Source organism: Pseudomonas sp. CMR5c (genome assembly GCF_003850545.1).
Lineage (GTDB): Bacteria > Pseudomonadota > Gammaproteobacteria > Pseudomonadales > Pseudomonadaceae > Aquipseudomonas > Aquipseudomonas piscis.
Window position 1 is genome coordinate 2,302,532 of the sequence record NZ_CP027705.1, and the last position, 115,343, is coordinate 2,417,874.

Genomic DNA, 115,343 nt, shown 5'->3' on the forward strand with positions numbered 1-115,343 from the left:
CCAATTTCGAAGGTGGAAATCCTCAGGCTGACCCTACCCAGGAAGCCATAGAGGTCTGGTACATCGACCAGAAGACGAACGAGGACGGGGAGTCGGTGACCTGGGAGCTTGCAAGCCCTGGTGATGTGGGTTCGGAGTCAATTGGCCGCCAGATGACCACGCTCTGCCATTGGGCTTTGACTGCCGGGTACCGGGGCCCGAACTGCGGGTGGACTGGAGGCTATTTCGACATGGACGGCAACCCCACCGATGATCCCGAAAAAGACCAGTGCAATGGGCTGCTTTCGACCGGCTGCAAATGCAGGTTTGGCGAAGGGAATGCCTTGCCATTCGGGGGGTATCCAGCTGTCTCCTTGATTGCGAGGAGTTGATAATGCTCAAGCACATCCTTGCTGCCGTGCAGAAGCACGCTGCGGCTGAATATCCGCGGGAGTGTTGCGGGCTAATCCTGGTCGTGGGTCGAAAGCAGCTCTATTTCCCTTGCGCCAACGTCGCCATCGAGCCTACGGAGGAGTTCCGCATCGCACCGGAGCAGTACGCCGAAGCCGAGGAGCAGGGCGAGGTAATCGGTATTGTGCATTCGCATCCAGACGCCACCAGCAGGCCTTCGCCGCGCGATCTGGCCATATGTGAGGCCACCGGCCTGCCGTGGTACATCCTGTCATGGCCTGAGGGCGACTTGCGGGCCGTGATGCCAACAGGTGAAGCGCCGTTGCTGGGGCGGCCATTCGTGCACGGCGCCTGGGATTGCTGGCAAGTCTGCGCCGACTGGTACAAGCGTGAGTGGGGCCTGGACTTCCCGCCCTATGCCCGCGAGGACGGCTGGTGGGAGCAGGCCTCCGGTCCAAGCCTGTACGAGCAGGCCTATGAGGCTGCCGGTTTCTACCAGGCCGACCAGCCGCAGCGCGGGGACATGATCGTTATGGCCGTAGGCCGGACTGCACATCCCAATCATGCCGGGATCTACCTGGGTGCCGATCCGGCATTGCCCGGGGAAGATTCAGGCACCTTCGGGCTTGGGCCTTTCCTGTTGCACCACCTGTACGGGCGTCCGAGCGAAATTATCGTCTTCGGCGGCCCTTGGTATGACCGGACACGCCTGATCCTCAGGCACAAAAATGTACAACCAACTACATGATGCGGCAGGGCCGCGGAAAAGAGTCATGAAAAAGCAAACTGAAGAGGTTAGAAGTACAAGCGGTACCGCCCCCCAGGGGAATGCGCGGGCAGACGTTCCTAAGCAGACACTGGCAGGCCGCTGGCGCGTCATCTTAAGAAAATGCGAGCGCAGCGGCCTGCTTTACGCTGCTGGGCTTGGAAGGGTCAGCTAACCCCAGCTATAAGGCTGTCAACATATTGGTCGTGCAGGCCTTTGTCGATGCCGCTATAGCTGCGACTCTTCAGTTCCATCAGGTCGCGAATAAGAGCATCTGCTATGGCTGGGTTGCCTTGGGTGACTCGCCGGCTAACAGTGGCGATGGCATTTTGATTGAAGAGAATCAAGGTCTTGACGACGATCTCAAGTTCGCTCAGGCGTTGCTCTGCTGTTTTAACTTCGCTCATTTCACTTTCCTTGTGTTGTATGTGCAAAAAATGGTGCAGTTATAATGATTAACACAGACTGCCTATTATCTTTATCCCTCAGCTTTCACTACTAGGCGCCATTGAATTGGCGAAGAGTTTGGGTGCTGATGGTGGTTCTGTGGAGGGAACTGGGTACCAGTATTTGATGCAATCTCCCGACCACATCCATCGCAGCGATATATCCCCGACACTGGGACTGTTGATCCAATTTCATAAAGAGTATTCCAGCCCACACCGCCTAGCAGGGTTGGAGTTTCGACTTGCACAAATTGCTGGGTGTCCCTAATCAAAAGCGCCATAGCTTTACTCCATGAGCTAAAGAAGGCTTAACGCTACTACGCTCTGGCGCAGGCCGTGTACTGGCTTTCCGTCCAGGGTGGATGGGTGGACAGGGTGGAAATCACCGATGGCGATTCGTTACGATTATTGTGCCGTCAGTTAGAATGCCGTAGTTATGCGCGGCATCATGAGCAAAAGGAAAGGCACATGAGTGAAGTTTTTGTAGTTAAGTACACAGCCCCTGTTTCTGACGCGTTGCGCGCTGGGCGAAAGCTTGCTATCAGGTTGTCAGACCCAAAACCCTTGGAAGTAGGTTTTGTGATTGTGGTCGACGGTGGGATACCGATTTGGATCGGGAAGATAGACTCATTCAATGTTTCGACAGGAAAATTCCCAAAAGATGTTGAGATTTTCTTAAGTGATCTAGTGCTTTTGGAGGATGCGTGGTCGGATGTATCCCCACTAGTCCATAGCGCGGATCTCAGAAGTGCTAGATTCGCTGACCTTGATGTAAATCATTTGTTTGGGCTCGGTGCGCGCCTAACAGAAAAAGGCGACACGCCTGGAGTGCTGACCGCTACCAATGCAATTTCCCGCTTGGCTTGGACTTATGGAGTTCCACGCGAGAACGTCAAAGTCTCTATCGAATTCTGAATTAGCAGCTTACTTTGTACTCAGTTCAGCCCAGCCCCTCGCTGGGCTTTTTGCATCTGGAGTCAGCCTTTTCGCAGCAGCATCAAATAGCTTGAACGAAAGGATAAGCGGCAGGTCCAGGCATATGTAGGTGCTGGCGGGTACACCGCCAAGATAACTGATCATGTGCATGGAGGAGCTGGTCATGGGTAAAGGATGTTTTGCGGTTGCCTTACTTTTTCTTTCCTACCCGTTCACGGTGTCTGCTGACACCCATTCAAGCGTGGTACCAATGGATTTCAGTCGGTGCGAGCAAGCACAATCTCAGATCATCGCCCAGCTGAACTCTCGTCCGTCTCGCATAGAAAAGGTCTCGGATGCGCCTGGCCAAAAGGCTGTGCGCGTTTACAGCAACGGCATGGACGTCCTGATCACTTGCGACTCTGAAAAGAGGAGGGTCCTGGTAGAGGTTTTCAACAATGAACCGGGAATGCTGAGTGTGTCTGCCGCCAGGTAGTGAGCTACTGGCGGCACAAAGACGTACAACCAACAACCTGATGCGGCTAGGCCACGTACTGGCTTTCCGTCCTGGGTGGATGCTTGATCATTATCTCGGTACTCTCAGTATTTTCTCAGGATGAGTGATAGCTATGATCAAAGCAGTTTCTATGCAGTGTTCTCTAGAGCAGTTTGATTCCATAACTTCTGACAGATTTATAGTTATACCTTCAAAAATCAACGGTGAAGCAAACTGGAAGGATATCGACTATCTGGTTCTCTGCTCGGCGCATAGCCCTAGCTGGGTGGCAAAAATAGAAGAAATAGTAATTCTCAAGGAAAAGTCTAGAGAAATGATTGCGCGTCTTTCTGAGATTCGCTCCCTCTCTGAAAAAAATAGTGATGCCCATTATTCGCGCGCATACGAATCGCATTACTACAATGGAGCTGGGGCGTGCCCAACTGAGTTCCCAGATTTGCAGTTCTACAATATTGGGGATGTTGTGGGCTTCAAGGCTCGGCCTAGAATTTATGGGCCGTTAAGCATGGATACAGCCATCCAGGAGCTCGCGGACACTTACGGTGTCGATCCAGATCAGGTAGAGATCATTATCCGTTCGAAGCCCGTCGACCCACTCAATACTCCAGAGAAGTGACGCGACTAGCCCAGCCCAGCCCCGCCCCGCGCTGGGCTTTTTGCTTCTGGCGAGTAGTATTCTGCTGACTAATGTGCCGGTGGCACACCAACTGAAAAGGATGCCAAGTGAAAGTCAAAGAACTCATTGAAAAACTACAGAAGCTCGACTCAAACCTTGAGGTCTATGTAACGTCCGAAGATCCGGATGTGGTTGTTCCAGGCTATTTGGTTCGACCATTTGAGATTAATGGCGTGTCAGCCTTCAATGTCGTGACAAGCCGCGATGAGATGCGGCGACCTGAGATCTCTGCAGCAGCGGAAGGGGAAGGCCGGGAGTGCGCGATTATCGAAGTCACTGCCGACTTCTGACATGGATAGAGTCGATCAGTTAAATGAGCTACTGATAGAGCAGTGCTGTGTGATTTCGATGGGCATCGAGTTCCGGTGCTACAAGTACGACCTGGCACTGAAGATGTCCACCGATGAGTCAGGCGTTGATGCAGTGACGGTGCTTTTTCAAGATATCAGTGTGCTCAATCTCAACGGTTTTGGTGGTGGGCTGACTCAGTTTATGGGCCTGAGAGTGATCCGGATAAATGATGGTCTGGACAGAATCAGATACGAGCTGCGGGATGTTGAGGGCGATAAAATCTCGTTCTGCTTCTTCTCCTTCAACATGCACGGTCACAAGGAATAATTATGCGAGTTTTGATAGGGGCGGCGGCTTTGGTATTGCTGGCGGGGTGCATGGCGCCGACCATGAATGAGGCGCGTCAGGCGGGGCCGTATAAGGTGCTGATCTCGAAGAAAGCAGACGACGCGCTGGCAAAATGTGTCCAGTACGAATGGCAGAATCAGCCGATCTTCGGCGGCACGCCTGGGGCAACGCTTCAGCCGGGGCGTGACACCGGATATACAGTGTTCACTGAGGGCTCTCAGTACTTCGTTGACATCCAGCCCAAGGGCTCTGGCTCAGAGGCGAAGTATTACGTGGTAGTGGGTAATTGGATCGCCAATAAACGGCTGACCGCGCTGCAAGGCTGCTTGTAGCGACACATCAAATTGTACAAGGCTCGCTTGGCGGGCCTTTTTATTGCCTGGAGAAAAGCACATGGCGGAACTTGCTATCAATTATCAGCCCATGACCACGATCCTGCTCTATGGACAGCTTCGTCGGTTTGGGAGGTCTTTTCGGATGGCTGTAAGGTCGCCGGCAGAAGCAGTTAAGGCCCTTTGCGTGCAAATTCCAGGGTTTGAGCGTTTCTTGTCCAATGCCAAGTACCGCGGGGTTGAGTTCGCCGTATTTCGCGGTAAGACAAACCTGGCAGCGAAGGAGCTTGGATTTGCGGGCGGGGGGGACATTCGCATTGCTCCGGTGATAGCCGGCAGCAAGCGAGGCGGTGCGCTGCAAACTATTGTCGGCGCAGTACTGATCGTTGTTGGTCTCGTCATCACTGGCGGTACATTCGGTGCAGGGGCGCCATTCGGCTCTGCGCTGATCATGATGGGCGGGTCGATGATGCTGGGAGGCGTAATCCAAATGCTCAGCCCCCAGCAAGGCGGTCTCAAGCAAAGCGCCTCCCCCGAAAACATGCCTTCCTACGCCTTTGGCAGCGCCAAGAACACCACCGCCAGCGGTAATCCGGTCCCTATCTGCATTGGTGAGCGCCGGTGGGGCGGAGCGATCATTTCTGCCTCGATATACGCGGAAGACAAAGCTTAAACACCACAACGTCAAACAGCCGCCTTGAGGCGGTTTTTTTATGCCTGGAGGAAAGATGGACGTCGAGATCCACGGCGCCAAGGGCGGCGAAAAAAAGCCGAAAATGCCTTATGAGGCGGCCGACAGCCTTCGGTCGACCAACCTGGCCAAGATCCTGATCGCGGTAGGCGAGGGCGAGTTCGAGGGCACGCCAACGGCTCGCGATATCTACCTGGACAACACGCCAATTCAGGATGCCAGCGGCTCCTACAACTTCACCAACGTGAAGTGGGAGTGGCGGCCGGGTTCTGTGGACCAGGACTACATTCCAGGCATTCCCTCGGTCGAGAATGAAACCTCGCTGAACATCGAACTGCGCAGCGGTGCGCCGTGGGTTCAGTCCATCAGCAACACCCAGCTTTCGGCGGTACGGGTGCGGATGGCCTGGCCGGCGCTGCAGGCCCAGGACAACGAGGGCAACGTCAACGGCTACCGAATCGAATACGCGATCGATGTGGCCACCGACGGTGGCGCCTATCAGCAAGTCCTGGTCGAGGCCGTGGACGGCAAGAGCACCTCTCGCTACGAGCGCTCTCGCCGAATTGACCTGCCGCCTGCGACGTCGGGCTGGCAGATCCGGGTGCGTCGCATTACCCCGAACCAGAACACCAACAAAGTAGCCGACACCATGTTGATCGCCGGTTACACGCAGGTGATCGACGCCAAGATCCGGTACCCGAATACCGCACTGCTCTACATCGAGTTCGACGCCGAGCAGTTCACCAACATTCCCGCGGTGACGGTGCGATGCAAGGCCCGTAAGTGGCAGGTACCCAGCAACTACGATCCGGTGGCCAGGACCTACTCGGGGATCTGGGATGGAACGATGAAGCAGGCTTGGACCAACAATCCTGCGTGGATCACCTTCGGCATTTGCACCGAAAACCGCTTCGGCCTGGGCAAGCGCATCAAGAGCTGGATGGTCGACAAGTGGGAGCTCTACCGGATCGCGCAATACTGCGATCAGCTGGTTTCCAACGGCCTGGGCGGCCAGGAGCCGCGTTTCCTCTGCGACATGAACCTGCAAGGCAAGGCCGATGCCTGGTCACTGCTGCGGGATATCGCCGGCATTTATCGCGGTATGACTTGCTGGGCTCAGGGCCAGCTCGTCATGCAGGCCGATATGCCTCGGGCCCAAGACATCGACTATGTATTCACCCGCGCGAACGTGGTGGATGGCAAGTTTTCCTACGGCAGCGCATCGGCCAAGACCCGTTACACCCGCTGCTTGGTGAGCTACGACAACCCGGCCAACAACTACGACACCGACGTCATTCCTTATGCCGACCTTCCGCTGCAACGTCGGTTTGGCGACAAGCCTACCGAGATCAGCGCAATCGGCTGCACCCGGGCCAGTGAAGCTCAGCGCCGCGCCAAGTGGGCAATCCTGAGCAACAACCAGGATCGGACAGTTACTTTCAAAACAGGGATGGAAGGGCAGATTCCATTGCCTGGCTTCATCATCCCGGTTGCCGATTCGCTGCTGGCGGGCCGGGAGGTGGGCGGACGAATCGCGGCAGCGGCTGGTCGTGTAGTGACGCTGGACCGCGACACCCAGGCGAAGGCCGGCGATCGTCTGATCATCAACCTACCAGCCGGCAGGGCTGAAGGGCGCACGGTACAGAGCGTCATGGGGCGCCAGGTGACGGTAACCACAGCCTACAGCGAACCTCCCGCCAAGGACCTGCAGTGGGCCCTCGATGCTGATGATCTGGCCATTCCGCTGTATCGCGTGCTTCGAACTGCACGAACGCCGGAAGGCGACTACGAAATCAGTGCTCTGCAGTATGAGCCCAGCAAATACGCATCGATCGACACCGGGGCTCGCCTGGAAGAACGGCCGATCAGCATCATTCCGGTGACTACTGTTCCGGCGCCGGCGAGCGTGGCGCTGACTTCCGATTACGCCATCGACCAAGGCCTGGCTGTCAGCACGATGACGATTGCATGGCCCGCGGTATCCGGCGCTGTCGGTTACGACGTGGAATGGCGCAAGGACAGCGGCAATTGGGTCAAGCTGCAGCGCACAGGCTCCACCAGCGTAGATGTCACTGGTATTTACGCTGGCGCATACCTGGCCCGGGTACGGGCGGTGAGTGCGTTTGAGATCTCCTCGACCTGGAAAAGCTCCGATCTGACCCAACTCAAGGGCAAGGATGGTGTTCCGCCGGCGGTGGCATACCTGAACACCTCAAGCGAGCTGTTCGGCATCAAGTTGAAATGGGGGTTCCCAGTCGGCGCCGAGGATACCCAGCGAACCGAGATCTGGTATGGCGCTGGCAACAGCCTGGAGCAAGCCACGAAGCTCTCGGACCTGGCTTATCCGCAGTCGGACTTTCTGCTGCAGGGCCTGGCTGCTGGTGCAACGTTCTTCTTCTGGGCTCGCCTGGTGGACCGCACCGGCAATGTCGGACCGTTCTATCCAGCGGTAAATGGGGTGCGCGGTCAGGCCAGTTCGGACGCCTCGCCGATCCTCGACTACTTGGCCGGCAAGATCAGCAAGACCGAGCTCGGCCAGGATCTGCTCAGCGACATAGAGAAGATCCCGGGCTTGCAAGAGCAGATCGACGCGCTCGACGGTCTGAAGGGCTACGACCCCTCGGCGGTGTACCTCAAAGGCCAGATGGTGGTGGAGGGCGGTCGTATCTACCAAGCCATCAAGGATGTGCCAGCGAACAATCCGCCGCCGGCCCCGTCATTCTGGATCGATGTTGGGCAGTCGGTTGAAAGTGCGAACGGCCTCGCGCAGCAGGTTCAGACCAACAAGACCAGCATCGAACGTATCGACGACAAGGTGACCGCCCAGGCCTCTACGCAGAGCACGCTGCGAGCCGCGGCGCGCGAGGACAATGGCGCAGGCGACCTTGCCGATGCCATTCGTGGCTTCAACAGCGTGGCGGCAATCGCAAAAGAAGAGAAGGTGCGGGCCACTGCAATTGAGGCTGAGGCTACGCGCCGTACGCAGCTGGAAGCGACAGTAGGGAAAAACACTTCTGCAATCCAAGAAACCTCGTCGGCGCTTGCAAACACGAACGGCAAGATGGAGACCATCTGGTCGGTGAAGATGGAGGCCACCGCTGGCGGACAGAAGTACGCAACGTCTTTCGGCCTTGGCCTACAGGTGGATCCCTCCGGAGTCTCGTCGCAATTCGTTGTACGGGCCGACACTTTCATGTTGCTGAACCTGGCAAACGGAACGCCCGTATCGCCTTTCTCGGTCTCTGGCGGGCAGACGTTTATTCGCTCTGCATTCATCGAAAACGGATCGATCAACATGCTAAAAATCGGCAGTAACCTGACTTCTAACAACTATGAGAAGGATGTTTCCGGCTGGGCGTTCTTGCCTGACGGTACATTCCAGATGATGGGTTTGGCCCCAGGAGGTAACAAATTGGTTATTAACAATAGTGGCGTTTACGTCTACTACCCGAACGGAGTCAAAGCAATTGACCTCAGCGTGGATGCTTCGTAATGGTCGGCCTGGTCACAAGGAACAGTAGCAACAAGATCACAGCGGACATGACCAAGTTTCTTAGTCAGTGCGTTGGGTTTGTTACTACAAACAAAGATAATGGATCTGCATCTATAACCATGCCAGCAGGTAAGAGCTATTTCTATACAATTGCTCCGCTTGAACCTAGCGTGCGATCTGCTGGTAAGCCGCCTGGCGTGACGCTCACAAATGACCTGCTTACTTGGCAGTATCGTTTGCCTAGCGGTTTTCCGATCAATTGTCGAATCTATTACGGATACTTTTAATGGCTACAGCAGCATTAATCGCCAGGAATCCTGATGGTAGCATCTTGTACGATACGTCAAAGTCTATTTATGGCTTGATCAAGAGCGGTCCAGTGGAGTTTGCTGAGACTTGGAGGCGCACCCAGCCAACCGGAGGTCCTCATATCTACTACGATAATATCTATAAATTCGTGGTCAAGAATGCGATAAGTCCTATTGTTTTTGTAACGGGTGCGTGCAATCAGCCCATTGTCTCAAAAGAGGGAGATAACACGGTTTTCTATTTTGCCGGGCAAGTAGCCGATATTAAGGTTTATTGTTTTGACTTGATGGCGCCAATTTTTACAGGGCCGGCACTTAAAACAAGGGCTAAAGATGGATCTTTCACGTTCAACAGTCTACAGCAGCCTCTAAATATTATTGGTACCTCTACGGCACCACCACCCCCACAAGCTGAAGACCAGTGGGGCACGCCATTTGGTCGTGCAGGCTACTACAGAGTAGTTGTTCCTCAATACAATGTTGGTGGTAGTTATCTTGGTGGCTACCCTGAGTACGGGTTCATATACCAGCTAAACCCAAGTAAGACGTATGCGGCATACATCCCGTGGAGCAGGGGATGTTTTTTCCAAAACCAGTTACCTGTAGGGCAGGACATCATGCGTGGCGGCCTGCACGAAGGTTGCTACGGTCTAGAAGGCATGGTCGTGCACAATATGTGGACTTCCCCAGAGTCAACCTATGGAAAAATCAATGGTTATCCAGGCACCCCGCAGGGTACTTGGGGGACTGCTACTGATCGTATTCCTCAATGTCCTTATATTGATGTCTCTGAATATCAATATCCTTTTGATCCTCCCCGATGAGCAATAGCTGCAGGCGCGGCTTGACCTAACGCAACAACACCCGACCACACCCGCCAGCGAGCGGGTATTTTTTTGCCTGGAGAACACCAAGCTATGGCATGGCATAGAGCTGGAACAGTTGTCGTAACGAGCGGGTCAACAACAGTCACAGGTATTGGTACAGGCTTCGCCGCCAATACTCGAGTTGGTGATGCTTTTATCGGTCCAGATGGCCGCCAGTACGAGCTCCAGAATGTTGCAAGCGACACGGTGGTCTCGATTCTGCCCGCCTATTTGGGGCCCACTGCATCTGGGCAGCCTTATGCGGTAATGCCTGTTCAGGGCTATCAGAAGTTGCTTGCCGACCTCGTTCGCGATTGGACAAACAGCTATGGCGCGAAAATGGCGGCCCTAGGTACGACCGGGAACTATGACGTGCTGCCTGTTGCAAAGGGCGGGACAGGAGGGGCTGATCCAGATTCTGCGCGTGCCGGACTCGGCCTTGGAACCGCAGCTGCAGCTAATCTGACAGCAAGCAGCGTTGATGAGACTGCCGGCCGCGTCCTGAAGGTCGGTGACTTCGGTGTCGGGGCGAGAGCGCCGAACGTTGTTGTCGATGCGAACGCTATTTCCGCAGCAGGGCAGTATCGATTCATCCCCACAACGGCAAATGCTCCGTCGCCAGCAGGCTACGGAACATTGATCCACTGTGCGTACGATCTGGCTGTCGCGCAGAAGAGCTGGACACAAATTTTCATGTCTATGGGGGCCTCAAAGGCTTACCTGAAGGCCTGTATCAATGGTTCGATTTCAGCAATTGCTGAGATCTATACAACTGCAAACACGACTCGCGGCTCGGGCGGCGCGCTTTCTGCTGCGTCGCCAATCGTGCGCATCGCCGATGTTGCAAGCAGCGAGCGCCGAGATCTGCTCGAGCAGACGTTTGAAGCCGCCGGCGCCTGGGGCGCGGGAAATGATGAGGCTCGGGGTGTCACTGTTGATCGTGTCGCTGTGGGCGTTTACGTGATAGCCGGCAGTTTGGGCCTGGCCCTGGAAGGGTGGCGCATTCATGACCCAAGCTCGCCCGATGGAGGTAGAGCACTCGGCATAACTGAAAGCGAGCAGGATGACCAGGGCACTGTGACTGTGCGGCTTTTCAAGCAGCGCTGGACCCTCGACGACGACGGCGAGATGCATCTCGGAAAAGGCGCTCCACTCGATGTACCGCTGAATAGCTGGATTGATGTTCGGCTGGAAATGCCTTCCGTCGCCGAGACGCCTCCCGCCTGATCCTCAACACCCGACCACACCCGCCAGCGAGCGGGTATTTTTTTTGCCTGGAGAAAACACAATGCCACTCACAGAGCAGCAGCTGCTGCAGATTCTCCCGAACGCCCGCCCAGTCGCGGGCGTTTTTGTTCCCGCCCTCAACCGCGCGATGGTTCGCTGGAAGATCGATTCCCGCGTGCGCCAGGCCGAGTTCCTGGCCCAGGTCGGGCATGAGTCTGGTCAGCTGCGCAGCCTCGTGGAGAACCTGAACTACAGCGCCGAGGCGTTGGCGCGAACCTGGCCAAACCGGTTCACACCACAGACAGCTGGCGCGTACGCCAGGCAGCCCGAGAAGATCGCTAACAAGGTCTACGGCGGCCGGATGGGCAACGGCCCGGATGCCTCTGGCGATGGCTGGCGCTTTCGTGGCCGCGGCTTGCTGCAGGTCACCGGCAGATCGAACTACCGTGCCGCCGGCGAAGGCCTGGGCCTGCCTCTAGAAGCCCAGCCTGAGCTGCTCGAGCAGGCCGAGCACGCGGCACAGTCGGCCGCCTGGTGGTGGGCCGCTCATGGTCTGAACGATCTGGCCGACAAGGGCGACTTTCTCACGATCACCAAGCGCATCAACGGCGGCACCAATGGTCTGGAGGATCGCCAGGCGCTGTATGAGCGTGCATTGAAGGTGTTGGCGTGAAGGCCCCGGGCTGGTTGTTGCCAGCCCTGGCCCTGGTGCTGGGGTTCGCCCTGGGTGGCTGGCTGGCCTGGTCCTGGCAGGCCAACGCCTATGACAGGGCGTTGGCCGAGCAAGCCGAGGCGTACAGCACCGACCGCGAGCAGGCCGCTACGGCGGTAATCAACTGGCAGGGTGAGCAGCAGGACACCCGCCGTACGCTCGAGGATCGCCTGCAAGCGAATGACGAAACCCACTACAAGGAATTGCGCGATGCTCAATCGAACCAAGCTCGTTTGCGTGACCGGCTTGCTACTGCTGAGTTGCGGCTGTCAGTCCTACTCAACGCTACCGCCTCGGGTGGTAGCTGTGGGATGCCAGCCACCGCCGGCACCAGCGGCGTGGATCATGGAGCGGCGAGAGCCGAACTTGACCCAGCGGCTGCTCAACGAATTGTCGCCATCGCTGGCGACGGTGACCAAGGACTGATTGCTCTGGCGGCGTGCCAGAATTACGTGAAGGGAGTTTTGTCAATGAAGTAAAAATAGCGGTTAGCAGAGTGCATTATTCTCTCTTCGGTGTAAGTCGCCAAGTTCACTTCGTTTGAATTGAACGCGGGGCAGAAGTAGAACCCCGCGTACAAGGTTTTTCTCTGGATATTGCTATGCGGGAATCACCTATTTTTTGGTTACGGCATCTTTGGGTATGCAGTGTTGATTGTATATATGGTATCGCTGCCAACTCTCTTGGATGTGAAACCAAATTCAATTGTGAATTTGGCACCATTGTGGTAGCAGTATTTTGGGTTGTCTAATGACGGTGCAGAGTCGCCTATCTGATTTCTGGTTAGGTCTGGGGTAGCAACCTGTTCGGCGGCATTTGCAATGCTGGCAATAACTTGGTCCGCACTGCAGTCTAGTGGAAACATAGTAGATATTTGTTTTTCTCTTGTTTTTCCATCTGTCTTGATATTGAAGTGGTAAAGTTCAAAAATGGTATTAGAGCTAATGTGGCTCAGGTCTTTTGAGTTGGCAAAAGCGCCGATAGTTGTTGTGTTGTTTTCTGTTGACGATGTTTTTGCAGGCGGAACAATGATACTTATAGTTGATGGGAGCTTTCCTTCTGGTGCTGAGTGAAAACCTACGGCTTCCCCTTTGCTATTTATTTTTCCGCAAAAAATATGATCCATGTTTATGATGTAGCTTTTTTTGGGGGTCGCTGGGTACGCGCCACTATAAGGACATGTGTAAGTAAGCGCAGAGGTGGAGCGGGGGGGGGTGTTGCTGCATGATGAAGTAATAGCGATTACAATGAGTGTGATTGAGGTTTTTTTGATGCTTTTCATTTCTCGTCCTTGAGTTGTTTTGTTGTGGGTATGTACTTTTATGATGTGATGTTAAGTCTTCTATTAGGTGTTGCTTGTAAGTTTTGTCGTGTATTTTTGTAAGTAAAGCTCAATTGGTGTCGCATTGCCATATAGAGACTCCACTATTTAGGGGGGCTATAACTTCGGCATCTTGATTTTGCACATTGCCGACACCAGGGTGGACCTTGTACCACTCGAAGGCCTCGACCGGCTCGCCTTGGTGCAGCGCCATCTGCTCGGCGCGTTCCTTCGGCGTGGCCGGGTCTAGCCACTCTCGAGCCAGAGCGGGCGCCAGGACCACCGGCCGCCGGTCGTGAATGTCGACCATGCCGCCTTCGCTGTCTGCTGTGATGATCACAAAGCCTTCGTGCTCGCTCCGGTCTTGGCCAGGTAACTGCCCGATTGAGGCACAGAGGATGGGGGAGCCGTTCCGGTGCCTGATCAGGTAGGGCTGCTTCTTCGGGCCACCTTCATCAACCCATTCGAACCATGAATCGATCGGGCAGATAGCGCGGTGTGGCCAGATCTGTCTGAAGAATGGCCCGTGCGCGACTTTCTCGACGCGGGCATTTATTGGCGCGGCGCGATCCTTCGCCCAGTGCGGGCGCCATCCCCACCGGACAGGGTCAGCATGTAGTTGATCGTCGGCAGTATGGAGGAGGGCGAGTTGCATCGTTGGTGCAGCGTTGTATCGCCCTAAGGGCTTGTCACTGACGTTGTTCTGCCATGCGCCAGGCATGCTGAGGACAGCTACAAAGTCGTGAATGCCGCGATACTGCGAAAGTCGTCCGCACATCTTGAGGCCTCGACCAAGCGTAGGCGATCTTTACACTGTAGACCCTGGGCCACCCCTAGCAATGAACCCTCGCCCGGCGCAGGCCTGGCACTCCTCGCGGACAGCGAATCGGTCAAGGCATTCGGGACACTTCTTGAATGCTGCGGCTAGAAGCAGCGGGCGTGCGCGCCGGTACGTTTCGAAGTCGTGATTCTCCAGCGCCAGGCCGGCGCAGTCGGAGAGCGCTCTGTATGAGTCCGCGTCATCGATGTTCGTGTATTCGATGCCGTTGATTCGCTGACCTGTGACCACGAGATCATGGATCCGCCCGTCCGGCGTTGTGATCGTCATGCCGTCCATTTTCCAGGCGCCGCCAGTCATGCGGAAAACCAGGCGCCGATCACCCTTTTCCTCCATCACTTGTGCCGAGTAGTTGTTACAGCCGGCCGAGTAAAAGAGGCCGCTCGAAAGCCGGCCGATGCTTGGCCCTCCGTCGCGTGCAACGAGGTCATAGAAGGCTGAAGGCATGAAGCCCTGCTCACAGTCGATCAGAGTTTCGACTGCGTGCCAGTACGCCGCGTCGGCCAGTTCGTCGAGTTCGAATTTCTCTGCTGCGCTGATGATCTGCTCGCTGAGCATGTCTTGCGAGATGATCCGGCACATACCGCGGTGCACCTCTGGATTGTTGAAACGGCTTTCTTGGTCGTCGAGATATCGGCGCCATTGCGCCATCCGCTCGGCTTTCGCGCCTGGTGGGGGGAGGGGGTGATTCTTCATCGGATCAGACTGCTTTAACTGATGCTGTATGTGCATACAGTAATCGAGGGTTAGCATGCCTGCGATTCGAGGCGACGAGGTGTATAGGGAAGGGGGCTGGTGTTCGGTCGGCAGGACGCCGGAGGGGGGCTACTGTAGGAATATACAACGCTAAGTTATTGATTCTTTTAGGGGGTATTGCCAGTTTTGTGGTCTGCGTTATTTGGATATTTTCCTTTTTAAATCATAAGGTTATGCATGGCTCGCTATCACCTTGACATGGTGGCGCTCATGTCAGCCAAGGAGGGGCTTTTTCCTGGTTCCGTTGCAGTGCGGGTAAGTAGTGCAGCCGAAGAATGCACGACCAGCGTACCTTCCTCTTTTTGCAGTGCGGGTAATCATCGCGCTGCCACAACTGGGGCATAGCCCCAGCCTTTCCCATTCTGAGCTGGGTGGTTTATCAGGGATAGTCTGGTTGACCCGCGACGATAGCTGGACCCCTGATGGAACCCCAGGGCGCGATGGTTGCAAAGGCGCTCCACCCTTTGAAGACAGTCCCACTATCCGGCCCCAGAGCCAGAAGATTCCGAAGACTCCTCCGATAAATGCAAGTATCCAAAGCCCCCCGGCGGCACCCCCACCGCGACCACGCGCTCCTCGGCCACCCCCACTGCGACCACGCCCTCCACCGCGACCGCCCCTGGCGAAAGTCGCTTCACTCAGCATGCCGGCGGCAAGAAGCAGAAGCATGCGCCGGGAAACCTTTTTGCCGTCCATGGGGAAGCATCCTGCTGAGAGTTAGTGCCCGCTAAAGGTAGCAGGGCACGCAGAAAATCCGCCACATCCAGTGCGCAAAACATCCTCTGGAGGTCGGGTGTTTCCGTTTGCATAAACACGAAAAATCAGGTTTTTTGCTACCAAGAAAAAGGTCTGTTTTCCTTTTAAAACAATAAGTTGGGTAGCTACAGTCACCAGCATGGGGTGCTAGCGGGCGAGTGTTCGAATCACTCCGTCACGACCATATTCCTGAGTAAAATCAGACAGTTAATCCGATCAGCTAGATCGGCTTTTTTGTGCCCGCGCATAAGCCCGTGCAAAACTAACCGGTTATTTCGCTGAGGCACAGGTCTGGAGTGGTCTCGAACCAGGCGATTTGCGCATGGTTTTGCTGCTAGTTTTTGATCATGCTTTTGCTGGTGTGTCCGGCGATCTTCTGCCCGTCCTTACCTGCTTTTGAATACAGGTGCAGCGACAATGCCCGCACTTCGCGAAAGCCCGGAATCCCTTGCTCTTTCCAGCCTTTGTAACAATCCGCTGCTTCTCGATCCAGAACGGCCGTCAGGTAATGCCACTTACCATGAACCCGGATGACGGCTCTCTTGAAAGCGATTTTGAGGTAGGCGAAGCATCGCGGTTATTGAAGACGGAGTTTCTGCGCGATCGCCCGAAAGCCTTGGCCGAAGCCAAGCGTATGGTCGACGAATCGGTAGAGGTTTATAACCGCAAGCGGCCACATCAGGCCTTGAAATACAAAATGCCCGATGTGGTGCATCGGGCGTTTTGAGAGTGAAACAGGTGTAAACCTATTTCAGGACTAGACCCTGCTTTCAAAAAAGCCCCTTGAGCTAGGGGCTTTTGCTTATCGGCATCAGCGCATCATCGGCCCATCTGGATGATGGTCTGCATGATGGTGCTCTGGGTGGAGATGGTCTTGGCGTTCGCCTGGTAGTTGCTCTGGGCCTTGATCAGGTTCACCAACTCGTTGGTCAGGTTGACGTTGGACTCTTCAAGGGAGTTGGACTGGATCGCTCCCAAGGTGCCGGTCTTGGGTGCGTCATAACCTGGGATACCCGAGGCGTAGGTTTCCTTCCACTGGGTACCACCGATCGGCTGCAGGCCCTGCTCGTTGGTGAAGCTGGCCAGGGAGATCTGGCCGATCGGCTTGGTCTGCTCGTTGCTGAAGTTGGCCAGCATCACGCCGCTGCCGTCGATGGTCAGGTTGGTGATCTGGCCAGTGGAATAGCCGTTCTGCGCGACTACCGAGCGGGCGGTATCACCCAGTACCGAGCCGGTCTTGGTCATGTCGATCTTCACGCCGCCTGCCGCTGCTATCGAACCGTTGGGGACGAAGTTGCCATTGACCACGTTGCCCGGGGTCCAGTTGCCCATCACGATACTGTTGCCACTCACCGTGAACTGGCTACCTGTAGCAGGAGTGGGGGGCGTCAGGGACTGGAGCTTGCCCGAGGAATCGAACTTGATGGTGATCGGTTTCTGGTTGGCCATGCTGAAAGCCGTACCGTCGGGGTTGCGGCCATCGATCAGGGTGTAGGTCTGCCACTCGTTGGGATTGGACGTCTTGATCATGTACTGATCCATGACGTGCTTGTTGCCCTGGGAGTCATACACCGGGGTGCTGAACTGCTTGCTGTAGGTCTCGCTCTTGGTCGGATCGAACACATACGCCGGGGCCGGGGCCGTTGGGTTGACGTTGATCGTTTTTTCGCTGGAGTTCAGGTTGATGGTCGAGGAGATCGAACTGGTCGGCTTTGGCGCCAGGTTCGAAGTATCGATCCGCAGGTCGGTCAACACGCCGTTGATGATCTTGCCGTTGGCATCCACGGCATAACCTTGCAGGCGGGCAGTGCCGTCGCTGGTGGTGATGTAGCCTTCCTTGTCGGCCTTGAAGGCGCCGGCGCGGGTGTAGCTCAGCGAGCCATTGGTGCTCAGCACGAAGAAGCCCTGGCCCTGGATCCCCATGTCCAGCACGTTGCCGGTATTGTTGATATCGCCGTTGGTGAACTGCTGGGACACGTTGGCCAGGCGCACACCGTTACCCACTACCTGGGTGCCGCTGCCCAGTTTGGTGGCCGAGTACACGTCGGCGAATTCCGCACGGGAATACTTGAAGCCAGTGGTGGCGACGTTGGCGATGTTGTTGCCGGTAACGTCCAGTTGCTTGTTGGCAGCGTAGAGACCGCTAAGTCCGATGTTGAAAGACATGTTCCACTCCTTGTGTGTCGGTTACAGCAGCGATTGATCGTCACGGTTCGGTTTTTGGATACCGGGGCTCTATCGATGCTGACGCTTGAGTCGGGAAGCTCCAGGAGACCAGACTCTTCGCTGGCTGAGGCTTAGCAACCTGTGTGCCAAGCCTGAGAGCTCCATAACTCAAGGCCTCCCCGAAAGGGGGGATGTGGCAAATGCAGAAAAGCGGCAATGGTTTTCCGCGCATTCTTTACAAAGTGGCAACGGCATTGCCGCTCTCATCCGGGTAACAGCAAGCTGCATTCCGGCGAGAACAACCCGCTGCCTTTCGGTTCGTTTGATGGGGCGGAGCGGCTCCTGACCCGAGGCCACGCTGAGTATTGGGGGGCTAGTTGGTCATCCACGCCAAGGATGGTTTCTGGTTTGCAAAAGGATCAACCCGACAATGCCCCCGCGGGAGGCCAACTACGCCAGCTTGGTCCTGAGGAGCGTCAGACGACCGGGTTCACTAGGTTTGCCCAAAGTTCGACGACCTTCGCCAGTGACGGGCTGTCACCAGCCTCCTGGAAACCACTGGCGAGCGAGCTTGACTGTCACTCGAAGTGCAACTTGAGCTTCATTGCACTGTGCTTCCTGCTCTTCAGTAGTTGCAGGTCTATGCCAGCGAGGGGTAGCTGAAAGACCTTTCGCATAGGTCTTTTCAAACTCAGGACTGGCCGCCTTGGCCAATAGCATCGCCTTGGCGTAGTCAGTTTCGAGGTCATCGGGCAGGGCTTTACAAGCCAGCTTGGCTTGCTGATATCTAACGGCGTACATGTAGCCGTCCGTTGGGGGCCGGTCGTAGTTGTAAGGGGATGGCTGCGCAGCCAGGGTTGGGGCGGCGATGAATAGTGCGCAGAGATACAAGCGTCCGTGCATGGGGCTGATGCCTCGAAAAATCGACGGATTATACCCAGCTCGTCGGCGCTGCGAATGTCCATGCACTAGCTCGTTGGAATGCATTGATGAAATGGCGGCGCAGGTTTGCTCACGGTTTGCCTCCAGACCTGCGCCATCGCTGTGCGGGTGACAATCCAGTTGCTCGTTTGGAAAGACCATGCCCCTCTGGTAGGTTCGCTCCCAAAGTGGGAGGACCCGATGAAGTGGAAGCGTTTTAAGGTAGTGATCCTGTACGTCGGTGCTGGCGCCATGGTCGTGCAGGCGGGGCGGCACCTGGCGGGCGGTGTCACTGACCTCGACAATGTAGCGCCAGCCCTGTTCGCCCTGGGTATCGCTTACTACCTGGCCAGGCGCGCAAGATCCTGTGCTGGGTAGCAAGACGGCTTGGGCTATTGCGGCCTTCCTGGATCAACCCCTTGGAATTGCCACGTAGCATCGAGCGCCGGCTTGCCATTCACATCCCGGGTCCTCTCCTTGATAACGGTCCGTCCCATCGAGCACGAGCCACTCCGCGAGCCAAATCGGAGTAGATGCACAGCTTGCAGGGCCTGGTTCGAGCCAGGCTCTCCAGGCCTTTGCCCCTGAGGGGCGGGCGCAGTTATCGGTCCCAGACGCCACTCAATGGGCATGGAAGTGCATGCCACCATCGACGGGAATCACCGCTCCGGTGATATAGCGAGCCAGGGGCGAGGCGAGGAATGCGACCAGTTGGCCAACATCTTGCGGTTCGCCGAAGTAACCGATGGGGATATGACGGGCGATGAATGCCTGCCGGCTGTCTTGCGTTGGGTGCAACCTTTCCAGCACCTGGGCGCTGTTGATCCGGCCGGGGGCGATGCAGTTGACCGTGATGCCCGCGCAGGCTACCTCGCATGACAATCCCTTGGCCCAGAGATGCAGCGCACCTTTGGCGGCGGTAGCGGCGTTCAGCGATCGAGGCTCCATCGAGCCGCTGAGGTTGATGATGCGGCCCCACTGGCGTGCATGCATTGTTGGCAATACCGCCTGGGTCAGTCGTCGCGCCGCAGAGAAGTTGAGGGCGAAGGCTTCCTCCCAGTCGTCATCGCAAGCATAGAGCCCGGTGGGGCGGGCGCCGCCAGCGCAATTGACCAGGATATCGATGCTACCCAAGGCCCTGGCGGCTTCGGCAGCGATATGGGCAACATCGCTTGCATTCGTCACATCTGCGCTGATGACAATCGGCGCGGTAGCCCCGGCGGCTTCGATGTGGGCGGCAACCTCTTGCAATCGATCAGGCTGGCGCGCGGTGATGGCGATGCGCACTCCCTCCTGGGCGAGCACCCGGGCAACGCCAGCCCCGATGCCGCTGCTGGCTCCAGAAATCAGGGCCGTACGGCCTGTCAGATTCAATTCCATGATCTTCTCCTGTAAGAGCTTCCAGCCGCTTCTGGGGCCGGGTGGCCTCTATCCGAATGGCTGAGCGCTTGCGGAGAGTTTATTGATTACCCCAAGTAGATAAACTTGCATCCAGTTGCATAACTTGGAACCAGGAGTTTCGAATGGATTTGTTGGACAGCATGCGGGTGTACGTCCTGACGGTAGAGAAGGGCAGCCTGAGTGCCGCCGCCGTTACCCTGGGTATCTCCGCGGCCATGGCTGGCAAGCACCTGCGCTCCCTCGAGGCACGACTGGCCATGCAACTGCTCAAGCGGACGACGCGGCGCCAGCATCTGACGAGCTTCGGTGAGGACTACTATCTGCGCTGCAAGGAAATCCTGCGGTTGGTGGCCGAGACCGACGAGCAAGCCCAGCACCAGCATCTGGCGCCCGTCGGCAAGCTGCGGATCACGGCGCCGGTGACCTTCGGAACAGACGCGCTGATGCCGGCCTTGTCGAGCTACATGGATCGTTATCCCGAGGTCCGGCTCGAGGTGGTGCTCTGCGATCGGGTCACGGACCTGGCGGAGGATGGCTTCGAGGTGGCCATTCGCATTGGCGCGCTGCCGGAGGATGCGCCGCTGGTGGCCAGGCCGCTGGCTCCCTACCGGCTGATGATGTGCGCCTCCCCGGGCTATCTGGCGCGTCGGGGAATGCCGCGAAGAATGGAGGACTTGCTGCATCACGAATGCCTGTCGTTCAGTCCGACAGCATTGAACGACTGGCCCGACGCTCGGGAAGAACTGGCCCACCGGGCGCCATCGGCGCGGCTGCAGGTCAACAACGGCCAGGCACTGCGCGTCGCCGCCCTGCATGGCCTGGGGATCGTCCTGCAACCTGCGCTCTTGTTGCAGGCAGACGTCCAGGCGGGCCACCTGGTGCAGCTGTTTCCCGAGCAGAGCCTGCCGGACCGCCCAGTGCACGCGGTATACCTGCCGGATCGCTATCACTCGGCCAGGCTGCGCAGCTTTGTGGCGTTCCTGGTCGAACAATTTCCCCCTGAAGCCGGGGTGCCACGTCCGGGTGCCTCATGAACTGTTTTATGGAACCTGGCTCAGCTATTCATCTTCGCCGCCAGCAGGGCTCGCTCCTTGGTGAGCGGCTTGAGTACACCCTGGTCATTGCCGATGCGCTGGTAGAAAAAGTAGTTCTCCGCCTGGTCATGCAGGATGCGGTAGATATTGCCCTGGCGTCTCGAGCCCGGGGTGACGCTGCGCTCCACCAGCAATTGATAATCCTCGATGTTCAGGCGTTTCAGCGCTTGTTCGAAGTCCTGCCGGGTACTGGTCTCCCAGCTACGGATGTTGTTCATGTGCCACATGATCGAAAGGAACATGAACAGCACCGCACCCTGGACCACAAGGTGCTTCATGATTTGTTCCATAGAATGACTTCCTGTCTCCTGAGACTGGTGCGAGTCGTGCGCCACAAGCGATAGCGGGGCTGCAGCTGGACGTGGCGAATGAGCCCGGCACGCTGGGATTGTGCTTCCGAGGTGGTTACGGCTTGAGACAAAAAGGCTTCAAATGGCTCTGCCTGGGATGCTAGGTTTGTCGCGTTATCGGTCGCGGATTGTGTAGGAAAGCGCCATGGAATCCCAAGTTTTTGAGAACAAGCGCATTGGCGTGGAGGAGTTTACCGGTCAAGTGGTCACGGGTATGACCTTTCTGGATTGCGATTTTTCCCGGGTCGACCTGTCGGAAACCCAGTTCATCGATTGCAGTTTCTACGATCCCGAGCGCCAGGTCGGCTGCAACTTTCGCAGCGCCAAGCTCAAGGGCGCCTCGTTCAAGCGCTGTGACCTGACGGTCTGCGTATTCAACTTCGCCAGCGCCCTGGGGCTGGAGATCACCGAGTGCAAGGCCCAGGGGGCCGACTTCAGCAGCGCCAGCTTCATGAACGTGATTTCCAGCAAGTCCTGGTTCTGCAATGCCTACATCAACAAGAGCAACCTGGCCTACGCCAACTTCTCCAAGGTCAACCTCGAGAAGTGCGAGCTGTGGGACAACCGCTGGACCGGCGCCAATGTCACCGGCGCCACTTTTGCCGGGTCGGACTTGTCCGGTGGCGAGTTCAGCCTCCTGGATTGGCGAACCGCCGATTTCACCGGCTGCGACCTGACCAACTCGCAGTTGGGCGACCTGGATATCCGGCTGGTCAACCTGGACGGAGTCAAGCTCGACCGCGACCAGATGAGCCACCTTGCCGCGCGCCTGGGGATCAACGTGATCGGCTAGCCCGGTACAACGAGGCAACCGGAACCCGCTACGGCGGGTTGTTCATTGCCCCCGCGCTGCCCCGGCCGTGTCAGGGTTCCTTGTGCAGAGGGCGAGCAGGGTTGCCGCAGACCGTGGTGCCGGGCGCCACGCTGCGGGTCACCACCGCTCCCATGCCCACCACGGCGCCCCGGCCGATGACGATGGGCCGCTGGGGCGTGCCTTGCTTGATGATGGCGCCGGCGCCGAGGTAGGCATGGTCCTCGATCACCACCGTCCCATTGCAATGCACGTTGGGCGCGAAGGTGACGAAGTCGCCGATGATGCAGTCATGGGCGACGTAGCTGTAGAGATTGGCGTGGAAGAACCGGCCGATTCGCGCATTGGCCGTCACTACGGCAAATGGGCACAGCACCGCGCCCTCGCCGATCTCGTTGCACGCCAGGTCCAGTGCATTGGCCGCCATGATGGAGAAGGGCCGGGCTCCGGCGCTGGCCATCCGCGCGGCCAGCTCTTCGCGGATATGGCTGTTGGCGATGGTGATGTTGAAGTATCTGGTGGCATCCAGGGCCAGGAACTCCTCGAGTCCCAGCACGCTGAAGCCATTGAGGCAGGTGCCGGCCAGTTGTTCATCGACGAACACCAGCCGTGTCGTTTGCCAGCGCTGCGTCTTGTGCAACTGCTGGACGGCCAACGGCATCACTTCGCGACCGAAGCCGCCGGCGCCACAAATCGCGTAGACATCCATGGAGCATCTCCTCGTTTCCGGGGGCGGGCAGGCACCAAGCCTAACTCAATTATCTCGCCTCGCACGCCATTCGAAGGGCCGGGAGCGAGGCCAACCTTGACCTGCCGGTCCGCTATCCAGAAGATGCCTACCTTCAATCCCAGGCTCAGGAGAGGGCATGCAGGCACAAGACGGCTACTTCGAAATCACCCCCGAGGATCTGCAGGAGCGCTCCCTGGCGCAACTGGTCGCCAGCCAGCCACTGCCCGTGCGTGGCGTGGGCCTGGACCTGAGCGGCCAGGACCTGTCCCGCAGCAACCTGGCCGGTGCCCATTTCGAACGCTGCAGCTTCAGTGCTACCAACCTCACCGCCGCCAACTTGGCCAACAGCCGCTGGACCAGTTGCCGGGCCGGCCAGGCGACACTGCGCTCGGCGGTGCTCACCGATGCCCGCTTCGAACGCTGCGACCTGAACAACACCCTGTGGCAACGCAGCAAGGTCGCCCATGTGCAGTTCGAAGGCTGCAAGCTCACCGGCGCCAACTTCGCCGATGTCTCGGCCCTGGGCCTGGGCTTCTCCGACTGCCTGCTCAACAGCGCCATGCTGTCCGGTATCTCGTTCTACAAGGCGCAGCTGTATCGCATCGATTTTAGCGAAGCGGACCTGACCTATTGCGACTTTCGCAAGGCAGTGTTCATCGAGGGGGGCAGCCTGTCCCTGGCCCGGGTGAACAATGCCCGTTTCGACGACGCCGACCTGCGTGAAGCCAGCCTACAGGGCCTGCGACTGGTGGATGCGAAGCTGTTCAAGGGCGCGATCATCTCCCGTAGCCAGGCCGGCATGCTCCTGGCCGGCCTGGGCCTGACAGTCCTCTGAATCAGGCCTGCCGGGCCTGGTGCAGGTTTTCCAGTACGCCGATGAAGGCCTGCACCAGGGGGCTGCGCTTCTGGCTGTGGGTCAGTACCAGCAACGGAGCGGTGGCGCCCAGGTCCACCACCGGCCGGTAGCTCACGCCTTTTTTCGCCAGGGTCCGGGTGCAACTGGGCACCAGGGCGATACCCTGGCCGGCGGCGACCAGGGCGATGATCGAGGTGATCTGGCGCCCGCTGGGCCCTGGCCGCAGGGACAGGTCGTTGCGACGGTACAGCTGTTCGATGGCTTCATTGAGCCCAGAGCCATAGCCGGCCGGAAACAGGATCAGCGGCGACTCGCTGAGTTCGGCCAGGGTCACCTCGGCCTGGGCCGCCAACGGGCTGTCACTGGCCAGCGCCGCCACCAGCGGCTCGTCCCCCAGGGACAGGGTGTGGATCTCGGCCAGCTCGTCCGGCGGCTGCATCCGGCTCAGGCCGATGTCGATCCGCCCATCGACGATCTGCGCCCACTGGCTGGCCGAGGCGCCTTCCACCAGTGTCAACTGTACCTCGGGAAAGCGCTGGGCGAAGGCCTGGATCGCCTCGCTGAACAACTCCGACAAGGCGATCGAGCTGGCATATCCCAGGGCCAGTTGTCCGGCGCTGCCGGCGGCCAGCTTGGCGGCCATGGCCTCGGCCAGTTCCATTTGCTCCAGCACCGCCCGGGCATAGGGTAAAAAATGCTGCCCCTGGGCCGTGAGGGTCACGCTGCGGCTGGTGCGATCGAACAAGCGAAACCCCAGCTCGCTCTCCAGCGCCGAGATCTGCCGGGTCAGAGGAGGTTGCGCCAGGTGCAGGCGCAACGCGGCGCGGCCGAAGTGCAGTTCTTCGGCGACGGTCAGAAAGTAACGCAGCCTGCGTAGATCGAGCATCCTGTTCCCTGGGTATTGATCGGTCGGAAATCGGTATTGGTCCTGGTCCAGCGACGTATTTTATAAAAGCCTTTCGCCACAAAACGAGAGGTTTCATGTCCCTGTTTGCACACCGTGCCCGCCTGGCCCTGTTTCTATGTGGCTGCGCCGCCTTCCTCAACCTGTATGCGACCCAGGGCATCCTCCCGGTGTTCGCCGCGGATTTTGCCGTGAGCGCCAGGGAAGCGGGCTGGAGCATCACCGTCACTACCTTGGCGGTGGCTCTCGGGGCGCCATTCACCAGCCGCCTGAGCAGTGCCTGGGATCAACGCCGGGTGATAGTGCTGGCGGCGCTGGCCCTGGCGCTGCCGGCTGTGCTGGTGGCCTGCGCTGGCAACCTGGCCCAGTTGCTGCTGTGGCGTTTTGTCGAAGGCCTGCTGATTCCCCTGGTCTTCGCCACCAGCGTTGCCTACATCGGCGACCGCTGGCGCGGCGGCATGATCACCGAGGTCACCAGCCTGTATGTGGCCGGCACCGTGCTCGGTGGGTTCGCCGGGCGCTTCGTCACCGGTGTCGCGACCCAGTACCTGGGCTGGCGCGAGGCCTTCGCGCTGCTGGCGGGCCTGAGCCTGCTGCTTGGCCTGGCCATCCACTGGCTGTTGCCGGCCAATCCGCCGGCGGCCGAGCGCCATCTGGCCGAGCGTCGTGGCAGTTGGCGTCAACTCTGCGGCAAGCCCTTGCTGGCGTCCTACGCCGTGGGGTTCTGCGTGCTGTTCGCGCAAGTCGCCACCTTCACCTACGCCGGGCTCTACCTTGGCCAGCCGCCATTCGAATTGGGCCCGGCGGCCCTGGGAGCGCTCTATGGCGTGTTCCTGCTGGCGCTGGTGGTGATCCCGCTCGCCGGGCGCCTGAGCAAGTCCCGACCCCAGGCCGAACTGTTGCTGGTGGCGGCATCGCTGGGTGTCTGCGGCTCGGCCCTGAGCCTGTTGTCGTCATTGTGGCTGATGGTGCTGGGCCTGGCCCTGAGCTCCACCGGGGTGTTCCTGGCCCAGGCGGCGGCCAATGCCTTCATCAGCGCCAGCGCCGGGCCGCACAAGGCCAGGGCGGTGGGGCTATACCTGACCTGCTACTACCTGGGCGGCAGCGCTGGCGCCGTGCTGCCGGCAGTACTCTGGAACCGCTGGGGCTGGCCGGGCTGTGTGGCGTTGATCCTGGCGTTCCAGGTGCTGGCCCTGCTGATCGGCTGGCACGGTTGGCGCGCGCCGCGGCCACGCCAGCAACTGGCCGGCTGATGCAGCCCCAAGGGACTACCTGAGATGAGCCTGAGCGATCTGCCGCTGCGCCAGAGCCAATTGTTGAAGTTCGTCGAGCCGCTGCTCAACGACATGCCCGCCAGTGCCTGGAAGCATGCGCTGTTCGAGGCATTCTGGAGCCAGCGGCGCGACCTGCTGGCCATCGAGGATGTCTTCTTGAAGCTGGTCGAATACCCGGGGCTGGGGCCGGGGCTGGCGAGCTTCTTCGCCGGCTGGTGGCAGGTCCATGACGGCCTGCGCGTTGACGCCATCCCAGCTAGATGCCTGGAGTCGCTGGCCGCCGACAGCCCCTCGGCCTGCGGTTATCGCGAGTGGGCCGAGGCCAGCCTGGGCCAGGGACGGCCGGGCGCCGGTGCGCCGCCCGGGGCAGGGCAGGACCGCGCCCCGCAGCTGTTCCAGGCCATGGCTGGATTGGCCTGCGGCAATGACCGCTGGCTGCAGCGCACGCATCGCGTGCCTGCGGCCCTGGAATTTCGCCGGTGGCTGGAGGCCGGTTGCCTGGATGGCCAGTTGCCCGGGCTGCAGGCCAACCTGGTCCGGCAGGTCTACGTGCTGGGCGAGGCGCGGTATCTGCAACCGCTGCTCCAGCGCTGGCTGGCCGGTACCCAGGGGTGGCCTGCGCAGCTCGCACCGGCTGCCCAGGCCTGGTGCCAACTGCACGCCGGATCGCTGCAGGAGGCGCGCTTCCAGTCGGCCCTGGCCGCCGTCGATGCCTGCACCGAGGCCATGGCGATCGCCCCCGACGAGCCCGCCGCCCGCAACCTGTTCGCCCAGTACTTGCAGCGCCGTTCCCGGGCCATGCTCGCTTGCGCCCGGGTACTGCCCGCCGATTCTTCCCCCAACCCATCCGGCCACCCCCATGAATGACCAGAACCCCGCGATTCCTGCTGTAGCCTCCGCCAGCGCCACCCAGGTGCGGCGCCGCTCGCTGCTGGCCGGTTGCAGCGCCCATGCCGTGCACGATGGCCTGACCGATGTGATCTATGTCCTGCTGCCGGTGTGGCAGGCCCAGTTCGCCATGAGCTATGCCCAGGTCGGCCTCTTGCGCGGGGTCTATGCCGGGATGATGGCTGGCGTCCAACTGCTGGCCAGTCGCGCGGCCGGGCGCTGGGGGCGCGAGCGCCTGCTGGTGGGAGGAACCGCGCTGGCCGGCCTGGCCTATCTGCTGGCCGGGCAGGCGACTGGCCTGGGCGTGCTGTTCCTGGCGCTGTTGCTGGGCGGCCTGGGGGCCAGTACCCAGCACCCGCTGGCCTCGTCGCTGATCACCGATACCCATGAGGCTGGTGGCGGGGTCAAGGAGGCCCTGGCGCAATACAACTTCGCCGGCGATATCGGCAAGACCCTGGTCCCCGGCGTGGTGGGTCTGTTGCTGGCGCTGGTCAGCTGGCGCGCCAGCGTGACCCTGGTGGGCCTGCTGGGGTTGGCCGCGGCGTTGCTGCTGTGGTGGCTGCTCCCGTCCCGGGCCAGCACTTCGGCGCTGCGCGACAAGGCACCCAGGATCCTCAGCGGCCAGGGTTCGGTCGGTGGCCTGTGGGCGCTGATCGTCACCGGCACCCTGGACAGCGCGGTGCGCATGGGCTTCTTGACCTTCCTGCCATTCCTGCTCAAGGCCAAGGGCGCCGGCAGCGCCGGAATCGGCCTGGCCCTGACCCTGCTGTTCATCGGCGGCGCGTTCGGCAAGCTGTTCTGCGGTTACCTGGGGGCACGCATCGGCATGATGAAGACCGTCTGGCTGACCGAATCCAGCACGGCGTGCCTGATCGTCTTGGCGGTGTTCCTGCCCTATGGCGCCCTGATGGTGACGTTGCCGCTGCTGGGCCTGGTGCTCAACGGCACCTCGTCGGTGCTGTATGGCGCAGTGCCGGACCTGGCAGGGGCCGGCAAGCGCGAGCAGGCATTCTCGCTGTTCTACACCGGCACCATCGGCGGCGGCGCGTTGGCCCCGATGCTGGCCGGACTGCTCAGCGATGTCGCCGGCGTGGCGCCGGCGGTGATGGTCCTGGCGGCGCTCCTGCTGCTTACGTTGCCCCTGTCCTGGCAGGTGCAGCGCGGGCTGCCAGCTGCAGCTGGCACGCCATGAACGAAGGCTCGAGGACGGGAAGAGACAAGGGCATGGCGCTGCTGGCGTGGTGCTCCTGCACTGTTTTTCACACAGATTTACAGCTGCCGGAACAGCACCGCGCTAGCCTGGGCACTTGCAGGCCACCAGCCAGGGGAGGTGCGTGGTCACGCAACGACAATCTCGATGGATGACCCTGATGAGCCTGTTTGCAACGAGCATTTACCACTACTGGCAATCCAGCTTGAGCGCCCTTGAAGGCTTGCGGGAGGACGGCGGCTTCAGCGTGCGGGTCGATCCCGGGCTGGAAGACCAATCGCGCCTGATGCTGCTGCGCACTCCCGGCGGCAGCCAGGCAGTGTTGACCCCGGGCTTGGCGCAGACCCTCGGCCTGGCCGAGGGACCGGTGGATACCGAGGCCGCCTTCCTGGCGCGCCTGGAGCAGGCCGGTATCCGCCTCAACGGCGCCGACCATGTGTTCTATTACCCCCGGCAACGTCACGCCGAGCTGTTGCGCGATACGGCCCTGGGCGATACCCGGGCATTGTCGGCGGCGGACGAGCAGCGGTTCGCCCGCTTCCAGTCCAGCGCCAGCGCAGAGGACCTGGACAATGCCTATGTCGAACTGGATCACTGGGCGGTGTTCGGCGCTTTCGAGCAGGACCGGCTGGTGGCGGCGGCGAGCATGTATGCCTGGGACGGGTCGCCGCTCGCCGATCTGGGCGTGCTGACCCTGGAGGCGTTTCGCGGCCGGGGCCATGCCCGCAGGTTGGTGCGGGCGATCTGTCGGCATGCCCTGGAGCAGGGCCAGGAGCCGCAGTACCGCTGCCAGGTCGACAACCTGGCCTCGGTGGCGCTGGCTCGGGCGGCGGGGCTGGAGCTGTTCGGCCAGTGGCTGGTGATCCACCCCGATTGCGAGATCTGACGGCTTAGCGGTGCAGGCGGGTGTGGCCCGGGCCGTGCCGGTTCAGGCGCCCACCATCCACTTGGCCAGGCCGTGGCGGCCACTGACCCCGAGCTTGGCGGCGGCGCGCTTGAGGTAGGTCTCGATGGAGCTGTTCTTCACGCTCAGGCGCTGGGCCATCTCCGGCACGGTACCGCCGGTGAGCAGCCCCAGGCAGACTTCTTTTTCCCGGGCCGAGAGGGTGATATCGCCCAGTGACAGGCGTTCGTCGAACTCGCGCTGCAATGGTGACTGCTCCTGGTTGTCCCGGGGGCGGCTGGTCCAGCTGCGCAGGTTCTTCAGGGCTTGCTGGCGATGCATCTGCGCATGGCGTTCCAGCAGCGGCAGCAGGGTCGAGGACAGGCTCTTGAGGAACGACAGCTCGGACAGGGAAAACCCACCCTGGGTCGATTCGCGGTAGAGCGCGATCACGCAGCGGCGGTTGGCCTTGCGCGACACCAGGTGGCATTGGTGCGGGGTATTGCGTGCTTGCCGGGCATGGACCTGGGCGTTGATCTGGATCAGCAGCGAATCATCCATTTCCAGCATTTTGTGCAGCAGCGGTTCTTGGCGCCGGGCGGCTTCCGGCAGTTGTTCCGGCTGTCCGGCACGTCCCAGCAGGGTGATTTCCTCGGCGCGGGTCTGGCGCTCGTCGAGGGTCCATTCACTGAGCACCAGGTGATCGGCCGGCACCAGTTTGTTCACCAGTTCGAGCATGTTCGCGGCGAACTGGCCCTGGCCGGTGTTGGAGATCAACTGTCCCAGTTCCAAGTAGAAATTCGGTGTTTCCAGGTTGGCGATACTGCTGGTCAGACTCATATCCCTATCATCCTTGATCAAGGCAAATCGCTGATCGAAGCCTTGAAACCTTATTGCGACGGCGCACCGCAGCAGGTCCTCCATGAACCCGATCCGGTCAGATGCGTCTGATTTAAGCCTAAGCATTTGCTTCGCGTCTGTAGGGGGAAACCGGGACACAAAACCCCGGACCGGGCTCGCCAAGCCCCCTGCGCCGGGCCTCGGCCAGTGCGCCGCAAGCCCGTGGGCACGGGGTCGCAGTGAGTTGCAACGGACTTTGGCGACAGGCTTCGCAAAGAGTTCGGGACTGGACTGACGAGTCAGGAACCTCAGGTACAGATGGTCAATTTCCTACAGCTAATTCAGCCGATCCGCAAACCATCGCCAACCCCTCCAATACCCGCCAGAGCCGCGTCCCAGGCGGCCGGCAGCCCGGCGGACTGTCCGGGTTTGGGGTGACATACAGCCCAGGGGGCCGATGCTTAAATTTCGTTCGCCGGTGCCTTGGCCATCACATGAGAAGGATCTTATGACGCGTTTTTCTGCCATTGCCGTGGGCGACGTTGCCGTCGCCATCCGTCGCTCGCCGCAGGCCGGATGCCTGCCCCGGAAGCAGTCATGAACGCCGGTCCGCTACAGGCCCCGGGCCTGCCGTTGACCGCCGGGCAGCGGGACATCTGGCTCGACCAGCTCAGTCGCGGCGACTCGCCCTTGTACAACATCGGCGGTTATGCCGAGTTGCGCGGCCCCTTCCGTCCCGAGTTGATGCAGCGCACCGTGGAACTGGTGGTGGCCCGGCACGACGTGCTGCGCACCGTGCTGTCCCGCGAGGGCAGCCAGGACGGCCTGCCGCTGCAGTATTTCGACCGCCACTGGCCGGTGCAGCTGGCGCTCCACGACCTGTCCGATGCCGCCGATCCGCTGGCCGCCGCCCGAGTGCAGATTCAAGGGCAGATGCAGCAGCCGTTCGCCCTCGAAGGCCAGCGGCTGTGCCGTTTCTCGTTGTTTCGCCTGGGCCCCGAACATCACCTGATGCAGGCCGAGGCCCATCACCTGATCCTCGATGGCTGGGGCTTCGCCCAGTTGTCCCAGGCCCTGGGCGAGGTCTACGGCGCCCTGTTGCAGGGTGAGCAGCCGGCGGCCGAGGCGCCATCTTTCAGCGACTTCGTCGAGGACGATGGCCGCTACCACCAGTCCAGCCGTTACCAGCGCGACCGCGACTACTGGCTGGCCAAGTACCACAGCGTGCCGGAACCGTTGCTGCGTCCGCGCTATCGCCCCAGCGCCACCGACGAGACCCCCGGCGGGGCGCTGGTACAGGCTTTCCCCGCGGTGTTGCACGAACGGATGAAGGCCCTGGGCAAGCAGCTTGGCGGCTCGGCTTTCCATGTACTGCTGGCCGCACTGCATGTGTATTTCACCCGGGTCGACCAGCGCCGTGACTGGGTCCTGGGCATGCCGGTGCTGAACCGGCCCAACGCCGCCTTCAAGGCCACCATCGGCTCCTTCACCCAGGTCAGCGCGGTGCGCATGGACTTCGCCCCGGACCTGACCTTCGAAGCCCTGGTGATGGCAGTGCGCGACAGGTTGAAACAGGATTTTCGCCACCAGCGCTTCCCCTTGAGCGAGCTCAATCGTGCCCTCGGCCTGCTGCGCGAAGACCGCACCCAGCTGTTCGAGTTGTCGCTGTCCTACGAGGTGGAGAACCTGGACTACCGCTACGGCGAGGCCAGCGCCTCGTCGGTCAAGGTTTCCAACCGCCACGAACCGGAACCCCTGGCCATCCACCTGCGCAGCAACAGCTTCGAGGACAGTGCCTGGATGCACTACGTCTATGACCGCCGGTATTTCCAGGCCGAGGAGATCCAGGCCATGGCCGGGCACTTGCTGCACGTCCTGGAGCAAGGGCTGGAAGACACAGGTTTGCCGATGCAGCGCTTCTCGTTGCTCACCGACGCCGATCGCGCCCGCCTGGAGCAATGGAATGCCACCGGCCAGGCGAACGCCGCCGAGCAGCGCATCCATGGGCGGATCGAGGCCTGGGCCGAGCGCACCCCGGAGGCCATCGCCCTCATCGCCCAGGGCCAGCAGCTCAGCTATGCCCGGCTCAACCAGCAGGCCAACACCCTGGCCCGGCACCTGCAGGCCCTGGGCGCCGGCCCGGATGAGCGGGTGGCCATCGTGGCCCGGCGCAGCCCGCAAACCCTGGTGGGCTTGCTGGCGATTCTCAAGGCCGGCGCCGGCTACGTGCCCATCGATCCGGCGCACCCGGCCGAGCGCCTGGCCTACCTGCTGGAGGACTGCGCCCCGGTGGCGGTGCTGGTCCAGCAGGACCTGCGCCAGCGCCTGCCGGCGTTGTCGATGCCAGTGGTGGAACTGGATAGCCAGCAGTGGCAACCGGGGACCGTTGCCAACCCGCAAGTGCCGGGGCTGACGCCGCGGCACCTGGCCTATGTGATCTACACCTCGGGCTCCACCGGCCTGCCCAAGGGCGTGCAGGTGGAGCACCAGAGCTTGTCTGGCCTGGTGGACTGGCATTGCCAGGCGTTCGACCTGGGCCCGGGCCGCCACAGCTCATGCCTGGCCGGTTTTGGCTTCGACGCCATGGCCTGGGAAATCTGGCCGACCTTGTGCGCCGGGGCGACCCTGCACCTGGCGCCGGTCAGCGACGGTCCCGAGGACCTGGATCGCCTGCTCGCCTGGTGGCACGCCCAGCCCCTGGATGTGAGTTTTTTGCCGACCCCGGTGGCCGAGTACGCCTTCAGCCGCCACACCGGCCATCCGCACCTCAAGACCCTGCTGGTGGGCGGCGACCGCCTGCGCCAGCCACCTGCAGCCCAGGGCTTTACCCTGGTCAACAACTACGGCCCCACCGAAGCCACGGTGGTGGCCACTTCCGGGGTCATCGAGCCGGGCGGGGCGCTGCACATCGGCCGGCCGATCGCCAACACCCGCATCTATCTGCTGGACGAGCAGCAGCGGCCACTGCCCATCGGCATTCCCGGCGAGCTGTACGTTGGTGGCGCCGGAGTGGCCCGGGGCTACCTCAATCGTCCCGAGCTGACTGCCGAGCGTTTCCTCGACGACCCGTTCAGCGAAGTGCCGGGGGCGCGCATGTATCGCACCGGCGACCTGGCATGCTGGCGCCACGACGGCACCCTGGAGTACCTGGGGCGCAACGACGACCAGGTGAAGATCCGCGGCCTGCGCATCGAGCTGGGGGAAATCGAAACCTGCCTGGGTCGCCATCCGGCCCTGCGCGAGGCGGTGGTCCAGGCCCGCGACGGCCAACTGGTGGCCTGGTTCAGTGCCGACGGCGAGGTGCCCATCGGTGAGCTGCGCGAACACCTGCTGCAACGCCTGCCGGACTACATGGTGCCGATGGCCTATGTGCGGCTCGACGCCTTGCCGCTGACCGCCAACGGCAAGCTGGACCGCAAGGCCCTGCCGGCGCCGGACCCGCTGGCCTTGATCAGTCGCGAATACGAGGCGCCCCAGGGGCCGCTGGAAACCACCCTGGCGCGGCTCTGGGCCGAAGTGCTGCAGGTCGGGCGGGTCGGGCGCCAGGATCACTTCTTCGAACTGGGCGGGCATTCGCTGCTGGCCTTGCAACTGATCCAGCGCATGGATCAGGAAGGCTTGCAGGCCGACGTGCGAGTACTGTTCGGCCAACCGACCCTGGCCAGCCTCGCCGCCGCGGTGGAGCAGGGGGCCGGGTTGCAGGTCCCGGCCAACCGTGTGCCGCCGGGCTGCCAGCGCATCACCCCGGACATGCTCAGCCTGGTGGATCTGGACCAGGACAGCATCGACCGGGTGGTGGCGACGATTCCCGGCGGGGCGGCCAACGTCCAGGAGATCTATCCCCTGGCGCCTTTGCAGGCCGGCCTGCTGTACCACCACATGACCTCGGTCCAGCGCGATCCCTACCAGCAACATGCGCTGTTCGCCTTCGCCCGCCGCGAGGACCTGGACGCCTTCGCCAACGCCTTGCAGGCAGTGATCCAGCGCCATGACATCCTGCGCACCAGCCTGGTCTGGGAAGTGCTGGAGCCGGCGGTGCAGGTGGTCTGGCGCGAAGCCCGGCTGAACCTGGAAGAACTGCGGCCGGTGGCAGGCGAACCGGTGCTCGAGCAATTGCGCCGGCACTTCGATCCACGCCAGCGGCCACTGGATATCCGCCAGGCGCCGATGCTCGCCCTGGCCTGGGCCGAGGACCGGCCACAGGGGCGCTGGCTGGCGCTGCTGCGCTTCCATCACCTGGTCAACGACGCCACTTCCACGGCGGTGCTGATGGCGGAGATCGGCGCCCACATGGACGGCCGCCAGCAGCAGTTGGCCGCGCCTTTCGCCTACCGCGAATACGTGGCCCGCACCGGCCTGGACCAGGAGCGCCACGCCGCGTTCTTCCGCCAGGCCCTGGCCGGAGTGGATGAGCCGACCCTGGCCTTCGAACTCAAGGAGCGCCCCGGCGAGCAAGCGGACCACGAAGAGGCTGGGCAGTTGCTCGACGCCGGCTTCGAGCAGCGCCTGCGCGAGCAGGTCCGGCGCCATGGGGTCAGCGCCGCCAGCCTGTTCCACCTGGCCTGGGCCCTGGTGCTGGGACGTACTTGCGGCCGCGACGACGTGCTGTTCGGCACCGTGCTGCTGGGACGCTTGCAAGCCGGTGCCGGGGCGGACCGGGCCCTGGGCATGTTCATCAATACCTTGCCCCTGCGCCTGGAACTGGCGGGGCTCAACGTCGTCGACGGGCTGCGCCAGGTCCAGGAGCGTCTCAGCGCGCTCCTGGCCCATGAACAGGCGCCGTTGTCCCTGGCCCAGCGTTGCAGTGCAGTGGCGCCGCCGACCCCGCTGTTCAATGCCTTGCTCAACTACCGGCACAACGTCGAGGCCGACGCCCAGGCGCTGTTGCAGGACCTGCCGGCCGGGGTGCAATTGCTCGCCAGCGAGGAGGTGGTCAGCTATCCGCTGATGCTGGCGGTGGACGACCTGGAGCCGGGCTTGCGCCTGGGTCTTCGCGCGCCCCGGCGGATCGGCGCGCAACGCTTGCTGGACTACCTGCAATGCACGCTGCAAAGCCTGCTGCAGGCCCTGGAGCAGGCGCCGGCGACATTCCTGCACGGCCTGTCGATCCTGCCCGAGACGGAGCGCACGCAGTTGCTGTCGGCGTACAACGCCACCGAGTCGGACTATCCCCGCCAGCTGACCCTGCATGCGCTGTTCGAGGCCCAGGTCCGGCGCACGCCCGAGGCCATCGCGGTACAGGCCGGCGAGCGCCGCTTGAGTTATGCAGAGCTCAATCGCCAGGCCAACCAGTTGGCCCATCACCTGCGCGAGCTGGGCGTGGGGCCGGACGTGCGAGTCGGGCTCTGCGTCCAGCGCAGTCCCGAGCTGCTGGTGGGCCTGCTGGGCATTCTCAAGGCCGGCGGCGCCTACGTGCCCCTGGACCCGGACTACCCGGCCGAGCGCCTGCACTTCCTGGTGCAGGACAGCCAGCCGCTGGCGGTGCTGGTGCACCAGCCGACCCACGGCTTGCTGGCGGATCTGGCCCTGCCGCTGCTGGACTTCGACGCCAGCCCCTGGCAGCACCAGCCGCAGCACGACCCGCAGGTGCCGGACCTGCAGGTCTCGCACCTGGCCTACGTGATCTACACCTCGGGTTCCACCGGCACGCCCAAGGGCGTGATGGTCGAGCACCGTGGCCTGGGCAACCTGATGCACTGGGGCTCGCAGCTGTGCCCGCAGTCTGCGGGCGGCACCTTGCTGCAAAAGGCCCCGTTCAGCTTCGACGGCTCGGTCTGGGAGCTGTTCTGGCCCCTGGTCACCGGCATGCGCCTGCTGCTGGCGCGGCCCGGCGGCCACCGCGACCCGGACTACCTGGCGCATCTGGTAGTGGAACAGCAGGTGACGATGATCAAGTTCGTCCCGGCGATGTTGCTGCAGTTCCTGCAACTGGAAGAGTCGAGCCAGTGCCAGAGCCTGACCGACGTGTTCTGCGGCGGCGGCGAGCTGACCGAGGCCATCGCCCGGTTGCTACGCCAGCGCCTGCCCCGGGCCCGCCTGCATAACGTCTACGGGCCTACCGAGGCCACGGTGGACAGCACGGCCTGGACCCTGGAGCCCGATGCGCCGATTCCGCCGGTGCAACTGCCCATCGGCCGGGCCATCACCAACACCCGGCTGTATGTCCTGGATGCCCACGACCAGCCAGTGCCACGGGGCGTCAGCGGCCAGTTGCACATCGGTGGCGTCGGGGTCGCCCGCGGCTACCTGGGCTTGGCGCAGTTGCAGGCCGAGCGGTTCATCGCCAGCCCCTTCGTCGCCGGCGACCGGCTGTACCGCAGTGGCGACCTGGTGCGCTATGCCGAGGATGGCAACCTGGAGTTCCTCGGGCGCAACGACTTCCAGGTCAAGCTGCGCGGCTTGCGCCTGGAGCCGGGGGAAATCGAGGCACGGCTGGCCGAGCATCCGGCGGTGCGCGAGGTGGCGGTGCTGCTGCGCGGCGAGCGCCTGGTGGCCTACTACAGCCTGCATCCGGGAGCCACGGAACCGGGGATCGAGACCTTGCGCGCCCAGGTCCTGGAGCGCCTGCCCGACTACATGGTGCCGGCGGCCTACGTGCGCCTGGACGCCTTGCCCCTGAGCGGCAATGGCAAGCTGGATCGCAAGGCCTTGCCCGAGCCCGGGGCCGATGCGGTGCTGGCCCGGGAATTCGTGGCCCCCGAGGGTGAACTGGAAACCACCCTGGCGCGGCTCTGGGCCGAAGTGCTGCAGGTCGAGCGGGTGGGGCGCCACGACCACTTCTTCGAGCTGGGCGGACACTCGCTGCTGGCGGTCAGCCTGGTGGCGCGCATGCGCCAGGAAGGCCTGCATGCCGATGCCCGGTTGCTATTCAGCCAGCCGACCCTGGCCGCGCTGGCGGCCAATACCCGCAGCCAGTTGCAACAGGTGGACATTCCCGCCACCACCATTCCACAGCTCAAGCGCCAGCGGCGCCTCTGAGCCTTTCGTACCTTCTGTCATGACCTTGGCGCGCCGGCCCGGATGCCGGCGCGCCGGCGTGACGCCAAGGGGGACAGGCCCGGGATAGTGTCCCGAGTTCCCATGCCAGACACCTGTGGAGGGATGTTTTAGCGTTCCTTCGCTGCGCCAGATCCTGGCTGTTGCGCGGCCCCCTGCACCCAAGGGGCGTGGCTGCTCGTGAAGTGGACAGCGGCCACATCTGAAACGTTGCATCTGAAACACGGACGTTCTCTTCAACCGTTTCCGAATCCTAGGCAGGTCACACATGCAGTTCAGCGAATTGATGGCGGTTCTTTCCACCCTGGCGATCCGACTCCAGCGCGACGGCCAGGACCTGCTGGTCCAGGGCGATGACGAGGCCCTGGACGATGGGCTTTGGGACAGTCTGGTCGAGCACAAGCCACGGCTCCTGGAACTGCTGGACGAGCAGGGCGGCGACTGGCTGAGCCCGGCCTTCAAGATCACCCCGGACATGCTGCCGCTGGCCCGGCTGGACGCATCGGCCATCGAGCGCATCGTCGCCGCGGTGCCCGGTGGCGCGGCCAACGTCCAGGACATCTACCCCCTGGCGCCACTGCAAGAAGGCATGCTCTACCACCATCTGTCCGCGGCCCAGGGTGATCCCTACGTGCTGCAGGCACGCTTCGCCTTCGCCAACGATGCGTTGCGCCAGGACTTCGTCGGCGCCTTGCAATGGGTCATCGAGCGGCATGACATCCTGCGTACCGCCATCGCCTGGGAAAGCCTCGACGAACCGCTGCAAGTGGTCTGGCGCCATGCGCCGCTGGTGTGCGAGCAGGTCGCCCTGGACCCTGCCGGCGGCGATGCCCTGGGCCAGTTGCAGGCCCGCTACGATGCCCGGCATCTGCGCCTTGACCTGCGCCAGGCACCGCTGCTGCGCCTGGTCTACGCCGAGGACCCGGGCAACGGGCGCCAGGTGGCCCTGTTGCTGTTCCACCACATGGCCCTGGACCATGCCGCGCTGGATGTGGTGCGCCAGGAAATCCAGGCCCGCTTGCTCGGACACAGCGACCGGCTGCCGGCCCCGGTGCCGTTTCGCAATCATCTGGCCCAGGCGCGCCTGGCCCAGGAGCAGGGGCACCATGAGGCGTTCTTTCGCGAGATGCTGGGGGACATCGACGAGCCGACGCTGCCGTTCGGCATCGCCGATGTGCAGGGCGCGGGCCGGCACATCGAGGAGCGCCGGGCGACCCTGCCCAGCGAGCTCAGCCAGCGCCTGCGGGCCCAGGCCCGGCAATTGGGGGTGAGCGTGGCGAGCCTGATGCACCTGGCCCTGGCGCGGGTCCTGGGCCAGGTATCCGGACGCGAGGCGGTGGTATTCGGCACGGTGCTGCTGGGCCGCATGGAAGCCGGCGAGGGCGGCGAGCGGGCCTTGGGCATGTTCATCAATACCTTGCCGCTACGGGTGGATGTCGGTGCCCAGGGCGTGCGCGCCGGAGTGCTGACCACCCACCGCCGGCTGACCGCCATGCTCGGCCATGAACACGCGTCGCTGGCCCAGGCCCAGCGCTGCAGCGGCGTCAGCGCGCCGACCCCGCTGTTCAGCGCCATGCTCAACTATCGCCACAGCCACGCAGGCGACGCCCAGGAAGTCCAGGAAGTCGTGCCGGGCATGCAGATCCTGGGAGCCGAGGAACGCACCAACTATCCGCTGACCATCAACGTCGACGATCTCGGCGAAGACCTGCGGATCGTCGCCCTGGCGGACGTCGCCATCGGCGCCGAGCGCATCACCGGCTACTTGCTGGGCGTGCTGGAGAGCCTGGCCCTGGCCTTGCAGGACAGCCCCGAGGCACCGCTGCACAGCCTGCAGATGTTGCCGGCCAGCGAGCGCCAGTACCTGTTGCAGGGGCTCAACACACCCCAGGGCCACTACCCGGATCACCCGCTGATCCACCAGCAGGTCGAGGCCCAGGCCCGGGTCCAGCCCGAGGCCACGGCGCTGATCTTCCAGGACCAGCGGCTGAGCTACGGCGAGCTCAACCAGCGTGCCAACCAGGTCGCCCACCGCCTGTTGGCCCTGGGTGTGCGTCCGGACCAACGGGTGGCGATCTGCGTCGAGCGCGGCCTGGAAATGATCGTCGGCCTGCTGGGCATCCTCAAGGCCGGTGGGGCTTACGTGCCCATCGACCCGGCTTACCCGCGCGAACGGATTGCCTACACCTTGCAGGACAGCGCCCCGGTGGCATTGCTGGTGCAGGCCGACACCCAGGCCCTGGTGAGCGACCTGCGGGTGCCGCTGATCGACCTCGACAGCCGCACCCTGGCCCATGAGGCCCTGGACAATCCCCAGGTGTCCGGGCTGACCCCGGCCAGCCTGGCCTATGTGATCTACACCTCCGGCTCCACCGGCCTGCCCAAGGGGGTGATGGTCGAGCACCGCAACGTCGCCCGGCTGTTCTCGGCCACCCGCGACTGGTTCGGTTTCAACTGGCGCGATGTCTGGGCGCTGTTCCATTCCTTCGCCTTCGATTTCTCGGTCTGGGAAATCTGGGGGGCGCTGGTCCATGGCGGTCAGTTGCTGATCGTGCCGCAGGCGGTCAGCCGCTCGCCCGACGCCTGCTATGCGCTGCTGTGCGAAGCCTCGGTGAGCATTCTCAACCAGACGCCCAGCGCCTTCCGCTCGCTGATCGCGGCCCAGGGCCGCAGCGCCCTCAAGCATTCGCTGCGCCAGGTGATCTTCGGTGGCGAGGCCCTGGAGCCCGGGCTGCTCAAGCCCTGGTACGCGCGCGTGGGCAACGTCGGCACCCAGCTGGTGAACATGTACGGCATCACCGAGACCACCGTGCACGTGACCTACCGGCCATTGCAGGCGGCGGACGCGCAACTGGTGGGCAGCAGTCCCATTGGTCGGCGCATCCCCGACCTGCAGCTATACGTCCTCGATGCCTGGCGCGAGCCGCTGCCCACCGGCGTGGTGGGTGAGCTGTACGTAGGTGGGGCCGGGGTCGCCAGGGGCTACCTCAATCGTGAGGAATTGACCGCCGAGCGCTTCATCGCCGATCCGTTCAGCCAGCAGGTAGGTGCCCGCCTGTACAAGACCGGCGACCTGGCGCGCTGGCGCGAAGACGGCAGCCTGGAGTACCTGGGACGCAACGATGACCAGGTGAAGATCCGCGGCTTCCGTATCGAGTTGGGGGAGATCGAAGCGCGCCTGGCCAGTTGCGACGGCGTTCGTGAAGCCGTGGTGGTGGCCCGCGAGGACCTGTCCGGGGACAAGCGCCTGGTGGCCTATGTGATCGCCGCCCCGGGTGCCGCGCCCAGCGCCACGCAATTGCGTGAACAGCTGCGCCACAGCCTGGCCGACTACATGCTGCCCAGCGCCTTCGTGCTGCTGGATAGCCTGCCGCTGACCACCAATGGCAAGCTCGACCGCAAGGCCCTGCCGGCGCCCGACAGCCAGGCAGTGGCCCGGCGTGAGTACGAGGCGCCCCAGGGTGAGGTGGAGCAAGCCATCGCGGGGATCTGGCAAGAGCTGCTGCAACTGCCCCAGGTCGGGCGCCAGGACAACTTCTTCGAGCTGGGCGGACATTCGCTGCTGGCAGTCAAGCTGATGGAACGCATGCGCCAGGTGGACCTGTGCGCCGATGTGCGGGTGCTGTTCGGGCAACCGACCCTGGCGGCCCTGGCCGCTGCCGTGGGCGCGGTGAGCGAGGTGCAGGTGCCGGCCAACCGCATTCCCGGCGATTGTTCGCGCATCACTCCAGACCTGCTGCCCCTGGCCAGCCTCGACCAGGCCGCCATCGACCGGCTGGTGGCCCGAGTGCCCGGCGGCGCCGCCAACATCCAGGATATCTACCCGCTGGCGCCGTTGCAGGCGGGCATTCTCTATCACCACTTGAGCTGCGAGGAGGGCGATCCCTACCTGCTGCAAGTGCAGTTCGAGTTCGCCGACGAAGCGACCCTGCAAGCCTTTACCCAGGCCGTGCAACAGGTGATCGAGCGGCATGACATCCTGCGTACCAGCCTGGCCTGGGAAGGCCTGGACGAGCCGGTCCAGGTGGTCTGGCGCCAGGCACCGCTGGTGGTGCAGGTGCTGGCGGCGGACCCGACCCGGGGTTCGGCCCTGGCCCAGTTGCAGGAGCGTTTCGATCCACGGCACTACCGCCTGGACCTGGGCAGTGCGCCGCTGCTGCGCCTGGCCTGCGCCCGGGACCCGGGGCAGTCGCGCTGGCTGGGCATCCTGCTGTTCCATCACCTGGCCCTGGACCACACCTCGCTGGAGGTGCTGGTGGAGGAAATCAGCGCCGTGCTGCAAGGCCGTAGCGGGCAACTGCCACCCGCCGTGCCGTATCGCAACTACGTGGCCCAGGCCCGCCTGGGCTTGAGCGAGGCGCAGCACCAGGAGTTCTTCCAGGAGTTGCTGGGCGATATCGACGAGCCGACCCTGGCCTTCGGCTTGCAGGACGTGAAGCGTGACGGTGGCGATATCCACGAACGCCAGCTGCACCTGGACCCGCTGCTGTGCCAGCGTTTGCGCACCCAGGCCCGGGCTCTTGGGGTGAGTGTCGCGAGCCTGCTGCACCTGGCCTGGGGCCGGGTGCTGGGGCAATTGTCCGGGCGTGATGACGTGGTATTCGGCACCGTGCTGCTGGGCCGCATGCAGGGTGGCGAGGGGGCCGACCGCGCCCTGGGCATGTTCATCAACACCCTGGCGCTGCGCATCAGCCTGGGCGAGCAGGGCGTGGAACAGGCGCTGCGTTGCACCCATGCGCGGCTGGCGCAACTGCTCGGCCACGAGCATGCCTCCCTGGCCCTGGCCCAACGTTGCAGCGCAGTCCCGGCGGCGCAACCGCTATTCAACAGCCTGCTCAACTACCGCCACAGCGCCAGCCTCGACGCAGACCCCCAGGGGCCGGCGATCTGGGATGGCATCCGCGTGCTCGAATCCCGCGAGCGCAGCAACTATCCGCTGACGGTGAACGTCGACGACGACCACCAGGGCCTGCGCCTGACCGTGCAGGCGCAAGCCTCGGTGGACGGGGCGCGGGTCTGCGGCTACCTGGCTTGCGTCCTGGAGCACCTGGCCCAGGCCCTGGAGCAGGCGCCGGACAAGGCCCTGCTGGCGATCCCGGTGATGCCCAGGACCGAGCGCCAGCAAGTGCTGGTGGAATTCAACGCCACCGCCCGCGACTACCCGCGCCAGCAGACCCTGGCGCAACTGTTCGAGGCCCGGGTCCAGGCCCACCCCGAGCAGGTCGCGGCAGTGCACGGCCAGGAGCGGCTCAGCTACGCCGGGCTCAATGCCCGGGCCAACCGGTTGGCCCATCACCTGCGCGAATTCGGGGTGCAGCCGGGCGATCACCTGGCGATCCTGCTGCCGCGCTCCCTGGACCTGCTGGTCAGCCAGCTGGCCATCAGCAAGTGCGGCGCGGCCTACGTGCCGCTGGACAGCAACGCCCCGGCCAGTCGCCAGGGTTTCATGGTGAGCGATAGCCAGAGCGTGGCCCTGGTCACCCACAGCGACCTGCCGCTGGCGGTGGCGGTGCCCCGGATCGAGCTCGACCGGCTGGAGCTGCAGGCCCTGCCAGCGGATGACGTGCAAGTGCAGCAATCCAGCGCGGCGGTGGCATACATCATGTACACCTCCGGTTCCACCGGCGAGCCCAAGGGCGTAAGGGTGCCGCACCGGGCCATCGCTCGCCTGGTGATCAACAACGGCTACGCCGACTTCAACGCCGATGACCGGGTGGCGTTCGCTTCCAACCCGGCCTTCGACGCCAGCACCATGGACGTCTGGGGCCCGCTGCTCAACGGTGGCCGGGTCGTGGTGGTGGACCAGCAGACCCTGCTCGACCCACCGGCGTTCGCCCAGCTGCTGCAAGCTTCTGGCGTGACGCTGCTGTTCCTCACCACCAGCTTGTTCAACCAGTACGTGCAGTTGATCCCCCAGGCCCTCAAGGGCTTGCGCATGCTCCTGTGTGGCGGCGAGCGGGCGGATGCCACGGCATTCCGGCGGATGCAGGCTCAGGCGCCGGGGCTGCGTCTGGTCAATGGTTACGGCCCGACCGAGACCACCACCTTCGCCGTCACCCACGAGCCCGGAGAGCTGTCGGAAGCTGCCGACAGCCTGCCCATCGGCCGACCGCTGTCCAACACCCAGGTGTACATCCTCGACGCCCACCAGCAGCCGCTGCCCATCGGGGTCGCGGGCGAGATCGTGATCGGTGGCGACGGCGTGGCCCTGGGCTACCTCAACCGTCCCGAACTCACTGCCCAGAAGTTCATCCACGATCCGTTCGCCAACCGCGCCGGTGCCTTGCTCTACCGCACCGGGGACATCGGCCGCTGGCTGGGCAACGGCCTGCTGGAGTACCTGGGGCGCAACGACGACCAGGTGAAGATCCGTGGCCTGCGCATCGAGCCGGGGGAAGTCGAGGTGCGCCTGGCGGCGTGCCCGGGGATCAGGGATGCGCAGGTCCTGGTGCGCGAGGACGAGCCCGGGGACCAGCGCCTGGTGGCCTACTACCGGGTGCAGGACGATGTCGCGCAGCTGTCCGCCCAGACCCTGCGCGACGCCTTGCTCCAGCAATTGCCGGAATACATGGTGCCGCTGGCCTATGTGCGGCTGGATGCCTGGCCGCTGACCGCCAACGGCAAGCTCGACCGCAAGGCCCTACCGGCCCCGGCCGCCTCGGCCAGCCTCAGCCGTGAGTTCGTCGCGCCCCGGGGCGAGGTGGAAATCGCCCTGGCGCGGATCTGGAGCGACCTGCTCAAGGTAGAGCGGGTCGGGCGCCATGACCACTTCTTCGAACTGGGTGGGCATTCGCTGCTGGCGGTGAGCCTGATCGAACGCATGCGCCAGATCGGCCTGGGAGCCGATGTGCGGGTGCTGTTCAGCCAGCCGACCCTGGCCGACCTCGCCGCCGCCGTGGGCAGCAGCCGCGAAGTTCGGGTGCCGGCCAACCGCATCGGCGCCCAGTGCCGGCAGATCACCCCGGACCTGCTGCCGCTGGTGGAGCTGGAGCAGGCGGACATCGACCGGGTGGTGGCCTGTGTGCCGGGCGGGGTGGCCAATGTGCAGGACATCTATCCCCTGGCGCCCTTGCAGGAAGGCATTCTCTACCACCACCTGAGCGCCGGGCAGGGCGATCCCTATCTGCTGCAATCGCGCATGACCTTCGACAGTCCCGAGCGCCTGGAGCGCTTCGCCGCGGGCTTGCAGCAAGTCATCGACCGCCACGACATCCTGCGCACCGCGGTGCTCTGGGAGGGCCTGGCGCAGCCGCTGCAGGTGGTCTGGCGCGAGGCTCGGCTGCAACTGCTGGAGCAGGCGCTGGACCCGGCCGACGGCGACATCCTCGAACAACTGCAACAGCGTTTCGACGCCCGCCACTGGCGCCTGGACCTGGCCCAGGCACCGCTGATCCGCCTGGTGCATGCCTATGACCGGCAACGCCAGCGGGTGGTGGCGATCCTGTTGTTCCATCACCTGGCCCTGGACCACACCGCCATGGAGGTGATCGGCCAGGAAATGCGCGAGCTGCTGTTCAACGGTGGTCGCGGCCTCGGCGCCCCGGTGCCGTATCGCAACTACGTGGCCCAGGCCCGCCTGGGGGCCGGCCAGGCCGAGCATGAGGCGTTCTTTCGCGAGATGCTCGGCGACATCGACGAGCCGACCCTGGCCTTCGCCGTGGAGGATGTGCAAGGCGACGGCCGGGACATCGAGGAGGCCCACCTGGCGTTGCCCGAGGCCCTGGGCCTGCGCTTGCGTGAGCAGGCGCGGCAACTGGGGGTCAGTGCCGCGGCGCTGATGCACCTGGCCTGGGCCCTGGTGCTGGGGCAGGTGGCCAACCGCCGGCAAGTGGTGTTCGGCACCGTGCTCATGGGCCGCATGCAAGGCGGCGAGGGCGCCGACCGGGCCCTGGGGGTGTTCATCAACACCTTGCCGTTGCGGGTGGATGTGCAGGGTTGCACGGTGCGCGCGGCGGTCAAGGCCACTCACGCCCGGCTCAGTGCCCTGCTCGGCCATGAACATGCTTCCCTGGCCCTGGCCCAGCGCTGCAGCGCCCTGGCCAGCGGGGCGCCGCTGTTCAACGCCTTGCTCAACTACCGGCACAGCGCCCCGCAACCGGCCGCCGCCGGCCAGGACATCTGGCAGGGCGTGGAACTGCTCGGTGGCGAGGAGCGCAGCAACTATCCGCTGAGCCTGAGCGTCGACGATCTGGGCGCAGGCTTCGGCCTGTCTTTGCTGGCCCTGGCCGGGATCGGCGCGCAGCGCCTGGGGGACTACATGTCGCGTGCCCTGGAGCAACTGGTCGATGCCCTGGAGTGGAGCCCCGAGCTGGAGCTGGGGCAACTGTCGGTGTTGCCGCTGGCGGAGCGCGAGCGCCTGCTGCGGGACTTCAATGCCAGCACCGCCGCCTATCCGCGCGGGCAGACCTTGCATGGCCTGTTCGAGGCCCGGGTCCGCGCGGCCCCCGACGCCGTGGCGCTGGTCCAGGGGCCGCTGCGCCTGAGCTATCGCCAGTTGGACCAGCAGGCCAACCAGCTGGCCCGGAAACTCTTGGCGTTCGGCGTGCAACCCGATGACCGGGTGGCCTTGTGCCTGGCCCGTGGCCCGCAACTGCTGCAAGGAATGCTGGCGGTGCTCAAGGCCGGGGCCGCCTATGTGCCCATCGACCCGAGCCATCCGGCCGAGCGCATCGCCTACCTGGTACAGGACAGCGCCCCCCGGGCGCTGCTGGTGGCCGGCGGCTTGTCGCCAGCGCCTGGGGTGCCGGTGCTCGACCTCGACCGGCAGGTTTGGACCGACTCCGATCCGGACACCCCGCAGGTGCCACGGCTGACCCCGGCGCACCTGGCCTATGTGATCTACACCTCGGGCTCCACCGGCCAGCCCAAGGGCGTGATGGTCGAGCACCAGAGCCTGGAGAACCTGGTGCACTGGCATTGCCAGGCCTTCGACCTGGGCCCCGGGCGGCATGCCTCCAGCCTCGCCGGCCTGGGCTTCGACGCCATGGCCTGGGAGGTCTGGCCGACCCTGTGCAGTGGCGCGACCCTGCACCTGCCGCCGGCCGATATCGGCCACCAGGACATCGAGCGGCTGCTGGCCTGGTGGCGCGACCAGCCGCTGGATGTGAGCTTCCTGCCGACGCCGGTGGCCGAATACGCCTTCAGCCAGCAACTGCGGCACCCGACCCTGCGTACCTTGCTGATCGGCGGTGACCGCTTGCGCCAGTTCACCCGCGACCCGGGCTTTACCGTGGTCAACAACTACGGGCCCACCGAAGCCACGGTGGTGGCGACCTCCGGGGCGCTCGTGGCCGGTGGCGCGCTGCATATCGGCCGGCCCATGGCCAACGCCCGCATCTACCTGCTGGACGAGCTGCTGCGGCCGGTACCGGTCGGTGTCGCCGGCGAGTTGTACGTGGGCGGCGCCGGGGTAGCCCGGGGTTACCTGAATCGTCCCGAGCTGACCGCCGAGCGCTTCCTCGACGACCCATTCAGTGCCGAGCCCGGCGCGCGCATGTACCGCAGCGGCGACCTGGCGCGCTGGCGCGAAGACGGCACCCTCGATTACTTGGGGCGCAACGACGACCAGGTCAAGGTGCGTGGCATGCGCATCGAACCGGGGGAAATCGAAGCCGCGCTGCTCCAGCACCCGGCCCTCGAGGAAGCCCTGGTGCTGGTGGCCGAAGAGCGCCTGCTGGCTTACTTCACCTTGCGCGCAGGCGCCGCGGAACTGGCGGCCGAAGACCTGCGCGACCACCTGCAGGGGCGCCTGCCGGACTACATGCTGCCGGCGGCCTACGTCCGCCTTGCAGCCCTGCCACTGACCGCCAACGGCAAGCTCGATCGCCAGGCCTTGCCGGCGCCGGCCCAGGGCGATTGGCTCAGTCGCGAGTTCGAGGCCCCCCAAGGCGAGGTGGAAACCACCCTGGCGCGGATCTGGAGCGAGTTGCTCAAGGTCGAGCAAGTCGGCCGCCACGATCACTTCTTCGAGCTGGGCGGGCACTCGCTGCTGGCGGTGACCCTGGTGGAGCGCATGCGCCAGGCCGGCCTGGAAGCCGACGTGCGGGTGCTGTTCGAACAGCCGACCCTGGCCGCCCTGGCCGGGGCGGTGGGTGCCGGGCGCCAGGTCGCGGTGCCGGCCAATCGCATCCCGGCCGGCTGCCGGCACATCACCCCGCAGCTGTTGCCACTGATCGAGCTGGACCAGGAGGCCATCGACCGGGTGCTGGCCACGGTCCCCGGCGGCGCCGCCAATGTGCAGGACATCTACCCCCTGGCGCCCTTGCAGGAGGGCATCCTCTACCATCACCTGAGCGCCCGCGAAGGCGACCCCTACCTGTTGCAGTCGCACCTGGCGTTCGCCAGCCGCCAGCGCCTGGAGGATTTCGCCGCGGCCCTGCAACGGGTCGGCGAGCGCCACGATATCCTGCGCACGGCGATCCTCTGGGAGGGACTCAAGCAACCGCTGCAAGTGGTCTGGCGCGAGGCCCGGGTGGCCCTCGAGGAAGTCGACCTGGATCCGGCCGATGGCGACATCCTGCAGCAGTTGCACCAACGCTTCGATCCTCGCCATTGGCGCCTGGACCTGACCCGGGCGCCGTTGCTGCGCCTGGTGTTCGCCCAGGACCCGGTACGTCAGGGCGTGGCGGCGATCCTGTTGTTCCACCATATCGTCCTCGACCACACCGCCCTGGATGTGGTGCGCGAGGAGATCCAGGCCTGCCTGCTGGGGCAGCAGCCCGCGGGCGCGCCGATCCCCTATCGCAACTACGTGGCCCAGGCGCGCCTGGGTGTCAGCCGCGAGGAGCACGAGGCGTTCTTCCGCCAGATGCTCGGCGACATCGATGCCCCGACCCTGCCGTTCGGCTTGCAGGATGTGCAGGGCGATGGCGATGCCATCGAAGAGGTGCAGCAAGCTGTGGACGCGACCCTGGCCACTCGCTTGCGGGCCCAGGCGCGGCTGCTGGGGGTCAGTGCCGCGAGCCTGTTCCACCTGGCCTGGGCCCGGGTGCTGAGCCTCACTACCGGCCAGGAGCGGGTGGTATTCGGCACCGTGCTGCTGGGCCGCCTGCAGGCCGGGCAGGGCGCCGACCGGGCCCTGGGCATGTTCATCAACACCTTGCCGCTGCGGGTCGATCTGGACGCCGGTGGGGTGCGTGCGGCGGTCAAGGCCACCCACGCCCGGCTCAGCGCCTTGCTCGGCCATGAGCATGCCTCCCTGGCCCTGGCCCAGCGTTGCAGTGGGGTGGCCGCGCCGCTGCCGCTGTTCAGCGCCATGCTCAACTACCGCCACGGCAGCGATGCGCCGCCAAGCGAGGCCGTACGCCAGGCCTGGCAGGGCATCCAGACCCTGCACAGCGAGGAGCGCACCAACTATCCGCTGAGCCTCAACGTCGACGACTTTGGCCAGGGTTTCCGCCTGACCGCCATGACCCCGGCGCGGATTGGCGCCGGACGGGTGTGCGGCTACTTGCAGCAAGCCCTGCTGGCCCTGGTGGACAGCCTGGAGCAAGCGCCGCAGCGTTCCCTGCTGCAGGTGCCGATCCTGCCCGAGGCCGAGCGCCGGCAACTGCTGGAAGGCTTCAACGCCACGGCCCGCGACTACCCGCTGGAGCAGACCCTGCACGGGTTGTTCGAAGCCCAGGTACTGCGCAGCCCCGAAGCGCTGGCGGTACAGGCCGGCGAGCAGCGCCTGAGTTATCGCCAGTTGAACCAGCAGGCCAACCAGTTGGCCGGGCACTTGCTGCAACTGGGCGTCGGCCCGGACCAGCGGGTGGCGATCTGCGTCGAGCGCAGCGTCGACATGGTGTTGGGCCTGCTGGCGATCCTCAAGGCCGGGGGCGCTTACGTGCCTATCGATCCGGCCTATCCCCAGGAGCGGATCGACTACATGCTCCAGGACAGCGCGCCGCTGGCGGTGCTGGTCCAGGGCGCGACTCGGCACCTGGCGCAGGCGTGCGGGCTGGCGTTGCTGGACCTGGACCAGCCGCAATGGGCCGCACAGTCCCGGGACAACCCGCCAGCGCCGCACTGCGCGCCACGGCAGCTGGCCTACGTGATCTACACCTCCGGCTCCACCGGCCAGCCCAAGGGCGTGATGAACGAGCACCGGGCGGTGGTCAACCGCTTGCTGTGGATGCAGGAGCAGTACCGCCTGGACGCGAACGATGCGGTGTTGCAGAAGACCCCGTTCAGCTTCGATGTGTCGGTGTGGGAGTTCTTCTGGCCGCTGTTCACCGGTGCCCGCCTGGTGATGGCCCGCCCCGAAGGGCACAAGGACCCGGCCTACCTGCGCCAGCTGATACGCGAGCAGGGCATCAGTACCTTGCACTTCGTGCCGTCGATGCTCGATGTATTCCTCGCCCACGACGCCACGCCGGACGACCTCGGCCTGCGCCAGGTGATGTGCAGCGGCGAGGCGCTGCCGGGCAGCCTGGTGCGGCGCTTCAAGCAGCAGTTGCCCAACGTCGCCCTGCACAACCTGTATGGCCCCACCGAAGCCGCGGTGGACGTGACGGCCTGGGATTGCACCGGCCCGCTGGACGCCACCCCGGACAACACGCCCATCGGCAAGCCGATCGCCAACACCCGCCTGTACCTGCTGGATGCGCAATTGCAGCCGGTGCCCTTGGGGGTGGTGGGCGAGCTGTTCATCGCCGGGGTGCAGGTGGCCCGTGGTTATCTCAACCGCGAACAACTGACCGCCGAGCGTTTTGTCGACGACCCGTTCAGTGATCAACCAGGCGCGCGCATGTACCGCACCGGCGACCTGGGGCGCTATCTCGCTGACGGCAATATCGAGTACCTGGGGCGCAACGACGACCAGGTGAAGATCCGTGGCCTGCGCATCGAGCTGGGGGAAATCCAGGCGCGCCTGACCCAGCTCGAAGGCATCAAGGAAGCGGTGGTCCTGGCCCGCGAGGACGTGCCTGGGGACAAGCGCCTGGTGGCCTACTACACCAGCGCCGCCGGGCACGCGAAGTTGCCCGTGGAGCAGGTGCGCCAGGCGCTGCTGGAGCACCTGCCGGACTACATGGTGCCGGCGCTGTTCGTGCACCTGGATGCGCTGCCCCTGAGCCCCAACGGCAAGCTGGAGCGCAAGGCGCTGCCGGCGCCGGGGCTGGAAGCGGCGCTGGTGCGCGAGTACGAGGCGCCGGTGGGCGACACCGAGATCCTGCTGGCGCAGTTGTGGGCCGAGCTGCTCAACGTCGAGCGGGTGGGGCGCCACGATCACTTCTTCGAACTGGGCGGGCACTCGCTGCTGGCGGTGAGCCTGATCAGCCGGATGCGCGAACACGGCATGGAGGCCGATGTCCGCGCGTTGTTCGAACAACCGACCCTGGCCGGCTACGCGGCAATTACCGAACGAATGGAGATCGTCCTGTGAGCGTGATCGAACTGTTGGCGACACTGAAGGAAAAGGACGTCCAGCTGGTGCTCAAGGACGACCAACTGGTGGTCCAGGGCAACAAGCAGGCCTTGAGCGACCCGGCCTTGCTGGCGCGCCTGCGCGAGCTCAAGCCGCAGTTGATCGAGCTGATCAAGAGCGGTGAGTACGCGCCGGCCAAGGCCGGCCAGGTCGAGGTGCCGGCCAACGGCATCACCGCGCAGACCCGGCGCATCACCCCGGACCTGCTGCCCTTGGCCAACCTCGACCAGCAGGCCATCGATCGCATCGTCGCCACGGTGCCGGGCGGGGTCGCCAACATCCAGGACATCTACCCCCTGGCGCCGCTGCAGGAAGGCATCCTCTATCACCACGTCAGCGCCACCCTGGGCGATCCCTATGTGATGCAGGCGCAGTTCGCCTTCGCCAGCGCGCAGCACCTGGAGGCTTTCGCCGAGGCCCTGCGCGGGGTCATCGCCCGCCATGACATCCTGCGTACCGCCGTGCTCTGGGACGGCCTGGCGCAACCGATGCAGGTGGTCTGGCGCGAAGCCGGGCTGATCCTCCAGGAAGTCGAGCCGGACCCGGCCGGCGGCGCCGTGCTGGAGCAACTGCAAGGGCGCTTCGATGCCCGCCACTACCGCCTGGACATCAGCCAGGCGCCGATGCTGCGCCTGGTGCATGCCTGGGACGAAGCCGGACAACGCATCGTCGCCATCTTGCTGTTCCACCACATGGCCATGGACCACAGCGCCCTGGACGTGGTGCGCCACGAAATGCAGGCCCTGCTCACCGGCCAGGCCGCGCGCCTGGGCCCGGCCCTGCCGTTTCGCAACTACGTGGCCCAGGCCCGGTTGGGCATCAGTGAGCAAGAACACGAGACCTTTTTCCGCCAGATGCTGGCGGACGTCGACGAGCCGACCCTGCCGTTCGGCCTGCAGGACGTGCAAGGCGATGGTCGGGCGATCGAGGAGGCCAGCCTGGCTCTGCCCACCGCCCTGAGCCTGCGCCTGCGCAGCCAGGCGCGGCAGGCCGGGGTCAGTGCCGCGAGCCTGTTCCACCTGGCCTGGGGCCGGGTGCTGGCGACCCTGGCCGGCAAGCACAAAGTGGTGTTCGGCACCGTGCTGATGGGCCGGATGCAGGGCGCCGAAGCCACCGACCGGGCCCTGGGCATCTTCATCAACACCTTGCCGTTTCGCCTGGACGTGGCCGGGCAGGGCCTGGCCGAGGCCCTCAAGGACACCCACAAGCGCCTGACCAGTCTCTTGCGCCATGAGCATGCGGCCCTGGCCCTGGCCCAGCGCTGTAGCGGAGTCAGTGCGCCGACCCCGCTGTTCAGCAGCTTGCTCAACTACCGCCACAGCGCCGCCGGAGCCAGTGCCGAGGCCCAGGCCGCCTGGGCCGGGATCAGCACCCTGCACAGCGAGGAACGCACCAACTACCCCCTGACCTTGAGCATCGATGATTTCGCCGAGGACTTCGGCCTGACCCTGCTGGCCAGCACCCAGGTCGATCCGCGGCGGATCCTCGGTTACCTGCTGTGCACCCTGGAGCATCTGGCCCAGGCCCTGGAGCAGGAGCCGCAGCTGGCCCTGGAAGCGCTGGCGGTGTTGCCGGCCAGCGAACGCCGGCAGGTACTCGAAGGTTTCAACCGCAGCACGCGGGACTACCCTCGGGGCCAACCCCTGCATCGGCGCATCGAGGCCCAGGCGGCCCATGCCCCCGAGGCGCTGGCGGCCTGCTGCCAGGGTCGTGAACTGAGCTATGCCCGGCTCAATGCCCAGGCCAATGGCCTGGCCCACCGGCTGCGGGCCCTGGGAGTGCGGCCCGACGACCGGGTGGCGATCGTCGCCCGCCGGGGCCTGGAGACCCTGGTGGGCCTGCTGGCGATCCTCAAGGCTGGTGGCGCCTACGTGCCCATCGATCCGGCCCATCCCGATGAACGCCTGAACTACCTGCTGGACGACAGCAGCCCACGGGTGGTGCTGGTCCAGGCCGAGTTGCGCCAGCGCCTGCCGGCCCTGGCGGTGCCGGTGCTCGAACTCGACCCGCGGCACTGGCAGGACCAGCCCGGGGACAACCTGGAGGTGCCCGGGCTGAGTGAGCGGAACCTGGCTTACGTGATCTACACCTCCGGTTCCACCGGCCTGCCCAAGGGCGTGATGGTCGAGCACCAGACCCTGGGCAACCTGGTGGACTGGCATTGCCAGGCGTTCGAGCTGGGCCGCGCCAGCCAGACCTCGAGCCTGGCCGGTTTCGGCTTCGACGCCATGGCCTGGGAAATCTGGCCGGCCTTGTGCGTGGGCGCGACCCTGCACCTGGCGCCGGCCAGCCAGGGCACCGAGGATGTCGACGCCTTGCTCGCCTGGTGGCGGGCCCAGCCGCTGGATGTGAGCTTCCTGCCGACCCCGGTGGCCGAGTACGCCTTCAGCCAGCAACTGGGGCACCCGAGCCTGCGTACCCTGCTGATCGGCGGCGATCGCCTGCGCCAGTTCGGCCAGCGGCAGAGCTTTACCCTGGTCAACAACTACGGCCCCACCGAGGCCACGGTGGTGGCCACCTCCGGCACCGTCGAGGCCGGTGGCGCCCTGGATATCGGCCGGCCCATGGCCAATGCGCGGATCTACCTGCTGGACGAACGCCGCCAGCCGGTGCCCATCGGGGTCGCCGGCGAGCTGTACGTGGGCGGGGCGGGAGTGGCCCGCGGCTACCTGAATCGTCCCGAGTTGACCGTCGAGCGCTTCCTCGACGACCCCTTCAGCACCGTGCCGGGGGCGCGTATGTATCGCACCGGCGACCTGGCCCGCTGGCTCGAGGATGGGCGCATCGAATACCTGGGACGCAACGACCACCAGGTGAAGATCCGGGGCGTGCGCATCGAGCTGGGCGAGATCGAGAGCCGTCTCAACCAGATTCCCGGCATCCAGGAAGCGGTGCTCCTGGCCCGTGAGGACCAGCCGGGCAACCTGCGGCTGGTGGCCTACTTCACCGTCCGCGAAGGGCTCGCGGCGCCGACCCCGGGCGAGCTGCGCGAATACCTGCTGGCGCAATTGCCGGACTACATGGTACCGGTGGCCTATGTGCAGTTGCAGGCCTTGCCGCTGACCGCCAATGGCAAGCTGGACCGCACCGCCTTGCCGGCACCTGACCAGCAGGCGCTGTTCAGCCGTCACTACCAGGCGCCTGAAGGGCCTGTCGAAACGACCCTGGCGCAGATCTGGAGCGAAGTGCTGCAGGTGGAGCGAGTGGGGCGCCACGATCACTTCTTCGAGCTGGGCGGGCATTCGCTGCTGGCCATGCGCATGGTCTCGCTGGTGCGCCAGTGCCTGGGCCTGGAGCTGGCCCTGGCCGAACTGTTCGCCAATGCCGAATTGCACGCTCTGGCCAGCGTCCTGGAGCGCAGCGGGCGCAGCCAGTTGCCGGAAATCTTCCCGGCGCCCCAGGACCAGGACCTGCCGCTGTCCTTCGCCCAGCAGCGCTTGTGGTTCCTGGCGCAGATGGCCGGCGGCGCCAGCGCCTACAACATTCCCATCGGCCTGGGCCTGCGCGGGCAGCTGGATCGCCAGGCACTGCAACAGGCCTTGCAGGCGATCGTCGCCCGGCATGCCACCTTGCGCAGTCGCTTCGTCCTGGTGGATGACCAGCCCCAGGTCCAGGTGGGGCCGCTGGAGGGCGCCCTGGAGCTGTCGCTGGAGGACCTGGGCGATGCGCCGCTGACCCTGGCCGAGCGGGTGCAGGCCGAGGCGGCGCAAGCCTTCGACCTGGAACACGGGCCGGTGATCCGCGGGCGTTTGCTGCGCCTGGCGGACGAGCACCATGTGTTGTTGCTGACCCTGCACCATATCGTCGCCGATGGCTGGTCCATGGGTGTGCTGACCCGTGAGCTGGTGGCCCTGTACAGCGCCTTCAGCCAAGGCCAGGCGGACCCGCTGCCACCCCTGGCGGTGCAATACGGTGACTTCGCCCTGTGGCAACGGCGCTGGCTCAGCGGCGAGGTGCTGCAACAACAGGCCGACTACTGGCGGCGAGTACTGGCCGGGGCTCCGACCCTGCTGATGCTGCCCACCGACCGACCACGGCCGGTGCAACAGGATTTTCGCGGTGCCAGCGTGCCGTTGGCGCTGGAGCCGTCGCTCAGTGCCCAGCTCAAGGCCCTGGCCCAGCGCCATGGCTGCACCCTGCACATGACCTTGCTGGCCGGGTGGGCCTTGTTGCTCGCACGCCTGTCCGGCCAGGACGACCTGGTGGTCGGCACCCCGGTGGCCAACCGCATGCGCGCCGAGGTCGAAGGCTTGATCGGCTTGTTCGTCAACACCCTGGCCCTGCGCCTGGAGCTGGACGGTGCGCAGAGCGTGGCCGGGCTGCTGGCCCAGGTCCGCGCCCGCAGCCTGCAAGCCCAGGCCCACCAGGACCTGCCGTTCGAGCAGGTGGTGGAAATCGTCCGGCCCCAGCGTAGCCTGGCCCACAGTCCGTTGTTCCAGACGGTGCTGACCTGGGTCGAGGACTTCGCCCAGGACCTGGTGCTGGGCGAGCTCAAGCTCGAAGGGGTGGTCGCCGCCAACCAGGTGGCCAAGTTCGACCTGACCCTGAGCCTGGGGGAAAGCCAGGGCCAGGTCCGCGGCTCCCTGGACTACGCCAGCGCGCTGTTCGATGCCGGCACCGCCCAGCGTTTTGCCGGCTACCTGGTCCAGGTGCTACAGGCGATGGTCGCCGACGACCAGCAAGCGCTGGCGCGGATCTCGCTGCTGGACCAGGCCGAACGGCACCAGGTGCTGCAAGGCTTCAATGCCGCTGGCCCCAACTATCCCCGGGGTACGCCCCTGCACCAGCTGTTCGCCGCCCAGGCGGCGCAGCAGCCTGCGGCCACGGCCCTGCAAGCCGGCGACCGGCGCCTGAGCTACGCCGAGCTGGAGGCCCGGGCCAATCGCCTGGCCCATCACTTGCGCGGCCTGGGCGTGGGCCCGGACAGCCGGGTGGCGATCTGTGTCGAACGCGGTCCGGAGCTGGTCGTGGGCTTGTTGGCGATCCTCAAGGCCGGGGGCGCCTACGTGCCCATCGACCCGGCCCATCCGGCCGAGCGCATCGCCTACCTGCTGGAGGACAGCGCGCCGCTGGCGCTGCTGGTGCAAGGCGCGACCCGGACCGTGGCCGCCAGCCCGGGCCTCTCGCGGGTCGACCTCGACGATCCGGCCTGGCTGCAGCAACCGCCCAGCGCGCCGCAGGTGCCCGGGCTGACCACGCAGCATCTGGCCTATGTGATCTACACCTCGGGTTCCACCGGCCAGCCCAAGGGCGTGATGGTGGAACACCAGAGCCTGGCGAACCTGGTGCACTGGCATTGCCAGGCCTTCGACCTGGGCCCGGGCCGGCACACTTCCAGCGTTGCCGGGCTGGGTTTCGATGCCATGGCCTGGGAGGTCTGGCCGGCCCTGTGCGGCGGCGCGACCCTGCACTTGCCGCCGGCCGGCACCGACCACCAGGACATCGACCGGTTGCTGGACTGGTGGCGGGCCCAGCCGCTGGATGTGAGCTTCCTGCCGACCCCGGTGGCCGAGTATGCCTTCGGCCAGCAGGCCGGGCACCCGACCCTGCGGACCCTGCTGATCGGCGGCGACCGCCTGCGCCACTTCGAGCAGCCCCAGGCCTTTGCCGTGATCAACAACTACGGGCCCACCGAGGCCACGGTGGTGGCGACCTCGGGGCCCTTGGTGGCCGGCGGGGTGCTGGACATCGGCCGGCCCATGGCCAATGCGCGCATCTACCTGCTGGACGAGCAGCGCCAGCCGGTGCCGGTCGGCGTCGCCGGCGAGCTGTACGTGGGCGGTGCCGGGGTGGCCCGGGGCTACCTCAATCGTCCCGAGCTGACCGCCGAGCGCTTCCTCGACGACCCGTTCAGCGAAGTGCCGGGGGCACGCATGTACCGCAGCGGCGACCTGGCGCGCTGGCTGGCGGACGGGCGCATCGACTACCTGGGGCGCAACGACCACCAGGTCAAGGTGCGCGGCGTGCGCATCGAGCTGGGCGAGATCGAGACCTGCCTGAACCGCCTGGCGACCATCCAGGAGGCGGTATTGCTGGCCCGCGAGGATCAGCCGGGGCAGACCCGGCTGGTGGCTTATTTCACCGTTGCCGGGCAGCGGGTGCCGAGTCCCGCCGAGTTGCGGGCGCAGTTGCTGGAGCAGTTGCCCGAGTACATGGTGCCGGCGGCCTACGTGCGGCTGGACAGCCTGCCGCTGACCGCCAACGGCAAAGTCGATCGCCGGGCCCTGCCGGAGCCGGCGCTGGACGCGCTGCTGGCCCGGGAATACCAGGCCCCCGAGGGCGACAACGAGATCGCCCTGGCGCAGATCTGGAGCGAGCTGCTGCAGGTGGAGCGGGTTGGCCGCCACGATCACTTCTTCGAGCTGGGCGGGCACTCGCTGCTGGCCATGCGCATGCTCTCCCAGGTGCGCCAGAGCCTGGGGGTGGAGCTGGCCCTGGGCGACCTGTTCGCCAACGCCGAACTGCACGCGGTGGCCGCGGCCGTGGCCCGGGCCGAGCGCAGCAGCCTGCCGGACTTGCTGCCGGCGCCGCGCAATCAGCCCCTGGCCTTGTCCTTCGCCCAGCAGCGGCTGTGGTTCCTGGCGCAGATGGAAGGCGCCAACACCGCCTACAACATTCCCCTGGGCCTGCGCCTGCGTGGGCAACTGGACAGCTCGGCCCTGCAACGGGCCTTGGCGCGTATCGTCGCGCGGCATGAGACCTTGCGCAGCCGCTTCGCCCAGTACGGCGACCAGGCCGAGGTACTGATCGCCCCACAAGACGCCGGGCTCGGCCTGCAGGTGGAAAACCTGCGCGGCCATCCCCAGGCCGACGACGCCTTGCAGGCGCTGGTCCAGGGCGAGGCTTCGGCGCCGTTCGACCTGGAGCGCGGGCCGCTGATCCGTGGGCGCCTGGTGACCCTTGCGGACGATCACCATGTGCTCTTGCTGACCCTGCACCACATCGTCAGCGATGGTTGGTCCATGGGGGTGCTGACCCGGGAGCTGGTGGCCCTGTACGGCGCTTTCAGCCGTGGCCTGCCCGACCCCCTGCCGCCGCTGGCGTTGCAGTACAGCGACTTCGCCCACTGGCAGCGCCGCTGGCTCAGCGGCGAGGTGCTGCAACGCCAGGGTGACTACTGGCGTCAGGCCCTGGATGGGGCGCCGCCATTGCTGCTGTTGCCCACCGACCGGCCGCGCCCGGCCCAGCAGGACTACGCCGGCAGCAGCGTCCCGGTGCGCCTGGACCGCCAGCTCACCGCCAGCCTGCGGGCCTTGGGCCAACGCCATGGCAGCACCCTGTACATGACCTTGATGAGCGCTTGGGCACTGTTGCTCGGGCGCCTGTCGGGGCAGGCCGAGGTGGTGATCGGCACCCCCGTGGCCAACCGCATGCGGGCCGAGGTCGAAGGCTTGATCGGCTTGTTCGTCAACACCCTGGCGGTGCGCGTGGACCTGGCTGGCGCGCCGCGCATCGAGGCATTGCTGGCCCAGGTCCGCGCCCGCACCCTCGAAGCCCAGGCCCACCAGCACCTGCCGTTCGAGCAGGTGGTGGAGATCCTGCGGCCTGTGCGCAGCCTGTCCCACAGTCCGGTGTTCCAGACGCTGATGACCTGGCAGAACGGCGATGCCCCGCAGTTGGTGCTGGGTGACTTGCGCCTGGAGGGGGTCCACGAGCCCAGCCATTTCGCCAAGTTCGACCTGTCGCTGAACCTGGGGGAGGTCCAGGACCATATCGAAGGAACCCTGGAATACGCCACGGCGCTGTTCGACGAGGCCACCATGCAGCGTTATGTCGGCTATCTGCAGCGGGTGCTGCAGGCCATGGTGAGCGACGACCAGATGCTCCTGGAACAGGTGCCGTTGCTGGACCGGGAGCAGCGTTGGCAGTTGCTCGAAGGCTTCAACGCCACGGCCCGCGACTACCCGCTGGAACAGACCCTGCACGGGTTGTTCGAAGCCCAGGTGCTGCGCAGCCCCGAGGCGCTGGCGGTACAGGCCGGCGAGCAGCGCTTGAGTTATCGCCAGCTGAACCAGCAGGCCAACCAGTTGGCCGGGCACTTGCTGCAACTGGGCGTCGGCCCGGACCAGCGGGTGGCGATCTGCGTCGAGCGCAGCGTCGACATGGTGCTGGGCCTGCTGGCGATCCTCAAGGCCGGGGGCGCCTATGTGCCCATCGATCCGGCCTATCCGGCCGAGCGCATCGCCTACATGCTTAAGGACAGCGCACCGCTGGCGGTACTGGCCGACGGCGCGACCCTGGGCCTGCTGGGCGACCCCGGCGTGCCGCTGGTGGACCTCGGGCAGGCGCTATGGAGCCGCCAGCCGCGGGTCAATCCACGTCTCGATGGGCTCACGCCGCGGCACCTGGCCTACGTGATCTACACCTCCGGTTCCACTGGCCAGCCCAAGGGCGCGATGAACGAGCATCGGGCGGTGGTCAACCGCCTGCTGTGGATGCAGGAGCGGTACCGGCTCACCAGCGGCGACGCGGTATTGCAGAAAACCCCGTTCAGCTTCGACGTGTCGGTGTGGGAGTTCTTCTGGCCGCTGTTCACCGGCGCCCGCCTGGTGATGGCCCGCCCCGAAGGGCACAAGGACCCGGCCTATCTGCGTCAGGTGATCGCCCGGGAAAACATCACCACGCTGCATTTCGTGCCCTCGATGCTCGACGTGTTCCTGGCCTATGGCGAGACCCGCGAGTGCGCCAGCCTGCGCCAGGTGATGTGCAGCGGCGAGGCGCTGCCGGGCAGCCTGGTGCGGCGCTTCAAGCAGCAGTTGCCCAACGTTGCCCTGCACAACCTGTATGGCCCCACCGAAGCGGCAGTGGACGTGACGGCCTGGGATTGCACCGGCCCGCTGGACACCACCCCGGACAACACGCCCATCGGCAAGCCGATCGCCAACACCCGCCTGTACCTGCTGGATGCGCAATTGCAGCCGGTGCCCTTGGGGGTGGTGGGCGAGCTGTTCATCGCCGGGGTGCAGGTGGCCCGTGGTTATCTCAACCGCGAACAACTGACCGCCGAGCGTTTTGTCGACGACCCGTTCAGTGATCAACCAGGCGCGCGCATGTACCGCACCGGCGACCTGGGGCGCTATCTCGCTGACGGCAATATCGAGTACCTGGGGCGCAACGACGACCAGGTGAAGATCCGTGGCCTGCGCATCGAGCTGGGGGAAATCCAGGCGCGCCTGACCCAGCTCGAAGGCATCAAGGAAGCGGTGGTCCTGGCCCGCGAGGACGTGCCTGGGGACAAGCGCCTGGTGGCCTACTACACCAGCGCCGCCGGGCACGCGAAGTTGCCCGTGGAGCAGGTGCGCCAGGCGCTGCTGGAGCACCTGCCGGACTACATGGTGCCGGCGCTGTTCGTGCACCTGGATGCGCTGCCCCTGAGCCCCAACGGCAAGCTGGAGCGCAAGGCGCTGCCGGCGCCGGGGCTGGAAGCGGCGCTGGTGCGCGAGTACGAGGCGCCGGTGGGCGACACCGAGATCCTGCTGGCGCAGTTGTGGGCCGAGCTGCTCAACGTCGAGCGGGTGGGGCGCCACGATCACTTCTTCGAACTGGGCGGGCACTCGCTGCTGGCGGTGAACCTGATCGGGCGCATGCGCCGGGCCGGTTTGTCGGCGGATGTGCGGGTGCTGTTCGGCCAGCCGACCCTGGCGGCCCTGGCCGCTGCCGTGGGCCGTGGTCGCGAGGTACAGGTACCGCAGAACCTGATCTACCGCGATTGCCCGCGCATCACCCCGCCACTGTTGCCGTTGATCGAACTGGACCAGGCGGCCATCGACCGGGTCGTGGCCACGGTGCCCGGGGGCACCGCCAACGTCCAGGACATCTACCCGCTGGCGCCGTTGCAGGCGGGCATTCTCTATCACCACCTGGCCGCAGGCCAGGGCGATCCCTATGTGCTCCAGGCGCAGTTCGCCTTCGACAGTGCCGGGCGCTTGCAAGCCTTCGCCAAGGCCTTGCAGGGGGTGATCGAACGTAATGACATCCTGCGCAGCGCGGTGCTGTGGGAGGGCCTGGAACAGCCGCTGCAAGTGGTCTGGCGCGAGGCGCCGCTGGTTTGTGAAGAGCTGGTGCTGGACGCCGCCCAAGGGCCGGTGCTGGAGCAGTTGCAGGCACGGTTCGACAGCCGTCGCTACCGCCTGGATATCGCCCAGGCGCCGTTGCTGCGCCTGGTGCATGCGCTGGACCCGGACCACGGACGGGTGGTGGCGCTGTTGCTGTTCCATCACCTGGTGATGGATCACGTCGCCCTGGAAGTGCTGCAGCACGAGCTGCAGGCTTTTCTCCTGGGGCGCCAGGAGCGCCTGGCAGCGGCGGTGCCTTATCGCAACTACGTGGCCCAGGCGCGACTGGGCATGGGCGAGGCCGAGCATGAGGCGTTCTTCCGCCAGATGCTGGGGGATATCCAGCAACCGACCCTGCCCCTGGGCTTGCAGGAAGCGCCAGGGGGCGAGGTGGCACTCAGCGAGGCGCGCTTGCCTCTGGACCGACTGCTGGCCCGGCGCCTGCGCGAGCGTGCGCGGCAACTGGGGGTCAGTGCCGCAAGCCTGATGCACCTGGCCTGGGGCCGAGTGCTGGGCAGCTTGGCGGCGCAGCAGCAGGTGGTGTTCGGCACCGTGCTGCTGGGCCGGATGCAGGGCGGCGAGGGCGCTGAACACGCCCTGGGGGTGTTCATCAATACCTTGCCGCTGCGGGTCGACCTGGGCCAGGTGCCGGTACGCGAGGCGCTGCTGGCCACCCATGAGCGCCTGGCGCAACTGCTAGGCCACGAGCAGGCGCCCCTGGCCCTGGTCCAGCGTTGCAGCGGGGTGGAGCCGGGCACGCCGCTGTTCAGCAGCTTGCTCAACTACCGGCACAGTGCGCCCGCGGCGGCTTCGGCCGCAGAGGCCTGGGAAGGCATGCAACTGCTCAACGCACAGGAGCGCAGCAACTATCCCCTGACCCTGAGCGTCGACGACCTGGGCGATGGTTTCCTGCTCACGGCGGTGGCCGCCGGGGTCGATGCCCAGCGTATCTGCCAGTACCTGCAGTGCACCCTGGAGAACCTGCTGCAGGCCCTGGAGCAGACCCCGGAGCTGGCCATCGGCCAAGTCGCGGTGCTGCCGCAGGCCGAGCACCAGCGGGTGCTGGTGGAGTTCAACGCCACCGCCCGCGACTACCCACGCCAGCAGGCCCTGCACCAGCGTTTCGAGGAGCAGGTGCGGGAGCGGCCGCAACAGGTAGCGGCGGTGCATGGCCAGGAGGTGTTCAGCTATGCCCGGCTCAATGCCCGGGCCAACCAGCTGGCCCACCACCTGCTGGAACTGGGGGTGCGGCCGGGGGCCAACGTGGCCTTGCTGTTGCCCCGCAGCCTGGACCTGCTGGCCAGCCAGTTGGCGGTCAGCAAGTGCGGCGCGGCCTACGTGCCGCTGGACATCCATGCTCCGGCCGAACGCCTGGGCTTCATGCTGGCCGACAGCCAGGCACTGGTGCTGCTGGCCCACAGCGACCAGCCACTGGACGGCGCGCCGCAACGGGTGGACCTGGACCGCCTGCGCTTCGATCGCCTGCCGGGGCATAACCCGGACCTGGAAGCCTCCAGCGCGGCGGTGGCATACATCATGTACACCTCCGGTTCCACCGGCGAGCCCAAGGGCGTAAGGGTGCCGCACCGGGCCATCACCCGCCTGGTGATCAACAACGGCTACGCCGACTTCAACGCCGATGACCGGGTGGCGTTCGCCTCCAACCCGGCCTTCGACGCCAGCACCATGGACGTCTGGGGCCCGCTGCTCAACGGTGGCCGGGTCGTGGTGGTGGACCAGCAGACCCTGCTCGACCCGCCGGCGTTCGCCCAACTGCTGCAAGCTTCTGGCGTGACGCTGCTGTTCCTCACCACGAGCCTGTTCAACCAGTACGTGCAGTTGATCCCCCAGGCCCTCAAGGGCCTGCGCATGCTCCTGTGTGGCGGCGAGCGGGCGGATGCCACGGCGTTCCGGCGGATGCAGGCCCAGGCGCCGGGGCTGCGCCTGGTCAATGGCTACGGCCCGACCGAGACCACCACCTTCGCCGTCACCCACGAGCCCGGAGAGCTGCCGGAAGCTGCTGACAGCGTGCCCATCGGCCGACCGCTGTCCAACACCCAGGTGTACATCCTCGACGCCCACCAGCAGCCGCTGCCCATCGGGGTCGCGGGCGAGATCGTGATCGGTGGCGACGGCGTGGCCCTGGGCTACCTGAATCGCCCCGAGTTGAGCGCCGAACGCTTCCTCCACGACCCGTTCAGCAGCGAGCCCGAGGCCCGGATGTACCGTACCGGCGACCTGGGACGCTGGCTGGAGAACGGCGTGCTGGAGTGCATCGGCCGCAATGACGAGCAGGTGAAGATCCGTGGCTTTCGCATCGAACCGGGGGAGATCCAGGCCTGCCTGGCGAGTTTTGCCGGGCTGCGCGACGCCGTGGTCCTGGTGCGCGAGGACGAGCCCGGAGACAAGCGCCTGGTGGCCTACTACAGCGTCAATGCAGGGCAGCTGCCGCCAACCAGCGAGATGTTGCGCGAGTACCTACTGGAGCGGTTGCCGGAGTACATGGTGCCGCCGGCCTATGTCTGCCTGGAGACGTTGCCGTTGACCGCCAATGGCAAGCTGGATCGCAAGGCGCTGCCGGCTCCGGGGCCCGAAACCCGGGCCAGCAGTACTTACGAGGCGCCACGCACGCCCCTGGAGCAAGCGTTGGCCGAGCACTGGGCCCAGGTCCTGCACATGCCCCAGGTGGGGCGCCACGAGCATTTCTTCGAGCAGGGCGGGCACTCGCTGCTGGCGATCCAGCTGGTCAACCGCCTGCAGCAGGCGGGTTTCGAGTTGGGCCTGGCGGACCTGTTCCAGCACGCCAGCGTGGCCGCCATGGCGCGGCTGCTGGAGGAGCGTGGCGCGGCGCCGGCCCTGGAGCTGGTACCGATCCGCTGCGGCAGTGGGCCGGCGTTGTTCCTGGTGCACGAGTTCACCGGGCTGGACCTGTACTTCCCGGTGCTGGGGCAACATCTGCCGGGGGATTTCCCCATCTATGGCCTGCCCGGCATCGCCCTCGGCCAGCCGCAACTGCGCACCCTGGAATGCCTGGCCACGCGTTTGGTGCAGGTCTTGCGCGAGGCCCAGCCCGAGGGTCCGTACCGTATCGCCGGCTGGTCGTTCGGGGGTGTGCTGGCCTATGAAATCGCCCAGCAACTGCTCGGGCTGGATCAGCAGGTGGAGTTCCTCGGCCTGATCGACAGCTACGTGCCGCGCCTGACCGACCAGGGCAAGGCGCGCTGGTCCGGCGCCGATGCCCACCAGCAGCACTTGCTGTTGCAGTGCCAGGCCTACTGGAGCGCCCAGGGCGAGGCCGGCAGCGTGGCGCTGGCGGCTTTGGAGCGATTGCGCGGACAGCTCGACGGCCTCGATTTCGCGGCCTTGCTGCACTGCCTGCGCGATCAGCGCCTGTTGTTCGACCAGCTGGAGGCGGCCAACCCCGAGCAGTTGTGGCAGTACCTGGATCGCGAGGTGGCCCATGGGCATGCGCTGGCCCATTACCGGTTGCATCCGATCGGTGTGCCGGTGCATCTGTTCTGCGCCGCCGAACGACCCACCGAACTGTCCCGGCGCAGCCCGACCCTGGGCTGGGGTGAAGTGCTGGCGGTGGAGCAGTTGCATTGCATCAGCGTTCCCGGCGACCACCTGAGCATGATGCAGCCGCCCCATGTCCAGGCCTTGGGGCAGGCCATGGGCCTGGCCCTGGAGCAGGCTCCGAGGCTGGCCGCCCGTGCCGGCCAGGCCCACCAGCCGTTGCTGCGGATCCAGGGTGGGCGTGCCGGGCAGGTGCCGATCTTCTGCGTGCCCGGAGCCGGCGACAGCATTACCGGCTTCATCGGCCTGGCCGAGGCCCTGGGGCCGGATTGGCCGATCTTCGGCCTGCAGGCCCGGGGCCTGGATGGCAACGATGCGCCCCATGGCCAGGTGGAGGTGGCGGCCAGGCATTACCTGCAAGCGATAAAGGAGCAGCACCCGAGCGGGCCGCTGCACCTGATCGGCCACTCCTTCGGCGGCTGGGTGGCGTTCGAGATGGCCACGCTGTTGCAGGCCGCCGGCCGCGACGTGGCGTCCCTGACCCTGCTCGACAGCCAGGCCCCAGGCGGAACGGGCCTGGTGGGACGGCCCTATACCACCACGGCGGCGCTGCAACGCCTGATCGAATCCATGCAGTTGTCCGCCGGTCGCGACATGGGTATCGATGCCGAGGGTTTTGCCGCCGCGGATGACGCCGCACAGATGCGCCAGTTGCACGCGGGCATGGTGCGCATCGGCCTGCTGTCCCAGCGTGCCGACCCCCGGGCCATGCATGGCCCGGCGCGGACCTTCGCCACGGCCCTGCGCACCTGCTACCGGCCCGGGGATGGCTACCCTGGACGGGTGCGCCTGGTGCTGGCCGACGACCCGGTGCTGGACGCCGCCGGCAACCGTCGGGAACAGCAGGACATGATCCAGGGCTGGCGCGGCCTGGTGGGCGAGTTGGGCGTGTGGTACGCCCCGGGCAACCACTTCAGCCTGCTCAAGGCACCCAATGTGCGGCACCTGGCGGCCTGGTGGCAGGACGGTCTGGCGCTGCCCCGGGAGGAGGTCGTGTCATGACGCCAGGGACGACCAGGCTGGCGGCGGGCGGGTGCCCGCCGGCGGCCGGATAGGACCTTTCATCCACCTGGGACACCGCTCATCACGGCAACACGGTGTCCCGCCAGGGGGCGCGCCGCTGGCCGGCGCCGCCAACCCTCAACGTACTCGTGGTCATCTATGGAAAAGTCGAAGTTTCGCAAAATCGGTATGGGGCTGTTGCTGGTGGTCGTGGCCGGATTGATTTTCTATACGGTGCGCGCGCCGGCACAGCCGCCGCAGTACCTGACCGCCATCGTCGAACGGGGCGACATCGAGAACGCGGTGCTGGCCTCGGGGCTGCTGGAAGGCATCAAGCAGGTGGATGTCGGCGCCCAGGTCTCCGGGCAATTGAAGTCCCTCAAGGTCAAGGTCGGGGACAAGGTGAAGAAGGGCCAGTGGCTGGCGGAGATCGACCCCCTGGTCCTGCGCAACACCCTGCGCCAGGCCGAGGTGGACGAGGAAAACCTGCAGGCCAAGCGCCGTGCCACCGCTGCCCAGCTCAAGGAAACCAAGGCCATCTACGAGCGCTATGGCGAGCTGCAGACGGACGCCTCGATCTCCAAGCAGGACTTCGATACCTCCGAGTCCAACTACGAGGTGCAGCGCGCCACCCTGATGTCCCTGGACGCGCAGATCAAGAGCGCGCAGATCCAGATCGACACGGCCAAGGTCAACCTGGCCTACACCCGCATCGTCGCGCCCATCGACGGCGACGTGGTGGGGATCGTGACCCAGGAAGGCCAGACTGTGATCGCCAACCAGCTGGCGCCGGTGCTGCTCAAACTCGCCGACCTGGACACCATGACCGTCAAGGCCCAGGTGTCCGAGGCCGACGTGATCCACATCAGCCCCGGCCAGCAGGTGTACTTCACCATCCTCGGCGAATCCGAGAAGCGCTACTACGCCAAGCTGCGGGGCACGGAACCGGCGCCGCAGAACTTTCTCGAAACCCAGCCGGCCGGTACCCCCAAGCAGAACACCGCGGTGTTCTACAACGCGCTGTTCGATGTGCCCAACCCCGACCACCGCCTGCGCATCTCCATGACCGCCCAGGTGCGCATCGTCCTGGACACCGCCAAGGATGTGCTGATGGTGCCGGTGGCGGCCTTAGGCCCGCGCAATGCCGACGGCAGCTTCGCGGTCCGGGTGCTGGATGCCAAGGGCCAGGCCCAGTCGCGCAACATCAGCACCGGGATCAACAACAACGTCAAGGTGCAGGTCAAGGACGGCCTGGCCGAGGGCGACAAGGTGGTGATCGGTGATCCGTTGTCCGGCACGGCGGGGGCCTGACCATGACCCAGCCACTGTTGCAGCTCAAGGGCATCAGCCGCAGCTTCAAGGCCGGCGAGCGTGAGTTCCTGGCGCTGAAGAACATCGACCTGTGCATCGAGGCCGGGGAGATGGTGGCCATCACCGGCGCCTCGGGCTCGGGCAAGTCGACCCTGATGAACATCCTCGGTTGCCTGGACTACGCCACGGCCGGCAGCTACCAGGTCAATGGCCGGGAAACCCGCGATCTGGACGACCAGGCCCTGGCGGAACTGCGCCGCGATTATTTCGGCTTCATCTTCCAGCGCTACCACCTGCTGCCCCACCTCAACGCCATGCACAACGTCGAGATCCCGGCGATCTACGCCGGCAGTCCCCTGGCCCGGCGCCATGGCCGGGCTCGCGAGCTGCTGGCGCGCCTGGGCCTGGCCGGGCACCTGGAGCACCGGCCCAACCAGCTGTCCGGGGGCCAGCAGCAGCGGGTGAGCATCGCCCGGGCGCTGATGAACGGCGGCGAGGTGATCCTCGCCGACGAACCTACCGGGGCCCTGGACACCAGCAGCGGCAAGGAGGTGATGCGCATTCTCCAGGAGCTGCACGCCGCCGGGCACACGGTGATCATCGTCACCCACGACCCCAAGGTGGCGGCCAATGCCGAGCGCATCATCGAAGTGCGCGACGGCGAGATCGTCAGCGACCGGACCAACCCAAGGCCGCCGCAGGAGCTAGAGGCGCCGCCGCAGGTGAGCGCCCGCGCGGCTGCGGGCCGGCGCCTGGTGGCCAGCCTGGGGCTGTTCAAGGAGGCCTTCGTGATGGCCTGGGTGGCGCTGGTCTCGCACCGCATGCGCACCTTGCTGACCATGCTCGGGATCATCATCGGCATCACCTCGGTGGTGTCCATCGTGGCCATCGGCGAGGGCGCCAAGCGCTATGTGCTCAAGGACATCCAGGCGATCGGCAGCAACACCATCGACATCTTTCCCGGGGCCAGCTTCGGCGACAGCCGGGCGGCGGGGATCCAGACCCTGATGCCCGCCGACGTCACCGCCCTGAACCAGCTGTACTACGTCGACAGCGCCACGCCGATGGTCGGCCGCAGCCTGCTGTTGCGCTACGGCAACATCGACCTCAATGCCACGGTCAACGGCGTCAGCCACCTGTACTTCAAGGTCCGCGACATCAAGCTGGCCGCCGGCATCGCCTTCAGCGAGAACGACGCCCGACGCCAGGCCCAGGTGGTGGTCATCGACCACAACACCCGCAATCGCCTGTTCGGCCCGGATGTCGATCCTTTGGGGCAGGTGATCCTGGTGGGCAACCTGCCGTGCACGGTGATCGGCGTCACCGCCGAGAACAAGAACCTGTTCACCGCGGCCAACCTGCTCAACGTCTGGGTGCCCTACGAGACTGCCGCCGGGCGGGTGCTGGGCCAGCGCCACCTGGACAGCATCAGCGTGAAGATCAAGGACGGCCAGCCGAGCAAGGTGGTGGAGGAGCACGTCAAGAAGCTCATGGAGCAGCGCCACGGCACCAAGGATTTCTTCACCAACAACCTGGACAGCATCATGCAGACGGTGCAGCGCACCAGCCGCTCGCTGGCGCTGTTGCTATCGCTGATCGCGGTGATTTCCCTGCTGGTGGGCGGCATCGGGGTGATGAACATCATGCTGGTGTCGGTCACCGAGCGCACCCGCGAGATCGGCATTCGCATGGCGGTAGGGGCGCGGCAGTCGGACATCCGCCAGCAATTCCTGGTGGAGGCGGTGATGGTCTGCCTGATCGGTGGCGCCATCGGCATCGCCCTGTCCTTCGCCATCGGCTACCTGTTCACCTTGTTCATCAAGGAGTGGGAGATGGTGTTCTCCATGGGCTCGATCATTACTGCGTTCGCCTGCTCGACGCTGATCGGGGTGGTCTTCGGGTTCGTCCCGGCGCGCAACGCGGCGCGCCTGGATCCGATCGAAGCCCTGGCCCGGGATTGACGCCGGGCGGCGCGGCGCCGGACACCGGCGCCGCGGTGGCTTTACTCGGCGTTGGCGGCGACCGGCGCGGCGGCTTCCTGGGGCGAGTACATCCAGCGCAGCAGCGAGTGCCGGCCGCTGATGCCCAGCTTGATCGCCGCGCGCTTGAGGTAGCTCTCGACGGTGTTGACCTTGAGCTGGCACTGCTCGGCCAGCTGTGGCGCGGTGCGCCCGGCCAGCAGGCCGACGCAGACTTCCATCTCGCGGTTGGACAGGCTCAGGCCAGACTGCGCCAGGCGGTCGGCGAAACGCAGGCGCAAGGTCTCCAGGCCCTCGACGGCGGTGTTGTCCTGCTCGCCGTCCTGGCCGCGGGGCTGCAGGGCGCTGATGTGCTTTTCCACCATGGGCAGCAGCAGCGGCGAGAAGTCTTCGAGCAGCAGGCGTTCCTGGGGCGAGAAACTGCGGGCCTGGTTGCTGCGGTACACCGAGAGCACGTACTGGTAGGCATCCTTGCGGACGGTCAGGTGCAGCTGTGCCGTGTCCTTGCCGGGGCCACGGCGCCGCAGGAGGGCGGGGCCGGACTCGGCGCTCTGCTCGGGAAAGGCCGCGCGCAGCAGCGGATCGTCGTTGGCCGGCTTGTCGTGCAGGGGATGGCGGTGGTGCACGGCACTGCGCCGATGACCTTCGCTGGCCTGTTCCGGATCTGCCCGCAGCTGGGTGATATGGGTGGCGTCCACCGCCAGCTGGGTGAGGATCAGGTCGTGCAGCATGCGTGGAAAACGGCGGCTGCCGGTGCTGGCGATGACCTTGCCGATATGGGGGAACAGTGCTTGTGAGTTCATCATTTCATCCATGAATGTGAAGTGTGGAAGGGCTGCCTTATAGCAACGGGTTTGGTCGACTGCCTGTTTAACTCCTGTTTCATGCAGATCGACCAAAGGGCGCTTCGTATCCTAGTACAGGGATTCGGTGGCCGTTTGATGAAGTTGCGCAAAAGTCCGCGACCTAGACCGCCGTACTGCCCGCAAGGCGCCGGCTGGCGGGGGGATCGCGGCTTTTTGCCGGGGGTAAAAATTTTTTCGATCGGGCCTTGCCGGCACAAGAGTTATGCCCATCTTGGCGTTCTGCCGAACCTGAACCTTGCCGGGCTTCCAGGGCGGTTCGCTCTGCCTGAAGAGTGAGGTTGTTTATTCTTATCGATGATGTAGGATTTTTCCGATAATCGCTGATTATTGGCGAAATTTCCGATATTTGGCGGCAAGTTCTTGCCGCTTCCTGCAGCTTGCCGCCTGCCCGCCAGCGCCGAAGCCTTGATTTACCGCATTGGCTTGCCTGGCACACAGATTGCTGATGCCCAAGCGCTGAAACGAAAAACCAAAAGGGGCAAAAAGCCCCGAACCTCTATCAGTGCATTAGGAGGTCATTCCCATGGGTATTAGCGATGTTCCCAGCTCTGCGGCCCTCTCGCCGAGAAAGACCAGAGACGCCCCTGAAGCCAACCCCGCCAATGGCGCGCCGGGCAGGCAATCGCTGGGCAAGGATGCGTTTCTCAAGCTGTTGGTGACCCAGCTGAACAACCAGAACCCGCTGGATCCCCAGGACAACAGTTCGTTCGTGGCCCAGTTGGCCCAGTTCTCGACCCTGGAAGGCATCACCACCCTCAACAACTCGGTGAGCGCCATCGCCGGTTCCTACAAGTCGTCCCAGACCTTGCTGGCCTCATCCTTGATAGGCCGTTCGGTCGTGGTCCAGACCGGTACCACCCTGGTCGACACCAGCAAGAGCATGACCGGCTCGGTGGCTGTTCCATCTGGTGTGAAGTCGGTCACCGTGACCATCACCGACAAGGACGGCAAGACGGTCAAGACTCTCGAGCTGGGCAACCAGAAGGCCGGCAACGCCAGCTTCGTCTGGGACGGCACCAGGGCCGATGGCACCAAGGCCCCGCCTGGCACCTACACCTTCAAGGCCAGTACCACCATCGATGGCAAGGGCACATCCCTGGTCACTTACCTGCCGGCCAGGGTCAACAGCGTCACCGTCAGCCAGACCGGTGGCGAGTTGATGTTGAACCTGGCGGGCATCAGCAACCCGATTGGCCTCTCCAAAATAAGAACCATAGGTATCTAGCGCCGGATAACGGCATAAAGGAGTGGAACATGTCTTTCAATATCGGCCTTAGCGGGCTCTTTGCAGCGAATAAACAGTTGGACGTGACCGGGAACAACATCTCCAACGTTGCGACCAAGGGATTCAAGTTCTCCCGTGCGGAGTTCGCCGACGTGTACTCGGCCACCAAGCTGGGCAGCGGCGCCCGGGTCGTGGGCAACGGTGTGCGCCTGGCCAACGTTTCCCAGCAGTTCACCAACGGCGACATCAACAACACCGGCAACGTGCTGGACGTGGGGATCCAGGGCCAGGGCTTCTTCGTGCTCAACAGCAATGGCTCCCTGACTTACACCCGTGCCGGCAACTTCCGGACCGACAAGGAGGGCTACATCACCAACAGCGACGGCACCGCCCGCTTGCAAGGTTATGGGGTGGATGCCAACGGCAAGATCATCAACGGTGTGCTGACCGACCTGCGGATCGATACTTCGAACCTGGCGCCCAAGCCCACCGATTCGATCTCCTCGACCATCAACCTGGACTCCAACGCCAAGGTCATAGATACCGCGGCCAAGTCTCCGGCTTATGTGTTCAATCCCAGTGATAACACCACCTACACCAAGCAGTTCAGCACGCCGATCTATGACACCCAGGGCAACAAGCATGTCATGGACCAGTACATGATCAAGACCGGCCCCAACACCTGGCAGACCTACACCCTGGTCAATGGGCGCAACCCGGATGGCACGGCCTTCAGCATGAACAACCAGGCCCCGATCACCATGAAGTTCGATGCCTCGGGCAAGCTGCAGTCCCTCACGCCGCCCACGCCTGCCTCCGCCAGCCAGTTCACGGTGGAGGGCAACAAGATCGTCATGGCGGCCGACGCCTGGACTCCCGGCACCGTGACCAAGGGTGTGTTCACCCCTAACGGGGCCAAGGCCGCGCCCAAGGGCGTCAATATCGACATGACCAGAACCGGCTCGGTGTCCGGTGAAACCAACCGCTCGGTCATTGCCCAGAATGGCTATTCCACCGGCCAGATCGCCAGCCTGACCATCGATGGCAACGGCGTGCTGATGGCCAGCTTCAGCAACGAGCAGACCAGGGCGATCGGCCAGATTTCCCTGGCCAGCTTTACCAACGAACAGGGCCTGCAGCCGGTAGGTGGCACCCAGTGGAGGGAAACCTTCGCCTCGGGCATTCCTGGCTACGATGCGCCGAAAACCGGCACGCTGGGCGCCGTGGTGTCGGGTGCCCTGGAGGAGTCCAACGTCAACCTGACCAACGAGTTGGTGAACTTGATCAAGGCCCAGAGTAACTACCAGGCCAGCGCCAAGATCATCTCCACCCAGAACAGCATCATGCAGACCACCATGCAGATGACTTGATACTGATCCGGGTGCCGTGGCCTGCAAGGGCCCCTGCACCCGGTTCGCGGATTGGGTGCAGGGTTTCGCCCCTGGGATGGGCCACGAACAAGGGGCCTGCTCCCTGGGCCCCCTCCTTTCAGGGCGTTGCGCGCCACTGGTCGCCAGCGCAGCCGATGGCGCTGCGGGTCAATGGCTCTTTTTTTCGCAGTTGACCATCCACGACACCCCGAACCTGTCTTCCAGCATGCCGAAACGCTCGGCCCAGAACGTTTCCTCCAGGGGCATGCGGACGCTGCCTTGCTCGAGCAGGGCATTGAATACCCGTTCGGCTTCGGCGGCGTTGTCGATGTTCAACGCGATGGAGCAACCCCGGATGCCGGCGTAGGGCAGGTCCGGGGTGCTGTCCGAGGCCATCAGCACCTGGTCGCCGACATTGAGCCGGGTATGCATGATGAGGGCGTGGCAGTTGGCCGGCAGTTGGTCGCGGGCCGGGCTCTCGCCGAAGGTCAGCATCATTTCCAGGGTGCCGTTCAGGCACTGGGCATAGAAGGTGAAGGCGGCCCGGCAATCGCCGTTGAATACCAGGTAGGGATTGATCTTCATCGCGTACTTTCCTTGTGCGGCCAGGGCGGACCCTGGAGAAACCGACAGCCTTGGCGGCATCGGTGGATACTGCATAGCAAAGCGCCGAACGCGCCGGCGCGAGGTTTTTTTTTAGACGCTTTTCCTATGGTTCGCCCAGGGCTTATAGCCGACCGCCCGGGGGGGCGGCCGGCGGCGCTACAGGCGGGGCTGCTCCTGGGGCAGGCCGAGCAACTGGTGCAGGGTGTTGATCAGCGCCTGCTGGCGCAGGCGGTCTTCCTGGTGCCGGGCCTCGGCACTGGCGATATCGGCCTGACAATGCGGGCAGGTGGTTTCATGGCCATGGACGTACTGCAGGCAGGCACGGCACAGGGCCAGGCGCGGCGGGACACGTCCTTCCTCGGGGGACGCGTGGCCCTGGTTGACCCAGGCCAGCTTGATCACCTGGCCGCTGTCGCTGACGCTGGAGACCGTTTCGCCACTGTCGATGCGTTCGGTGATCAGGTCGAAGCGCCCCACGGAGAACGAGGCCGGGCCTGCTTCCTCGAGCTTGACGATACGTTCGCGCAGGCCCTTTTTCGCCAGGTCCAGGGTCCGGTAGTGGCAGTAGGGGTTGTTGCCCGGCTTGCCCAGCAGCGAATGCGAGGTCCAGGTGCAACCACCCCGGCAGACATCGTTGTAGTAGCAGGTGCGACAGTAGCCCCAGAGATCGTCCACCGAGCGCAGCCGGCCGAAGTGGATGCCTTCGCTGTAGTGCCAGATATCGTGCAGGTTCATGTTGCGCACGTTGCCGCCGGAGAAGCCCACGGTGGCCAGGGACGGGCAGCCCTTGACCGTGCCGTCGGCCTCCAGGGCCAGCACCGTCTGCCCGGCGGCGCAACCGCTCCAGTGCACGCGCTCGTCGCCGAAGCCGCGCCACAGGTGTTCGTAGGGGCCGTAGTAGCCGATGTTGTTACCGACGTTCATCAGCAGCCCGCGCTCGCTGCCTTCGCGGTACAGCCGGGCCAGCAGCGGCATGACGTCTAGCAACTGGTAGGGCTGCAACAGCAGCTCGGGGTGATCCACGGCGTTGCCCATGGCCACGGTCAGCTGGATCTGCCAGTGGCTGGCGCCGGCCTCGATGATCAGCTCCATCAGGGCCGGCAGGTCGGGCAGGGTGGCGGCGCCGATCTGGGTGTTGACGCTGACCTTGAGCCCGGCCTGCTTGGCCCGGTGCAGGGTGTCCAGGGCCTTGGCGAAGGAGCCGGGAACGTTGCGCACCGCATCATGCAGCGGTGCCAGCCCATCCAGGGACACGCCGACGCCATCGAGCCCGGCGTCTATCGCCGCCTGCATCTTGGCCGGGGTCAGGTTGCGCCCACCGGTCTGGATCGCCACGTACATGCCATGGTCGTGAATGGCCTGGATCAGTCGGGTCCAGTCCTTGCGCAAATAGGCTTCGCCACCGATCAGGGTGACCTCCCGGGTACCCAGGGCGGCCAGGGCGTCGATCACTTCCAGGCACTCGCCGGTGCTCAGCTCGCCGGGGCGCCGGTGGCCGGCCCGGGAGCCGCAGTGCAGGCACTTGAGGTCACAGGCGAGGGTGATTTCCCAGACCACGTGCACAGGCACGTAACGCTTGATATCGCTTTCGCTGAGGTAGCGGGCGGGGAGATGGTCTGACATGAAAGATCCTTGCGCACCCAGCGGTGCGCGGCACCAACCCATGGAAATAGGCGCGCCTTCCTTGAGCGACAGTGGCGCGGTCGGTTGTCCTGCGGTCCGGGGCCGGCCGTGGTGGGCCGGTCCCGGAAGCCGGGTTCAGCGTTGTTCCAGGCGGGTGATTTCCACCTGCAGCTGCTGCACGGCCTTGTTCAGCCGCTCACCGTTGGCCACCTGCTGCTCGGCCTGGGCCACCAGGGCCTTGAGCCGGGCCAGGTCGCCGCTGGCCTGGGCCTGCTGCAACGCCACGGCGTACAGCGGGTGCGGGTGCAGGTGCGCCTGCTCGGCCGCATTGCCGGCCCGGCCCTGGGGCTCGGCCTGCGCCGCCTGTTCCACCGGGGCCGGGCTGACGGCGGCGTGTTGCACCTCGTGCCAGTGGCCCTGGTAGTTGAAGCGATAGCTGGCGAAACCACTGGCCCAGTCCAGGCCGAGGAGGCCCTGCAAGTGGAAGGTTTCGGCGGCCTGGCTACCGGGGCCGCTGGGGTTGCCCGCGAGGTTGAGCACCAGGTGCCCCTCGCTGGATTGGTCGAGCTTGATCTGCGAGTAGTTGCCCCAGACGTCGGCGCTGAAGCGCACTGGCGGCGAAGTGCTCTGGGTCACCTGGGCCAGGCCGGAGACGGTTTTCTGCACGGTATTGACCAGCAGGTCGAGGGTCAGGATCGGTGCGCCGACCACGGGGTTGGTGATGATCAGGCGGGTATGGAACAGTCCAGTTGTCATGCTGCTACTCCTTGGCGTGATGGATGCGTCGAAGTGCGCCGGGCCCGGGGCTCAGCGCCGCTCCTGCCTGGCGATCTCGGACTTGGCGGCGTCCAGCGCGGTGCGGATCAGCGGCAGCTGCTCCAGTTGCTGGGTCGCCACCCGGTGCAGGCTCTTCATCTGCGCCAGGTCGCCGCTGGCGATGGCGCCGTGGATCGGGGCCGCGTACAGCGCCGCCAGGGGTGGCAGCGGATGATGGGCATGGCCGTGGGGCTGGGGCCGGGACAGGCTGCTGGACTGGATGTTGTTCTCCAGGTAGGCCGGTGCGTTGTTCACCGTCGACCAGGTATGGCCGTTGTAGAACTGGTAGTTGGCGACGCCTTGCTTCCAGTCGTCGTCGACCACCAGTTGCAGCTTGAAGGTGATGATCGAGTTGGCGCCCGGGCCACCCTGGTTGCCGGCGACGCTGAGGAGGATCTTGGTGCCGGACGTCACGGTCAGGTAGGTGTACTGGCCCCAGTCGTCGGTCTGCAGGTCCAGCGGCGGGCTGGCCGCCTGGGTGATCGACGAGTTGCCACGCAGGCTGCGCTCGGGGGTGTAGACCAGCAGGTTGAGTTGCAGGTTCGGCGCTCCGGGTTGCGAGGTGCCGATGCGATAGCTCAGGGGGAACAGGCTTTCTTGTGCGTTGGAACCGGACATTTGCTTTGCCTCCATACAGTGACAGGGGAACAGCGGTCAGTGCCGTTCCAGGCGGGCGACTTCCTTGGCCAGTTGTTCATAGGCGGCGCGCAGTTCCGCAGGCTCGGCCTGGTTGCTGTCGCGCTTGGCCAGCAAGGCTTTCATCTGCGGCAGCTGGCCTTCGGAGATCGCCGATTGGATCGCTACTCCATAGGGGGGAATCACATGGTGCGGTGCATTGCTCATGGCGTATGCCTTCCGTGGTGATTGGGGGGAAATGCTGCGGTACTCGGCAGCTTTTGCAGTTAAGCAGCGCCGTTGGAAAAGGCCGGCTAATGGCACACTGATTTCAGGGGTTTCCGACCGGTGGATTCACGCCGGATGAGCGGCTGTTTGCGGGGGTTCGGCTGCTGATTCCAAAGGGCGATAGGGCTGATTGCCCGGGGCGATAGCGCGGCTGTCTTGCCGCCCGTGCCGAACCCCTCGCAGCCTTTGTAGCCGCTGTCGCGCCTGCGAGGCCGCGTACGGTCGCGCAGCGCCCGAGAGGCGTGCGGCGCGGTGTGTCAGGCGCAACCTTGAGTCAGGCGGAACCTTGAGTCAGGCGGAACCTGGAGCCAGCCGTTGCGGCCTGTAGCAGCGGCTACAGGCCGCCGCTGCTGGATCGAGGGGTGGCGGGGTGGTCAGAGGCTGACGCCCAGCGCCTGCAATTGTGTGCGGGTCTGCTGCGCGTTGAGGTGGTGGATGGCATTCCAGCCCAGTGCCCGGGCCGCGACGATGTTCGGTTCGTGGTCGTCGATGAACGCCAGTTCCCCGGGGGCGATGTCCGGCAGGTGGGCGCGGATGCGTTGCACCGTGGTGTGGTAGATCGGCGGCTCGGGCTTGAGCTGCCGCTCCTGGCCGGAGACCACGATGTCACGGAAGCGCCGCAGGAAGGGGTAGTTGTCCCAGGCATGGGGGAAGGTCTCGCGGGACCAGTTGGTCAGGCCGAACAGCGGCATTCGCGCCTGGTGCAGTTCCTCCAGCAGGGCCACGCCGTCGTCCAGCTGCCCGCGCAGCATTTCCACCCAGCGCCCGTAATAGGCTTCGATCAGCGGTGCCTGTTCGGGGTGCTCGGCCACCAGGCTGCGGGTCGCTTCGGCCAGGCTGCGACCGCCGTCCTGCAGGGTGTTCCAGGCCTGGGTGCAGATGGTGTCGAGGAACCACTGGCGACGCTGGTCGTCGGGGATCAGTCGCCGGTACAGATGATGGGGACTCCAGTCGAACAGCACGCCACCGAAGTCGAAAACCACAGCACGAATCGTCATGAACATTTCCTGAAGCGGTTGAGGGCCAGGGCGTCATCCTGCGGTGCCGGGTGGTGCATTGCAATGCAACCGCGCCATTGGTCCGGTCGACGGCACCCTCGCGGCGCACGACGATCTATGTCTTTAACCGTCGTCCAGTCGCCCCGAGCAGGAGGAGCCCCATGAGCACCAAGCCACCCACCGGGCCCAGTTCGTCCGAGCACGCCAGCGGCCGCCATGAGCCGGGTTTCGACCCTGACTCGCCGGATCTCGAGGACCCCCAGGTAGATCCGGTGGGTCCGGCCAGGGCGCCGCTGGACCGACCACGCCCCGAGCACGAGCGCAAGCGCTCCCGGGCCTACGACCCCCTGGCCAACCTGAAGAAGTGAGCCGTCGCGCCGACATGTGGCAGTCGCCATAGCGTTGGGCGGGTGTAAGGTGGACCGGCCAGCCCCAGGCTTGCTGACGAGAGGGAGGTGTGTATGAGTACGCCACTGCTGAACAAGATGCAGATCAATGGCTATCAGGTACTGAGCGTCAATAACGGACCCTGGAAGGTCTGCACCCCGGGCGACCGGCTTGCCACCTTCGGCACCCGGGAAGAGGCCCTGGCCTTCGCCGCTGCCTTGCCGGTGCGCAAGGACCGGCCCAGGCCCGCCGCACGATAGCTGACTGGCAACGAGAAGTGATGCCGATCAGTTGCGGAGCTTGTAGGAGCGAGGCTTGCCCGCGATGGACTTCAGGGCGCTGCGTTTACCCCGTAAACATGCGCTACCAACGCCCATCGCGAGCAATCGAGCGTCGCCCGGCTGCTCCTACAGGAGATCACCTCGCTTGAATGATCAGCATGACGGTTCGTCCGGGCTTTTCGTTGGCGAGTGCCAGCGGTGGTCGGTGACGCTCGCTAGTCGAGCCCAGCCACTGGCGAGAGGCTTGCTCGGCGATATTTGCCAAAGACCACCCGCGCCAGCAACGCCAGGACCAGGGTAGCGCTGGCGCCGTAGCCCAAGACCCAGCCGATTCCCTGCATCAATGCGCTACGCGCCAGGTCGATGGAAACCCCCAGTGCTTCACTGGCCCTCAGGTTGCCTGCGCAGATAGCGTCCACCAGGGCACGGTCCACCTGGACCCCAAGATGGACCAGGCTTTGCTCCAGCGACCAAGAGACTCCCAGCCCCAGGATCAATCCCATCACGGCGATGTTGATGGACAGCGAAATCATCCGCGCACTGAATTCCATGCCAGAGGCCATGCCTGCGCGCTCCGCTGGGAGAGCCCCGGTGGCGGTGTTGGTGACGCAGGTGGTGGTCAGGCCGACTCCCGCGCCTGCCAGTAGACAGCCAGGCAGCAGACTGGCCCAACCGGCGTAGGACGTGGTGGCGACAAGGCCCAGGAGTCCAAATCCCAGGGCTATGGCAAACATCCCAAGGGGGATCACCCAGCCAGGGCCGTGCTTGGCCAGCATCTTCTCTGCCAAGGGCGGCACGAGGCAGATCGGCAGCGTGTAGGTGAGTACGATCAGCCCGGACTGCACACCGTCATAACCCAGTGCCGACTGCAGGTAGAGGGGGAAGTAGATGATAAAGGGCCAAAAGCTGAAGTTCATGGCGCAGGCCCCCAGCAGGGCTCCAGAGAAGTTGCGGATACCAAAGGCCTTGAAATCGAAGATGGGTCGTTCGGTCCGGCGCTCGATCACGACGAAGAGCAGCAGGCAGGCGAAGCTGGCCGCCAGCACGCCCATCGCCCCGGCACTCCCGAGGCCGAGCTCCTGGCCCTGGGTGATCAGGTAGACGCAACCGAATACCGCCAGTGGCAAGGTGATCATGCCGCCGATGTCGGTACGAGTGGCCTGGGGGTCGGTCGACTCTTCCACCCCGCGTTGGGTCAGGACAAGGGTGAGCACCGCCAGGACCACATGGATCAGGAACACCCATTGCCAGCTCGAAACCGCCAGGATCGCCCCGCCAACGACCGGACCGGTGCCCAGGCCCAAGCCGAAGACCACGCCCCAGCAGGAGAACGCTACGCCCCGTTCGGGGCCTTCACGAAACTGCTGGGAGAGGATCGCTACCTGGCAGGCCAGCATTCCCGCGGCACTGACGCCCTGGCCGAAGCGCGCGGCAATCAGCAGCGGGGCGCTGCTGGCCAGGCCGCAGACCAGTGACGCCACGCCGAAGGCCGCGACGTTGAGCATGAACAGGCGCTTGCGGCCATAGCGGTCGGCCAACGCGCCCATGGCGATGAGCATGGCGCACATCGCGATGGTGTAGGCGTTCATGATCCATTGCAGTTGTCGGAAGTCGGCGGCCAAGGTGTGTTCAAGCGTGGGCAGGATGGCGGGGATGCTGGTGATTTCCAAACCTAGCATGGTGGCGGACAAGCAGACCGCCAGCAGGGCGATCCGATTTCTGGATGATGCGATTGCGATCATTGCGCGTTTCACTCCTATCGACTCAGCGCGGGTGAAGGTAACCCCAGGACGCCTGGGCAGCGCTGAGCAAGCGCTAGTGATCCTAAGCGCAACGAAATAGAATGACCTGCCATATCTATGACAACAATTTGGGATGGTTCCATGGTCGCCAACTTCACCCTGGACGTGGACTCGGTCCGGGCTTTCGTGGTCATCGCCGATTCGCAGAGTTTCACCCGTGCTGCGCAATTCCTGGGCACTACCCAGGGGGCGCTCAGCGTCAAACTCAAGCGCCTGGAAGACAAGCTCGGGCATCGTCTGATCGAGCGCACTCCGCGCCACGTCAGGTTGTCCACCAAGGGTGAACTGTTCATCGAATCGGCTCGGGACTTTCTCGCGGCCCACGAGCGGGCGCTGGCCAACCTCGCGACCCAGCGCAAGCATCTGAAGCTCGGCATGGCTTGCCATGTCATGGGGCCGGAGATCACCACATTGCTGGCTCGGTTGAAATCCATGGACCCGGGCTTGTCCATCGAGGTACGGCTCGACAGCGTCGGGCCACTGCTCGATGACTACGACGCTGGAGCGCTGGATGCGGTGATCATTCGCGACTGTGAAGATCGCCGTGACGGCAACGTGTTGTGCGTCGAAACCTTCGGCTGGTTCGCCGCCGCAGACTTTGAATTCAACCGGGACGAACCCTTGCGTGTCGCCAACCTGAGCCCGCAATGCGGCGTGCGGGATCTTGCTGCAATGTCGCTCGATCGTGCCACCATCCCTTGGATCGAGGTGTTCGTCGGTGGCGGGGTGTCCGCCGTCATCGCGGCGATTTCTGCCGGGCTGGCGGTGGGCGTCTTGCCTTGCCGCCTGGCTCCGGCAGAACTGGTGGAGGTCTCTCAGCGTTTCGACCTGCCCGGCCTGCCATCGTCCAAGCTGGTGGTGCATTCCAAGCTGTCGGACACCCGCACCCGTGAATCCCTTCGTGTCATCGCCAGCGCCTTTCGCGAACCGCGCAGCTAGGCTCGGAAGGCGCCGCCTGCTCAGGCCTTGGGGGCGTTGGCGTAGGGTTTTCGATCCGCTGCGAATACCCGCTCGGCGAGGAAGTCGACGAGCACCCGGACCTTCGGCGAAGGGTGCTTGCTGGCGGGCCAGAGTACGTGGAACGTCCCGGTGCGCTGCACATGCTCGGCCAGCACCCGGCATAGGCGGCCGTCGGCGAGGAATTCACGCACCGAATATTCCGGCAGGAAGGCGATGCCCCGGCCTTGGCGGGCGAAGCACACCCGGGTCTCGATGTCGTTGCAGATCATCGTGGTGGGCAGCCGGGAGGCCAGGGCATCGCTGCCGCGTCCCATGGGCCAGATATCGAGCTTGCCGCTATGGGGAAAGCGAAAGTGCAGGCAGGCATGCTCCAGGAGATCGGCCGGCACCTGGGGTGTTCCCCGTTGGCGCAGGTACTCGGGGGATGCCACCAGGATCGACTGGAAGTTGCCCAGCTTGCGCGCGGACAGCCGCGAATCGCTGGGCTGGCCGGTGCGCACCACGGCGTCGAAACCTTCGGCGATGACATCCACCAGGCGGTCGGTGAAGTCCAGGTCCAGCTCGATCTGCGGGTAGGCCTGCATGAAATCCCCCAGCACCGGCAACACCAGGGAGCTGACCACCGGCAGGCTGATCCGCAAGCGCCCGCGGGGCGTGGCGGAGGTTTGCGACAGCTCCATCTCGGCCGCCTCGATCTCGGCCAGGATGCGCCGGCTGCGTTCCAGGAACAACGTGCCCTCGGCCGTCAGGGTGACGCTGCGGGTGCTGCGGTGGAACAGGCGCACACCGAGCTTTTCTTCCAGCCGGGCGATGCTCTTGCCGATGGCCGACGCCGAAGCGCCGAGCAGGCGGCCGGCGGCTACGAAACTGCGGGTCTCGGCGACTTGTACGAAGACCGTGAAACCGTGAAGGCTGTCCATGAATGCTCCCTGATTGCGGAATTTTCTTTCCGCATAGCGCGGAACTCTAGCCTGGTTTTTCCTGATTCCTAAGCCCTCTATGGTGCGGATGGTCAACACATCACGAAACCGGAGGCTGCCTTGCCAATCACCCATCGATCCTTTCCCCGCGACCGGAGAGCTTGCTCATGAGCGTCACAGCTGCACTTTGCCAGGAGTCCCGGACGGCCCCGGCGGATGAGCGCCTGCCGTTGCCGGCGCTCATCGCCCTGGCCCTGGCGGCCTTCATCACGATGCTCACCGAGACCCTGCCGGCCGGCCTGTTGCCACAGATCGGCGCCAGTCTCGGGGTGGCCGAAGCCCTGGCCGGCCAGCTCGTCACCTGCTACGCCCTGGGCTCGCTAGTGGCCGCGATACCGCTGACGGTGGCGACCCAGGGCATGCGCCGCCGGCCGTTGCTGTTGTTGGCGCTGGCCGGTTTCGTCGTCGCCAACAGCATCACCACCTTCTCTGCCAGCTACCTGCTGACCCTGCTCGCGCGCTTCCTCGCGGGAGTGTCGGCCGGCCTGGTATGGGCGCTGCTGGCTGGCTACGCCGCGCGCATGGTCAGCGACCGCCTGAAGGGGCGGGCGATCGCCGTGGTCATGACGGGCACGCCGCTGGCCCTGTCCCTGGGAGTGCCGCTGGGCGCCTGGGTCGGCACCCTGGTCGGGTGGCGGCTGTGCTTCGCCGTCATGAGCTTGCTGGCGCTGCTGCTGATGGCCTGGATCCAGCTCAAGGTGCCGGACTATCCGGGACAGGCCCCGGGCCGGCGCCTGCCGGTGGCGCGGGTCTTCGTCATCCCCGGGATTCGGTCGATCCTGTTGGTGGTGCTGGCGTTCGTCCTGGCGCACAACATCCTGTACACCTACATCGCTCCGTTCCTGGCCGATGCCGGCATGGCCGAGCGCACGGACCTGGTGTTGCTGGTGTTCGGCGTCGCCTCGTTGCTGGGCATCTGGATCATCGGGATGCTGATCGACCGGCACCTGCGGCGACTGACCCTGGCCAGTACCCTGGGATTTGCCGCCACCGCGCTGGCCTTGAGCATCGCCGGTCACGAGCCGGTGGTCATCTACCTGGCGGTCGCTACTTGGGGCCTGGCGCTGGGAGGCGCGGCGACGCTGTTCCAGACTGCGTTGTTCCAGGCGGCGGGCGAGGCTGGCGATGTCGCGCAATCCATGACCGTGACGGTCTGGAACCTGGCAATCGCCGGTGGTGGCATCGTCGGTGGAATCCTGTTGCAGCACTTCGGGCCCCAGGCCCTGGCCCCGGCCCTGCTGGTGCTGCTGGCGGTCACCTGGATCGTGATCTGGCGGGCCAGGCAGCACGGCTTTCCCCCGGCCGCGAACTGAACCGGCGCGAGCCTGGACGCTGCGGCGCACACCGGTTTCGACCGGGCCGCTGACAGGCGTCAGTCGACGATCACCCGCTCCTCCGGACCACCGCCCAGGCATACGCTCAACTGCTCGCCCGCCTTGTTGAATGCGCAATAGGGCAGGGCCCGCTGGCGCATGGTGTTCAAGGGAGGAAGAATGAACAGCGCCGCGAGGATCAATGCCCAGACGGTGCGCAGGAACAGCTCATCGGCGCTGGTGGCCGCAGGGCGTGGTGCCAGGCGTCGTCGGCGCAACAGTTGCACGCCGCTGTAGATGAAGGCGCAGCCAATGGCCATGGCGTAGTCCAGCTCCCGGGCCATGGGGCTGAACATCAGGTTGCCGTCGGCATCGTCCGGGTAGTTGATCCGCCACCAGGCGCCCAGCAGCAAAGGCGCCACGCCGGCACCGATCCAGGCCAGGCGAGCTCCGGGCATCCGGGTCAGCAAGGCCAGGCCCAGGCCCAGGGCACACACCAGCCAGATGCTGAGGTACAGGATGAAGCCCATTGAGCCGCCGAACAGGGTGCCGCCGACATCCCGCGGGACAATCAATTGCACGTCACAAAACACCATCAGCGCCAGCGGCGCCGCGACGGCGACCCAGCACAGGGGGTGGTAGAGCCAGGACCAGAGGGTGAACAGGCGGGGCATGGGCAAACTCGATGAAGGTGAAGGGTGGTTGCGGTGCAGGTTCAGGCCAGTGCCAGTGCACTGCCGACGGCGAACAACAGCAAGGCCAGGCTGATGCCCAGCAGCGGGATGCGAAACCAGTAGCGGATGGCCAGGATCCACAGCCCGGCGAGGAAGGCCAGGCCCAGGTACAAAAGCCCCGGGGCCTGTTGCAGCAGCTCGGGATGCAGCCAGGCCAGGTAGCCATAGACCAGGCCAAAGAGCATGGCGCCCAGGCTATGGCTGGCGTTGAAACCGATCCAGGCGCGCCACAGGCTGGTCTGGGCGCTGATCACCGGGGCGACCGCGCGCATGCGTTCGGCCAGGGCCGGGTCGCGGGGCTGGAACTTGTCGGTGGCGAAGGTGTAGATCAGGTGCAGGGTACCGAGCAGCAGCACGATGGCTGCGCCGGCGACGAGCAGGGCAGGTGCCGACACGGTTCATCCTTGGGTGGTGGGCAGGGGCGCCGAGTATGCCGGGGCGCCCGGGGTTTTGCACCTGCTGGTGCAAGGGCCGGGCAGGGCGTCGCACGCCCGGCCCGATGCTTCAGAACTGCTCGTCGGCGAGGCTGAACAGCGGCGAGCTGCCGGCACGGATGCTCTGCTCCAGACCAAGGATGCGCGGCAGCAGGCGGCTGAAATAGAAGTCCGCAGTGCCAAGCTTGGCGCTGTAGAAGCGTTCGTCCTCGGCGCGCTTGTGCCCGGCCACCTGGGCCATGCGCGCCCACAGGTAGGCGTAGGCCACATGACCGAACAACTGCAGGTACTCGACGCAGGCGCTGCCCACGGCGTTGGGGTTCTGCACGGCCTGTTCGCACAGCCAGTCGCTGAGTCCTTCCAGGCGCTGCACGGCATCGAGCAGTTGCGCCGAATAGGCCGCGCCGGGCAGGTAGGCGTAGTCGCGGATCTCGCCGGTGAACAGGCGCAGGGCCACGCCGCCGTTGGCCACCACCTTGCGCCCCAGGAGGTCCAGGGCCTGGATGCCGTTGGTGCCTTCGTAGATCTGCGCGATGCGCACGTCGCGCACCAGCTGCTCCTGGCCCCACTCACGGATGTAGCCGTGGCCGCCGAACACCTGCTGGCCCAGCACGCAGCTGTCCAGGCCGTTGTCGGTGAAGAACGCCTTGGCCACCGGGGTCAGCAGCGCCACCAGGGCTTCGGCGTTGTGCCGCTCATGGGGCTGGTCGGCGAACTTGGCCAGGTCCAGCTGCTGGCCGACGTAGCTGGCGAAGGCCCGGCCGCCCTCGGTCATGGCCTTCATCGACAGCAGCATGCGCCGCACGTCCGGGTGGTTGATGATCGGGTCGGCGACCTTGTCCTTGGCCACCGGCCCCGACGGGGCCCGGCTCTGCAGGCGTTCGCGAGCGTAGGTCCGGGCGTTCTGGTAGGAGTTCTCGGCGCAGCCGATGCCCTGGATGCCGATGGACAGGCGCTCGTAGTTCATCATGGTGAACATCGCCGCCAGGCCCTTGTTGGCCTCGCCCACCAGGTAGCCGCTGGCGCCGTCGAAGTTCAGCACGCAGGTGGCCGAGCCCTTGATCCCCATCTTGTGCTCGATGGAACCGCAGCTCACGGCGTTGGCCTGGCCCAGGTTGCCGTTGGCGTCGACGTGGATCTTGGGCACCAGGAACAGCGAGATGCCCTTGGGCCCGGCCGGGGCATCCGGCAGCTTGGCCAATACCAGGTGGATGATGTTCTCGGTCAGGTCCTGCTCGCCGCCGGTGATGAACATCTTGCTGCCGCTGATGCGGTAGCTGCCGTCGGCCTGGGGTTCGGCGCGGGTGCGGATGATCCCCAGGTCAGTGCCGGCGTGGGCCTCGGTCAGGCACATGGAACCGGCCCAGCGGCCTTCGTACATCGCCGGCAGGTAGCGCGCCTTGAGTTCCTCGCTGGCGTGGGCGTCGATGGCCAGGCAGGCGCCGGAGCTCAGGGTCGAGTACAGGGCGAAGCTGGAGTTGGCGCCGTAGAGCATCTCCTCGAACTGCACCGCGAGCATCTTCGGCATGCCCATGCCGCCATAGGCCGGGTTGCCGCCCAGGCCGACCCAGCCGCCCTGGATATAGGTCGCGTAGGCCTCCTTGAAGCCTGCGGGGGTGCGCACCTGGCCGGCGTCCCAGGTGGCGCCTTCTTCATCGCCGCTGCGGTTGAGCGGGGCCACCAGGGTGGCGGTGACCTTGGCGGCTTCCTCGAGGATCGCATCGGCGGTGTCGCCGTCCACGATGTCCGCCAGGGCCGGCAGCCGGGCCCAGAGCTTGGGGGCGTTGAACACTTCATGCAGGACGAAGCGCATGTCGCGCAGGGGAGCGTTGAATTCGGGCATTGCAGGAAACCTCGTGCAAGGGTGAAGGTTGCACGGCCGTGGCCGCGTGATTCAAAAGGGGCGGGCCCCGCGAACATGCCGGGGCCAGCATGCGCGGGGATCTTGGGTTCAGGCTAGAGGTTTTTCGCCATGTCGCGCAGGACGAACTTCTGGATCTTGCCGGTGGAGGTCTTGGGCAACTGGCTGAAGACCACGGTGCGCGGCACCTTGAACCCCGCCAGGTGCTCGCGGCAGAAGGCGATGATCTGTGCTTCGCGCACGTCCTGGTGGTCGGCCTTGAGGGTGATGAAGGCGCAGGGTGTCTCGCCCCATTTTTCGTCGGGCCGGGCCACTACCGCCGCTTCCAGCACCGCCGGATGGCGATAGAGCACGCCTTCGAGTTCGATGGTCGAGATGTTCTCGCCTCCGGAAATGATGATGTCCTTGAGCCGGTCGCGGATCTCCACGTAGCCGTCCGGGTGGGTCACGCCCAGGTCGCCGGTGTGGAACCAGCCGCCTTCGAAGGCTTCGGCGGTGGCGGTGGGGTTCTTCAGGTAGCCCTTCATCACCGTGTTGCCGCGCATGAAGATCTCGCCGATGGTCTGGCCGTCCCGGGGCGTGGGTTCCAGGGTCTTCGGGTCGGCCACCATCACCCCTTCCAGGGTTGGGTAGCGCACGCCCTGGCGCGCCTTGATCTGCGCCCGCTCTTCCAGGGGCAACGGGTCCCAGGCGGCGTGCCAGGCACACAGGGTCACCGGGCCGTAGACCTCGGTCAGGCCGTAGACGTGGGTGACCTGGATGCCCATCTCTTCCACGGCGCCGATCACCTTGGCCGGTGGCGCGGCCCCGGCCACCATGGCCTTGACCGGGTGGTCGATGGCCGCCTTGGCCGATTCCGGCATGTTCACCAGGGCATTGAGCACGATGGGCGCGCCGCACAGGTGGCTGACCTGGTGTTCGCGGATCAGGTTGAGGATCTTCTGCGGGTCGACCCGGCGCAGGAATACGTGGACCCCGGCCAGGGCGGTGACGGTCCAGGGGTAGCACCAGCCGTTGCAGTGGAACATCGGCAGGGTCCACAGGTACACCGGGTGGTTGCCCATGGCCCAGGTCATCTGGTTGCCCAGGGCGTTGAGGTAGGCGCCGCGGTGGTGATAGACCACGCCCTTGGGATTGCCGGTAGTGCCGGAGGTGTAGTTCAGGGCGATGGCCTGCCACTCGTCATCCGGCCACTGCCAGGCGAACTCCGGGTCGCCCTCGGCGAGGAACGCCTCGTAGTCCAGGTCGCTGACCGGCTGGCCCTCGCCGTACTCCGGATCGTCGAGGTCGATCACCAGCGGCGGGTGGTCGAGCATGGCCACGGCGGCCTGGATCACTGCATGGAACTCGCGGTCGGCGATCAGCACCTTGGCCTCGCCGTGGGCCAGCATGAAGGCGATGGCTTCGGCGTCCAGGCGCACGTTGAGGGCGTTGAGCACGGCGCCGATCATCGGCACGCCGAAATGCGCCTCGAGCATCGCCGGGATGTTGGGCAGCATCACCGCCACCGTGTCGTTCTTGCCGATTCCGCGCCCGGCCAGGGCCGAGGCCAGGCGCCGGCAGCGGCTGTAGGTCTGGGCCCAGGTGCGACGGATCGAACCATGGACCACCGCCGGGTAGTCCGGATAGACCGCGGCGGTACGCTCGATGAAGCTCAGGGGCGAAAGGGCGATGTGGTTGACGGCAGACGGCGCAAGGCCTTGCTCGTAGATGGACATGGTTCGGGCACCCGGTGGCTGATTGTTAGCTCTATTGACCGAGGCGCTCGTTGGCGCCTCGGTGACTTATCCGGAGGCTTTTATATACTGTTTGCGGATTGATATGGAAGTAATACCTGAGTTGTATAGTATTAATACTATATTGGTTGCCGATGATCCCTAAAGGTCCAACGATGATGCAAAGCTCCCCTCACTTGAGCCATTGGCTGCGCCAGCAGCGCGAAGGCCACCTGCCGGATTCGCCCTGGCTGGGCCATGACCCGCAGCCCAGTGCGCTGCTGGATGCCGAGGCCCGGCCGCTGGATCTGAACCCGGCGCTGCGCCAGTGGCTGGAGGGCGCGACAGGGGATGGGGTGGCGGCCTGGCTGCCGGTCAACCACCCGGCCCTGGTGCGGGCCTGCCTCGACCAGCAACGGCCGATCGAGGACGTCGAGGCCCAGTGCGGCGAGCGAATCCTGCTCTGGACCTTCATCCCCGATTCGTATCGCCAGCGGGTCCTGGCCCGTTGCCGCGAGGCCACCACCCAGGTGCAGGCCGAGCGCGAGTCGGCCAGGGCCCGGCGGCTGTATCGGCTGATCACCGAGAACACCACCGACCTGATTTCCCGGCACACCCCCGACGGCTGCTTCCTCGACGCCTCGCCTGCGTCCTGGACCCTGCTCGGCTACTGGCCCGAGGAGCTGCGCGGCATGCCCGCCCGCAGCCTGTTGCACAGCCGCGGGCTGGCCGGGCTGATGCAGCGCACCGGGGATGCCCTGGAGCAGGACGGCTACCACACCATGACCTATCGCATCCGCCATCGCGACGGCCACTACCTGTGGTTCGAGACCGCCTGCCGGGCGATCCGCGAGACCTACACCGGGGCGGTGGTGGAGGTGGTGGCGGTATCCCGGGACATCACCGCCCGGGTCCAGGCCGAGGAGAACAAGCGGCGCCTGGCCGAGGTGGTGGAAGCCAACCCCGATCCGGTGCTGTTCGTCCAGCCGGGCGGCAGCGTCACCTACCTCAACCCGGCCGCCCGGCGCGCCCTGGGCCTGGAGCCCGCGCAGGTGATACCCGAGCTGGCGGCGATCCTCAGTCCGGCGGTGCTGCAAAGCCTGCAGCGAGAGGGCTGGGAATGCGCCGAGCGCACCGGGCGCTGGAGCATCGAGACTCGCTTGCAGCCGCCCTCGGGCGGTGACTCGGTGGCGGTGTCGCTGATGCTCCTGGCGCACCGGGCGGCCAGCGGCGAGCGCTTCTATTCCCTGGTGGCCCATGACCAGAGCGAGCGCGAATTGCGCGAGGCCCAGCAGCGTCATCACCAGGACGAGCTGGCCCATACCGCGCGTTTGGTGACCCTGGGCGAGCTGGCCTCGGGCATCGCCCACGAGATCAACCAGCCGCTGGCGGCGGTGGTCAACTATGCCAATGCCAGCCAGCGCTATCTGCAGGCACTGGACACCCAGCCCCAGGCCGCGCGGAAGGTGGCCCAGGGCCTGGAGCGGATCGCCGAGCAAGCGACCCACGCCGCCGAGGTGATCAAGCGCCTGCGGGCGTTCCTGCGCAAGGGCGGGCGGCGGCTCCAGGCCCTGGACAGCGCCGAGGTGGCCCGGGAAACCGTGCGCTTGTGCGCCTGGGAAGCCCAGGCGTGCCAGGTGGTGATCGAGCTGCGCCTGGCGGATAATCTGCCGCCGGTCTACGCCGACCGGGTGCTGCTGGAGCAGGTGCTGCTCAACCTCTTGCGCAACGCCATCGAGGCCAATCGCGAGGTCCATGCGCAACAGGCCTCGCAGATCGTGCTCCAGGCCGTGGCCGGCGCCGAGGGTGGGGTCTGCATCAGTGTCAGCGACCAGGGCCCCGGGGTTTCTACCCAGCAGCTGGAGCAGTTGTTCACCCCGTTCTACACCAGCAAGGCCAATGGCCTGGGCCTGGGGCTGTCCATGAGCCGCAGCATCGTCGAGGGTTTCGGTGGCGACTTGCAGGCCCGGCCCCAGGCCCGGGGCCTGCGCATGGACTGCCATCTGCCGGCCACGGCCCCGCTTGAGACCGACCCATCCATTTCCCCGAATACAGGAGCAAGGCCATGACGAGTGCGACGCAGCAGTTGGTGTACGTGGTCGACGATGACCCGGCCATGCTCGACTCCACGGTCTGGCTGCTGGAGTCGGTGGGCCTGGCGGCCGTGCCCTTCACCAGTGGCCGCGAGTTCCTCGAGCATTGCGACCCGAGCCGCAACGCCTGTGTGCTGCTGGATGTACGCATGCCCGGCATGGGCGGGTTGAATGTCCAGGAAGAGCTGCGCCAGCGGGAAATCGACCTGCCGCTGATCTTCGTCAGTGGCCATGCCGACGTGCCCATCGTGGTCCGCGCGTTCAAGGCCGGGGCGGCGGACTTCATCGAGAAACCCTACAACGAGCAACTGCTGCTCGATAGCGTGCAGCAGGCGCTGAACCGCGCCGGCAGCCGCCAGCGCCAGGGCGCCGGGCAGGCCCGGGTGATGGAGCGCCTGGAGAGCCTGACGCCCCGGGAAAAGGATGTGCTGCTGCCGCTGGTGCGGGGCTATACCAATCGCGAGATCGCCGAGCAGCTGGGGGTCAGCATCAAGACCATCGACCTGTACCGCTCGCGGGTGATGAAGCGCATGCAGGCCGAGCATCTGCCGGAGCTGGTGGGCATGGCCATCGCCGCCGGCCTGGTGGACCCGCTGCAATTGCGCTGAGGCCTGGCCTCAGGCCACGGCGCTGTGGCTCGGGCCTGTGCCCAGCAGGCGTTCGATGGCACCGCTGAGCAGGTTCTCCAGCAAGGCTTCGCGCTCGCGCTCGCCCAGGGGCTGTTCCTGGAACCAGCTGGGGGCGGTATTGAGCAGGTTGGCCACCGCATGGGCGGTGGCCCGGCGCGCGGCTTCCCCTTGCCCGACCGGCGTGCCCAGCAGTTGCAGCAACTGCTGTTCGTAGCCTGCGCGCAATTGCTCGACGCGCAACTGCTGGTCGGGGTTCAGGCAGCCGCTGTCGCGCTCCACCAGGCGAAAGTGCTGGGGCAGTTCCCGGTGCAGTTTCAGGTGGGCGCGGATCAGCGCCACCAGGCAGCCGTCCTGGAGCTTGCGCCGCTGCAGGCGCTTGAGGGTGCCGTGCAGCTCGTCGAAGAACTCCTCGATCAGGTCCAGCAACAGGTGCTGCTTGCTCGGGTAGTGGTGATACAGCGAACCCGGCGTCAGCCCCAGGTGGCTGGCCAGCTCGCGCATGCCGACCTGGCCGAAGCCCTTGCTGGCGAAGAGCTCCAGGGCCTTGTCGCGGCTTTGCGCGAAGCGCGAGCAGCGTTCAGCCATAGGCATGGAAGCCACGTCCGGTCTTGCGGCCCAGGTAGCCGGCGGCAACCATTTCCTTGAGCAGCGGGGCGGGGCGGTACTTGCTGTCGTTGAAGCCGTCGTAGAAGGCTTCGAGGATCGCCAGCAGGGTGTCCAGGCCGATCAGGTCGGCCAGGGCCAATGGGCCGATCGGCTGGTTGCAGCCCAGGCGCATGCCGGCGTCGATATCCTCGGCGCTGGCCAGGCCTTCCTGGAACACCAGGATCGCCTCGTTGATCATCGGCACCAGGATGCGGTTGACCACGAAGCCCGGGCGGTTGCCGGCGGTGATCGCGGTCTTGCCCAGGCGCTGGGCCATGTCCATGGCCAGGGCGTGGGTCGCATCGCTGGTCTGCAGGCCACGGATCACTTCGATCAGGCCCATGACCGGCACCGGGTTGAAGAAGTGCAGGCCGATGAAGCGCTCCGGGGCGCTGACGCTGGCCGCCAGCTGGGTGATGGACAGCGACGAGGTGTTGGAGGCGATCACGCACTCGGGGCCGACCTGGGCGGCGATCTGCTGCAGCACCTTGAGCTTGAGCTCGAGGTTCTCGGTGGCAGCCTCGATCACCAGCTGGACATCCTTGAGCGTGGCGTAGTCGGTACTGATGCGGATGCGCTCCAGGGTCGCGAGCTTCTGCTCCTCGCTCAGGCCGCCCTTGGCCACTTGCCGGTCGAGGTTCTTGCCGATGGTGGCCAGGGCCTTTTCCAGGGCGGGCTGGGCGATGTCCAGCAGGGTCACGGCAAAGCCCGCCTGGGCGCAGACCTGGGCGATACCGTTACCCATGGTGCCGGCGCCGATCACACCGATGTTCGCAAGATTCATCTTCAGCTCTTCCTTTGTTCGTTGCCTTCGCGGAGCATGGCGGCCATGCCTTGCACGGCCCATTGTCGAGCGCGAGTCTAGGGCCCCGCACAGGGGTCGGACTATGCCGAAAGCGGTCAACCGTGCTGGCGTTTTTTGCCACAGCGGCCATGCCGGAGGATAGCTGCCAGATGCGCGAAACCGATTCGGTCGCCGCTTATTACCTGCGGGTCATGACCCACGCCCTGCAATCGCGGCCGGCGCGCCTGGCAGCGCTGCTGGCCGAGGTCGGCATCGACCCCGCGCTCCTCGAGCAGCCCCGGGCGCGGGTGCCTGGCAGCGCGTTCGCGGCCCTGTGGCTGATGCAGATCCGTGAATTGCACGACGAGTTCTTCCAGCTCGATTCCCACGGCTTGCCGCCCGGGGCCTTCGCCCTGATCTGTCGTGGACTGATCCAGGAGCCGAACCTGGAGAAGGCCCTGCGCCAGTGCCTGAACAACTTCGGCCTGTTCCTGCGCGACCTGCGCGCCAGCCTCAGCGTGCGCGGCAAGCGTGCGGTGATCAGCCTCCAGAGCCAGGGCGCCGAGCCGCTGCGCGCGCACTACGCCGAGGAAACCCTGCTGGTGCTGGTCATCAGCCTGCTGTGCTGGTTGGGTGGACGGCGGATTCCCATCGATCGCGCGGAATTTCGCCATGCTCGCCTCAGCCTCGACGACGACGCGCTGCTGTGGGGCAGCAACCTGACCTGGAACGCCGGGCGCACCGAAATCGAGTTCGCCAGCCGCCTGTTGCGTCTGCCGGTGGTCCAGGACCTGGCTTCGCTGAAGGTATTCCTGCGCAGCGCCCCGCAATGGCTGGTGATCCGGTTTCGCAACCAGCATGGCCTCACCACCCAGGTGCACCAGCGCCTGCGGGGCAGCCACTACAGCCAGTGGCCGACCCTGGAAGCCTTCGCCAGTGAACTGCAGATGAGCCCCAGCACCCTGCGCCGGCGCCTGGAGCGCGAAGGTGGCTCCTACCAGGAGATCAAGGACGAGGTCCGGCGCAACGTCGCCGTGGACCTGCTGCGCCGCTCGGCGGCCAGCATCGGCGAGATCGCCGAATTGACCGGATTCCAGGAGCCCAGCGCTTTCCACCGGGCCTTCAAGAAATGGATCGGCGAGAGCCCCGGCCGTTATCGCGCGCGTTTCCAGCCCGCAGGGCCGGGCTAGCCAGCGGCGCCGGGGCCTGGCGCGGGCTTTACTGGGGACGGGGCCTATAGGGCGCCACCAGCACCACCACGGCGTCGAGCAGCGCTTCCTGGCGCTCCGGGGCAAAGCGTTCCGGTTCCACCGGCTGGACCATCTTCCAGCCATCGCCCATGGCACAGATCTGGTCGGCCAGCAGCTCGGCATCGATATCGTCGCGGATATCGCCCTGGGCCTGGCCCTTGGTCAACATCGCGGCGAAGGACTGGCGGAAGCGGCAATAGCGTTGCTGGAAGATATCGGCCAGGGCCTGTTCGTGGCGGGCGTGGGTCAGCAGGTGGAAGAGGGCGGCGAGCAGGGCGTTGGTGTCGCCGCCCTTGCCCCAGCTCAGCCAGCTGGAAATGATCGTCTTGATGTCCACCCGGGGCTTGGCGGCCTCGCGCTCGAGCACGGCGTCGAACTGGTCGAACAGGTCCTGCGCGGCGGCGGCGAGCATCTCTTCCTTGTTGGCGAAGTAGTAGGTCACCGCGCCAGTGGTGCAGTTGGCATATTGGGCGACGCGGCGCATGGAGGTGCCGATGTAGCCCTCTTGCGCCACCACGGCGACCACCGCTTTCAGCAGCTCTGCGCGCTTCTCCTCGTGGTTGCCGAGCGGGCGCCCCCGTCGCGCGGGACTGCCGGATTTGCCGCTTGCTGTCGTGGGGGATGGGGAGAGTCGAGAATCATGCATAGGAATGAGTGGGGTCTTTGGCTTGCCTGTCGGGGGGAAGTGGACTTCCTTGTGAGCCGTCAGCATAGGTAATTTCCGGGGCAAAAGCATCCGCGACCAATGGACGAAACTACCCGTTTTCAGGGTGAAAGCGCCGTGCTAGAGCGCTTGTCGTCATGTGCCCAATACTCCGGGCCGATACTCAGGGGCAACTGCGTCCCGGCATCTGGATGCCATGCTGGCGGACGCGGCGGTACAAGGTCGCCCGGGAGATGCCCAGGGCCTTGGCGGCGGCCACGGGTTTCCAGCGATGGCGCACCAGGGCATCCAGCAGCGCCTGGCGTTCCGGGCTGCTCGCCGGGGCCTGGGTAGCGATTGCCTGGGTACTGGCCCGGTGCAACTGCTCCGGCAGGTCCTGCAGTTGGATCACCGGCCCTTCGCACACCGCGCAGGCATAGCGCAGCACGTGGCGCAGCTGGCGCACGTTGCCCGGCCAGCGATAGCCCAGCAGGCACTCCAGGGCCGCGTCGCCCAGTTGCAGGGGCGTGCCGCAACGCTGGGACTCTTGCTCGACGATCTTGGTGATCAACGCCAGGCGGTCGCTGCGCTCGCGCAAGGGCGGTAGCTGGAAGCGCGCGCCGCCCAGGCGGAAATACAGGTCTTCGCGAAAGCTGCCATCGGCCACCAGCGCTTCCAGGTCGCGGTGGGTGGCGCAGATCACCTGGATATCCACCGCCTGGCGCCGCGCGGCGCCCAGCGGCGCCACTTCGCCCTCGGCCAGCACCCGCAGCAGGCGGGTCTGCAAGGCCAGGGGCATGTCGCCGATCTCGTCCAGGAACAGGGTGCCGCCGTCGGCCTGTTGCAGCAGGCCCTGCATGCCCTTGCTGGAGGCTCCGGTGAAGGCCCCAGCGACATAACCGAACAGTTCGCTCTCGATCAGGTTTTCCGGAATCGCCGCGCAGTTCAGCGCCACGAACGGCCGCTCGCGGCGCTGGCTGGCCTGGTGCAACTGGCGGGCGAAGACTTCCTTGCCGCTGCCGGTCTCGCCCTGGACCAGCACCGGCAGGTGGCGATCCTTGACCCGCACCGCCAGGCGCAGGCTCTGCTCCACCCTGGGGTCCAGCGCCTGCCCGGCCAGTTGCAGCCGTGGCCGGCTGGCCGGCCTGCGCGGCGCTTGCAGGCGACCGTGCAGCTCGCCATCCAGGGGCCACAGCGCCTGGTCCCTGGCGCGCTGCAGCAACTGGGTGTCGAACACCTGGGCGATGTGCCGGGGCAACTGGCCGTGGCGGCGCAGCAGGTAGGCCCGGGCGGCGGGGTTCAGCGCTTGCAGGCAACCGTCGTCGTCCCAGGCCAGCAGGAAGTCCGGCTGGCTGTCGACATAACCCGGGCTGGCGTGGGCCCGCAGGACCCAGTAGCCCTGGGCGCTGCTCATGAAGAACGCCTGCTCGATCGCCCGCGCGCTCTGTACCACCAACTGGCGGATCAGGTGCTGGGAACGGCGATCGTCCGGCGAGCGCACCGCCGAGACGTCCAGCACCCCCAGCAGCCCACCCTGGGGGTCGAATACCGGGGCCGCGGAGCAGGTCAGGCCGATGAAGGCAGCGCGAAAGTGATCGCGCTTGTGCACCGTCACCGCGGCGCCGCTGGTGAGCACCGCGGCCACGCCGCAGGTGCCTTCCTCGCCCTCCGACCAGCAGGTGCCCAGGTACAGGCCGGCCTTGCGGCAATCGTTGCGGATGGCGGACTCGACCCGGTAGTCGATGGTGCGGCCCTGGGCGTCGGTGAGCAGCACGCAGTAGTCGGCATCGCGCACCTGGCCATGCAGGCGCGCCACTTCTTCGCTGGCGATGCGCAGGAACAGCTCCGAGCGCTCGCGGCACTGCTTGAGCAGGTCTTCGGAGAGGATGCGTGGCCCCTGCAGCGAGGCGGGGTCCAGGTGGTGCTGCTCCATGGAGCGGCGCCAGGAGTCGAGGATCAGGTTCGGCACCGGCGCCTGGGGCAGGTGCGCGGCGTTCTTCAAGACCCGGCTGACGCAGTCGACATGGGCGCGGGAATGGGCGGAAAGCATGACAGGCCTCCGGTTGCAGCTTCTTATCGTTGTGGGCGCATTAAGCGCCGATCCGCGCCTGCGGACAAGCACCGGCTGGCCCGGCGGCGAGGTTGAGACGCAACGTCTCAAGGTCTCGCCTCTGCCCCGTGCAACCTGACATGCAACGTCTCACCGGCACCGCCGGGCAAGGCGCCGAGGCCTGCGTGCCAGGCGCTCTGCGGCGGGCTTTTGCGCAAGATTTTCGACAACTGGCACCGGCCTTGCTCTGGCTCTTGGCAACCCGCCGCAGGTTTCCCGCGGCGGCGGGCCCATCCAAGAACAAGAACGAGGTATGCCATGCACTGTCCTGGCCGTGAACTGCCTGTGGTGACCTTATGAGCCGCCGCCCGTTGAGTGTCGGCATCATCGCCAACCCGGCCTCGGGCCGCGATGTGCGCCGCCTGACCGCCAATGCCGGGCTGTTTTCCAGTACCGACAAGGTCTGGGTGATCCAGCGCCTGCTGGCGGCCTTCGGCGCCACGGGTATCGAGCGGGTGCTGATGCCCACCGACATGACCGGCATGGCCGCCGCGGTGCAGAAGAACAGCCGCAGCCGCCAGGCCCGCGAGCAGCACTGGCCGGAGCTGGAGTTCCTCGACCTGACCCTGCGCCAGAGCGTCGAGGACACCCGCCAGGCTGCACGGTGGATGGCCGAGCGCGAGGTGGCGCTGATCGCCGTGCTCGGTGGCGACGGCACCCACAAGGCGGTGGCGGCTGAGGTCGGCGATATCCCGCTGCTGACCCTGTCCACCGGCACCAACAACGCTTTTCCGGAACTGCGCGAAGCCACCAGCGCCGGCCTGGCCGGCGGGCTCTACGCCAGCGGCCGGGTGAGTGGCGAGATCGCCCTGCGGCGCAACAAGCGGCTGCTGGTGCGCGAGCCGGCCCGCGGCCTGTGCGAAGTGGCCCTGGTGGACGTGGCGGTGTCGCCCCTGGCCTTCATCGGGGCCCGGGCCATCAGCCGCGCCAGCGACCTGGCCGAGGTTTTCGTGACCTTCGCCGAGCCGCAGTCCATCGGCATTTCCGCGCTCTGCGGGTTGTGGCTGCCGGTGACCCGGCAACAGCCCCACGGCGCCTGGATGCGCCTGGCACCAGGCTCGCCCGAGGCGCTGCTGGTGCCCCTGGCCCCGGGGCTGTTGCAAGGCTGCGGGGTGCTGGAGGCCGGCTACCTGCAACCCGGCCAGCCCCAGCCCCTGTGCCTGGGCGCCGGCACCCTGGCCCTGGATGGCGAGCGCGAGATCGAGTTCAACCCCGGTGACCGGCCCACGGTCACCCTGGATGCCGGCGGCCCGCTGAGCATCGACGTCAACGCGGTCCTGGAACACGCAGCGCGCCAGCGCCTGCTGGCCATCGACCGCAGCCACCGGCAACACCCCATGAACCTTCAGCCTGAAGACACCCCTGGAGAATAAAAATGTCGACACCCCTGAACGCTGACCAGCTGCTGCACGCCTACCGGGTGATGCGCACCATCCGCGCTTTCGAAGAGCGCCTGCATGTGGAGTTCGCCACGGGCGAGATCCCCGGTTTCGTCCACCTCTACGCCGGCGAGGAAGCCTCGGCCGCCGGGGTCATGGCCCACCTGCGCGATGACGATTGCATCGCCTCCAACCACCGCGGCCACGGTCATTGCATCGCCAAGGGCGTGGACGTCTACGGGATGATGGCCGAGATCTACGGCAAGAAGACCGGGGTCTGCCAGGGCAAGGGCGGCTCCATGCACATCGCCGATTTCGAGAAGGGCATGCTCGGTGCCAACGGCATCGTCGGTGCCGGGGCGCCGCTGGTGGTGGGCGCGGCCCTGGCGGCCCGGCTGCAAGGCAGCGACGGCGTGTCGGTGGTGTTCTTCGGCGACGGCGGCTCCAACGAGGGCGCGGTGTTCGAGGCCATGAACATGGCCTCGGTATGGAACCTGCCGTGCCTGTTCATCGCCGAGAACAACGGCTATGCCGAGGCCACGGCTTCGAACTGGTCGGTGGCTTGCGACCATATCGCCGACCGCGCCGCAGGTTTCGGCATGCCCGGGGTGACGGTGGACGGCTTCGACTTCTTCGCCGTGCATGAAGCCGCCGGCGCCGCCGTGGAACGGGCCCGGGCCGGGGAGGGACCGTCGCTGATCGAGGTCAAGCTGACCCGCTACTACGGCCACTTCGAGGGCGATGCCCAGACCTACCGCGCCCCGGACGAGGTCAAGCATTACCGCGAGCACAACGACTGCCTGATGCAGTTTCGCCAGCGCACCACTCGCTCGGGCCTGGTACAGGCCAGCCAGCTGGACGGCATCGATGCCCAGGTGCAAGCGCTGATCGAAGACGCGGTGCGCAAGGCCAAGAGCGATCCCAAGCCGAGCCCGGCCGATCTGCTCAGCGACGTGTACGTCGCCTATTCCTAAGAACCTGCTCACGATCTGCTGCGCTTAGCTCATGCGGCGTTAAAAATGGCTGAGCGTCGCTCGCTAGATCGTGAACAGGTTCTAAAGCCATCTCCAAGAACAACAAGAGACCATCATCATGGCGAGAAAAATCAGTTACCAGCAGGCCATCAACGAAGCCCTGGCCCAGGAAATGCGCCGCGACCCCAGCGTGTTCATCATGGGCGAAGACGTGGCCGGCGGGGCCGGCGCCCCCGGCGACAACGATGCCTGGGGCGGCGTGCTGGGCGTCACCAAGGGTCTCTACCACCAGTTCCCCGGGCGGGTGCTGGATACCCCGTTGTCGGAAATCGGTTACGTCGGCGCCGCCGTGGGCGCGGCCACCCGGGGCGTGCGCCCGGTGTGCGAGCTGATGTTCGTCGACTTCGCCGGCTGCTGCCTGGACCAGATCCTCAACCAGGCGGCCAAGTTTCGCTACATGTTCGGCGGCAAGGCCCAGACCCCGCTGGTGATCCGCACCATGGTCGGCGCCGGCCTGCGCGCCGCGGCCCAGCATTCGCAGATGCTCACCTCGCTATGGACCCATATCCCCGGGTTGAAGGTGGTCTGCCCCTCGTCGCCCTACGACGCCAAGGGCTTGCTGATCCAGGCCATCCGCGACAACGACCCGGTGATCTTCTGCGAGCACAAGCTGCTCTACAGCCTGCAAGGCGAGGTGCCGGAGGAGTCCTATGCGATTCCCTTCGGCGAGGCCAACTTCCTGCGCGACGGCAAGGACGTGACCCTGGTGTCTTACGGGCGCACGGTGAACACCGCGCTGGACGCGGCCCGCAACCTGGCCGGGCGTGGCATCGATTGCGAGGTCATCGACCTGCGCACCACCAGCCCGCTGGATGAGGACAGCATCCTGGAAAGCGTGGAGAAGACCGGGCGCCTGGTGGTGATCGACGAAGCCAACCCGCGTTGCTCCATGGCCACCGACATCTCGGCGCTGGTGGCGCAAAAAGCCTTCGCCGCCCTCAAGGCGCCGATCGAGATGGTCACCGCCCCCCACACCCCGGTGCCGTTCTCCGACGCCCTGGAAGACCTGTACATCCCCGACGCGGCGAAGATCGAGCAGGCCGTGCTGAACCTGATCGAGTGGAGCCGCCGATGAGCCAGATCCATACCCTGACCATGCCCAAGTGGGGCCTGTCGATGACCGAGGGCCGGGTCGATGCCTGGCTCAAGGAGGAAGGCCAGAGCATCAGCAAGGGCGATGAAGTGCTGGACGTGGAGACCGACAAGATCTCCAGCAGTGTCGAGGCACCGTTCTCCGGCATCCTGCGCCGCCAGGTGGCGCGCCAGGACCAGACCCTGGCGGTGGGCGCGCTGCTGGGCATCGTGGTGGAGGGCGAGGCCAGCGACGCCGAGATCGACGCGGTGATCGAGCGTTTCCAGGCCAGCTTCGTACCGGGTGACAGCGCCGCCGAAGACAGCGGTCCGGCGCCGCGGAAGATCGAGCTCGATGGCCGCCTGCTGCGCTATTTCGAGCGCGGGGAAGGCGGCACGCCGCTGGTGCTGGTGCACGGTTTTGGCGGCGACCTCAACAACTGGCTGTTCAACCATGAAGCCCTGGCCGCCGGGCGCCGGGTGATCGCCCTGGACCTGCCGGGCCACGGTGAGTCGGCCAAGGCCTTGCAGCGGGGTGACCTGGGCGAGCTGAGCGAAGTGCTGCTGGCGCTGCTGGATCACCTGGACGTCGCCCAGGCGCACCTGGTGGGGCATTCCATGGGCGGTGCGGTGTGCCTCGACACCGCGCGCCTGGCGCCGCACCGAGTGCGCTCCCTGACGTTGATCGGCAGTGCCGGCCTGGGCCATGAGATCAATGGCGACTACCTGCAAGGCTTCGTCGAGGCGGGCAATCGCAATGCGCTCAAACCACAGTTGGTGCAGCTGTTCTCCAACCCCGAGCTGGTGAACCGGCAGATGCTCGACGACATGCTCAAGTACAAGCGCCTGGAGGGGGTGCAGCAGGCCCTCGGGCAGCTGGCCGGCACGCTGTTTACCGACGGTCGCCAGCAGGCCGACCTGCGTTCGGTGGTGCAGGGCGGCGAGCAGCCGGTGCTGGTGATCTGGGGCAGCGACGACCGGATCATCCCGGTGAGCCACAGCGCCGATCTCAAGGCGCAGGTCGAGGTGCTGCCGGGGCAGGGGCACATGGTGCAGATGGAAAGCGCGGAGCAGGTCAATCGCCTGATCCTCGACTTCATCCAGCAGCACTGAGGTTCGCTGCGCCGGCCAGGGGGCCGTCGCAGCTCTACGACAATCAGGAGAAGCCACGATGAGCGTTTCCCTCAAGCCTGTTGCCAGCATGCGCGCCGCGGTCTGGCACGGCCGCCACGATATCCGTGTCGAAGACGTGCCCCTGCCCGAGGCGCCGCCTGCCGGCTGGGTGCAGATCCGCGTCGACTGGTGCGGCATTTGCGGTTCCGACCTGCATGAATATGTGGCAGGTCCCGTGTTCATTCCGGTGCAGGCACCGCACCCGCTGACCGGGATCAAGGGCCAGTGCATCCTCGGCCACGAGTTCTGTGGCGAGATCGTCGCCCTCGGCGCCGGGGTCCAGGGCTTCAGTGTTGGCCAGCCCGTGGCGGCGGACGCCTGTCAGCACTGCGGTACCTGTTATTACTGCACCCACGGGCTGTACAACATCTGCGAGAACCTGGCCTTCACCGGGCTGATGAACAACGGCGCCTTCGCCGAACTGGTGAACGTGCCGGCCAACCTGTTGTACGCCTTGCCGGCCAACTTTCCCGCCGAGGCCGGGGCGCTGATCGAACCGCTGGCGGTGGGTATGCACGCGGTGAAGAAGGCCGGCAGCCTGCTGGGGCAGAACGTGGTGGTGGTCGGCGCCGGCACCATCGGCCTGTGCACCATCATGTGCGCCAAGGCCGCCGGCGCGGCCCAGGTGATTGCCCTGGAAATGTCCGGGGCGCGCAAGGCCAAGGCCCTGGAGGTGGGCGCCAGCCTGGTGCTCGATCCCAAGGAGTGCGATGCCCTGGCCGAGGTCAAGCGCCTGACTGGTGGCCTGGGGGCCGATGTCAGCTTCGAGTGCATCGGCAACAAGCACACTGCCAAGCTGGCCATCGACCTGGTGCGCAAGGCCGGCAAGTGCGTGCTGGTGGGCATTTTCGAGGAGCCCAGCGAGTTCAACTTCTTCGAACTGGTGGCCACCGAGAAGCAGGTGCTGGGAGCCCTGGCCTACAACGGTGAGTTCGCCGATGTGATCGCCTTCATCGCCGATGGTCGCCTGGATATCACGCCGCTGGTGACCGGGCGCATCCAGCTGGAGGACATTGTCGGCCAGGGCTTCGAGGAATTGGTCAACAACAAGGAGCACAACGTCAAGATCATCGTTTCACCCAGTCGGCTCTAGCGCCCGACAGCGGGCGATTTGGCGATGGCCGGCCACGGCCATCGCACTTTTTTACAGTTTTGCGTTCTATGAGCAGGCCTGGCTGCGCCGATCCCCGCTGCAGCCCGTGAATGTCGACCCGGTGCCGATGGCCTACGCTCCTTCTTCTTGCATGATGCAAACCCCGTTTCCCACCTTGCTATTGGCAGGCCTGCTGATGTTGGGCGCCACTGGCTGCACCCAGCAGCAGGGGCGTGATATCGCCAACCAGTTTCGCAATGGCAAGGCCGACGAGTTCTTCCAGACCAGCGTCGATCGCATGGCCACCATCGGCATGCGCGACAACTTGCAGAGCCTGTACCTGCTGATGGGCAAGCTCTACCTGCGCAACCCCAGCCAGTGGCGCAAGTCCGGGTACCCCGATGGCACCACGGCGCAGCGGGCGATCCGCGATGCCATCGAACAGCGCCAGCCGCTGCCGGCCCTGGGCGATCGCCGGGACCTGGCAGCCTTGAGCTACTCCCTGAACCCGGAGTTCCAGGGCGACCGGGTCGGCGCCTTCATCTACGCCATCGGCAGCATGCTGGTGACCGCCCATGGCGGGCGCACCGAGTTCTACATGACCGACACCCTGGACCCGCAATTCATCAGCAATGCCGCGCGCAATATCGAAAAAGCCACCTGGATGCTGGGCCAGCGCCAGGATGCCAGCGGGGTATTGCTGCTGTTCTCCAACGAGATCTCGGAGGAGGGCAGCAACCTGAGTTTCGCCGTGGAGTTCGGCAAGATCGTCGCGCGCCTGGACCTGCTGACGCAGATCCTCGACGAGCGCTATCGGCGGGTGGGGCTCAACTATGCGCAGAGCCTGTTGCTGATGAACTTCCTGCCGGTGCAGTAAGCCGCGCCTGCGACAGCGACGAAGCGAAAGATCTGCAGCCGCTGTCGAGCCAGGGCGAGGCTGCGCGAAGGCCTGGGGGGCCTTGCATGAGAATTCTCCAGCAGGTCTCGATCCCTGCGGCCCCTGCGCTACCGTGCGCAGCCTGGAGGAGCGGCTACACGAGGTGGGCGCGGCGGCGTAGACTCGCCGTCCCCCAAGTACAACAACAGGACACCCCATGAACTCCCTGGGTTTCAAGCAGGTCGACGTCTTCAGTTCCACGCCCCTGAAGGGCAACCCGGTGGCCGTGGTGTTCGATGCCGACGGGCTCGACGAGCAGCAGATGGCGACCTTCGCCAACTGGACCAACCTCAGTGAAACCACCTTCATCCTCCAGCCCCGGGACCCGCGTGCCGACTATCGCCTGCGGATCTTCACCACCCTGGACGAGCTGCCGTTCGCCGGCCACCCGACCCTGGGCAGCTGTCATGCCTGGCTGGAGTCCGGTGGGGTGCCCAAGGGCCAGGAGATCATCCAGGAGTGCGCGGTGGGCCTGGTACGGATCCGCCGCCAAGGGCAGCAATTGGCGTTCCTGGCGCCGCCCCTGCTGCGCTCCGGGCCGGTGGCGCCCGAATTGTTGGAGCAGGTGTGCCAGGGCCTGCGCTTGGCGCCATGGGCGATCGTCGATGCCCAGTGGGTCGATAACGGCGCCGGCTGGCTGGCGGTGATGCTCGCCGAGCGCCAGCAGGTGCTGGAGTTGCAACCCGACTATTCGCAGCTGAGCGGCCTGGCGGTGGGGGTGATCGCCCCTTGCGACCCTGAGCGCGAGGAGAGCGATGCGCAGTTCGAAGTCCGGGCCTTCATCGCTGGCGACGGCATGCCCGAGGACCCGGCCACCGGCAGCTTGAACGCCGGCATTGCCCAGTGGTTACTGGGGGCGGGCCTGGCCCCGGCGCGCTATCGGGTCAGCCAGGGCCTGAGCATGGGGCGCGCCGGTTGCATCGAGGTGGAGCAGGTGGGGGACGAGCTGTGGATCGGTGGCAACGCGGTGACCTGCATCGATGGACATCTGACGCTGTAGCCCAGCCCCGGAGCTGCCCTGGCACGCTTGCGGCAGATCGTCGCAGGATGCTGCCCGGCCCTCGTGGCGAGTGCCTTAACACCGGGGTTGCCGGCGATTGTTACCTGATCGGCAAGGCTCTCTTGAGCATCCCGGGTTTGTACCCGGGCGGCCGCAGGCATAAGCTTTCAGCCTTTTTTCGATATAGCTCTAGTTGTCCCGCGCCCAGCCTTAGGAAAAAACATGTCCAGTCAGTTTCCAGAAGCCCGTCCTCGTCGCCTGCGTCGTTCCGAACAGCTGCGCAGTCTGTTCCAGGAAACCGAATTCACCCTCAACGACCTGGTGCTGCCGATTTTCGTCGAGGAGGAAATCGACGATTTCGTGCCGATCAAGAGCATGCCCGGCGTGATGCGCATTCCCGAGTCCAAGCTCGCCAGCGAGATCGAGCGTTATGCCCGTGCCGGGATCAAGTCGGTGATGACCTTCGGCGTGTCCCACCACCTGGATGGCGACGGCAGCGATACCTGGCAGGAAAACGGTTTGGTCTCGCGCATGTCGCGCATCGCCAAGGACGCGGTGCCGGAGATGGTGGTGATGTCCGATACCTGCTTCTGCGAGTACACCGAGCATGGCCATTGCGGCGTGATGCACGGCCACGAGGTGGATAACGACCAGACCCTGATCAACCTCGGCAAGCAGGCCGTGGCCGCCGCCCGTGCCGGTGCCGACGTGATCGCGCCGTCGGCAGCCATGGACGGCCAGGTCCAGGCGATCCGTCGGGCCCTGGATGCCGCCGGGTTCACCCAGACGCCGATCATGGCCTATTCCACCAAGTTCGCCTCGGCGCTCTACGGCCCGTTCCGCGAGGCTGGCGGCAGCGCGCTCAAGGGCGACCGCAAGAGCTACCAGATGAACCCGATGAACCGCCGCGAAGCGGTGCGTGAGTCGTTGCTGGACGAACAAGAAGGCGCCGACTCGCTGATGGTCAAGCCGGCGGGCGCCTACCTGGACATCATCCGCGACATCCGCGAAGCCTCGCGCCTGCCGGTGGCGGCGTACCAGGTCAGTGGCGAGTACGCGATGATCAAGTTCGGTGCCCAGGCCGGGGCGATCGACGAGCAGCGGGTGGTACGCGAGAGCCTGGGCTCGATCAAGCGTGCCGGCGCCGACCTGATCTTCACCTACTTCGCCATGGACCTGGCCCTGGCCGGGATCTGAGTCAGCCTCTGGCGCCTGTCGGTCTTCTTCAGGCGCTCCAGGGTGTGCCCGGGTCCGGCGCGATGCCGGCTACGGGATGGATTTGCCGTTCACGGAAATACCGCTCCAGCACCTGCGGGTCGGCCGAACGCTCCGCCAGCGCGACGTAGGTGTCGGGGCGCAGCAGGTACAGGGCGTTGCGCACCAGCCCGGCCTCGGCATGGGCCGGCAGCCAGTCGAAGCTCGACAATGGGACACCCCGGGCCTGGCACCAGTCGCGCAAATCCTCATTCGCCTCGCCATACACATGCACCTGCCAGCCCAGGTACTCCAGGCTGTCGAAATTGTCTTGCCCCTCGGTCCTGACCCAGGGCAGGCGATCGCCGCCGTGCACCGGGCCGACGCCGCCGGCGCTCAGGGGCATGCCGCGGTAGTTCAGGGTGATCTGCGACACGGTGCGAAACAGGAACTCCCGGGCCCGCTCCACGGCGGCGATCTTCGGCAGTAGCAGGGGCGCCAGGCGGGTCCGCACCAGCTGGGCGATCGGCCCATCGGCGGTGGCGAAGCTGAACACCCGGTCGGTGGTGGCCACCAGGCGCCGGGCGAACTCCATGCGCTCGATGCCGTAGCTGTCCAGCAAGCTCTCACTGGCCTGGCCCTTGAGTACCGCGGCCAGCTTCCAGGCCAGGTTGATCGCGTCGCCAATCCCGGTGTTCATGCCCTGGCCGCCAGCGGGGCTGTGCAGGTGCGCCGCGTCGCCGAGCAGGAACGCCCGGCCGCAGCGGAATTGCTCGGCCACCCGGTGGTGCACCCGGTAGCTGGAGAACCAGTTGACCTGGCCGACCTCCACCTTGAGCTGGTGCATGGCGCGCTGGCTGACATCCTCGAAGCGCAGGTGCTCCGGGTGCTCGGCACGTTCGTCGCGCACGGTGCCGATCAATCGCGCCCGGCCACTCTGGGCCAGGGGAAACACCGCCAGGAAGTCGGCATCGTCCAGGTCCACATGCAACTGGCCATCGAGGCTCGGGCCGCCGGCCTCGACATCGGCGACGTAGAACACCTGCTGGTAGGTGCCACCGGGGAAGGCGCTGCCCAGGGTCTTGCGCACGACGGAGTGGGCACCGTCGCAACCGGCCAGGTAGAACGCCTGGCAGTGTTCTTCGCGGCCGTCGGGGCCGCGCAGCCGGGCGTTGACCAGATGGCCGTGGTCGGTGAAGGCCAGCAGTTCGGTGTCGCGCTCGACCGGGGTGCCCAACAGGGCCAGGCGCTCGATCAGCAGTTGCTCGTGTTCGTCCTGGGGGAAGATCTGCAGGAAGGGGTAGGGCGTCAGGTCGCCGCCGATGGCATTGAACGGCAACTGCGCGGCCCGCTCGCCCTTGACCCAGAGGTTCACCGCCGGCACGTGGTAGCCACGCTCGACGATGGCCTGGGTCAGGCCCAGCTGGCGATACAGCTCCAGGGTCCGGGCCTGTACCGCCAGGGCCCGGGACGTGGTGCCCGGGCCGTGGGTCTTGTCGATGATCCGCACCTTGACCCCTTGCTGGCGCAACCAGAGCGCCAGGACCAGGCCGGTGGGGCCGGCGCCGCTGATCAGTACGTCGCTGCAGTTCATGTCTGGATCCTCGGCAAGGAAGTCAATGTCATGGGCCTGGCGCTGCTTGCCACGGGTTCAACGCTGGGCGAAGGCCAGGTTCAGCCCCAGGCCGGCAAAGCTGGCGGCGAAGCTGCGGCGCAGCCAGTCCTGGACCTTGGGCGACTCGATCACCGCGGTGCGGAACAGGTTGGCCAGCAGGCCGTAGAGCACGAACACCAAGAAGGTCATGGCCATGAACACGCCGCTCAAGAGCAGCATCTGCGGGATCGGGTCGCTGCCGTCGTGGCTGATGAACTGCGGCAGGAAGGCGAGGAAAAAGATCGTCAGCTTGGGGTTGAGGATGTTCAGCAGGCAGGCCTTGAGCATCAGCGCGCCGGCGCCCTGGCTGACCGCGTTGCTATCGACGGCGAAGGCCGAGCGATCGCGCCAGGTGGCGTAGGCCAGGTACAGCAGGTAGGCGACCCCGGCGAACTTCAGGCCCTGGAACGCCAGGGCGCTGGTGTGCAGGATCGCCGACAGGCCGAGGATCGAGGCCAGCAGGTGCGGGACTATCCCGCCGGTGCAGCCGATGGCGGTGAACAGGCTGGCGCGCTTGCCGGCCACCAGGGCCGTGGAAATGGTGAGGATCACGCCGCTGCCGGGGATCAGCACGACGATCAGGCTGGTGATCAAGAAATCCAGGTTCAACATCCGGGCAGAACTCCATGGCAAGGCGGGGGAGTCGTCGAACATACACCCAGGCGGGGGTGTGCAGTAGATGGATTCTAGTCGGCCCTGTTCTTGTTGCCGGCGATTTGAGCGGATCTGTAGCCGCTGCCGAGCCTACGAGGCTGCGCCAAGGCCCGCAGGGCCTTCAGTGCACGAATGGTCGGGCATGGGCGGTCGCCGCGCGCCGGTACAGCCTGCGGCAGCGGCTACACGAAGCCGATCACAGCGGGGCAGGGGAACGGCGCTACAGCTCTTCGGTCGAAGCTCGCGTTCGTTGCTTTACTTGTATGGGACCGGGTCCCGACTTTCCTTGGAGAACCATGATTTCACATCGCCTTGTCGGCAGTTTCCTGGGCCTGCTGTTGTTGGCCGGTTGTGCCAGCCAGCCCGGTTCCCGCTCGCCCGAGATACCTGCCGAGCAGGTCCAGGCGCGCATCCTGCGACTGTTGCCCGCCCAGGTGAGCGACCGCCAGGGCTGGGCCCGGGATATCCAGGTGGCATTCAGCGCCCAGGGGCTCGAGCCCAGTCCAGGCAACCTGTGCGCGGTGCTGGCGGTGGCCGAGCAGGAGTCCGGTTTCCAGGTCGATCCGGCGGTGCCGGGCCTGGGGCGCATTGCCCGGGATGAAGTCGATCGTCGCGCGGCCAAGGTGCATGTGCCGGCGATGCTGGTCAGCGCCGCGTTGCAGGTGCGCTCCGGCGACGGCCAGTCCTACAGCCAGCGCCTGGCCAAGGCCCGTACCGAAAAGGAGCTGAGCGCGATCTTCGATGACTTCATCGGCCAGGTGCCCATGGGGCAGACCCTGTTCGGTGGTTTCAACCCGGTGCACACCGGCGGGCCGATGCAGGTCAGCATCGCCTTTGCCGAGAAACACGCCCAGGGCTATCCCTATTCACCACGGGACTCGATCCGCCATGAGGTCTTCAGTCGTCGCGGTGGCCTGTACTTCGGCATCGCTCACCTGCTGGGTTATCCGGTGAGCTATCCGCAGCCGCTGTATCGCTTCGCCGACTTCAACGCTGGCTGGTACGCCAGCCGCAATGCCGCGTTCCAGGCCGCGGTCAGCCAGCTCAGCGGGATTCGCCTGGCGCTCGATGGCGACCTGATCCGCTACGACTCGATCCTGCCCGGCAGCACCGAACTGGCAGTACGCACCCTGGGCAAGCAGTTGGGGCTGCGCAACCCGGTGATTCGCGACCAGCTGGAGCAGGGCGACAGCGCGCAATTCGAGCAAACCGCGCTGTACCGCAAGGTGTTCGCCCTGGCCGACCAGGCCAAGGGCAAGGGCGTACCGCGGCAGATACTCCCGGGCATCGAGCTCAAGAGCCCGAAGATCACGCGCCAGCTGACCACCGCCTGGTTCGCCAAGCGGGTGGACGAGCGCTATCAGCGTTGCATGGCGCGTCGGTAGGCTTGGCATCGGCGCATCCGATATGCCAGGATGCGCCATGAATTTTTTCCGGCTCGGCAATCGCACCCATCACCATCGACCTCATTCCAGGGGCCGTGGTCGCGTATGCGCGTCGAGCCGTCAGTGATGCGCATCCCTCGCCACTGACCCTCGATTCACCACCAAGGCGCCCTGCAAGGCGCCTTTTTTATTGTCTGTAAAAAACCTGAGGAACTACCCATGACCATGCTCCGTGGCACGCGAATGATCACCGGCGAACAAGCCGCCAACCTGCGCATCCTGGAGGGCCGGTTCCGGAGCTGGCTTCATCGAAGCGGGTGCTGAAGAGGTCATAGTCCCGGCCTTGTGGGGCCAGGACACCTTCATCGAGAAGGCCGGTGGCAGTGAAGTCATCGGCCAGATGTGGGCCTTCGCCGACAAGGCCGGACGCCCGTGCTGCCTGATCCCGGAAGCCACCGCGCTGTTCCAGGAAACCGCTGGCCAGCTGCTGGCGGGACGGACCCAGGCAATGTTCTTCTACGTTGCCCGCTGTTATCGCTACGAGAAGCCCCAGGCCGGGCGCTACCGTGAATTCACCCAGCTGGGATTGGAGATCCTTGGGCCCGACCCACGCCAGGCACTGCTGCAGGCGCAGCAGTTGTGCACCGGCTTCCTGGATGCCTTGGCGCTGGACTATGAGCTCAACCTCGGGGTCAAGCGTGGCCTGACCTATTACCTGGATGGCGAGGGTTTCGAGGTGCGTTGCCGGCGCCTCGGGGCGCAGCAGCAAGTGGTGGGGGCGGGGGCCTATCGCCAGGGGGCTGGGTTCGGCATCGGCCTGGAGCGCTTGCAACTGGCGCTCCAGGCCCAGGCCTAGGCGAGGTTACTGGCGGCGACGGACGAACTTGCGCCACAGCCAGACCCACAGCAGCGCCAGGGGGAAGGCGAGGATCACGAAGGGCAGCACGTAGCTGCCTTTCTCCAGGGCCTCAGCGGTACCGTCGGCCAGGTTGTCCAGCAGGTTGCTGAAGGCACGCTTGAGGTTGGAACTGCGCTGGCCGCTGTCGCTGGGCTGGAAGTTCAGGGTCAGGCGGTTGGTGTCCAACCGCCGTTGCTGGCCAGCGGCGGTCTGGGCCAGGGCTTGCAGGTCATTCTCGATGCCGGCTTGTTCCTTGCTCAAGGCGATCAGGTCGCCGACGCTGATGTCCTTGCGCGCGGCCAGTTCGTCCAGCCGCTGCTGCTGGGCCTTGAGCCGTTGCTGCTGGCGCTGCACGTCGGCCACGGCATCGGCCAGGTCTTCGGCGCTGGTGATGCGCTCGCCCAGCTCGGCGCCTGCGGCGGCCTGCTGGACCAGGGGCTCGACGCCGCCAGGGACGATGCGCAGCACCACCTGAGCGCGGTATTTGCCTTGTTCCAGGCGCAGGATATTGCACGCGCCGAACTTCGCCTGTTCGCAAGCCTCACGGGTTTGCACCAGGCGCGGGCCAATCTGCTCCGAGGGCAACGACAGGGTCAGCTCATGTTCGTAGGCCAACTGGGCGCCGGCCTGGCCCTGGGCGCCGCCAAGGGCCACGGCGCTTCTGCCCTGGTCGCTGGGAGAGCAGGCGCTGAGTGCCAGCGCGCCCAGCAGGGCAAAAGCCAGGCGGCGAGGGCGGTTAGGGTGGTCGTCCTGATGTTGCATGGGAGCTCCTTGGGTACTTGAAACTGCGTTGGGAACGCAGGCGCGCATCTTACCGTCCTTCCTGGGGCGGCCACGATGGCGTTGTGACTTATTTGCGGCAATTTCCGGGATTGATACTGATAGGCCGCTCCGCGGATTGGCGCTACATCTGTGGCAGTACGCAGCGATGGTGCTGCGCTGGTGCTCAAGGAGCCTGTCATGAGTGAAGCGGATGTTCCCCAGGGTTTCAGTCCCTTGCCTCGCAGCAGTCCGTTGCTGGAGCTGATCGGTCCGGTCTATGGCTGCGGCAGTGGCAGCGGGCTGCGCGTGGGCCTGCGTGCCGATGCGCGGCACGCCAACGGTCGCGGCATCGTCCATGGCGGCATCATCGCGACCCTGGCGGACATCGGCATGGGTTACGCCATGGCCTTCGCCAGCGAGCCGCCATTGCCGCTGATCACCGCCAGCATGAACCTCGATTACCTGGGCGCGGTGCAGGTGGGGGAGTGGCTGGAGGTGCGCCTCGAGCATTCCCGGCGCGGGCGGCAGATCGCCTTCGCCACCGTGGTGCTGAGTGTTGGCGAGCGCGAAGTGGCACGGGCCAGCGGTGTATTCGCCGTGCCGCAGCAGGCGCCGGCGCTGGCCTGATCTGCCGCATCGCGGCCGCTGCGCGCCCGTGCGCAGCCTGTGGCAGCGGCTACACGAGGCGGGCACTCTTGGTGTCTGGCGCAGCCTTTGTAGCCGCTGCCGAGCTTGCGAGGCTGCGCCAAGGCCCACAGGGCCTTCAGCGGGCATTCATGAGCAGCTACGCGATGCTCAACTGGTGATCTGTTTCCAGTCCAGGCCGAAGCGCGCCAGGTACTTGCGCAAGCGATCGGCGTCGTTGGGATTGGCCTTGCCCAGGCGCGAGACCCCGAACAGGCGCCGCCCGGCATCCGACAGGCTGTCGGCGCGCCGGCATTCGGCGATCACCGCCTTGAGTTGCAGGCGGTCGAACAGGTCCAGTTCCACATCTGCACCCAGCAACAGTTGCACCTCGTCCTCGACCTGTTCCAGGCCCCAGGCATGGCGCAGGCGCTGGATCTCTTCCTGGGCCAGGGCCTCGTCGATCCGGCCGCTGTCGGCCAGGGTGGCCATGCGGGTGATGGACGCCGACAGCTCGCGGAAGTTGCCCAGCCAGGCCGCTTCGCTGGAGCTGGCGAAGGCCAGGTAGCGCCGCCGGGCCTCGAGGTTGAAGCGCACCAGTTGGCCTTGCTCCCGGGCATGGCGTTCCAGCTCGAAATCGATGTTGGGCTCGATGTCTTCACGGCGCCCCGCCAGCCCCGGCAGATTGAAGGTCCAGAGGTTGATCCGGGCGTACAGGTCTTCGCGGAACAGGCCCTGGGCGACCCGGCCGCGCAGGTCGCGGTGGGTGCCGGCGATGATCAGGAAGTCGCTCTCCACCTCCTGGTCCGACCCCATGGGGAAGAAGCGTTTTTCCTCGATGGCCTTGAGCAGCATCGCCTGTTCGTCCAGGCCCAGTTCGCCGATCTCGTCGAGGAACAACATGCCGCCGTGGGCCGCTCGCAGCAGGCCGTCGCGGGCATTCTGGGCGCCGGTGAAGGCGCCCTTGGTATGGCCGAACAGTGCCGACATGGCGCCGTCGCCGCGCAGGGTGGCGCAGTTGACCTCGACAAAGCGCCCCTGGACCTGGTGCCGCCCACGCTTGAGTTCATAGATGCGCCGGGCCAGGAACGACTTGCCCGCCCCGGTGGGGCCGATCAGCAGCATCGGGGCCCTGGAACGTACCGCCACTCGCTCGATCTGTTCGATGGAGCGGTTGAAGGCCAGGTTGCGGGTGGCGATCCCCGACTTGAGAAAGGCCAGGCCCTCCAGGCGCTTGTGGGCGAAGCGCGAGGCGATGCGGTCATAGCGCGACAGGTCGAGGTCGATCAGTGCATGGGTACCAGTGGCGTGCTCGCTCGGATCGCGGCGCCGGGCTGGGGAGGTCTGGATCAGCCGCGCCGGCAGGAAGCGGGCCTCGGTCAACAGGAACCAGCAAATCTGCGCCACGTGGGTCCCGGTGGTGATGTGCACCAGGTAGTCCTCGCGCTCGGTGTCGAACGCGTAGGCGCTGGTGAAGTCGTGCAGGGCGCCATACACCTCCTCGAAGTCCCAGGGGTTCTTCAGCTCCATGGGGTGCAGGCGCACCTCGGTCTCGGGGGAGACCTGGCGAATGTCGTCGGCAATGCGCCCGGCGAGGCTGATGTCCCGGGCGTCGACGCCATGGATCAGTTCCAAACGGTGGATCAGCACATCCTGCTGCTGGCACAAGCCCACGCTCGGGCGCCAGTGGCTCCAACGGTTGGCGCCCTTGCCGACGCGATCGAGGGTGGCACCGACGAAACCGATGGCGACCGTGGACTTGCCCGACATGTTTATACCTTTAGATAAATTGCGATAGATAAAGATATAAAATCAGAGAGGTGGTTGTCGTGAAAAATCACCGAAGAAATCAAAATGAAAAATAAATACGTTTAAAATCAATAAGTTAAAAAATAATTCGATAAAGAATTCAAAACTGGCACGGCGGCTGCAATATCTCTGGCAACGAACAAGACAACCAGCGAGACGCCAAGATGGCCAACCAGCAGCTGTTCAACACCCAACAGGCAAAAGCCCCGGCGAGCGACACCCGCAATGCCTCCCAGGCTCCGGCCTACGCCTACGACGCCAAGCATCGCCTGGCTCAGCTGGCGGTCACCGGTTGCCTGAACTCGACCTTCTACACCTCGCCCGAGGATCAGCTGGAAGCCGTGTTGCAACTGGTGGGTGCAGTCGACAGCCGCTTCGTGGCCCAGGCCGCTCGCTACGCTCGCCAGCAAGGCCATATGAAGGACATGCCGGCGCTGCTGCTGGCAGCGCTGACCGCGCAACGTTCGGTCCAGGTGCCCGAGCTGTTCGCCCAGGTGGTGGACAACGGCAAGATGCTGCGCAACTACGTGCAGATCCTGCGTAGCGGCGTGACTGGTCGCAAGTCCCTGGGCTCGCAACCCAAGCGCCTGGTACAGGACTGGCTGAACAACGCCAGCGAGCGCCAGCTGTTGCAGGCATCGATCGGCAACCAGCCGTCGCTGGCGGATGTGGTCAAGATGGTCCACCCCAAGCCCCGCGAGGCCTGGCGCGAAGCATTCTTCGCCTGGCTGATCGGCAAGCCGGTGGATGTCCAGGCGCTGCCCGGGCTGACCCGCGAGCTGCTGGCGTTTCGCAGCGGGGCCAGCACTCAGGTGCCGGATGTACCGTTCCAGTTGCTGGGCAACGAGACCTTGAGCGCCGAGCAATGGGCCGCCCAGGCTCGCAACATGGGCTGGCAGGGGCTGCGCATGAACCTCAACACCCTGGCTCGCCACGGTGCGTTCCAGGTGCGCGGTTGCACGGAGTATGTGGCGGCGCGGCTGGCGGATGCCGAGGAAGTGGCCAAGGCCCGGGTCTACCCGTACCAGCTGCTGGCGGCCTACCGCATGGCGGGGCAGAAGGTGCCGTACCGGGTACGTGAAGCGCTGCAGGATGCCCTGGAGCTGTCCCTGGCCAACGTGCCGGCGCTCAGCGGTTCGGTCGTGGTATGCCCGGACGTCTCGGGGTCGATGCACAGTCCGGTCACTGGCCATCGCCAGGGTGCCACCACAGCGGTGCGCTGCATCGACGTGGCGGCCCTGGTGGCGGCGGCGGTCCTGCGCAAGCGGCCGACGGCGCGGGTCATGCCGTTCGAGCGGGAAGTGGTGGATATCCGCCTCAATCCCCGGGACAGCGTGATGACCAACGCCCAGAAGCTGGCGGCTATCGGTGGCGGCGGGACCAACTGCTCGGCACCCTTGGCGCAGTTGGCCAATGCGCGGTTCAAGCTGGATACGCTGATCCTGGTCTCGGACAATGAGTCGTGGATCGACGCCCGGCGCCATGGGGCCACTGAAACCATGCGCCAGTGGGAGCGGATCAAGGCGATCAACCCCAACGCCCGGCTGGTTTGCATCGATATGCAACCCGGGGCCACCACCCAGGCCCCGGACCGTGAGGACATCCTCAATGTCGGTGGCTTCAGCGATGCGGTGTTCGACGTGATCGAGCAGTTCATCGCCGGCAACTACGGTGGCCAGCACTGGGTGAAAGCCATCGAGGCCCTGGCGCCCTGAGCGCCAGGTTATTGAGTCAGAGCATGCGCCGGGTAGTCGGCGCACACAGAAGTTTCTTGATCATTGGCCCTGAATGCCGCTGTGACTACATCCAAAGACGTCTCAGCAGATTTTGTCAGGGCCGGTGACGGCGCGAATGCCGGTGGCTGTACATCCTGGTCTTGCCGGTTCGAATCCGGCTATCAGTCACTACTGTTGTCGCGCCACCTGTTTTGCGGTTTTTTGCGACGAATGCCGATGGAACTACATCCAAGGCTCGAGATGCGGGTGCAAGCCCCGCCGGTGCTCGAAAAGGGCGCCGTGGTTCAACCACCAGAACGCGAGTGCATCGTTTCATCGATCCCTTGTCGTCGCAGGTTTTCCCCGCCTTGGCGGGATGGCAGCGAATGCCACGGGTACTACATCGTGTCGCGGGTTCGAGCCCCGCCAGCCGCAAGGCTGTAGCTCAGTGGGTAGAGCAAATGTGCCCGTTCCCTTGTCGCTGCCCGCAGGCCCGGCCTGCACCGATTGACCCGGCGAATGCCGGTGGAACTACAGGACAGCCTGGTCGCGGGTTCGATTCCCGCCCACCGCAAGGTGGTAGCTCAGGGGTAGAGCAGGCTGCATGTTTCACCTTTTTTTGTCGCCAAGACCTGCCGGATGACCGGCCACCCGATCGATCATGGGCGCAAGACTGCAATCCGCTCTTGCGCTGCCGATATAACAAGGCCCGGATTCGGGCCCCAGGAAGAACGAGTAAAAAGATATGGAACGCAAGACCTACCAATTGCTGGAAGTCGCCAACGGTAAGCCAATCAAGATGTGGACCCAGGGCGTGCCCGTGGAAAACGAAGCCCGCCAGCAACTGATGAACACCGCCAAGATGCCCTTCATCTTCAAGCACCTGGCCGTGATGCCCGACGTCCACCTGGGTAAGGGATCGACCATCGGCAGCGTGATCCCCACCGTGGGCGCGATCATTCCGGCGGCGGTCGGGGTGGATATCGGCTGCGGGATGATCGCCGCCCGGACCTCGCTGACCGCCTCCGACCTGCCGGATAACCTGGCCGGGTTGCGTAGCGCCATCGAGCAGGCGGTGCCCCACGGTCGTACCTCGCCACGTAGCGGGCGAGACAAGGGGGCCTGGGGCGAGATCCCGCAGCAGGCCGACCAGGCCTGGGCGGCCCTGCATCCACGGTTCAAGGCGATCACCGATAAGTACCCGGCGCTGGCCAACAGCAACAACCGCCAGCATCTGGGAACCCTGGGAGGCGGGAACCACTTCATCGAGGTGTGCCTGGACGAGGCCAACCGCGTCTGGTTCATGCTCCATAGCGGTTCGCGCGGCGTAGGTAATGCCATCGGCAACCTGTTCATCAACCTGGCCCAGGCGGATATGCGCCAGCACATCGCCAACCTGCCGGACCGCGACCTGGCCTACTTCGAGGAAGGTAGCCAGCACTTCGATGATTACGTCGAGGCCGTGGCCTGGGCCCAGGATTTCGCCCGGCAGAACCGCGAGTTGATGATGCAACTGGTGATCCAGGCCACCCGCAAGGTGATCAGCAAGCCCTTCGAAGTGGCGCTGGAGGCGGTGAACTGCCACCACAACTACGTACAGAAGGAGCGCCACTTCGGTGAAGAGGTGCT

81 protein-coding genes and 1 pseudogene (2 of these 82 running past the window's edge) are annotated in these 115,343 nt (G+C 65.3%); 49 read left to right on the forward strand and 33 right to left on the reverse strand.

Going from position 1 to position 115,343, the window contains the following annotated elements:
* Together C4K40_RS10915 and C4K40_RS10920 are read left to right on the forward strand one after the other, a co-directional pair.
* Positions 1 to 371, forward strand: the final stretch of a protein-coding gene (locus C4K40_RS10915; protein WP_053138302.1) for a phage minor tail protein L. The gene continues 379 nt to the left of window position 1, outside the view; 371 of the gene's 750 nt are visible here — the last part of the coding sequence; its start codon lies off the left edge, out of view; the stop codon is at positions 369 to 371.
* A gap of 2 nt (positions 372 to 373) precedes the next feature.
* A complete protein-coding gene (locus C4K40_RS10920) occupies positions 374 to 1,138 on the forward strand; it encodes a C40 family peptidase (RefSeq protein ID WP_053138305.1) in 765 nt (254 codons plus the stop codon).
* A 185-nt stretch (positions 1,139 to 1,323) separates the two neighbouring features.
* Here the strand turns inward: C4K40_RS10920 and C4K40_RS10925 are convergent, their stop codons facing one another.
* A complete protein-coding gene (locus tag C4K40_RS10925; protein WP_053138308.1) occupies positions 1,324 to 1,563 on the reverse strand; it encodes a hypothetical protein in 240 nt (79 codons plus the stop codon).
* Between the two features lie 507 nt (positions 1,564 to 2,070).
* Here C4K40_RS10925 and C4K40_RS10935 point away from each other — a divergent pair.
* The 11 genes from C4K40_RS10935 (at position 2,071) to C4K40_RS10985 (ending at position 12,457) form a co-directional block, all read left to right on the forward strand.
* A complete protein-coding gene (locus C4K40_RS10935) occupies positions 2,071 to 2,517 on the forward strand; it encodes a hypothetical protein (protein ID WP_124421286.1) in 447 nt (148 codons plus the stop codon).
* A gap of 629 nt (positions 2,518 to 3,146) precedes the next feature.
* On the forward strand, positions 3,147 to 3,650 hold the full coding sequence (locus tag C4K40_RS10940) for a hypothetical protein (protein WP_124421287.1): 504 nt from the start codon (positions 3,147 to 3,149) through the stop codon (positions 3,648 to 3,650).
* 107 nt (positions 3,651 to 3,757) lie between these two features.
* Positions 3,758 to 4,000: a hypothetical protein gene (locus C4K40_RS10945; protein WP_053138317.1), complete on the forward strand. Its 243-nt coding sequence runs from the start codon at positions 3,758 to 3,760 to the stop codon at positions 3,998 to 4,000.
* A gap of 1 nt (position 4,001) precedes the next feature.
* A complete protein-coding gene (locus C4K40_RS10950) occupies positions 4,002 to 4,328 on the forward strand; it encodes a hypothetical protein (protein ID WP_053138320.1) in 327 nt (108 codons plus the stop codon).
* A gap of 2 nt (positions 4,329 to 4,330) precedes the next feature.
* Positions 4,331 to 4,681 (forward strand): hypothetical protein, encoded by a 351-nt coding sequence (locus C4K40_RS10955; RefSeq protein WP_053138322.1) that lies wholly within the window; start codon positions 4,331 to 4,333, stop codon positions 4,679 to 4,681.
* 61 nt (positions 4,682 to 4,742) lie between these two features.
* A complete protein-coding gene (locus tag C4K40_RS10960; RefSeq protein WP_053138325.1) occupies positions 4,743 to 5,354 on the forward strand; it encodes a tail assembly protein in 612 nt (203 codons plus the stop codon).
* Positions 5,355 to 5,409: 55 nt separating this feature from the next.
* On the forward strand, positions 5,410 to 8,865 hold the full coding sequence (locus C4K40_RS10965) for a host specificity protein J (protein ID WP_053138328.1): 3,456 nt from the start codon (positions 5,410 to 5,412) through the stop codon (positions 8,863 to 8,865).
* A 286-nt stretch (positions 8,866 to 9,151) separates the two neighbouring features.
* Positions 9,152 to 9,997 carry a hypothetical protein gene (locus C4K40_RS10970; RefSeq protein WP_124421288.1) on the forward strand — a complete coding sequence of 282 codons (846 nt, stop codon included), beginning with the start codon at positions 9,152 to 9,154 and terminating at the stop codon, positions 9,995 to 9,997.
* Between the two features lie 93 nt (positions 9,998 to 10,090).
* Entirely contained in the window at positions 10,091 to 11,266 is a 1,176-nt protein-coding gene (locus C4K40_RS10975) for a hypothetical protein (protein WP_256224298.1), read from the forward strand.
* A 61-nt stretch (positions 11,267 to 11,327) separates the two neighbouring features.
* On the forward strand, positions 11,328 to 11,939 hold the full coding sequence (locus C4K40_RS10980; protein WP_053138339.1) for a glycoside hydrolase family 19 protein: 612 nt from the start codon (positions 11,328 to 11,330) through the stop codon (positions 11,937 to 11,939).
* Positions 11,936 to 12,457, forward strand: a complete 522-nt coding sequence (locus C4K40_RS10985; protein WP_053138342.1) for a lysis system i-spanin subunit Rz — start codon at positions 11,936 to 11,938, stop codon at positions 12,455 to 12,457. Before C4K40_RS10980 ends, C4K40_RS10985 begins: the two co-directional genes overlap by 4 nt.
* Before the next feature lie 146 nt (positions 12,458 to 12,603).
* On the opposite strand, the gene C4K40_RS10990 is transcribed toward C4K40_RS10985, so the two are convergent.
* The 4 genes from C4K40_RS10990 to C4K40_RS32210 form a co-directional block, all read right to left on the reverse strand.
* Entirely contained in the window at positions 12,604 to 13,260 is a 657-nt protein-coding gene (locus C4K40_RS10990) for an EndoU domain-containing protein (RefSeq protein ID WP_083457014.1), read from the reverse strand.
* A gap of 109 nt (positions 13,261 to 13,369) precedes the next feature.
* Positions 13,370 to 14,077, reverse strand: a complete 708-nt coding sequence (locus C4K40_RS10995; protein ID WP_053138345.1) for an SOS response-associated peptidase family protein — start codon at positions 14,075 to 14,077, stop codon at positions 13,370 to 13,372.
* A 30-nt stretch (positions 14,078 to 14,107) separates the two neighbouring features.
* On the reverse strand, positions 14,108 to 14,833 hold the full coding sequence (locus C4K40_RS11000; protein ID WP_083457016.1) for a hypothetical protein: 726 nt from the start codon (positions 14,831 to 14,833) through the stop codon (positions 14,108 to 14,110).
* Positions 14,834 to 15,106: 273 nt separating this feature from the next.
* Positions 15,107 to 15,589: a topoisomerase DNA-binding C4 zinc finger domain-containing protein gene (locus C4K40_RS32210; protein WP_177336495.1), complete on the reverse strand. Its 483-nt coding sequence runs from the start codon at positions 15,587 to 15,589 to the stop codon at positions 15,107 to 15,109.
* Positions 15,590 to 16,226: 637 nt separating this feature from the next.
* On the opposite strand from C4K40_RS32210, the pseudogene C4K40_RS11015 reads away from it, so the two are divergent.
* Positions 16,227 to 16,376 (forward strand): annotated as a pseudogene (locus C4K40_RS11015) (integrase core domain-containing protein); the annotation flags it as partial.
* Positions 16,377 to 16,468: 92 nt separating this feature from the next.
* On the opposite strand, the gene flgE (C4K40_RS11020) reads toward C4K40_RS11015, so the two are convergent.
* Together flgE (C4K40_RS11020) and C4K40_RS11025 are read right to left on the reverse strand one after the other, a co-directional pair.
* Positions 16,469 to 17,815, reverse strand: coding sequence for a flagellar hook protein FlgE (gene flgE, locus C4K40_RS11020; RefSeq protein ID WP_124421289.1), 1,347 nt, complete (start codon positions 17,813 to 17,815; stop codon positions 16,469 to 16,471).
* Between the two features lie 537 nt (positions 17,816 to 18,352).
* Positions 18,353 to 18,898, reverse strand: coding sequence for a hypothetical protein (locus C4K40_RS11025; protein WP_124421290.1), 546 nt, complete (start codon positions 18,896 to 18,898; stop codon positions 18,353 to 18,355).
* 39 nt (positions 18,899 to 18,937) lie between these two features.
* Between C4K40_RS11025 and C4K40_RS31535 the strand changes: the two genes are divergently transcribed.
* Positions 18,938 to 19,114: a hypothetical protein gene (locus tag C4K40_RS31535; protein ID WP_164485019.1), complete on the forward strand. Its 177-nt coding sequence runs from the start codon at positions 18,938 to 18,940 to the stop codon at positions 19,112 to 19,114.
* Positions 19,115 to 19,357: 243 nt separating this feature from the next.
* On the opposite strand, the gene C4K40_RS11030 is transcribed toward C4K40_RS31535, so the two are convergent.
* On the reverse strand, positions 19,358 to 20,116 hold the full coding sequence (locus C4K40_RS11030; RefSeq protein WP_053138357.1) for an SDR family NAD(P)-dependent oxidoreductase: 759 nt from the start codon (positions 20,114 to 20,116) through the stop codon (positions 19,358 to 19,360).
* 143 nt (positions 20,117 to 20,259) lie between these two features.
* Here C4K40_RS11030 and C4K40_RS11035 point away from each other — a divergent pair, with 143 nt between their 5' ends.
* Positions 20,260 to 21,171: a LysR family transcriptional regulator gene (locus C4K40_RS11035; RefSeq protein WP_053138361.1), complete on the forward strand. Its 912-nt coding sequence runs from the start codon at positions 20,260 to 20,262 to the stop codon at positions 21,169 to 21,171.
* Positions 21,172 to 21,191: 20 nt separating this feature from the next.
* Here the strand turns inward: C4K40_RS11035 and C4K40_RS11040 are convergent, their stop codons facing one another.
* Positions 21,192 to 21,509, reverse strand: coding sequence for a hypothetical protein (locus C4K40_RS11040; RefSeq protein WP_124421291.1), 318 nt, complete (start codon positions 21,507 to 21,509; stop codon positions 21,192 to 21,194).
* Between the two features lie 217 nt (positions 21,510 to 21,726).
* On the opposite strand from C4K40_RS11040, the gene C4K40_RS11045 reads away from it, so the two are divergent.
* Positions 21,727 to 22,374 (forward strand): Qnr family pentapeptide repeat protein, encoded by a 648-nt coding sequence (locus C4K40_RS11045; protein ID WP_053138367.1) that lies wholly within the window; start codon positions 21,727 to 21,729, stop codon positions 22,372 to 22,374.
* A 70-nt stretch (positions 22,375 to 22,444) separates the two neighbouring features.
* On the opposite strand, the gene C4K40_RS11050 is transcribed toward C4K40_RS11045, so the two are convergent.
* Entirely contained in the window at positions 22,445 to 23,101 is a 657-nt protein-coding gene (locus C4K40_RS11050; protein WP_053138370.1) for an acetyltransferase, read from the reverse strand.
* A gap of 157 nt (positions 23,102 to 23,258) precedes the next feature.
* On the opposite strand from C4K40_RS11050, the gene C4K40_RS11055 reads away from it, so the two are divergent.
* Complete coding sequence (locus tag C4K40_RS11055; RefSeq protein ID WP_053138372.1) at positions 23,259 to 23,957, forward strand: pentapeptide repeat-containing protein; 699 nt, start codon at positions 23,259 to 23,261, stop codon at positions 23,955 to 23,957.
* Position 23,958: 1 nt separating this feature from the next.
* Here the strand turns inward: C4K40_RS11055 and C4K40_RS11060 are convergent, their stop codons facing one another.
* A complete protein-coding gene (locus C4K40_RS11060; RefSeq protein WP_053138376.1) occupies positions 23,959 to 24,864 on the reverse strand; it encodes a LysR family transcriptional regulator in 906 nt (301 codons plus the stop codon).
* Between the two features lie 95 nt (positions 24,865 to 24,959).
* On the opposite strand from C4K40_RS11060, the gene C4K40_RS11065 reads away from it, so the two are divergent.
* The 4 genes from C4K40_RS11065 to C4K40_RS11080 all read left to right on the forward strand — a co-directional run bounded on the left by C4K40_RS11065 (position 24,960) and on the right by C4K40_RS11080 (position 29,140).
* The gene (locus C4K40_RS11065; RefSeq protein WP_053138379.1) at positions 24,960 to 26,135 is read left to right on the forward strand and encodes an MFS transporter; all 1,176 of its coding nucleotides are present in this window, start codon (positions 24,960 to 24,962) and stop codon (positions 26,133 to 26,135) included.
* 24 nt (positions 26,136 to 26,159) lie between these two features.
* Complete coding sequence (locus C4K40_RS11070; protein ID WP_053138382.1) at positions 26,160 to 27,023, forward strand: hypothetical protein; 864 nt, start codon at positions 26,160 to 26,162, stop codon at positions 27,021 to 27,023.
* Positions 27,016 to 28,236: an MFS transporter gene (locus C4K40_RS11075; RefSeq protein ID WP_053138384.1), complete on the forward strand. Its 1,221-nt coding sequence runs from the start codon at positions 27,016 to 27,018 to the stop codon at positions 28,234 to 28,236. The genes C4K40_RS11070 and C4K40_RS11075 overlap by 8 nt, the downstream gene beginning before the upstream one ends.
* 178 nt (positions 28,237 to 28,414) lie before the next feature.
* On the forward strand, positions 28,415 to 29,140 hold the full coding sequence (locus tag C4K40_RS11080; RefSeq protein WP_031321421.1) for a GNAT family N-acetyltransferase: 726 nt from the start codon (positions 28,415 to 28,417) through the stop codon (positions 29,138 to 29,140).
* A 42-nt stretch (positions 29,141 to 29,182) separates the two neighbouring features.
* On the opposite strand, the gene C4K40_RS11085 is transcribed toward C4K40_RS11080, so the two are convergent.
* Positions 29,183 to 29,977 (reverse strand): helix-turn-helix transcriptional regulator, encoded by a 795-nt coding sequence (locus tag C4K40_RS11085; protein ID WP_022643551.1) that lies wholly within the window; start codon positions 29,975 to 29,977, stop codon positions 29,183 to 29,185.
* A gap of 597 nt (positions 29,978 to 30,574) precedes the next feature.
* Between C4K40_RS11085 and C4K40_RS11090 the strand changes: the two genes are divergently transcribed.
* The 5 genes from C4K40_RS11090 (at position 30,575) to C4K40_RS11110 (ending at position 68,286) form a co-directional block, all read left to right on the forward strand.
* Positions 30,575 to 36,955, forward strand: coding sequence for a non-ribosomal peptide synthetase (locus C4K40_RS11090; protein WP_053138386.1), 6,381 nt, complete (start codon positions 30,575 to 30,577; stop codon positions 36,953 to 36,955).
* A 286-nt stretch (positions 36,956 to 37,241) separates the two neighbouring features.
* Positions 37,242 to 50,339, forward strand: coding sequence for a non-ribosomal peptide synthetase (locus C4K40_RS11095; RefSeq protein WP_124421292.1), 13,098 nt, complete (start codon positions 37,242 to 37,244; stop codon positions 50,337 to 50,339).
* Positions 50,336 to 65,014, forward strand: a complete 14,679-nt coding sequence (locus tag C4K40_RS11100; RefSeq protein WP_124421293.1) for a non-ribosomal peptide synthetase — start codon at positions 50,336 to 50,338, stop codon at positions 65,012 to 65,014. The genes C4K40_RS11095 and C4K40_RS11100 overlap by 4 nt, the downstream gene beginning before the upstream one ends.
* A gap of 159 nt (positions 65,015 to 65,173) precedes the next feature.
* Positions 65,174 to 66,325, forward strand: a complete 1,152-nt coding sequence (macA, locus tag C4K40_RS11105; RefSeq protein ID WP_031321423.1) for a macrolide transporter subunit MacA — start codon at positions 65,174 to 65,176, stop codon at positions 66,323 to 66,325.
* Positions 66,326 to 66,327: 2 nt separating this feature from the next.
* Positions 66,328 to 68,286 (forward strand): MacB family efflux pump subunit, encoded by a 1,959-nt coding sequence (locus C4K40_RS11110; RefSeq protein WP_053138500.1) that lies wholly within the window; start codon positions 66,328 to 66,330, stop codon positions 68,284 to 68,286.
* A 41-nt stretch (positions 68,287 to 68,327) separates the two neighbouring features.
* Here the strand turns inward: C4K40_RS11110 and C4K40_RS11115 are convergent, their stop codons facing one another.
* Complete coding sequence (locus tag C4K40_RS11115) at positions 68,328 to 69,107, reverse strand: helix-turn-helix transcriptional regulator (RefSeq protein WP_022643561.1); 780 nt, start codon at positions 69,105 to 69,107, stop codon at positions 68,328 to 68,330.
* A 586-nt stretch (positions 69,108 to 69,693) separates the two neighbouring features.
* Between C4K40_RS11115 and flgD the strand changes: the two genes are divergently transcribed.
* Together flgD and flgE (C4K40_RS11125) are read left to right on the forward strand one after the other, a co-directional pair.
* Complete coding sequence (gene flgD, locus C4K40_RS11120) at positions 69,694 to 70,395, forward strand: flagellar hook assembly protein FlgD (protein WP_053138497.1); 702 nt, start codon at positions 69,694 to 69,696, stop codon at positions 70,393 to 70,395.
* A 29-nt stretch (positions 70,396 to 70,424) separates the two neighbouring features.
* A complete protein-coding gene (flgE, locus tag C4K40_RS11125) occupies positions 70,425 to 71,765 on the forward strand; it encodes a flagellar hook protein FlgE (protein WP_053138494.1) in 1,341 nt (446 codons plus the stop codon).
* A 168-nt stretch (positions 71,766 to 71,933) separates the two neighbouring features.
* On the opposite strand, the gene C4K40_RS11130 is transcribed toward flgE (C4K40_RS11125), so the two are convergent.
* From C4K40_RS11130 to C4K40_RS11155, 6 genes are all read right to left on the reverse strand, one after another.
* Positions 71,934 to 72,350 carry a VOC family protein gene (locus C4K40_RS11130; protein ID WP_022643564.1) on the reverse strand — a complete coding sequence of 139 codons (417 nt, stop codon included), beginning with the start codon at positions 72,348 to 72,350 and terminating at the stop codon, positions 71,934 to 71,936.
* Between the two features lie 177 nt (positions 72,351 to 72,527).
* A complete protein-coding gene (locus C4K40_RS11135) occupies positions 72,528 to 73,994 on the reverse strand; it encodes a GDL motif peptide-associated radical SAM/SPASM maturase (protein WP_053138491.1) in 1,467 nt (488 codons plus the stop codon).
* Positions 73,995 to 74,129: 135 nt separating this feature from the next.
* Complete coding sequence (locus C4K40_RS11140; RefSeq protein WP_053138487.1) at positions 74,130 to 74,750, reverse strand: DUF1842 domain-containing protein; 621 nt, start codon at positions 74,748 to 74,750, stop codon at positions 74,130 to 74,132.
* A 51-nt stretch (positions 74,751 to 74,801) separates the two neighbouring features.
* Positions 74,802 to 75,428: a DUF1842 domain-containing protein gene (locus tag C4K40_RS11145; protein ID WP_022643567.1), complete on the reverse strand. Its 627-nt coding sequence runs from the start codon at positions 75,426 to 75,428 to the stop codon at positions 74,802 to 74,804.
* Between the two features lie 36 nt (positions 75,429 to 75,464).
* Positions 75,465 to 75,653, reverse strand: coding sequence for a DUF1843 domain-containing protein (locus C4K40_RS11150; RefSeq protein ID WP_022643568.1), 189 nt, complete (start codon positions 75,651 to 75,653; stop codon positions 75,465 to 75,467).
* A 434-nt stretch (positions 75,654 to 76,087) separates the two neighbouring features.
* Positions 76,088 to 76,711, reverse strand: coding sequence for an HAD family phosphatase (locus C4K40_RS11155; protein ID WP_053138506.1), 624 nt, complete (start codon positions 76,709 to 76,711; stop codon positions 76,088 to 76,090).
* Between the two features lie 161 nt (positions 76,712 to 76,872).
* On the opposite strand from C4K40_RS11155, the gene C4K40_RS11160 reads away from it, so the two are divergent.
* Both C4K40_RS11160 and C4K40_RS11165 read left to right on the forward strand, forming a co-directional pair.
* Positions 76,873 to 77,079: a DUF6021 family protein gene (locus C4K40_RS11160; RefSeq protein WP_022643570.1), complete on the forward strand. Its 207-nt coding sequence runs from the start codon at positions 76,873 to 76,875 to the stop codon at positions 77,077 to 77,079.
* A 93-nt stretch (positions 77,080 to 77,172) separates the two neighbouring features.
* Positions 77,173 to 77,358: a hypothetical protein gene (locus C4K40_RS11165; protein ID WP_022643571.1), complete on the forward strand. Its 186-nt coding sequence runs from the start codon at positions 77,173 to 77,175 to the stop codon at positions 77,356 to 77,358.
* Between the two features lie 236 nt (positions 77,359 to 77,594).
* Here the strand turns inward: C4K40_RS11165 and C4K40_RS11170 are convergent, their stop codons facing one another.
* The gene (locus C4K40_RS11170; protein ID WP_053138485.1) at positions 77,595 to 79,121 is read right to left on the reverse strand and encodes an MFS transporter; all 1,527 of its coding nucleotides are present in this window, start codon (positions 79,119 to 79,121) and stop codon (positions 77,595 to 77,597) included.
* 141 nt (positions 79,122 to 79,262) lie between these two features.
* Here C4K40_RS11170 and C4K40_RS11175 point away from each other — a divergent pair, with 141 nt between their 5' ends.
* A complete protein-coding gene (locus C4K40_RS11175; protein WP_053138483.1) occupies positions 79,263 to 80,120 on the forward strand; it encodes a LysR family transcriptional regulator in 858 nt (285 codons plus the stop codon).
* A 20-nt stretch (positions 80,121 to 80,140) separates the two neighbouring features.
* Here C4K40_RS11175 and C4K40_RS11180 read toward each other — a convergent pair whose 3' ends face one another.
* Positions 80,141 to 81,061 (reverse strand): LysR family transcriptional regulator, encoded by a 921-nt coding sequence (locus C4K40_RS11180; RefSeq protein ID WP_022643572.1) that lies wholly within the window; start codon positions 81,059 to 81,061, stop codon positions 80,141 to 80,143.
* A 167-nt stretch (positions 81,062 to 81,228) separates the two neighbouring features.
* On the opposite strand from C4K40_RS11180, the gene C4K40_RS11185 reads away from it, so the two are divergent.
* Positions 81,229 to 82,434, forward strand: a complete 1,206-nt coding sequence (locus C4K40_RS11185) for an MFS transporter (RefSeq protein WP_053138481.1) — start codon at positions 81,229 to 81,231, stop codon at positions 82,432 to 82,434.
* Positions 82,435 to 82,493: 59 nt separating this feature from the next.
* Here the strand turns inward: C4K40_RS11185 and C4K40_RS11190 are convergent, their stop codons facing one another.
* The 4 genes from C4K40_RS11190 to C4K40_RS11205 all read right to left on the reverse strand — a co-directional run bounded on the left by C4K40_RS11190 (position 82,494) and on the right by C4K40_RS11205 (position 87,181).
* A complete protein-coding gene (locus tag C4K40_RS11190) occupies positions 82,494 to 83,108 on the reverse strand; it encodes a hypothetical protein (RefSeq protein ID WP_022643575.1) in 615 nt (204 codons plus the stop codon).
* Positions 83,109 to 83,149: 41 nt separating this feature from the next.
* A complete protein-coding gene (locus C4K40_RS11195) occupies positions 83,150 to 83,563 on the reverse strand; it encodes a hypothetical protein (protein ID WP_053138478.1) in 414 nt (137 codons plus the stop codon).
* Between the two features lie 109 nt (positions 83,564 to 83,672).
* A complete protein-coding gene (locus C4K40_RS11200; protein ID WP_053138475.1) occupies positions 83,673 to 85,445 on the reverse strand; it encodes an acyl-CoA dehydrogenase C-terminal domain-containing protein in 1,773 nt (590 codons plus the stop codon).
* 113 nt (positions 85,446 to 85,558) lie between these two features.
* Positions 85,559 to 87,181, reverse strand: coding sequence for an acyl-CoA synthetase (locus C4K40_RS11205; protein ID WP_022643578.1), 1,623 nt, complete (start codon positions 87,179 to 87,181; stop codon positions 85,559 to 85,561).
* A gap of 176 nt (positions 87,182 to 87,357) precedes the next feature.
* On the opposite strand from C4K40_RS11205, the gene C4K40_RS11210 reads away from it, so the two are divergent.
* Both C4K40_RS11210 and C4K40_RS11215 read left to right on the forward strand, forming a co-directional pair.
* Positions 87,358 to 89,247: a PAS domain S-box protein gene (locus C4K40_RS11210; RefSeq protein ID WP_053138503.1), complete on the forward strand. Its 1,890-nt coding sequence runs from the start codon at positions 87,358 to 87,360 to the stop codon at positions 89,245 to 89,247.
* Positions 89,244 to 89,879: a response regulator transcription factor gene (locus tag C4K40_RS11215; RefSeq protein ID WP_022643580.1), complete on the forward strand. Its 636-nt coding sequence runs from the start codon at positions 89,244 to 89,246 to the stop codon at positions 89,877 to 89,879. Before C4K40_RS11210 ends, C4K40_RS11215 begins: the two co-directional genes overlap by 4 nt.
* A 9-nt stretch (positions 89,880 to 89,888) precedes the next feature.
* Here C4K40_RS11215 and C4K40_RS11220 read toward each other — a convergent pair whose 3' ends face one another.
* Both C4K40_RS11220 and C4K40_RS11225 read right to left on the reverse strand, forming a co-directional pair.
* Positions 89,889 to 90,485 (reverse strand): TetR/AcrR family transcriptional regulator, encoded by a 597-nt coding sequence (locus C4K40_RS11220; protein ID WP_053138474.1) that lies wholly within the window; start codon positions 90,483 to 90,485, stop codon positions 89,889 to 89,891.
* Positions 90,478 to 91,329: a 3-hydroxybutyryl-CoA dehydrogenase gene (locus C4K40_RS11225; RefSeq protein ID WP_053138472.1), complete on the reverse strand. Its 852-nt coding sequence runs from the start codon at positions 91,327 to 91,329 to the stop codon at positions 90,478 to 90,480. Before C4K40_RS11225 ends, C4K40_RS11220 begins: the two co-directional genes overlap by 8 nt.
* Before the next feature lie 170 nt (positions 91,330 to 91,499).
* On the opposite strand from C4K40_RS11225, the gene C4K40_RS11230 reads away from it, so the two are divergent.
* Positions 91,500 to 92,519 (forward strand): AraC family transcriptional regulator, encoded by a 1,020-nt coding sequence (locus C4K40_RS11230; RefSeq protein ID WP_053138470.1) that lies wholly within the window; start codon positions 91,500 to 91,502, stop codon positions 92,517 to 92,519.
* 28 nt (positions 92,520 to 92,547) lie between these two features.
* Here the strand turns inward: C4K40_RS11230 and C4K40_RS11235 are convergent, their stop codons facing one another.
* Positions 92,548 to 93,291: a TetR/AcrR family transcriptional regulator gene (locus tag C4K40_RS11235; protein WP_372238136.1), complete on the reverse strand. Its 744-nt coding sequence runs from the start codon at positions 93,289 to 93,291 to the stop codon at positions 92,548 to 92,550.
* Between the two features lie 115 nt (positions 93,292 to 93,406).
* Positions 93,407 to 95,272 (reverse strand): sigma-54-dependent Fis family transcriptional regulator, encoded by a 1,866-nt coding sequence (locus C4K40_RS11240; protein WP_053138468.1) that lies wholly within the window; start codon positions 95,270 to 95,272, stop codon positions 93,407 to 93,409.
* Positions 95,273 to 95,628: 356 nt separating this feature from the next.
* Here C4K40_RS11240 and C4K40_RS11245 point away from each other — a divergent pair, with 356 nt between their 5' ends.
* The 8 genes from C4K40_RS11245 to hemB all read left to right on the forward strand — a co-directional run bounded on the left by C4K40_RS11245 (position 95,629) and on the right by hemB (position 104,216).
* Positions 95,629 to 96,705 carry an ATP-NAD kinase family protein gene (locus tag C4K40_RS11245; protein WP_022643585.1) on the forward strand — a complete coding sequence of 359 codons (1,077 nt, stop codon included), beginning with the start codon at positions 95,629 to 95,631 and terminating at the stop codon, positions 96,703 to 96,705.
* A gap of 2 nt (positions 96,706 to 96,707) precedes the next feature.
* A complete protein-coding gene (locus tag C4K40_RS11250; RefSeq protein ID WP_053138466.1) occupies positions 96,708 to 97,685 on the forward strand; it encodes a thiamine pyrophosphate-dependent dehydrogenase E1 component subunit alpha in 978 nt (325 codons plus the stop codon).
* A gap of 118 nt (positions 97,686 to 97,803) precedes the next feature.
* Positions 97,804 to 98,820: an alpha-ketoacid dehydrogenase subunit beta gene (locus C4K40_RS11255; RefSeq protein WP_022643587.1), complete on the forward strand. Its 1,017-nt coding sequence runs from the start codon at positions 97,804 to 97,806 to the stop codon at positions 98,818 to 98,820.
* A complete protein-coding gene (locus C4K40_RS11260) occupies positions 98,817 to 99,929 on the forward strand; it encodes an acetoin dehydrogenase dihydrolipoyllysine-residue acetyltransferase subunit (RefSeq protein ID WP_053138464.1) in 1,113 nt (370 codons plus the stop codon). Before C4K40_RS11255 ends, C4K40_RS11260 begins: the two co-directional genes overlap by 4 nt.
* Positions 99,930 to 100,017: 88 nt before the next feature.
* Positions 100,018 to 101,082, forward strand: coding sequence for a 2,3-butanediol dehydrogenase (locus C4K40_RS11265; protein WP_225926582.1), 1,065 nt, complete (start codon positions 100,018 to 100,020; stop codon positions 101,080 to 101,082).
* Between the two features lie 151 nt (positions 101,083 to 101,233).
* Positions 101,234 to 101,959, forward strand: coding sequence for a hypothetical protein (locus C4K40_RS11270; RefSeq protein ID WP_371263533.1), 726 nt, complete (start codon positions 101,234 to 101,236; stop codon positions 101,957 to 101,959).
* Positions 101,960 to 102,176: 217 nt separating this feature from the next.
* Positions 102,177 to 103,019 carry a PhzF family phenazine biosynthesis protein gene (locus C4K40_RS11275; protein WP_053138462.1) on the forward strand — a complete coding sequence of 281 codons (843 nt, stop codon included), beginning with the start codon at positions 102,177 to 102,179 and terminating at the stop codon, positions 103,017 to 103,019.
* Positions 103,020 to 103,241: 222 nt separating this feature from the next.
* Positions 103,242 to 104,216, forward strand: coding sequence for a porphobilinogen synthase (gene hemB / locus C4K40_RS11280; RefSeq protein ID WP_022643592.1), 975 nt, complete (start codon positions 103,242 to 103,244; stop codon positions 104,214 to 104,216).
* A 28-nt stretch (positions 104,217 to 104,244) separates the two neighbouring features.
* Here the strand turns inward: hemB and C4K40_RS11285 are convergent, their stop codons facing one another.
* Both C4K40_RS11285 and C4K40_RS11290 read right to left on the reverse strand, forming a co-directional pair.
* Positions 104,245 to 105,807 (reverse strand): FAD-dependent monooxygenase, encoded by a 1,563-nt coding sequence (locus C4K40_RS11285; protein WP_053138460.1) that lies wholly within the window; start codon positions 105,805 to 105,807, stop codon positions 104,245 to 104,247.
* A gap of 57 nt (positions 105,808 to 105,864) precedes the next feature.
* Positions 105,865 to 106,479, reverse strand: a complete 615-nt coding sequence (locus tag C4K40_RS11290; RefSeq protein WP_022643594.1) for a LysE family translocator — start codon at positions 106,477 to 106,479, stop codon at positions 105,865 to 105,867.
* 338 nt (positions 106,480 to 106,817) lie between these two features.
* On the opposite strand from C4K40_RS11290, the gene C4K40_RS11295 reads away from it, so the two are divergent.
* Both C4K40_RS11295 and C4K40_RS11300 read left to right on the forward strand, forming a co-directional pair.
* Positions 106,818 to 107,906 (forward strand): DUF1615 domain-containing protein, encoded by a 1,089-nt coding sequence (locus C4K40_RS11295; protein ID WP_053138457.1) that lies wholly within the window; start codon positions 106,818 to 106,820, stop codon positions 107,904 to 107,906.
* A 307-nt stretch (positions 107,907 to 108,213) separates the two neighbouring features.
* Complete coding sequence (locus tag C4K40_RS11300) at positions 108,214 to 108,762, forward strand: ATP phosphoribosyltransferase regulatory subunit (protein WP_053138453.1); 549 nt, start codon at positions 108,214 to 108,216, stop codon at positions 108,760 to 108,762.
* A 6-nt stretch (positions 108,763 to 108,768) separates the two neighbouring features.
* On the opposite strand, the gene C4K40_RS11305 is transcribed toward C4K40_RS11300, so the two are convergent.
* A complete protein-coding gene (locus tag C4K40_RS11305; RefSeq protein ID WP_022643597.1) occupies positions 108,769 to 109,566 on the reverse strand; it encodes a DUF4349 domain-containing protein in 798 nt (265 codons plus the stop codon).
* A 198-nt stretch (positions 109,567 to 109,764) separates the two neighbouring features.
* Here C4K40_RS11305 and C4K40_RS11310 point away from each other — a divergent pair, with 198 nt between their 5' ends.
* Positions 109,765 to 110,193 (forward strand): PaaI family thioesterase, encoded by a 429-nt coding sequence (locus C4K40_RS11310; RefSeq protein WP_053138449.1) that lies wholly within the window; start codon positions 109,765 to 109,767, stop codon positions 110,191 to 110,193.
* Between the two features lie 168 nt (positions 110,194 to 110,361).
* On the opposite strand, the gene rtcR is transcribed toward C4K40_RS11310, so the two are convergent.
* Positions 110,362 to 111,960, reverse strand: coding sequence for an RNA repair transcriptional activator RtcR (rtcR, locus tag C4K40_RS11315; protein WP_053138446.1), 1,599 nt, complete (start codon positions 111,958 to 111,960; stop codon positions 110,362 to 110,364).
* 203 nt (positions 111,961 to 112,163) lie between these two features.
* Between rtcR and C4K40_RS11320 the strand changes: the two genes are divergently transcribed.
* Together C4K40_RS11320 and C4K40_RS11325 are read left to right on the forward strand one after the other, a co-directional pair.
* The gene (locus tag C4K40_RS11320) at positions 112,164 to 113,714 is read left to right on the forward strand and encodes a TROVE domain-containing protein (protein ID WP_053138444.1); all 1,551 of its coding nucleotides are present in this window, start codon (positions 112,164 to 112,166) and stop codon (positions 113,712 to 113,714) included.
* Between the two features lie 745 nt (positions 113,715 to 114,459).
* Positions 114,460 to 115,343 carry the 5' portion of an RtcB family protein gene (locus tag C4K40_RS11325; protein WP_053138441.1) on the forward strand. The gene runs 343 nt beyond the window's last position, so 884 of the gene's 1,227 nt are visible here — the first part of the coding sequence; the start codon lies at positions 114,460 to 114,462; its stop codon lies beyond the right edge, outside the window.

What these genes read in the sequence shown, in the direction of transcription:
- C4K40_RS11115 (WP_022643561.1), bottom strand. Translation starts at nt 69,107, where the DNA reads ATGAACTCACAAGCACTGTTCCCCCATATCGGCAAGGTCATCGCCAGC.
- C4K40_RS11305 (WP_022643597.1), bottom strand. Translation starts at nt 109,566, where the DNA reads ATGCAACATCAGGACGACCACCCTAACCGCCCTCGCCGCCTGGCTTTT.
- C4K40_RS11320 (WP_053138444.1), top strand. Translation starts at nt 112,164, where the DNA reads ATGGCCAACCAGCAGCTGTTCAACACCCAACAGGCAAAAGCCCCGGCG.
- C4K40_RS11235 (WP_372238136.1), bottom strand. Translation starts at nt 93,291, where the DNA reads ATGCTGACGGCTCACAAGGAAGTCCACTTCCCCCCGACAGGCAAGCCA.
- C4K40_RS11170 (WP_053138485.1), bottom strand. Translation starts at nt 79,121, where the DNA reads ATGATCGCAATCGCATCATCCAGAAATCGGATCGCCCTGCTGGCGGTC.
- C4K40_RS11035 (WP_053138361.1), top strand. Translation starts at nt 20,260, where the DNA reads ATGGATTTGTTGGACAGCATGCGGGTGTACGTCCTGACGGTAGAGAAG.
- C4K40_RS11055 (WP_053138372.1), top strand. Translation starts at nt 23,259, where the DNA reads ATGCAGGCACAAGACGGCTACTTCGAAATCACCCCCGAGGATCTGCAG.
- C4K40_RS11185 (WP_053138481.1), top strand. Translation starts at nt 81,229, where the DNA reads ATGAGCGTCACAGCTGCACTTTGCCAGGAGTCCCGGACGGCCCCGGCG.
- C4K40_RS10975 (WP_256224298.1), top strand. Translation starts at nt 10,091, where the DNA reads ATGGCATGGCATAGAGCTGGAACAGTTGTCGTAACGAGCGGGTCAACA.
- C4K40_RS11285 (WP_053138460.1), bottom strand. Translation starts at nt 105,807, where the DNA reads ATGAACTGCAGCGACGTACTGATCAGCGGCGCCGGCCCCACCGGCCTG.
- C4K40_RS11160 (WP_022643570.1), top strand. Translation starts at nt 76,873, where the DNA reads ATGAGCACCAAGCCACCCACCGGGCCCAGTTCGTCCGAGCACGCCAGC.
- C4K40_RS10970 (WP_124421288.1), top strand. Translation starts at nt 9,152, where the DNA reads ATGGCTACAGCAGCATTAATCGCCAGGAATCCTGATGGTAGCATCTTG.
- C4K40_RS11295 (WP_053138457.1), top strand. Translation starts at nt 106,818, where the DNA reads ATGATTTCACATCGCCTTGTCGGCAGTTTCCTGGGCCTGCTGTTGTTG.
- C4K40_RS11060 (WP_053138376.1), bottom strand. Translation starts at nt 24,864, where the DNA reads ATGCTCGATCTACGCAGGCTGCGTTACTTTCTGACCGTCGCCGAAGAA.
- C4K40_RS11190 (WP_022643575.1), bottom strand. Translation starts at nt 83,108, where the DNA reads ATGCCCCGCCTGTTCACCCTCTGGTCCTGGCTCTACCACCCCCTGTGC.
- C4K40_RS11290 (WP_022643594.1), bottom strand. Translation starts at nt 106,479, where the DNA reads ATGTTGAACCTGGATTTCTTGATCACCAGCCTGATCGTCGTGCTGATC.
- C4K40_RS10995 (WP_053138345.1), bottom strand. Translation starts at nt 14,077, where the DNA reads ATGTGCGGACGACTTTCGCAGTATCGCGGCATTCACGACTTTGTAGCT.
- flgE (WP_053138494.1), top strand. Translation starts at nt 70,425, where the DNA reads ATGTCTTTCAATATCGGCCTTAGCGGGCTCTTTGCAGCGAATAAACAG.
- C4K40_RS11140 (WP_053138487.1), bottom strand. Translation starts at nt 74,750, where the DNA reads ATGACAACTGGACTGTTCCATACCCGCCTGATCATCACCAACCCCGTG.
- C4K40_RS11040 (WP_124421291.1), bottom strand. Translation starts at nt 21,509, where the DNA reads ATGAAGCACCTTGTGGTCCAGGGTGCGGTGCTGTTCATGTTCCTTTCG.
- C4K40_RS10935 (WP_124421286.1), top strand. Translation starts at nt 2,071, where the DNA reads ATGAGTGAAGTTTTTGTAGTTAAGTACACAGCCCCTGTTTCTGACGCG.
- flgD (WP_053138497.1), top strand. Translation starts at nt 69,694, where the DNA reads ATGGGTATTAGCGATGTTCCCAGCTCTGCGGCCCTCTCGCCGAGAAAG.
- C4K40_RS11175 (WP_053138483.1), top strand. Translation starts at nt 79,263, where the DNA reads ATGGTCGCCAACTTCACCCTGGACGTGGACTCGGTCCGGGCTTTCGTG.
- C4K40_RS11045 (WP_053138367.1), top strand. Translation starts at nt 21,727, where the DNA reads ATGGAATCCCAAGTTTTTGAGAACAAGCGCATTGGCGTGGAGGAGTTT.
- C4K40_RS11080 (WP_031321421.1), top strand. Translation starts at nt 28,415, where the DNA reads ATGAGCCTGTTTGCAACGAGCATTTACCACTACTGGCAATCCAGCTTG.
- C4K40_RS11265 (WP_225926582.1), top strand. Translation starts at nt 100,018, where the DNA reads ATGCGCGCCGCGGTCTGGCACGGCCGCCACGATATCCGTGTCGAAGAC.
- C4K40_RS11255 (WP_022643587.1), top strand. Translation starts at nt 97,804, where the DNA reads ATGGCGAGAAAAATCAGTTACCAGCAGGCCATCAACGAAGCCCTGGCC.
- C4K40_RS11000 (WP_083457016.1), bottom strand. Translation starts at nt 14,833, where the DNA reads ATGAAGAATCACCCCCTCCCCCCACCAGGCGCGAAAGCCGAGCGGATG.
- C4K40_RS11250 (WP_053138466.1), top strand. Translation starts at nt 96,708, where the DNA reads ATGTCGACACCCCTGAACGCTGACCAGCTGCTGCACGCCTACCGGGTG.
- C4K40_RS10965 (WP_053138328.1), top strand. Translation starts at nt 5,410, where the DNA reads ATGGACGTCGAGATCCACGGCGCCAAGGGCGGCGAAAAAAAGCCGAAA.
- C4K40_RS11135 (WP_053138491.1), bottom strand. Translation starts at nt 73,994, where the DNA reads ATGTCAGACCATCTCCCCGCCCGCTACCTCAGCGAAAGCGATATCAAG.
- C4K40_RS10980 (WP_053138339.1), top strand. Translation starts at nt 11,328, where the DNA reads ATGCCACTCACAGAGCAGCAGCTGCTGCAGATTCTCCCGAACGCCCGC.
- C4K40_RS11030 (WP_053138357.1), bottom strand. Translation starts at nt 20,116, where the DNA reads ATGGAATTGAATCTGACAGGCCGTACGGCCCTGATTTCTGGAGCCAGC.
- C4K40_RS11165 (WP_022643571.1), top strand. Translation starts at nt 77,173, where the DNA reads ATGAGTACGCCACTGCTGAACAAGATGCAGATCAATGGCTATCAGGTA.
- C4K40_RS11215 (WP_022643580.1), top strand. Translation starts at nt 89,244, where the DNA reads ATGACGAGTGCGACGCAGCAGTTGGTGTACGTGGTCGACGATGACCCG.
- C4K40_RS11270 (WP_371263533.1), top strand. Translation starts at nt 101,234, where the DNA reads ATGATGCAAACCCCGTTTCCCACCTTGCTATTGGCAGGCCTGCTGATG.
- C4K40_RS11155 (WP_053138506.1), bottom strand. Translation starts at nt 76,711, where the DNA reads ATGACGATTCGTGCTGTGGTTTTCGACTTCGGTGGCGTGCTGTTCGAC.
- C4K40_RS11085 (WP_022643551.1), bottom strand. Translation starts at nt 29,977, where the DNA reads ATGAGTCTGACCAGCAGTATCGCCAACCTGGAAACACCGAATTTCTAC.
- C4K40_RS11130 (WP_022643564.1), bottom strand. Translation starts at nt 72,350, where the DNA reads ATGAAGATCAATCCCTACCTGGTATTCAACGGCGATTGCCGGGCCGCC.
- C4K40_RS11220 (WP_053138474.1), bottom strand. Translation starts at nt 90,485, where the DNA reads ATGGCTGAACGCTGCTCGCGCTTCGCGCAAAGCCGCGACAAGGCCCTG.
- C4K40_RS11110 (WP_053138500.1), top strand. Translation starts at nt 66,328, where the DNA reads ATGACCCAGCCACTGTTGCAGCTCAAGGGCATCAGCCGCAGCTTCAAG.
- C4K40_RS11225 (WP_053138472.1), bottom strand. Translation starts at nt 91,329, where the DNA reads ATGAATCTTGCGAACATCGGTGTGATCGGCGCCGGCACCATGGGTAAC.
- C4K40_RS10990 (WP_083457014.1), bottom strand. Translation starts at nt 13,260, where the DNA reads ATGAAAAGCATCAAAAAAACCTCAATCACACTCATTGTAATCGCTATT.
- C4K40_RS10950 (WP_053138320.1), top strand. Translation starts at nt 4,002, where the DNA reads ATGGATAGAGTCGATCAGTTAAATGAGCTACTGATAGAGCAGTGCTGT.
- C4K40_RS11090 (WP_053138386.1), top strand. Translation starts at nt 30,575, where the DNA reads ATGAACGCCGGTCCGCTACAGGCCCCGGGCCTGCCGTTGACCGCCGGG.
- macA (WP_031321423.1), top strand. Translation starts at nt 65,174, where the DNA reads ATGGAAAAGTCGAAGTTTCGCAAAATCGGTATGGGGCTGTTGCTGGTG.
- C4K40_RS11260 (WP_053138464.1), top strand. Translation starts at nt 98,817, where the DNA reads ATGAGCCAGATCCATACCCTGACCATGCCCAAGTGGGGCCTGTCGATG.
- hemB (WP_022643592.1), top strand. Translation starts at nt 103,242, where the DNA reads ATGTCCAGTCAGTTTCCAGAAGCCCGTCCTCGTCGCCTGCGTCGTTCC.
- C4K40_RS11180 (WP_022643572.1), bottom strand. Translation starts at nt 81,061, where the DNA reads ATGGACAGCCTTCACGGTTTCACGGTCTTCGTACAAGTCGCCGAGACC.
- C4K40_RS11245 (WP_022643585.1), top strand. Translation starts at nt 95,629, where the DNA reads ATGAGCCGCCGCCCGTTGAGTGTCGGCATCATCGCCAACCCGGCCTCG.
- C4K40_RS11310 (WP_053138449.1), top strand. Translation starts at nt 109,765, where the DNA reads ATGAGTGAAGCGGATGTTCCCCAGGGTTTCAGTCCCTTGCCTCGCAGC.
- rtcR (WP_053138446.1), bottom strand. Translation starts at nt 111,960, where the DNA reads ATGTCGGGCAAGTCCACGGTCGCCATCGGTTTCGTCGGTGCCACCCTC.
- C4K40_RS10940 (WP_124421287.1), top strand. Translation starts at nt 3,147, where the DNA reads ATGATCAAAGCAGTTTCTATGCAGTGTTCTCTAGAGCAGTTTGATTCC.
- flgE (WP_124421289.1), bottom strand. Translation starts at nt 17,815, where the DNA reads ATGTCTTTCAACATCGGACTTAGCGGTCTCTACGCTGCCAACAAGCAA.
- C4K40_RS11240 (WP_053138468.1), bottom strand. Translation starts at nt 95,272, where the DNA reads ATGCTTTCCGCCCATTCCCGCGCCCATGTCGACTGCGTCAGCCGGGTC.
- C4K40_RS32210 (WP_177336495.1), bottom strand. Translation starts at nt 15,589, where the DNA reads ATGGACGGCAAAAAGGTTTCCCGGCGCATGCTTCTGCTTCTTGCCGCC.
- C4K40_RS11095 (WP_124421292.1), top strand. Translation starts at nt 37,242, where the DNA reads ATGCAGTTCAGCGAATTGATGGCGGTTCTTTCCACCCTGGCGATCCGA.
- C4K40_RS10920 (WP_053138305.1), top strand. Translation starts at nt 374, where the DNA reads ATGCTCAAGCACATCCTTGCTGCCGTGCAGAAGCACGCTGCGGCTGAA.
- C4K40_RS11210 (WP_053138503.1), top strand. Translation starts at nt 87,358, where the DNA reads ATGCAAAGCTCCCCTCACTTGAGCCATTGGCTGCGCCAGCAGCGCGAA.
- C4K40_RS11200 (WP_053138475.1), bottom strand. Translation starts at nt 85,445, where the DNA reads ATGCCCGAATTCAACGCTCCCCTGCGCGACATGCGCTTCGTCCTGCAT.
- C4K40_RS11150 (WP_022643568.1), bottom strand. Translation starts at nt 75,653, where the DNA reads ATGAGCAATGCACCGCACCATGTGATTCCCCCCTATGGAGTAGCGATC.
- C4K40_RS11230 (WP_053138470.1), top strand. Translation starts at nt 91,500, where the DNA reads ATGCGCGAAACCGATTCGGTCGCCGCTTATTACCTGCGGGTCATGACC.
- C4K40_RS11075 (WP_053138384.1), top strand. Translation starts at nt 27,016, where the DNA reads ATGAATGACCAGAACCCCGCGATTCCTGCTGTAGCCTCCGCCAGCGCC.
- C4K40_RS10960 (WP_053138325.1), top strand. Translation starts at nt 4,743, where the DNA reads ATGGCGGAACTTGCTATCAATTATCAGCCCATGACCACGATCCTGCTC.
- C4K40_RS31535 (WP_164485019.1), top strand. Translation starts at nt 18,938, where the DNA reads ATGAAGTGGAAGCGTTTTAAGGTAGTGATCCTGTACGTCGGTGCTGGC.
- C4K40_RS11145 (WP_022643567.1), bottom strand. Translation starts at nt 75,428, where the DNA reads ATGTCCGGTTCCAACGCACAAGAAAGCCTGTTCCCCCTGAGCTATCGC.
- C4K40_RS11205 (WP_022643578.1), bottom strand. Translation starts at nt 87,181, where the DNA reads ATGTCCATCTACGAGCAAGGCCTTGCGCCGTCTGCCGTCAACCACATC.
- C4K40_RS11065 (WP_053138379.1), top strand. Translation starts at nt 24,960, where the DNA reads ATGTCCCTGTTTGCACACCGTGCCCGCCTGGCCCTGTTTCTATGTGGC.
- C4K40_RS11070 (WP_053138382.1), top strand. Translation starts at nt 26,160, where the DNA reads ATGAGCCTGAGCGATCTGCCGCTGCGCCAGAGCCAATTGTTGAAGTTC.
- C4K40_RS11025 (WP_124421290.1), bottom strand. Translation starts at nt 18,898, where the DNA reads ATGGTCTTTCCAAACGAGCAACTGGATTGTCACCCGCACAGCGATGGC.
- C4K40_RS10955 (WP_053138322.1), top strand. Translation starts at nt 4,331, where the DNA reads ATGCGAGTTTTGATAGGGGCGGCGGCTTTGGTATTGCTGGCGGGGTGC.
- C4K40_RS11050 (WP_053138370.1), bottom strand. Translation starts at nt 23,101, where the DNA reads ATGGATGTCTACGCGATTTGTGGCGCCGGCGGCTTCGGTCGCGAAGTG.
- C4K40_RS11275 (WP_053138462.1), top strand. Translation starts at nt 102,177, where the DNA reads ATGAACTCCCTGGGTTTCAAGCAGGTCGACGTCTTCAGTTCCACGCCC.
- C4K40_RS10925 (WP_053138308.1), bottom strand. Translation starts at nt 1,563, where the DNA reads ATGAGCGAAGTTAAAACAGCAGAGCAACGCCTGAGCGAACTTGAGATC.